Annotated in this window: 86 protein-coding genes and 1 tRNA gene (2 of these 87 cut by a window edge); 38 read left to right on the plus strand and 49 right to left on the minus strand. The window is 57.2% G+C overall.

Annotation, left to right across the window (positions count from 1 at the left end; genetic code table 11):
- A protein-coding gene (locus VGF98_14435; GenBank protein HEY1682840.1) for a hypothetical protein crosses the window boundary here: on the minus strand, window positions 1-250 show its 5' end (the start). 821 nt of this gene lie to the left of the window's left edge; 250 of the gene's 1071 nt are visible here — the first part of the coding sequence; it begins with the start codon at window positions 248-250; its stop codon lies off the left edge, out of view.
- 25 nt (window positions 251-275) lie between these two features.
- Window positions 276-1625, minus strand: coding sequence for a hypothetical protein (locus VGF98_14440; GenBank protein ID HEY1682841.1), 1350 nt, complete (start codon window positions 1623-1625; stop codon window positions 276-278).
- A 540-nt stretch (window positions 1626-2165) separates the two neighbouring features.
- On the opposite strand from VGF98_14440, the gene VGF98_14445 reads away from it, so the two are divergent.
- Genes VGF98_14445 through VGF98_14455 form a run of 3 tightly spaced genes read left to right on the plus strand, consistent with a single transcriptional unit; the run spans window position 2166 to window position 3293 of the window.
- Window positions 2166-2483 (plus strand): metalloregulator ArsR/SmtB family transcription factor, encoded by a 318-nt coding sequence (locus VGF98_14445; GenBank protein HEY1682842.1) that lies wholly within the window; start codon window positions 2166-2168, stop codon window positions 2481-2483.
- Complete coding sequence (locus VGF98_14450) at window positions 2480-2917, plus strand: SRPBCC domain-containing protein (protein HEY1682843.1); 438 nt, start codon at window positions 2480-2482, stop codon at window positions 2915-2917. The genes VGF98_14445 and VGF98_14450 overlap by 4 nt, the downstream gene beginning before the upstream one ends.
- Window positions 2904-3293, plus strand: a complete 390-nt coding sequence (locus VGF98_14455) for a VOC family protein (protein ID HEY1682844.1) — start codon at window positions 2904-2906, stop codon at window positions 3291-3293. The genes VGF98_14450 and VGF98_14455 overlap by 14 nt, the downstream gene beginning before the upstream one ends.
- A 3-nt stretch (window positions 3294-3296) precedes the next feature.
- On the opposite strand, the gene VGF98_14460 is transcribed toward VGF98_14455, so the two are convergent.
- The gene (locus VGF98_14460) at window positions 3297-4538 is read right to left on the minus strand and encodes a PQQ-binding-like beta-propeller repeat protein (GenBank protein ID HEY1682845.1); all 1242 of its coding nucleotides are present in this window, start codon (window positions 4536-4538) and stop codon (window positions 3297-3299) included.
- A 72-nt stretch (window positions 4539-4610) separates the two neighbouring features.
- Here VGF98_14460 and VGF98_14465 point away from each other — a divergent pair, with 72 nt between their 5' ends.
- Window positions 4611-5822 carry a hypothetical protein gene (locus tag VGF98_14465; protein ID HEY1682846.1) on the plus strand — a complete coding sequence of 404 codons (1212 nt, stop codon included), beginning with the start codon at window positions 4611-4613 and terminating at the stop codon, window positions 5820-5822.
- A 7-nt stretch (window positions 5823-5829) separates the two neighbouring features.
- On the opposite strand, the gene VGF98_14470 is transcribed toward VGF98_14465, so the two are convergent.
- The 3 genes from VGF98_14470 to VGF98_14480 all read right to left on the minus strand — a co-directional run bounded on the left by VGF98_14470 (window position 5830) and on the right by VGF98_14480 (window position 8589).
- Window positions 5830-7212, minus strand: a complete 1383-nt coding sequence (locus VGF98_14470; GenBank protein ID HEY1682847.1) for a copper amine oxidase N-terminal domain-containing protein — start codon at window positions 7210-7212, stop codon at window positions 5830-5832.
- An 85-nt stretch (window positions 7213-7297) separates the two neighbouring features.
- The gene (locus tag VGF98_14475) at window positions 7298-8236 is read right to left on the minus strand and encodes an HAD family hydrolase (protein HEY1682848.1); all 939 of its coding nucleotides are present in this window, start codon (window positions 8234-8236) and stop codon (window positions 7298-7300) included.
- Between the two features lie 35 nt (window positions 8237-8271).
- Entirely contained in the window at window positions 8272-8589 is a 318-nt protein-coding gene (locus VGF98_14480; protein HEY1682849.1) for a CHY zinc finger protein, read from the minus strand.
- Between the two features lie 88 nt (window positions 8590-8677).
- Between VGF98_14480 and VGF98_14485 the strand changes: the two genes are divergently transcribed.
- Window positions 8678-9841 (plus strand): choice-of-anchor tandem repeat GloVer-containing protein, encoded by a 1164-nt coding sequence (locus VGF98_14485; GenBank protein HEY1682850.1) that lies wholly within the window; start codon window positions 8678-8680, stop codon window positions 9839-9841.
- On the opposite strand, the gene VGF98_14490 is transcribed toward VGF98_14485, so the two are convergent.
- The 3 genes from VGF98_14490 to VGF98_14500 all read right to left on the minus strand — a co-directional run bounded on the left by VGF98_14490 (window position 9825) and on the right by VGF98_14500 (window position 12495).
- Window positions 9825-10244 (minus strand): DUF3830 family protein, encoded by a 420-nt coding sequence (locus VGF98_14490; protein ID HEY1682851.1) that lies wholly within the window; start codon window positions 10242-10244, stop codon window positions 9825-9827. The genes VGF98_14485 and VGF98_14490 overlap by 17 nt on opposite strands.
- Entirely contained in the window at window positions 10241-11416 is a 1176-nt protein-coding gene (locus tag VGF98_14495; GenBank protein HEY1682852.1) for an alpha/beta hydrolase, read from the minus strand. The genes VGF98_14490 and VGF98_14495 overlap by 4 nt, the downstream gene beginning before the upstream one ends.
- Window positions 11417-11490: 74 nt before the next feature.
- Entirely contained in the window at window positions 11491-12495 is a 1005-nt protein-coding gene (locus tag VGF98_14500; GenBank protein HEY1682853.1) for a hypothetical protein, read from the minus strand.
- A gap of 95 nt (window positions 12496-12590) precedes the next feature.
- Between VGF98_14500 and VGF98_14505 the strand changes: the two genes are divergently transcribed.
- Together VGF98_14505 and VGF98_14510 are read left to right on the plus strand one after the other, a co-directional pair.
- Entirely contained in the window at window positions 12591-15230 is a 2640-nt protein-coding gene (locus tag VGF98_14505) for a LuxR C-terminal-related transcriptional regulator (protein HEY1682854.1), read from the plus strand.
- A 121-nt stretch (window positions 15231-15351) separates the two neighbouring features.
- Window positions 15352-15867: a hypothetical protein gene (locus VGF98_14510; protein HEY1682855.1), complete on the plus strand. Its 516-nt coding sequence runs from the start codon at window positions 15352-15354 to the stop codon at window positions 15865-15867.
- On the opposite strand, the gene VGF98_14515 is transcribed toward VGF98_14510, so the two are convergent.
- On the minus strand, window positions 15864-17960 hold the full coding sequence (locus VGF98_14515) for a hypothetical protein (GenBank protein ID HEY1682856.1): 2097 nt from the start codon (window positions 17958-17960) through the stop codon (window positions 15864-15866). The genes VGF98_14510 and VGF98_14515 overlap by 4 nt on opposite strands.
- A 637-nt stretch (window positions 17961-18597) precedes the next feature.
- Between VGF98_14515 and VGF98_14520 the strand changes: the two genes are divergently transcribed.
- On the plus strand, window positions 18598-19752 hold the full coding sequence (locus VGF98_14520; GenBank protein HEY1682857.1) for a hypothetical protein: 1155 nt from the start codon (window positions 18598-18600) through the stop codon (window positions 19750-19752).
- Window positions 19753-19992: 240 nt separating this feature from the next.
- Here the strand turns inward: VGF98_14520 and VGF98_14525 are convergent, their stop codons facing one another.
- Together VGF98_14525 and VGF98_14530 are read right to left on the minus strand one after the other, a co-directional pair.
- A complete protein-coding gene (locus VGF98_14525) occupies window positions 19993-21741 on the minus strand; it encodes a sulfatase-like hydrolase/transferase (protein ID HEY1682858.1) in 1749 nt (582 codons plus the stop codon).
- A gap of 111 nt (window positions 21742-21852) precedes the next feature.
- Window positions 21853-22530 carry a hypothetical protein gene (locus VGF98_14530; protein ID HEY1682859.1) on the minus strand — a complete coding sequence of 226 codons (678 nt, stop codon included), beginning with the start codon at window positions 22528-22530 and terminating at the stop codon, window positions 21853-21855.
- A 91-nt stretch (window positions 22531-22621) separates the two neighbouring features.
- Between VGF98_14530 and VGF98_14535 the strand changes: the two genes are divergently transcribed.
- From VGF98_14535 to pstS, 3 genes are read left to right on the plus strand one after another with little or no spacing between them, the layout of a single operon-like run.
- The gene (locus tag VGF98_14535; protein HEY1682860.1) at window positions 22622-23050 is read left to right on the plus strand and encodes a helix-turn-helix domain-containing protein; all 429 of its coding nucleotides are present in this window, start codon (window positions 22622-22624) and stop codon (window positions 23048-23050) included.
- Window positions 23051-23076: 26 nt separating this feature from the next.
- The gene (locus tag VGF98_14540) at window positions 23077-24591 is read left to right on the plus strand and encodes an MFS transporter (GenBank protein HEY1682861.1); all 1515 of its coding nucleotides are present in this window, start codon (window positions 23077-23079) and stop codon (window positions 24589-24591) included.
- A 28-nt stretch (window positions 24592-24619) separates the two neighbouring features.
- Window positions 24620-25654, plus strand: coding sequence for a phosphate ABC transporter substrate-binding protein PstS (gene pstS, locus VGF98_14545; GenBank protein HEY1682862.1), 1035 nt, complete (start codon window positions 24620-24622; stop codon window positions 25652-25654).
- Window positions 25655-25685: 31 nt separating this feature from the next.
- Here the strand turns inward: pstS and VGF98_14550 are convergent, their stop codons facing one another.
- The 3 genes from VGF98_14550 to VGF98_14560 all read right to left on the minus strand — a co-directional run bounded on the left by VGF98_14550 (window position 25686) and on the right by VGF98_14560 (window position 28895).
- A complete protein-coding gene (locus VGF98_14550; protein HEY1682863.1) occupies window positions 25686-26003 on the minus strand; it encodes a hypothetical protein in 318 nt (105 codons plus the stop codon).
- A gap of 13 nt (window positions 26004-26016) precedes the next feature.
- Window positions 26017-27675: a Na+/H+ antiporter gene (locus VGF98_14555; protein HEY1682864.1), complete on the minus strand. Its 1659-nt coding sequence runs from the start codon at window positions 27673-27675 to the stop codon at window positions 26017-26019.
- A gap of 152 nt (window positions 27676-27827) precedes the next feature.
- Entirely contained in the window at window positions 27828-28895 is a 1068-nt protein-coding gene (locus VGF98_14560) for a hypothetical protein (GenBank protein HEY1682865.1), read from the minus strand.
- Window positions 28896-28998: 103 nt separating this feature from the next.
- Between VGF98_14560 and VGF98_14565 the strand changes: the two genes are divergently transcribed.
- Both VGF98_14565 and VGF98_14570 read left to right on the plus strand, forming a co-directional pair.
- The gene (locus tag VGF98_14565) at window positions 28999-30576 is read left to right on the plus strand and encodes a hypothetical protein (GenBank protein HEY1682866.1); all 1578 of its coding nucleotides are present in this window, start codon (window positions 28999-29001) and stop codon (window positions 30574-30576) included.
- Window positions 30577-30592: 16 nt separating this feature from the next.
- On the plus strand, window positions 30593-31141 hold the full coding sequence (locus VGF98_14570) for a hypothetical protein (GenBank protein HEY1682867.1): 549 nt from the start codon (window positions 30593-30595) through the stop codon (window positions 31139-31141).
- A 14-nt stretch (window positions 31142-31155) separates the two neighbouring features.
- On the opposite strand, the gene VGF98_14575 is transcribed toward VGF98_14570, so the two are convergent.
- Window positions 31156-32982: an ABC-F family ATP-binding cassette domain-containing protein gene (locus tag VGF98_14575; protein ID HEY1682868.1), complete on the minus strand. Its 1827-nt coding sequence runs from the start codon at window positions 32980-32982 to the stop codon at window positions 31156-31158.
- A gap of 131 nt (window positions 32983-33113) precedes the next feature.
- On the opposite strand from VGF98_14575, the gene VGF98_14580 reads away from it, so the two are divergent.
- On the plus strand, window positions 33114-34166 hold the full coding sequence (locus VGF98_14580) for a hypothetical protein (protein HEY1682869.1): 1053 nt from the start codon (window positions 33114-33116) through the stop codon (window positions 34164-34166).
- A gap of 244 nt (window positions 34167-34410) precedes the next feature.
- Here VGF98_14580 and VGF98_14585 read toward each other — a convergent pair whose 3' ends face one another.
- The 3 genes from VGF98_14585 to VGF98_14595 form a co-directional block, all read right to left on the minus strand.
- A complete protein-coding gene (locus VGF98_14585) occupies window positions 34411-35433 on the minus strand; it encodes a hypothetical protein (protein HEY1682870.1) in 1023 nt (340 codons plus the stop codon).
- Between the two features lie 349 nt (window positions 35434-35782).
- Entirely contained in the window at window positions 35783-36952 is a 1170-nt protein-coding gene (locus VGF98_14590; GenBank protein ID HEY1682871.1) for a tyrosine-type recombinase/integrase, read from the minus strand.
- Window positions 36925-37416, minus strand: a complete 492-nt coding sequence (locus tag VGF98_14595) for a hypothetical protein (GenBank protein HEY1682872.1) — start codon at window positions 37414-37416, stop codon at window positions 36925-36927. The genes VGF98_14590 and VGF98_14595 overlap by 28 nt, the downstream gene beginning before the upstream one ends.
- 674 nt (window positions 37417-38090) lie before the next feature.
- Between VGF98_14595 and VGF98_14600 the strand changes: the two genes are divergently transcribed.
- Entirely contained in the window at window positions 38091-39155 is a 1065-nt protein-coding gene (locus VGF98_14600) for a hypothetical protein (GenBank protein HEY1682873.1), read from the plus strand.
- Between the two features lie 846 nt (window positions 39156-40001).
- Here the strand turns inward: VGF98_14600 and VGF98_14605 are convergent.
- From VGF98_14605 to VGF98_14615, 3 genes are all read right to left on the minus strand, one after another.
- Window positions 40002-40526, minus strand: coding sequence for a hypothetical protein (locus tag VGF98_14605; protein HEY1682874.1), 525 nt, complete (start codon window positions 40524-40526; stop codon window positions 40002-40004).
- Window positions 40507-41937, minus strand: a complete 1431-nt coding sequence (locus tag VGF98_14610) for an AAA family ATPase (GenBank protein HEY1682875.1) — start codon at window positions 41935-41937, stop codon at window positions 40507-40509. The genes VGF98_14605 and VGF98_14610 overlap by 20 nt, the downstream gene beginning before the upstream one ends.
- Before the next feature lie 693 nt (window positions 41938-42630).
- A complete protein-coding gene (locus tag VGF98_14615) occupies window positions 42631-43725 on the minus strand; it encodes a dsDNA nuclease domain-containing protein (protein ID HEY1682876.1) in 1095 nt (364 codons plus the stop codon).
- Between the two features lie 965 nt (window positions 43726-44690).
- Here VGF98_14615 and VGF98_14620 point away from each other — a divergent pair.
- The 4 genes from VGF98_14620 (at window position 44691) to VGF98_14635 (ending at window position 48962) form a co-directional block, all read left to right on the plus strand.
- Window positions 44691-45791 carry a choice-of-anchor tandem repeat GloVer-containing protein gene (locus VGF98_14620; GenBank protein ID HEY1682877.1) on the plus strand — a complete coding sequence of 367 codons (1101 nt, stop codon included), beginning with the start codon at window positions 44691-44693 and terminating at the stop codon, window positions 45789-45791.
- A 305-nt stretch (window positions 45792-46096) separates the two neighbouring features.
- Entirely contained in the window at window positions 46097-46273 is a 177-nt protein-coding gene (locus VGF98_14625; protein ID HEY1682878.1) for a hypothetical protein, read from the plus strand.
- Window positions 46274-46553: 280 nt separating this feature from the next.
- Window positions 46554-47099, plus strand: a complete 546-nt coding sequence (locus VGF98_14630; protein ID HEY1682879.1) for a hypothetical protein — start codon at window positions 46554-46556, stop codon at window positions 47097-47099.
- Between the two features lie 1152 nt (window positions 47100-48251).
- Window positions 48252-48962 carry a hypothetical protein gene (locus tag VGF98_14635; GenBank protein HEY1682880.1) on the plus strand — a complete coding sequence of 237 codons (711 nt, stop codon included), beginning with the start codon at window positions 48252-48254 and terminating at the stop codon, window positions 48960-48962.
- Between the two features lie 310 nt (window positions 48963-49272).
- On the opposite strand, the gene VGF98_14640 is transcribed toward VGF98_14635, so the two are convergent.
- The 5 genes from VGF98_14640 to VGF98_14660 form a co-directional block, all read right to left on the minus strand.
- Entirely contained in the window at window positions 49273-50202 is a 930-nt protein-coding gene (locus tag VGF98_14640) for a hypothetical protein (GenBank protein ID HEY1682881.1), read from the minus strand.
- Between the two features lie 1601 nt (window positions 50203-51803).
- Window positions 51804-52568 carry an HNH endonuclease gene (locus VGF98_14645; protein ID HEY1682882.1) on the minus strand — a complete coding sequence of 255 codons (765 nt, stop codon included), beginning with the start codon at window positions 52566-52568 and terminating at the stop codon, window positions 51804-51806.
- Window positions 52569-52575: 7 nt separating this feature from the next.
- The gene (locus VGF98_14650) at window positions 52576-56244 is read right to left on the minus strand and encodes a hypothetical protein (GenBank protein HEY1682883.1); all 3669 of its coding nucleotides are present in this window, start codon (window positions 56242-56244) and stop codon (window positions 52576-52578) included.
- Between the two features lie 188 nt (window positions 56245-56432).
- On the minus strand, window positions 56433-59210 hold the full coding sequence (locus VGF98_14655) for a helicase-related protein (protein HEY1682884.1): 2778 nt from the start codon (window positions 59208-59210) through the stop codon (window positions 56433-56435).
- The gene (locus VGF98_14660) at window positions 59210-64519 is read right to left on the minus strand and encodes a DEAD/DEAH box helicase (protein HEY1682885.1); all 5310 of its coding nucleotides are present in this window, start codon (window positions 64517-64519) and stop codon (window positions 59210-59212) included. Before VGF98_14660 ends, VGF98_14655 begins: the two co-directional genes overlap by 1 nt.
- Window positions 64520-64905: 386 nt before the next feature.
- Between VGF98_14660 and VGF98_14665 the strand changes: the two genes are divergently transcribed.
- From VGF98_14665 to VGF98_14675, 3 genes are all read left to right on the plus strand, one after another.
- The gene (locus VGF98_14665; GenBank protein ID HEY1682886.1) at window positions 64906-65547 is read left to right on the plus strand and encodes a hypothetical protein; all 642 of its coding nucleotides are present in this window, start codon (window positions 64906-64908) and stop codon (window positions 65545-65547) included.
- 457 nt (window positions 65548-66004) lie between these two features.
- Window positions 66005-66331, plus strand: coding sequence for a hypothetical protein (locus tag VGF98_14670; protein ID HEY1682887.1), 327 nt, complete (start codon window positions 66005-66007; stop codon window positions 66329-66331).
- A 1016-nt stretch (window positions 66332-67347) separates the two neighbouring features.
- Window positions 67348-67935, plus strand: a complete 588-nt coding sequence (locus VGF98_14675; GenBank protein ID HEY1682888.1) for a hypothetical protein — start codon at window positions 67348-67350, stop codon at window positions 67933-67935.
- Between the two features lie 913 nt (window positions 67936-68848).
- Here VGF98_14675 and VGF98_14680 read toward each other — a convergent pair.
- On the minus strand, window positions 68849-69109 hold the full coding sequence (locus VGF98_14680) for a hypothetical protein (GenBank protein HEY1682889.1): 261 nt from the start codon (window positions 69107-69109) through the stop codon (window positions 68849-68851).
- Window positions 69110-69579: 470 nt separating this feature from the next.
- Window positions 69580-70047 carry a hypothetical protein gene (locus tag VGF98_14685; protein ID HEY1682890.1) on the minus strand — a complete coding sequence of 156 codons (468 nt, stop codon included), beginning with the start codon at window positions 70045-70047 and terminating at the stop codon, window positions 69580-69582.
- Between the two features lie 573 nt (window positions 70048-70620).
- Here VGF98_14685 and VGF98_14690 point away from each other — a divergent pair.
- Together VGF98_14690 and VGF98_14695 are read left to right on the plus strand one after the other, a co-directional pair.
- Entirely contained in the window at window positions 70621-71856 is a 1236-nt protein-coding gene (locus VGF98_14690) for an SIR2 family protein (protein ID HEY1682891.1), read from the plus strand.
- Between the two features lie 3605 nt (window positions 71857-75461).
- The gene (locus VGF98_14695) at window positions 75462-75821 is read left to right on the plus strand and encodes a low affinity iron permease family protein (protein ID HEY1682892.1); all 360 of its coding nucleotides are present in this window, start codon (window positions 75462-75464) and stop codon (window positions 75819-75821) included.
- A gap of 570 nt (window positions 75822-76391) precedes the next feature.
- Here VGF98_14695 and VGF98_14700 read toward each other — a convergent pair.
- The 3 genes from VGF98_14700 to VGF98_14710 form a co-directional block, all read right to left on the minus strand.
- Entirely contained in the window at window positions 76392-77246 is an 855-nt protein-coding gene (locus VGF98_14700) for a glucose 1-dehydrogenase (protein ID HEY1682893.1), read from the minus strand.
- A 467-nt stretch (window positions 77247-77713) separates the two neighbouring features.
- Entirely contained in the window at window positions 77714-78127 is a 414-nt protein-coding gene (locus VGF98_14705; protein ID HEY1682894.1) for an ATP-binding protein, read from the minus strand.
- A gap of 85 nt (window positions 78128-78212) precedes the next feature.
- Window positions 78213-78509, minus strand: a complete 297-nt coding sequence (locus VGF98_14710; GenBank protein ID HEY1682895.1) for an STAS domain-containing protein — start codon at window positions 78507-78509, stop codon at window positions 78213-78215.
- 1482 nt (window positions 78510-79991) lie between these two features.
- Between VGF98_14710 and VGF98_14715 the strand changes: the two genes are divergently transcribed.
- Window positions 79992-80432, plus strand: a complete 441-nt coding sequence (locus VGF98_14715) for a hypothetical protein (GenBank protein HEY1682896.1) — start codon at window positions 79992-79994, stop codon at window positions 80430-80432.
- A 39-nt stretch (window positions 80433-80471) separates the two neighbouring features.
- Here VGF98_14715 and VGF98_14720 read toward each other — a convergent pair whose 3' ends face one another.
- From VGF98_14720 to VGF98_14730, 3 genes are all read right to left on the minus strand, one after another.
- Entirely contained in the window at window positions 80472-80957 is a 486-nt protein-coding gene (locus VGF98_14720) for a sigma-70 family RNA polymerase sigma factor (GenBank protein HEY1682897.1), read from the minus strand.
- Window positions 80958-81034: 77 nt separating this feature from the next.
- The gene (locus tag VGF98_14725; protein ID HEY1682898.1) at window positions 81035-82300 is read right to left on the minus strand and encodes an Nramp family divalent metal transporter; all 1266 of its coding nucleotides are present in this window, start codon (window positions 82298-82300) and stop codon (window positions 81035-81037) included.
- 27 nt (window positions 82301-82327) lie between these two features.
- Window positions 82328-83227: a ferritin-like domain-containing protein gene (locus VGF98_14730; GenBank protein ID HEY1682899.1), complete on the minus strand. Its 900-nt coding sequence runs from the start codon at window positions 83225-83227 to the stop codon at window positions 82328-82330.
- A 1112-nt stretch (window positions 83228-84339) separates the two neighbouring features.
- Here VGF98_14730 and VGF98_14735 point away from each other — a divergent pair.
- Complete coding sequence (locus VGF98_14735) at window positions 84340-84834, plus strand: hypothetical protein (GenBank protein ID HEY1682900.1); 495 nt, start codon at window positions 84340-84342, stop codon at window positions 84832-84834.
- A gap of 1005 nt (window positions 84835-85839) precedes the next feature.
- On the opposite strand, the gene VGF98_14740 is transcribed toward VGF98_14735, so the two are convergent.
- The 9 genes from VGF98_14740 to VGF98_14780 all read right to left on the minus strand — a co-directional run bounded on the left by VGF98_14740 (window position 85840) and on the right by VGF98_14780 (window position 97744).
- Window positions 85840-86700 carry a sugar phosphate isomerase/epimerase family protein gene (locus VGF98_14740; GenBank protein ID HEY1682901.1) on the minus strand — a complete coding sequence of 287 codons (861 nt, stop codon included), beginning with the start codon at window positions 86698-86700 and terminating at the stop codon, window positions 85840-85842.
- Between the two features lie 3 nt (window positions 86701-86703).
- Window positions 86704-89133: a hypothetical protein gene (locus VGF98_14745; protein ID HEY1682902.1), complete on the minus strand. Its 2430-nt coding sequence runs from the start codon at window positions 89131-89133 to the stop codon at window positions 86704-86706.
- A complete protein-coding gene (locus tag VGF98_14750) occupies window positions 89130-89888 on the minus strand; it encodes an SDR family oxidoreductase (GenBank protein ID HEY1682903.1) in 759 nt (252 codons plus the stop codon). Before VGF98_14750 ends, VGF98_14745 begins: the two co-directional genes overlap by 4 nt.
- Window positions 89881-91179, minus strand: a complete 1299-nt coding sequence (locus VGF98_14755; protein HEY1682904.1) for an NAD(P)/FAD-dependent oxidoreductase — start codon at window positions 91177-91179, stop codon at window positions 89881-89883. The genes VGF98_14750 and VGF98_14755 overlap by 8 nt, the downstream gene beginning before the upstream one ends.
- 9 nt (window positions 91180-91188) lie before the next feature.
- The gene (locus VGF98_14760; protein HEY1682905.1) at window positions 91189-92301 is read right to left on the minus strand and encodes an enolase C-terminal domain-like protein; all 1113 of its coding nucleotides are present in this window, start codon (window positions 92299-92301) and stop codon (window positions 91189-91191) included.
- A gap of 7 nt (window positions 92302-92308) precedes the next feature.
- Window positions 92309-94099: a thiamine pyrophosphate-requiring protein gene (locus VGF98_14765; protein HEY1682906.1), complete on the minus strand. Its 1791-nt coding sequence runs from the start codon at window positions 94097-94099 to the stop codon at window positions 92309-92311.
- A gap of 143 nt (window positions 94100-94242) precedes the next feature.
- Complete coding sequence (locus VGF98_14770) at window positions 94243-95892, minus strand: GMC family oxidoreductase (protein ID HEY1682907.1); 1650 nt, start codon at window positions 95890-95892, stop codon at window positions 94243-94245.
- 80 nt (window positions 95893-95972) lie between these two features.
- Window positions 95973-96746 (minus strand): gluconate 2-dehydrogenase subunit 3 family protein, encoded by a 774-nt coding sequence (locus VGF98_14775; protein HEY1682908.1) that lies wholly within the window; start codon window positions 96744-96746, stop codon window positions 95973-95975.
- Window positions 96743-97744, minus strand: a complete 1002-nt coding sequence (locus VGF98_14780; GenBank protein ID HEY1682909.1) for a hypothetical protein — start codon at window positions 97742-97744, stop codon at window positions 96743-96745. Before VGF98_14780 ends, VGF98_14775 begins: the two co-directional genes overlap by 4 nt.
- Before the next feature lie 105 nt (window positions 97745-97849).
- Here VGF98_14780 and VGF98_14785 point away from each other — a divergent pair, with 105 nt between their 5' ends.
- Window positions 97850-98683, plus strand: coding sequence for an SMP-30/gluconolactonase/LRE family protein (locus VGF98_14785; protein HEY1682910.1), 834 nt, complete (start codon window positions 97850-97852; stop codon window positions 98681-98683).
- Between the two features lie 2621 nt (window positions 98684-101304).
- Here VGF98_14785 and VGF98_14790 read toward each other — a convergent pair.
- The 3 genes from VGF98_14790 to VGF98_14800 all read right to left on the minus strand — a co-directional run bounded on the left by VGF98_14790 (window position 101305) and on the right by VGF98_14800 (window position 105748).
- Window positions 101305-102168 carry a formate/nitrite transporter family protein gene (locus tag VGF98_14790; protein HEY1682911.1) on the minus strand — a complete coding sequence of 288 codons (864 nt, stop codon included), beginning with the start codon at window positions 102166-102168 and terminating at the stop codon, window positions 101305-101307.
- 2469 nt (window positions 102169-104637) lie between these two features.
- A complete protein-coding gene (locus VGF98_14795) occupies window positions 104638-104991 on the minus strand; it encodes an STAS domain-containing protein (protein HEY1682912.1) in 354 nt (117 codons plus the stop codon).
- 681 nt (window positions 104992-105672) lie between these two features.
- Window positions 105673-105748, minus strand: a tRNA-Ala gene (locus tag VGF98_14800).
- A 182-nt stretch (window positions 105749-105930) separates the two neighbouring features.
- Between VGF98_14800 and VGF98_14805 the strand changes: the two genes are divergently transcribed.
- Genes VGF98_14805 through VGF98_14820 form a run of 4 tightly spaced genes read left to right on the plus strand, consistent with a single transcriptional unit; the run spans window position 105931 to window position 108586 of the window.
- On the plus strand, window positions 105931-106476 hold the full coding sequence (locus VGF98_14805; protein ID HEY1682913.1) for a hypothetical protein: 546 nt from the start codon (window positions 105931-105933) through the stop codon (window positions 106474-106476).
- 36 nt (window positions 106477-106512) lie between these two features.
- Window positions 106513-106905, plus strand: a complete 393-nt coding sequence (locus VGF98_14810) for a Fur family transcriptional regulator (protein HEY1682914.1) — start codon at window positions 106513-106515, stop codon at window positions 106903-106905.
- A complete protein-coding gene (locus VGF98_14815; GenBank protein HEY1682915.1) occupies window positions 106896-107780 on the plus strand; it encodes a metal ABC transporter substrate-binding protein in 885 nt (294 codons plus the stop codon). The genes VGF98_14810 and VGF98_14815 overlap by 10 nt, the downstream gene beginning before the upstream one ends.
- A complete protein-coding gene (locus VGF98_14820) occupies window positions 107777-108586 on the plus strand; it encodes a metal ABC transporter ATP-binding protein (protein HEY1682916.1) in 810 nt (269 codons plus the stop codon). The genes VGF98_14815 and VGF98_14820 overlap by 4 nt, the downstream gene beginning before the upstream one ends.
- A gap of 16 nt (window positions 108587-108602) precedes the next feature.
- On the opposite strand, the gene VGF98_14825 is transcribed toward VGF98_14820, so the two are convergent.
- Entirely contained in the window at window positions 108603-108890 is a 288-nt protein-coding gene (locus tag VGF98_14825; protein ID HEY1682917.1) for a muconolactone Delta-isomerase family protein, read from the minus strand.
- A 95-nt stretch (window positions 108891-108985) separates the two neighbouring features.
- On the opposite strand from VGF98_14825, the gene VGF98_14830 reads away from it, so the two are divergent.
- From VGF98_14830 to VGF98_14860, 7 genes are all read left to right on the plus strand, one after another.
- A complete protein-coding gene (locus VGF98_14830; GenBank protein HEY1682918.1) occupies window positions 108986-109828 on the plus strand; it encodes a metal ABC transporter permease in 843 nt (280 codons plus the stop codon).
- Between the two features lie 67 nt (window positions 109829-109895).
- Window positions 109896-111374 carry a retropepsin-like aspartic protease gene (locus tag VGF98_14835; protein ID HEY1682919.1) on the plus strand — a complete coding sequence of 493 codons (1479 nt, stop codon included), beginning with the start codon at window positions 109896-109898 and terminating at the stop codon, window positions 111372-111374.
- A 494-nt stretch (window positions 111375-111868) separates the two neighbouring features.
- Window positions 111869-112594: a carboxymuconolactone decarboxylase family protein gene (locus tag VGF98_14840; GenBank protein HEY1682920.1), complete on the plus strand. Its 726-nt coding sequence runs from the start codon at window positions 111869-111871 to the stop codon at window positions 112592-112594.
- Window positions 112591-112980 carry a DUF202 domain-containing protein gene (locus tag VGF98_14845; protein ID HEY1682921.1) on the plus strand — a complete coding sequence of 130 codons (390 nt, stop codon included), beginning with the start codon at window positions 112591-112593 and terminating at the stop codon, window positions 112978-112980. The genes VGF98_14840 and VGF98_14845 overlap by 4 nt, the downstream gene beginning before the upstream one ends.
- A gap of 56 nt (window positions 112981-113036) precedes the next feature.
- On the plus strand, window positions 113037-113942 hold the full coding sequence (locus VGF98_14850) for a hypothetical protein (GenBank protein HEY1682922.1): 906 nt from the start codon (window positions 113037-113039) through the stop codon (window positions 113940-113942).
- On the plus strand, window positions 113939-114589 hold the full coding sequence (locus VGF98_14855; protein HEY1682923.1) for a chromate transporter: 651 nt from the start codon (window positions 113939-113941) through the stop codon (window positions 114587-114589). The genes VGF98_14850 and VGF98_14855 overlap by 4 nt, the downstream gene beginning before the upstream one ends.
- A complete protein-coding gene (locus VGF98_14860; GenBank protein HEY1682924.1) occupies window positions 114568-115089 on the plus strand; it encodes a chromate transporter in 522 nt (173 codons plus the stop codon). Before VGF98_14855 ends, VGF98_14860 begins: the two co-directional genes overlap by 22 nt.
- Here the strand turns inward: VGF98_14860 and VGF98_14865 are convergent, their stop codons facing one another.
- On the minus strand, window positions 115090-115343 hold the end of the coding sequence (locus VGF98_14865; protein HEY1682925.1) for a hypothetical protein. It continues 712 nt past the right edge of the window; only the last 254 of its 966 coding nucleotides appear in the window; its start codon lies beyond the right edge, outside the window; its stop codon occupies window positions 115090-115092.

Raw genomic sequence — 115343 nt, forward strand, 5'->3', positions numbered from 1 at the left:
CGCCCTTGGCGGCGGGATCCATCCACGTGCGGCCGGACGTCGTCGGGCCGGACGGCCGATGCATGGCCAAGCCACGAGCCTGTGGCGTCATCTGCGACGACGTGCCGGCGCAGCCTGCGAACAACATTGCGGCGGCGCACAGTCCGGCAGCGGTACGAATAGAGGTCGAAACTTGCATGCTCATCTCCAAAGTAGTGGGATAGCACGCGGTTACGCGCACGTACCCAAACGAGCCCTTCGTGAAGGTCAAAAACTCCGAGTTTGGGTCAAAAAGTCTAGGCGCAGATGACGTCGGCGACTTCGCGGGCGCGGCGCTTATACTGCGCTCCGCCGATCGCTTTGGCAGCTACTTGGTATGCTTCTTTGAGCAACGGCGCCAATCCGAAGCGTTCCGCCTCGGTAACCGCCATTTCTGCCAGCGCCTGCGCGTCGCGTTTCTTTCCAAGCTCGTGTGCAGCACTAGCGCCGACGATCCGGCGACGCGCCAATAGCGCCGAACTGCCCGCGCGACCGGCATCGCTGTTTGCGAGTTTCCAAGCTTCGCGCAACCTTCCGGATTTCAACGCCCACGCCGCTGCAAAATACTCGGCCAGTTGCCGATGATAGGCGTCACACGAATCCAGCTGGCTCGCATGCGGAACTAGCGCAGACGCGGATCGCCAATGGCGGGTCATAAGCAGCAGCACCGCAAGATTGAGCGCGGTCTGCACCCGGATTCGCTCGCTAGGTTGATTCTTCGCAAGCAACATCGTCTGGCGTGTCGTATCGAGCAGTTCGCGTTCGTTTCCAGCCATCGCATGAAACTCAGCGAGTACCCGAAGCGCTACCGTCGCTTCGATGAGCGAGCCGGATGAATAGGAAAGCTCGAACGCTTTCGTTAGACCTTCCATCCGTTCGCGAGCCGGATACCAGCTGCGCGAACCGAGGGGCAGGTACGTTCGAAGCATCCAAACTTCTAGCGTAACCCTCGCCGCTAACTGCGACGACGCGCAACGGGCGCGCCCCAACTGCGTCTCGGCATCGGCCAGCTCGTCGTGGCCGCGTTCCCACTCTCCCGCATTGCACAACGACGACCCGAGTTCGCCGCGACTCTCAGCGTACAGCTCTTTGAGATGCGGCGACGTCGTTTCGAGCGCTTCGAAACTCGTGACGGCGCGTCGAGCCAAGGCTAGCGCGTCGTTCACGTTTCCGCGGTAGTACGCGAACTGCGCGCCCAGGAGCGCGAGGCACGCCGCGCCGGCGTCTCGTTGCACCGGCGTCTGTGCCGCCTTTTCGCGTTGCCATACGTCGGTGGCCGCGGCAGACGCGTGTTCGGCCCGGTCGACCGCCCCGAAGCGCATCGATGTAAATGCGTTCGCTCGTAGCGCCTCGATCTTTTGGTATCCTGGCAGCGCGTCGGCGACGAGACTGTCGCATTCACGAAACGCAATATCGACGTCGCCGAAGGTCGCGTAGTGCAGCACGCGGTGTACGCGCACTTGAAAATCGTCGACTTCGGGCAAATACGAAATGCGCGGCCGATCGACATAGTTCGAGAGGTATCGCGCGATTCGTAGATAGATCTGTGCGCGCTCGCGATAACAATACCCGAGCGAGACGCCGAGCTTGGCCGCAACGGCCTCCATGGGCTGGTTTTCGAGACATTGAAGCGTTACGATCGTATGCCTGCGTAACGCGCGTTCGTCGTCGTCACCATTCGAGAGGTCGAGGTCTCGACAGTGTTCCGCGGCTTGCCGAATCAGACGATGAACGCGCGCAAGGACTTCTCGCTCGCGCAGTCGCCCGAAGCTGCCGATCGAAGAATCTTCGAAGAAGCGGCGGACGAGCAAATTTTTGCGGAGGGCGCGGGGTTCGTCTAAGTGACGAAAGAGGTGCTTTACCGCAGCACGTAGCGCCGCATCCGTCGGCGGTTGCATCAAGGCGAGAGATTGGCTTGACACCGCAGGTAGTTATCACCGAACTTGAGGTCAACCCTTTCAGTGCGATGTACCGCGACGATGTGGTGAACGATAGCGTTGATCGAACGAAGCGCCCAATCGTCCGCGCCCTTGGCTGGTTGCACGACATTGTCTTCACTCGGACCTTGACGCCGTGTGGGTGCGCGGTTATTATAGAACCATATGGTTCCAGAACTAGTAGGTTCCGCTAGGCGGGGCGACGACGCCTTGAGCGCGACGTTCGCGGCGCTCGCCGACCCAACGCGACGTGCCATCCTGGCGCGGCTCGCGAACGGTGAAGCCTCGGTCCGCGAGCTGGCCGCGCCGTTCTCAATCAGCGAGCGCGCGATTTCCAAACACGTCGGCGTGCTCGAGCGTGCCGGGCTGATCTCGCGTTCGCGCGACGCTCAACGCCGGCTGAGTCGCATCGAGGCGATGCCACTCCACGACATCTTTAACTGGCTCGAGGAATACCGCGAGCTTTGGAGCGGACGCTTCGATCGCATCGAGCGGGTCGTCAAACGAGCGAAACGAGGGCAATCATGATCGAATCCAACGCGGCCTGTTTCACGCTGACGCGCACGTTCGATGCGCCCTGCGACGTCGTGTTCCGCGTTTTCACGCAGCCGGAATACGTTGCCGAATGGTGGGGATGCGAGGGATCGACGACGATCGTCCACACGCTCGACGTTCGAACGGGCGGTACGTATCACATCGACCTTCGTCTTCCCGACGGATCGGTGTACGTGAATCGAGGAACATATAGTGACGTGTTGCCGGGCAAGCGGATCGTCTCGAGCGACGGCATTGCGACGCACACCATAACATTTGAAGAGCGCTACGGTAAAACGACCGTCACATTGCTCGCAGCCTACTCGACGCAAGCCGCATTCGAACGCGCCATGGAGTTAGGCGTACAGATCGGCACCGCAAGCAGCTGGGATATCATAGAGAGGATGGTCCAAAATGTCGACCGTTGATGGCGCAATATGTCTTTCACCGTACGTCTATCTGTACGGTCGAGCGGCCGAAGCTCTCGAGTTCTATCAATCAGTTTTCGGAGGTACGTACGAGATCGTCATGCGCGACGATCGCGGGATGATTTCGCACGCGACGTTCGCAGGCCCGGGATTCACGCTGATGTTTTCCGACGGAGCCTCGCAGCGAGCCGTCAATCCAAACGATGGAAACGTGTCCCTCCAGCTTGCGGCCCCCGACGCGGAGAAAGCACGCAGCATCTACAACGCGTTGCTAGATGGTGGCAATAGTAAAGTAGCTTTCGCGACGCAACCTTGGGGTGGCGTACTCGGCGTAGTACACGACCGCTACGGCACCGAGTGGATCGTAACCGCCTAAGACTTAGCTTCCCTGGAACGCAATAAGGTACGGTCCATTAGGGACGAGTAGCTCGCCATCACCGAAGGCTAGGCCGGCAAAAGCACTGCGATAGTAACCGCTATTCGGGACGATAATATCAACGTTCTTCTTGCCACTCCTAATATCATAACCCAGGAGATTGCTTCCGGCAGTCTCGACATACACGATCTCGCCGACGACTAGCGGCGGGGTCAAGTAGTCATCGCCTGTGCGTACCTGCGCGTTCCAGACCTGCTTCATTGTCGGAATACTTTGCGCTTCAAGCGTCGTAGGGTTGACGAAAAAGCCTAATGTATTTGCGAAGGCGGGTGGGAACATCGCGTTAAAAGCGCCCGCTATCGTTCCATTCTTGGCATTCAAAATGAGTCCGTTGTATCCGACGGATTGTTGGCTATCACCGACAAAGAGAAGATCGTGATACAACACGGGTGTGCTGCCACCGCCTCCTTGGCAAGGGCCGCTAAATTGCCAGATCTGCTGACCGTCGCTGGGTCGTAAGTCATACGTTTGCGGGCAAGCGTATGAAACGAATATTCCGGTCGACGTTACAGCCGGCGAAGAGTCGTCGGCGCCATTCACCGGCGCCGTCCACGTCAGCGCTCCCGTGAACTCATCGAACGCGTAGACCGTCCCGCCGACACCTCCCGCTGCCGCATACACGACACCCGAAGCGGCGGTTGGCGGAGATGAAGAGACGGACTGACCGGGAGTCGGTGCCGACCACAGTTTCTCACCGGTCCGTTCGTCGAACGCGTATATTCCGATGTGTTTTTGCCAACGACTCAAATATGAATTCGCAAAAATGATTCCGTTGTCGTACGCCTGACCGACCCAGCCGTTACCGCCCGGCGAGCGATGCACCCAAAGCTTCTCGCCCGTTTTTTCGTCAAGAGCGATGAGTCTCTCGTTGGCAATGACGACGACGATGCCATTCGCTATGACTGGATAGCCAACGCCGCCGCGTTTGCCGCCGAGATCGACCGACCACAACTGCTTGAGGGGAAGGCGCAGTGGACCGCGGGCGAAGCCCGTGTGCGCGACGTCGATCTGATACGCGACGGATTGACCGCTCGCATTATCCACCTTGGTTTGCGACAACAGCGTCGAGTTGAGCGCCGTAATCGACGAGGCGCTCTGTGATTGACAGGCAGTCAGGAATGAGACTGCCGCGAGAACTAAAGCTGCTTTTAGTTGCCTGGGAATAATTGCCAACCTCCGGCTCATGAAGATCCGCGGGATCTGGAGCGTGATGACACAGAGTATTGGACCCTGCATCCGTAAAAGCATGTCAACGAAATGCGCCTATCGACCGCTGCGGTCATCGCTGCCCTTTCGATCGCACCGGCGGCCTGTTCGAGCACGCTGGTAACGCCGGCTGCGAAGCCGCCTCCGCCGCCGACATCAAGTTCGGTCGTCGTTCTCGAGTACGAAGCGTGGTTCGGGCCGCAGGCCGCTACTTTTCAGGGAGCCGAAGCGATGCCGATTTTGCAATCGAAAGATATGCAATCGATCGGTGGTGGCTATGACAGTGCGGATCCGCACGTCATCGCACAACATCTCAAGTGGATGGAATACATGGGCGTCGACGCCGCAACGGCCGACGTGTCGAACAATGTCGGTTGCATTTTCAGCACGGGACCGCCTTCCCCGAAATTCTGCCGGCCCGCGAGCGAGTCGTTCCGGAACTCGAACCGTGTAATACGCGATAATACCGGCAATCTCTATCCGGCGTGGTCGAAACTTCGATCACCGATCAAGCTCATACCGTTGCTGGGATGCCTATCGAGACTCGATCTGCACAAAGGGCGCGACGGCAAGTCGGGGTTCCAAAAAGAAATCGAATACTTCGGCCGCTTGATGGAGCAGTATCCCGAGCTTAGCGAGACGTACGCCCGTCATCCACTGATGCTGGTGTACGTCGGTACGCCGGTAGACCCGGCGATACTCCAGGGCGCCAAATCCGTATTGCGTGAAAGCGGGCTCGATACGCAATACACGTTTCGCATCGTCGGCGGGTATCTCGATGCGCAGCCAACGTTCTGGGCCGATCCAAGTCGGACACCGGATGGCCCCACGGAAATCGCACCGCGATACGGGTTTTGGAGCTATGTCGATCGCTACAAGCCCGAGTTCGGATACTATCCCACGTACAGCGTGATTCCGGGCACCGATGCCGCAGAAAACCTAACGGTGTCGATTGCAACGGCTGGCCACAGAGGTTGGGGTTGTCCCAGGCCCCATAAGATCTGCCCCGACGTCGCAACGCGATACGGGCCTACCGGCCACAGGTACGTCACACTCGAATCCTACATGAAGCTCGCCGCGCAACTGCGGCCGACGTTCTTACTCGTCCATCAGTTTAATGAATTCGTTACGCCGGACGAAGGCTGGAACGCGCAGACCAGTGACGATAGCGAACCAACGCAGATGCCGCACGGATGGGGATACAGCGGCATCGACGCCGTTCGCGAGGCAATCTCGAGTTATCGAAAAAGCCTGGCGCATTAGCGAATGGCTACGGCGTGGTAGAGGCGTTCCTGAAGCGAAGCTGCAACGATTTCTGCGCCGTCTGCGATGACGACGGATCGGTCGCAGTGATCCGTACAAACACTGCCTGTTGACCCATCAGCGCTTTCAGCGTCACCGAGATTTGGAAATTCCCGCGAGGGCCGGCCGTCGTGTTGCCGTTGAATAGGCCCGCGCCGCCTTGCGCCGCGCCCGCAATGACGTTGATGGTCGCGTTCGGCGCGGTGCTGCCCGCTACCGTGAACGTGCGACCGACGGCGGCATCCGGATTCGGCTGGCCGATCGTCAGCGAGATCGGCGCCGGTCCAGATCGACGCACGTTGAACGACCAAGAATGGTCGAAAGCCGAACCGCTACCACGGGCGCGCCCGTTGACTCGCACGCTATGCGAACCGAATTCGAGCGGTGCCGGAGGTTTGTAGGAAAATCCGCCAGCCCACACTCCGGCACGACCGGTGATATCGTTTCCGTCTAACCGCACGCGTACGCTGGCAGCTTCAGCTTCGGGCGCAAAGTTCGCCGAGATCACCGCGAAGCGATTGTCGACCGTGCTGCTCGGCGAAGGCTGTTGATTGCGCAACTGTACCGGCGTTACCACCGGCGGTGGTAACGGCCGACCCGTCGTCGTGAACGACCACGAATGATCGAATGGCGCGCCCGATCGTCCGCGACCCGTTACTCGAATCGTATGCGTTCCATTGGCAAGCGCATCCGAAGGCCGGAAAGAAAAGCCGCTTGCCGATACGTTGCTGGCCCACGTGATGTCGCGTCCGTCTAGCCGGACGTTGATACTCCCACCTTCGGCTACCGGCGAGAAGTTCGCCGCGATTCTTGGGTTGCGTTCGTTCACCGTACCGTTGGGTGCGGGCTCGAGGTTCCGCAACTGGACGCGAGCCGCGGGCGGCGGCATCGGCGGCGGGTGGTTCGGCCGAGGCGGCGGTGGTGCGTAGCCGCCTCCGCCTCCGGATGATGTTATTGCAACGAGCTGCGTGTTGCCGTTGTAGTCGACAACGGCGCCCAGCGATTGCGCGACGAATCGTAACGGCACGTAGGTGGTCGCGCCGATGATGAACGGCGCAACGTCGAGCACTTGCGGTTGGCCGTTGACCGTTGCTTGCTGCGAACCGATGTTCAGCGATACGCTGGTGCTGCCTTTGGTCGAGTTGATCTGACCGTTCTGGTACACCACGCTGGCGCCGAGGCGTTCGAAGATGCTCCGTAACGGAACGAAGACGCGCCCGGCACGTTCGATCGGTCCGGGGTTCAAATATAATGGCTGTCCGTCGACGTTGACGGTAACGCCCGCGGCGACCGCCGGGCTTCCTGTGAAAACGAACGCAACGATTACGAGCGCCGATATGAAGCGAAGCATGGTCAACCCCCACTGAGCCCAGGCAGATGTCGCTTGCTTCTCTCTTTGGCTAGCGACAGCCTAGTTAGGCACCAGTGCCCGCTGGTTACTGTGGCCGAAAGACTGTGCTCCAGTCGCGTTTCATATCCACGACCGTCCAACCCCTAGCCTTTGCTTCGTCGAGCGCCTTATCGAGCTTGCCGAACGGAGAATGCGCGTCGTACGCATACTCGCGCTCTGCGTCGGTGTGGTGCACGAGACCCATCAGCCGCGGGCCTTCGCCGGACGCCGTCCACTGCAGCATCTCTAAGTCGCCGTCGGAGTTTCCGAAGGCCGCGATCGGCTGCTGCCCGATGAACTCGTGGATCCCGACCGGCTTACCGTTGCCGTCGTTTAGCAGATTGATCTCGGCGGTGCGAACGAGCACCGGCTGGTTGTCGCGCATCTCAAACGTTGTTTTTATCGAACTGCCGACCACTCGTCGCAGCGGTACGCCGTACACGCGTTCGGCCCACGGACGAACGAATTCCACGCCGCCGCCGGTGACGATGTACACGTCGAAGTCGTTTGCCCGAAGATATTCGATAAGCTCCAGCATCGGCTGGTAAATGCACTCCGTGTAAAGGCGGTCGAATTTCGGATGGCGAGCCGTTTCGATCCAGTCCTTGGCGATTTTCGCAAACTCTTCGGTCGTCATTCCGCACTGCGTTGCCGCGAAAAGCTGCATGATCGCCGGCACTCCTGCCGCAGCTAATCCAGCCAGATCGTTTTCTAAAACGAACTTGAAGGGTGCCGTCGTTTTCCACTCGGGATGTTGCGGAGCGGCCTCACGAACGCTTTCGAGTAAAAACGCAAGCTGTGTGTACATCGGCTGCTCGACCCACAGCGTCCCGTCGTTATCGAACAGCGCGATGCGATCCGGCACGCGCACGAAGTCGGGACTTCCTTGAGTCGTTGTTTTCTTTACGAAATCGGTGATCGCGGTTTTTGTTGTACCATCGTTCCACGAAGGAAGAGGGTCGGCTTGTCGAGTGTTGTCCGGCATATTCAAAGGCTTCCGAGCCCAGCGAATACGGACCTTTACGGTACGAAGTAGTAGTCGTGATGTTCGCTGCAGTGGGGATTGAACGACGCGCTGCAAACCGCACAACGCGTCGAGCTGTCCAGATACCCGGCAATTGTCAGCTCCGATTGGCAGGCGCCGCACAGTATTGCGCGCTCGCCGCGCTCTTCGCGAGGCCATGGCTTGAGGGGGTGGCCGGCGAGCGTGTCGTGGCATTCCTTGCACGCGAAGTACTCGCCGCAGCACTTCATCTTGATGGCGATCACGTCGACCGGCGAGTTGTAGTGAGCGCAACGGGTTTGCGCATCGACGCTGACTCCGCGGACCTCTGGCATCACGCATGCTGTATTCAATCGGGGAGCCGCGTTCGCATGCGCGACCCCTCGGTACGCTGGCCGCACGGCCGGACGATATCGTAGGTTCATGCGGAAATTACGATCGACCATCAGTCTCCTCGCCTTAGCCGGTGTCAGCCTCGCCGGCTGCTCTCAACCGGGAGGGCCGGCCGTCCCGGCTACCTGGCAAGCTGCCGGCCTAAGCGGCGATGCTTCAGCCTTGCAAACCATCTACTCATTCACGGGAGTGCCCGACGGCACGTCGCCCAATGGCGACCTGATCGCAGTGAAGGGCGCACTGTATGGGACGACGGCGAACGGCGGAGTTAGCAATCTCGGAGCGGTGTTTAAAGTCAGTCTCGCCGGAAACGAGCAGATGCTGTTCTCGTTCGGCGGCGGCGCCGGCAGTAACTCGCCAAACTCGGGGTTGCTGTATCGCTCCGGCACGTTGTATGGAACGACCAACACCGTGTCGTACGACATCGACGCAAAGGGCAACGAACACGTGCTGCACGCGCTCGGCGGCGGAGCGGATGGCTACGACGAGCAAGGACCGCTCGTCTATTTCAACAGTCTCTTCTACGGCGCGACGCAACTCGGCGGTGAGAAGCAGTGCAACAGTGGTTGCGGCCTCGTATACGCGGTTTCATCCGCCGGAAAAGAACACGTCGTGTACGATTTCAAAGGCGCCGGCGACGGTTTCGATCCACAGGGCGGCGTCGCGCTCGCGGGCAGCACCCTCTACGGCACTACGTCGTACGGCGGCAAGGACGACTCCGGAACGATCTACAGCCTAACCGCCAACGGCACGAAGAAAACGATCTACAACTTTACGGGCGATAGCGACGGTTCGTATCCGACGGGCAGACTACTGATTTCGCAGGGTACGATCTACGCTGCAACACGGTACGGCGGACAATACGGATATGGCTCCGTCGTAGCTATTTCGGCGGCCGGTAAAGCTACCGTCCTTCACCAGTTTTCGAATAAAGCCGATGGCGGCCAGCCCAACGGGAGCCTCGTTCTCGTAAAGGGCACGATCTACGGAACGACACTTCAAGGCGGCAGCGGCGGCAAAGGCGTGGTGTTTTCGCTCACGCATGCCGGCCAAGAAAAGGTGCTCGGCGATTTCCACAGTTCGAACGGCGACACGCCGCAGGCCGGTCTCGTGTTTCTCAACGGTTCGCTCTACGGAAGCACGATCAAAGGTGGACCGAAAAATGCGGGAACCATCTTTAAAGTGAAGCCGTAACGATTTCTAATTCTTGAGCCCCGTTCCAAAGTGTGAGGCGCCCAAGCTCGCTCAGTTTTTCCATCCCTTGCGTGATGGTCATGAAGTGATTGCCTGCAAGTTGCCCCAGTTTGCTGGCAAAGTGAACGCCGCCGTACGGGAGGAGCAGCTCCGCTTCGCTGTGTCCTCCCGGGTAATAGATGAGTTGTCCAGGCGCCGGATAGCTGGTCGCATTTTCAAACGGAAGGTGCGACGCGAGATCGCCGAGTGGTATCCAACAGCCCTCACCGCTCCAACGACAGTGTATGATGTGCTGTCGAAGCGGAAGTAAGGACGCGAAGAACTCGCACGTCTTCGGCGCTGCTGCATTTTCAAATCGCGCGGAAAACGTAAATGGCCCGGCCTTGATTGTAACCGCGTTCATCGAGCAAAGCCACGTTGGCGCAGCCAGGTGAGCATGACGGCGGGATAGCCGCGAGTGTATCGCACCGGCTTCGTATCGTCGAAGCCGTTCGACGTCACCTTCATCGTGTGTCCTGCGTCTGCAAACCAGCGAACGGTAAGATCGTGCATGCCGGCTCGTCGAAACGCGACTTCGATCGCCGGAACGTCGTGCGTGACATCGACCTTCGTGTCGCGCGCGCCATACAGCGCGAGGGTCGGCGCGCGAACCGTCGCCAGCGTCTCTGCGGGATCGTAGCGTAAGAACCGTCGCCATCCGCTCAACTGCGGCTCCTCGAACGCCGTTTTTACGGGAACCAGCGGGAGCAGCGAATCATCGAACCAACTCGCGCGTGCTGCCTTCGCGTACGCCGTCTTTGCCGTTGGGATGGGCGTGCGCCCTTCGATTGCTGCGAGCACGATCTGCCAGGTTTCGACGGCGCGTTGGGTGTCCGCTGCAGTATGACCGATGCCGCGCATCGTCTCTTTCGCTTCGTAGATAACGTTTTGCTCGACGCTCGACGCTGGCGCGCTCTGAAGGATCATAAACGCGATCGGGCGGTCTACGGCTACAATCGGCGCCGTCCACCCGCCATTGCTGAAACCCCAGATGCCGATGCGTTGTGGATCGACGCGCGGATCGGTACGGAGCGCATCATAGATCGCGTTGGCATCGCGCGCTCTCTGCGGTGGTCCGTTCGCTAGCCAATTGCCGCTCGATTCGCCGGTGCCGCGCTGATCGTAACTGATAACGTTGACGCCGTTACACGCGAAGTACGGTACGATCCAACCCATCTCGCGCGTTTCTGCGTCGCTTCCGTGAATCAGCAAGATCGTGCTGCGAGGAGCGGCGCCATGGTAGTACAGGGAAACTCCGAGGACGCCGAGCGGCGAGCGAACGACGCGCCGTTCTTCTTGCACGGCGCAGACGCTCACGAGGTGCCGGTCCGGCGGCAATGCACCGCTCGTCCCAGACGAGGCGTTCAAATATTGTGAGTACGCGGAATCCGGGAGCTCGTGTTCGGTCCCGACGTACAACTTCGCGCCCGTTGCGTTCAGATACAGGCCGGGGGCGAGCGAGGCGGCGTCGACCGCGAGTGGCGATGCGACGAATAGGAGGAAGGCCAGTGTCGCGGTGAGCGGCTCTCGTTTCACAACTATTCTAGAGGAGCGCGACGCCGTATGTTTCGACGTCGCGCCCCTAAAACGCGGAGCCCTGGGGCGAGAAGCTACTGACCCGCGGGCGGCGGATCTACTGCTGGGACGAGTAGCGTCCAACCGCTTTGGTTGTCGATGCCGGATGTGAACTCCGTGACCAGCTTGCCCTGCGGATACGTGTACTCTTTAATCGCCGCGGGATTGTTGTTGACGTAGCAGACCAGTTCGGTAAAGAGCGTTCCGACGTAGATGCGGTCCTTCTTGGCATTCAGCCCCGGTCCGACCCACTCGTCGCAACTCGGGTTGCCGGTGATCACCGATGACGGTGACGTGGCACCTTTCTTAAACGTGTCGATCTTGGCTGGCAGATTGTAACCGGTAATACCCTGCTCGGTCACGATGATGGTGTCGTCTTTCAGCACTAAGATGCCACCCGGGGACGTTCCAAGCGTGATTCCGAGGCTCGTGGGTGTCGTCGATCCATGCACGAACTCGTCGACCGCACCGCCCGGCCCGCTCTTTGCCTGATACGCAAAGAACACGTTGTGATGCTGGTCGACTGCGACCCAGCCACAACAGCTGCCGTTAGTGTCGGTCAGCGTCGACGTCGGCGTGTTGCTTCCGGGCGCGAAAACCAAAATTTCGCCGTGTCCCTCATTTTCGTCGGTCGCGTAGACGGTGCCGTCACCGTCGATCGCGACTCCAACCGGAATGTGCGTGACACCGGTCAGCGTTCGGAACGGCGTCGACGCTCCAGGCTTGTACACGTACAGGCTGGGACCCGAGCCGGCGGTATTCAGAGCAACCCACAGATTGCCGTCGCCATCGACATGGACGGAGTTTGGACCGTACGGCGCAGTGCTGATCTCTCTCAACAGCGCATGTTTTTTGTTTGCCGAGACGACTTCGACGGCGTTACGGTACCAGTTCGCAACGTAGACGACCGAGGCTCCGCTCCCGTTTGGAATCGACATCGCGGATTGCTGCACTGGAATCATCGGCGAAGTTTGCTGCGACCCGCCGGAGCAGCCGCCGACGAGCGCCGCCGTGGCGCAGGCGAGAAGCGGGACAAGCAAGCTCCGAATCGAGAGCGGTCGACCAGGGTTCATAGGGTCCTCCCACAAGCAACGGACGTGTACGCCAATCTTAGCTATCGCGAGACACGGAATATATGGGGAACTACCTACCTTCATCGTTCGAATTGCTAGCAGATCAGCCGGGCTGGCCGTTTGTGGGCCGTGTCGCGCAAGTGAAGGCGGCGCGACAGCTCGTTATGCGCGCGAAATCGGGAACCGGCGCCGTAGCGTTGATCGACGGCGAGCCGGGAATGGGCAAGTCGCGCTTTCTGTATGAGATTGCCGCGCGCGAGTCCGAAGCGGCGGTGATGATTCCGCTCGTTTGCTCTGCCGCGATAGTCGACGAGGGACGTCCCTTACGCGAGCAGTTGACCGCAGCGTTGCGCGGACGCGATGTAGCCGGAGTCGCTCGGCAACGCCCGGTGCTCTGCACGATCGACGACGTGCACAACGCGACAACCGACGACCGCGCCGTCATCGAAACGTTAGCATCTGCCGCCGCCGCGCACCGCGTCGTGGTCCTCGCGTCGTGCGCGAGCGAGTGGTCGGGCGCATGGACCCGCGGCGGCGCTGTTTCGATGAATCTCGCGCCGCTCGATCGTTCGCGATCGGAGATCTTGCTCAAAGCGATGCTGTCGGTTTCGGGCGAGTCTGCCGATGCCCAAACGGTCGCAACCATCCTGCGCATCGCCGCCGGCAGCCCGCGATATTTGCACGAACTCGTTGCGAGACTATCCGACTTTCGCGCCGGCAATGCATCGCTGATTCCGCAGTCCGCCGAGGCGCAGGTCGTGATGCTGCGGCGCGAACTCGGACGCAGTAACTTTGAAGTTTTGCGCGAGGCCTCGGTTTTTGGCGCGGAGTTTCGGGAAGAGTGGCTGGCCCGGCTCGCGCGGCGTTCGAACGACGAGGTTATCGCCGCTCTACAAGACGGCGTCGATTCCGGGTTGATACGCGAGCTCACAAATCGGCGGGCGACGTTCGTTTTTCGCGACGAGGGCGTGCGATCCGCATTGTACGAGACGCTCGTAACTGCGAGAAGGCGCACGCTCCACCGGCGCATTGCGTCGCAATTGTGCGGCGACGATTCCGGCGACGAAGTCAACGCGCTGGCCGCGCGGCACTGGGCCGAAGCCGGAGAGGCCGGCCGTGCAGTCGACGCATTGCTGTCGGCGGCGGCGCGCTCCGCGAAGCGTTTAAACTTCGGCGATGCGCAAGAACTGGCGCGAACGGCCGCTGCGCTCTCCGAGCGCGATTCCGATGCGTGGTGGAATGCCCAAGAACTAATGGCCGATTTTGCAGCGGCGACCGGGGAGTTTCGCGGTGCGTCGAGGCTGCGCCGCCGGCTCGCGCAGCATTATCGCGCGATGGGCCGCGATGACGATGCGTTCGATCAGCTGTTTAGCTTGATGCACGACTATTGGTACGACGGCCGGCCCACGATGGCCGACGCGATCTACGGCAAGCTGCAAAAATTCGCCGACCAGCTGCAAGGCAGCCGGCCAGCGCAAGTCGAGATCGGCTATGCCGAACTGTGCGGGGCTGCCGGACGCAGAACCGAGGCACTCCGCATTCTCGCGCAGCTGCCTGCAGAAGCCTTAGCCACGCAGACGCTGGCCATTCAATATCGCCGGCAACTCGCGTCGATGGGAAGCCGCGACCGGCCGATTGCCGATACGCTCGCGATGTTTGAAGAGTCGTGCGCGCTCGCGCAAGCAGCCGGCGATCATAGCGATGCGTATTATACGGCGTTTGCTGCTGCGGCGGCGGCGGCCGAGTTGGGGTTGGTGAGCCTCGGGCGTGACTGGCTTGCGAGAGCCGAACGGGTGTTGTTCGCGCATGCGGACGCAGCCGTTGGAACGGCGCGGTTCTTGCCGCTTCAACTGTGCGAGCTGCTGTTGCTGCAAGGACGCTTTGAAGAAGCGCGCGATGCAATCGCGGAAGCCGGCTTGGGCAAGCGTTTGGGCGGTTATTTCGAAGCGCTGTTGTCGGGGTTTGGCGTGTTCATCGGAATGCGCCTCGGCGATGCATCCCTCATCGCGCCATACTTCAATAACGTGCACCTGCACCGCTCTATACGCGCGGGCCAAGCTGAAGCTACGGGCGTGTTGCTTTGGGGTTACGCCGAGTTCATGCAGTCGCAGGGCATGCACGACGAGCTCGCGACGGCGCTGCGCCGCTGCACGGAAAACGAACTGATCGACCCGTATTTTTCGATTCAACTGCACTGCGCGCGTTTTGGAAGCGACGATGACGTTAGCATCGCGCGCAAACAACTCGACGTCGAGGTTTCGCGCGAGAGCAACGTTGTCGCGCGTGCCTGTTCGAAACTCTTCGACGCGTTCGCGGCGGCGCGCCAAAATCGCGTCCGTGCGGCGGCGAGCGCGGCACGAGCGGCGGCGGCGGCGTTTCGCGAGTTAGAGTGGCCGTGGCTGGAGGCGTTGGCGCTCGAAACGGCCGGCGATCGCGCAGAGGCTATGGCGCTGTACACTGGATGTGGCGCCGTACGCGACGCGGGCCGCGCGGCGGGTCTGTCGCGCAAGGAGCGGCGCGCTGCGTTCGGCGCATCGCTGACGCCGCGCGAGTTGGAGATCCGCACGCTCGTGCCGCTGGGACTGACGAATCGTGAGATCGCTAATCGGCTGGGCGTGACCGAGCGTACTGTCGGACATCATCTCGAGTCGATCTACAGTAAGTGCGGAGTGCGAGCGCGGTGGCAGCTCGGCCCCGAATAGACTGTTACAAGGGAGAACTCACCGGAAAAGCCGGCGGCGCACAGCGCCCAGCCCTCGGCACGCCGGCCGCACGCGCTTGCGATACGATGACGCCACGACAGCTTCACAAAGGATGTGTCATATGATGAGATACCCGCTCGCGCTCGGCGCATTGCTGAGCATTGCTCTTCTCACCAGTGCCGAGGCGGCTCCGACGCCCGCACCCGGGGGAGCCAACCAAGTGAGCGCGTTGTCGGGCAAGATCGGTCAGACGGTGTTCAACGGTAATCTGCGCATCAAGATCGTCGAACTACGCGCGGCAACGGCATCAGATAGCCAAGGAATCGAGTATCCACCGACTCCCACCGCCGCCCAGAACACGATGTACATGCGGGTTTTGCTGAATAACGGCACGCACGACGTTTGGGGCGGGATCGTAACGTACACGCTTGCCGATAAGGATGCCATCAGCGTCGAGATCCCAACGAATTCGGTCGTAAAACCATCGCTACGCATCTTACAAGGAGCCGCTGCCCGCCAAACTGCGTTGTTCCTCGTCGATAAGGATTTCGTTCCAACCAAATTGATCGTCGACTGCTCTACCTGTGCCTCGAATGCCGGCTTCCGGCCAATCCGCTTCACCATCAGCCCTTCCTAATTTCGAGTTGTGGATGGGAGCGTTGGGTGCGGTTCGACAGAGCCGGTTGGGCTGACCAAGGCGCCCGCGTAGCGGCGAATTCCTTCGCCGAAGCTCGGTATGCCCGAGTCGAGTCCAATATATTCCGGCATGCCGAGGGTGTACGATCCGAGCACTGCGGTGCCGTTTGATAGTAGCATCCAATCCGACGAGAACTGACCCGCTACGATCGAGAGGTCAATAGATTGCGGTTGCTCCAAAACAAACCATGCGACACCCGGAGAGCGCGACATCCTGCGTATGTCTGTTGCGGGCGATCCGGAAACAACGTTAGGCCAGTTGTCGAAATCGTCGACGGCATCCTCATCCGCGTATTGGTAGTCCTGTAAACTCCGCCACGGATACGCCATGACGCGCAGTTCGGGGCGTGCCAATGCGCGTCGTATCCAAGCGATTCGAGCCAATCTCGTGCCAAGCGCGATCGACGCTGCAAGTGTTGCCGGTATATCACGTTTCGTCACGTTCACCGGGCATCGAAACTGAACCCAAACACTGCTGTTCCAGCCCGGCGACGAAAGCATTCCGACAACGCTGTTCGCGTCCTGATCGTACACGAGGTTCTCGAGCCGATAACCCTGCGCCACCGCGTACCGCCGAAGTACGGGAGCCAGTATCGCTGCAGGCGGCAACTCGGCTGGGTGGCCCGAATATTGATAGAGCTTCTGTCGTATGTCGGTACCATATTGCTGCGGCAAGATGCTTCCATCAAGCCGGGTTAGATTCGGATCCGATCGCTTGGTTATCGACGCTAAGGCGACGCCGATGTCCGGATCGTAGCTCGTCCATGGGACGCCGGTCGAGGTAATGCTCCAGGGAATCATGTACGCCAGATGTGAGTCCGAGGTGAGTTTCAGTATAGCGCCGCTCGCGTATGTAATAGTAACCTCGGTGCTGCCATTGAAGCCGTCTTCGAGGACGACGCCATCCGGTGAGTTGTTGTAGTCTTCCAAGAACGATGTTAGGTTGTGGGCGTCACGGCAGCGTTGCTCGAACAGAGCCGATGCCTGTCGCGACGATGCATATGCACCGAGCTGCTGACTCGTGATCCGATCGCATTCGCGAAGTAGCGTAACCGACTCGGCGCTAGACGTAGAGGCCAGCGGCGAGAACGACGCGCTGTATATAGCGTCTAGAAGTCGAGATAGCGCAGCGGTGAATAGCGGATGGTCGTTCGCCTGGAAGTCGCTCGCTTCGAGGACCGTCTTTGTGGGACTTCCATTCCCGCGAGACTCGATCGTTATCGAAGAAACGTCAGCCACCCGTTCGCGCGCCGGCAGGCTTGCGATCGGGCCGATTAAAACCCCGTCGGCGCTGAACAATGCCGCGACTTTTCGATACCAACCGGTGCCTCCGAGACGCGACTCGTCAAGGCCGGCCGCCGACATCAATGGCCCAGGGTTGTATGCAACGAGAATCAGTCGCTTGTCGGGTAGTAGCACCCAGGTCGAGCTGCCGTCGACATCGCCTTGTTTGGCCGGCTCGATCCAAAAAACGATACCCGAAGTTCGCGCGAGCGGCAGCAAAGGTGCAAGATCGGCTCTACTGTTTGCCAGCTCCGAAAGCTGCCCGATGTCTTGAGATGCGAAATCGTCGCCGACAATCTGTACTTGCAACTGCGGCCGAAGAGAGATCGCTCGAACCCATGGAAGCGCGGCCAGCTTATCGGCTCGCTCGATCGGGGTGGCCAAACAGTTGGCCGCCGATGTCGCGTCGGTGGGTTCTGGGCAATCGAAAGCAACAGTAATTCCGCCCCATCGTGGCGATCCGATCTCGCCGACGATCCGTGAACCGCTCAGTTCGCTCCATTTCGCGAACACGTTTGCAGACGCCATTGCGTTTTGAAGCGGCTCGTTGCGGACGACCGGGGCGGGAGTAGGCATGGAGGCAGGCGGTTCCACCCGTAAAGTCTCCGCATATTCGGCAGCCAGAAAGGTAGGGCGCAGCCGGTCTGCGTTTACATCGTTGTTGCCGAAGAGTGCCAGGATGCTCTTGGCGATCGCCGTGTCGTAGACGAGAGTTTGCGATGACGGGTCCACGACTCGCCAAGGTAACATGAACGCATTTTGGGATTTCGAAATGGCGGATATGGTATGACCGTCGTCAAATTTGACAACGATCGCTTCCTGTGGATAGTCGTCCGTGTGAAAGCTACGATTGCTGGGCGACAGGTATTCCGAAACGAAGGTATTTGCACCAGCTTTACACGTCGACAGCGCCGCGGCGCCGAATGCCTTGTCTCGCATTTGGGCAGCAAACTGATAGTTCAAGGCCGAGCTGCAGTGGTCTATCACGTACGTCGCCAAATCTGCTATTTGGGCTTTGGGTACGTGGCTCGCTCTGCTCCTAAGGGCATCGAGTAAGGTCGAAACCCTCGCACTATCGATTGCCTCGCGATCAAGAATAAACCCGGTTCGCGAGCGGTGGATCCTGCCCACGTACCGTTCACCCTTCGCCATGCCACCATGACTCGAGTCCAGACTAATGCTCACGATGTGGGCGGTCGTTTCTGAAGCCGCTTGACGCGACGTCATAACCGGTTGACTTTGAGAATACGCCGTCGCAATGCTAAATACGAGCGCGACGATAAGCCCCATCCAACAAAGCCTCCTTACTCTCGTCATTCGGTACCTAAACGTGTACTCCGGCTATTCGGGCGCACGAATCGTTCGATGCGACGGAGAAGACGGCAGTATGCACTTTTCTTGCCGTGCGTTGCGACGCCTGGGGGTTGTTCTAACCATTTACGCGACGGCCGCACTGCTGGGCTGCGGGATCTCACCGCAGCCGGACGCTATGCCGCGGGTCGCAGCGATGCGCCCGCCGCTGGTTTCGTCTGGGACCACGCTGATCATCAGCAACCAGCATCACCGAACGTACAGACATCTCTCGATCAGCACGCTGGCTGGAAACTGTATCGACGTTGAAGACTCCACCGACATTACGATCGAAGCGTCGCAAATCGGACCGTGCGGCGGTAACGGCATTAGCATTAGCGGTGGGCGGAACCTTCGGATTATCGACAGCTACGTTCACCCCGAAACTCAGAGCACTGGTTGTTGCGATCATAACGATAGTATCTTCGTAGCAGATGCGACGGCCGTTACGATTCAGGGAAACGTCCTCGCGTACGGCGAGTCCAACGTAGAAGCCGGTCAGCATACAAAGCAGCTCGTCGTTATCGGCAACTTCCTGTTGAATCCGCGTGGGCCGTATCCTCGGGGTCAAAACGTGCAAGCATGGGGCGCGAGCGATGTGATAGCGGACGAAAACTACACGCTCAGCAGCACGGATACGAAACGGTACAAGTACCCTGACGATCAGGAAGACTCGATCAATTTTGGCGTCGGCTCGAGTTTCGTTGCAAAAGACAACTACATCACAGGCGGCCACAGCGCGAGTGATTGCGGTCTCATCGCCGACGACGGAGCGAACGGCGCATCGTTCGTGCGCAATCAACTCGTCGACACGGGCGGTTGCGGGATCGGCATTGCAAGCGGAACCCAACAACTCGTTAGAGACAACCAGATCATCAACCGCACGCCCGTACCGGGTGCCGGGAATACTGCGCTGTACGTCTGGAGTCAGTATAAGGGCGTCGACTGCGGGCCGGTGAGCGTGATCGGCAACGTCGCGACGGAGTTGCGGAAGGACGGCACGCAATCCGGATACTGGAATGGCGGCGGCTGCTCGCCGGTCACCTCGAAGCACAATGTGTGGAACGAACGGGCGATGCGATTGCTGACACCGCCCGACAAGAAGCTTCCACCGCCAACGATTCCGCCGAAGCCCAGCCGGTGCGTGATCGAGTCGCCGTATTCAAACCAGACCAAGTGGCCGGCTTGCTAGTTACGAGTCTTTGGCGACTTTCTCGAGCGCTTCGGCGGCGTAGCGCCTGCGCCGCGGACCACCCTCGGATCAGTGAAGAAACTCGACTTCAATCTGTGAGTCGGGGTGCACGGCGGTAACGACGGCCTCTTCGTCCTCGCCCTTTACGACCACGTGATCGCCGAGCCGGATCAAGACGCACACTCATATCGTGAATTACTCATGCTTGTACGGTACAACGGAAGGTCCGGAACGTGCAAGTCACGCTCCTCCTGGGGCCAACGAACCTCCGTCGAGGAGTGGCTTGAGAAATGCGCCGTCGTTGACGCCGACTTCGGATGCAATAAGGTCGTTCAGTAATTGGTTCATGCGCAGAATCGTTTCGCGATGTTTCTCCGGCGCAAGGACCAGGTTGTGAACCTCGTGAGGATCGGTGTGAAGGTCGAAGAGTTGCGCGTCGTTGTTCTTGAGAATTTCCTCGAGTGTCGTCGGCGTATTGAAGGCCGTCGGCGCGTAGAAGCGGCCGAACTTGTAGCGTCCGTCGAAGGCAAACGAAACCAGTCCACGTTTCGTCATGCCCGCCTTTGCAATTGGGGGCTGCTTCGTGGAGTCGAGCATTTGCGATTCCATTACTGTCTTCAAATATTCGGCATCGACCGTTCCAAGACCGAGATAATTGTACAGCACGCCCTTGCGCACTTGGTGGACGCTTGCCGAATCCGCATTCGTCAGCAGACTTGAGAAGTCACGTCCCGGGAAACCCTCGATCGCCTGCGCCCGCTTTTCTTCGGGTAAACCAGTAAGCCCCACGAATGTTGGCACTAAATCTAGGTGACTCGTGAGGGCCACGCACTTCGCACCGCTTTCGCCCGTTGGATGGGCGATAAACATCGGCACGTGAGCGTTTTGCTCGTAAATAAACGGCCCTTTCCCTTTAAGGCCGCCGTGCGAGCCACCCATTTCGCCGTGATCGGCTGTAAATATCACGACCGTGTCGCGCCACAAATCCATTTCGTCGCAAACGTCGACGATCTGCTTGACGCTACGTTCGTTATCCTGAATCGTGTTCAAATAGTAGTTGTAGAAAATCGTCCACATGTCTTTACGGTCGGTAGGAATCGTGCCGGACCAACCGTCCCAGCCCTTCTTATATTCCGCGATCGCCGCGGGGGTACCGGGCGCACTCAACGATTCAGAAAGGCTCGGCGCCAACGTCAACGGCCATTTCTTTTCGTAGATAGTGTTCGGCGGCGGAGGCGGTATGGCGGCCGCCGTCACAGCCTTTTGGACCGGCGGTTCTCCGGGAACGTTGGCATCGCCGTACATGATGTCGTGCGGGTTGACGAAGCCGGCAACCATGAAGAATGGCTCGCGGTGCTTGCGTGACTGCAAGGCCGCATTGCGTAGCCAGCGCACGCTCTCACCAGCAATGAACGAATCGTTTTCAAAGCCGCTCAGGGGAGCGCTACCAATGTCCCCGCCGGCGCTGAAAGCGTCGAAGCCGTATGGCTGGGCAACCGTGCTATAGTTCACCGTTGGTTCGGGGTCCAATATGTTCTTGTCCATCTCGAACTTACCAAAATAGGCGGTCTTGTAGCCGAGATTTTTAAGGATCGAGCCCATGTTGGGGATAGCCGGGTTAAGCGTTGGAACGAAATCGAACTGCATTTGATCGATGACGTGGTGGTACTGCGGAGGCCGCCCCGTGAGGAAGGTCGCGCGTGACGGCGAGCACTGTGCCGATGCGATGTAGTGATTGGTAAACGAAACGCCATTGCGCGCGATTCTGTCGGTGCCTTGGAGCTTGTAGTCGGGTCCGCCGAGGAGTTGGTGGGTTTGCTGGTCGACGATAATAAAGATGATATTATAAGGCGGTTTGCCCGCCGGCCCTTTTCGGACGTGACGTTCTTCGCTCGATTGTGCGGACGGCGATGCCTCCGCGACGCTGGGCAGTCCGAGCGCGGCCGCGGCCAGAGTCGACGCTCCAACCAAAAGATCGCGACGATTCACCGTAGCTTTTGATTCCGACTCCTTCACCTGCGAAGCTCCTTTCGATACTGTGCGGCGACAGCGTCCCCGATGAGACGCTTGACCGTTCGGCAGCACAAGCTATCCCCCTCGCTATGCGCGTGCGAACTGAGTCTGTAATCCGTTCGCCGCGATCGTCGCCGCGCGTACGTGAGCGAAGACGAGCGCGTGGCCGATCAGATACGTGGGCACGAGACACAGCGGAATGATCGACCACGGGAGCGTCGTCATCGCGGCCGATGCCCCACTCGTCGCATACTTCGCTCCGAGCGATACGGCCACGATGAGGTCGAGAGCACCAAGAATGTTCCATTCGAGAACGCGCACGTCGTTGGGTTTTCTAGCGGCTATACGCGCGACGCCGAGCGCTAATACTCCAGTGAGGATGTCGCCGATGCCGGCCGCGTACGGGAACGGCCCGCTCATCAGCCCCGTAAGAGCGGCGGTGAGCATAAGCACGCCGAGCACGCGCATTGCGTTGAGCGCGATGATCGACGACACGGGAATTGCCATCATCGCTGTGCGCACGGATGGGAACGTGGAGGCGAAGGCTGCTGCAATCAGCGGAAGCATGAAGAACATCGGCATAGCAAATCGGGAGTGCATGAGCGCGCCGGACATGGTGATCGCAAGCGCAAGGGCGACCCAAACGCCCACCCCGGCTCCGAGCGCGAGCCGAGAGGCCGAACGAACGGGAAGCCAACCGAGGACTGCTGCAAACAAGGTGCCGGCCGTAGCGCCGAGGGTCAACGTCGTAACGATTTCGAGCATGTATTTCCTCTACTTTCGTGATAGTTACTTGTGTGAAGAAAGTGACTATACCACATTGACTTGCCTCATGCAAGTGACTAAACTTGATTTTATGCGACACGTTAGCCTGGCGGACCAACCTTGCCCGATCGCTCGAACGCTCGACATCGTTGGGGAATGGTGGACGCTGCTCATCGTTCGCGATGCCGTCCTCGGTGCTCGGCGATTCGACGAGTTCAAAGCGACCGGCATCGCGGACAACGTCTTGTCGGCTCGCCTGAAAAAACTCACCGAGGCCGGTATCCTCAAGCGACGCCGCTATCAGCGGCTTCCCGATCGCTACGAGTACGTACTTACCGAAAAGGGCCGTGCGCTAGCGCCCGTCGTTCTGGCGCTACGCTCCTGGGGCAAGCGCTTTACGAAAGGAGACGACATGAGTCAAATCGTGCACGCCGAGTGCGGCAGCAGCGTCGAGCTGGGATTTCATTGCACCAAGTGTGCTCGCCGAATAGAAGGGGCGGAAATAGCCCGGACTTCATAAACGAATGTTAAGAGAAGCCCTGTAAAATGGCGTCCATGGCACACAAGTCTGTTCAGGATTATATCGACGAACTGCCTACCTGGCCCGATGGTACGCAGGTCACATCCATTCCCATGACGGTTATGCAGAAGCTGATCTGGTATCTCGCGGCGGCGGGCAAGTTCTTCGAAGGCTTCGTCGTCTTCATGACCGGCGTCGCGCTTCCACTGATCTCGCGCGAGTTTCATATCGCGCCGGCGCAAAACGGCATCGTCAGCGCGGCGAGCCTCTTCGGAATTTTAATCGGCGCGGTGGCCTTGGGGAGTCTTTCCGACTACTTCGGACGCAAGCGCATGTTCATCGTCGAAATGATCATTTTCTGCCTGTTCCTGGCGCTGTTGATGCTGTCGAACGGGTTTCTTCCGTTGGTGATCTGTCTCTTCGGACTCGGACTGGCGCTTGGGTGCGACTATCCGACGGCGCACATGATCATCTCGGAAAATACGCCGAGTTCGAAGCGAGGCAGTTTGGTTCTCGGCGCGTTCGCGTTCCAAGCGATCGGAGCGCTCGCCGGAACGGGCGTCGGCTATATGGTGCTATCGTTGAACCCCACGCTGGACGCCTGGCGCTGGATGTATGCCACCGCGGTGATCCCGGCGATCCTCGTTACGATCGGCCGTTTTTACATCACGGAGAGCGCAAACTGGCTTTTCGCTCGCGGCGAAAAGGCCCGAGCCGAACGCGCTATGGCCGCGCTTCTGGTGCGATCGCCGCGCTATCCGACCGAGATCACGCTGCAGACGCTCGATGGGTCCGAAACGCACACCGGCAAGCGACCCTCGTTCGCCGCGCTCTTCGAGAAGGGCCGTAACCTCCGCGCAACGATCCTGGCTTCGGTTCCATGGTTTCTCCAAGATCTCGGAACGTACGGCATCGGCATCTTCACGCCGACGATCCTCGCAACGGCCTTTGGAAGCCCGGCCGACCATGTTCGCAGCACCAGCGATCTCATCATGAACGACATCCTAGCAGCGAAAGGCTCGGCGTTGATTACGTCGCTGCTGATCGTTGGCATTGCGTTCGCAGTGCTTCTTGCCGACAGGCTCGGCAGGATCAGGTTGCAGATATTTGGTTTCGTAGGTTGCGCGGTAGGCCTCCTCATCGCGTCGTTCTCGGTCGACGTCGCCGGACCGGGAAAGATCATGTTGATTTTTATCGGTTTCATGTTGTTCGATTTCATGACGAATCTGGGTCCGAACGCGCAGACCTATCTGCTCGCGGGCGAGGTCTTTCCGACGGAGATTCGTGGAATGGGCGCGGGCTTCGCTGCGGCCTTCGCTAAAATCGGGGCCGTGGCAACGGCCTTCCTTTTCCCGATCTTGCTCTCCGCGATCGGGACGAAGTATTTGCTGTACTTACTCATCATCGCTTCGATCTTGGGCGCGATCGTGACGTGGATGTTCCGCATCGAAACGACCGGTGTGAAGCTCGATACGATCGGCAGCGATGACGCGGTCGATCCCCACGCGTCATCCCCTCAATTAGTTGGGGCTGCGGGGTAAGATTGTGAAGCTCGTACGTTCTGTTTTCATGGTTACGCTGTTAGCAATCACGGTGCTGCCGTCGTTGCCGGCGCGAGCTGCTGCACTCACACTCGTCGAGTCCGGCTCGACGCTCTTTTACCCGCTCTTTCGAATTTGGACCGCTGAATATGCAAAGGCGAGCCCGGGCGTTCGTATTACCGCGCGCGGAACGGGCTCGGAAGCCGGTGTGAAAGACGCAATCGCCGGAAGCGTGCAGATCGGTGCGTCCGATGCGTTCATGTCGGACGAACAGATAAAAGCAAGTCCGGACATTCTGAACATTCCGCTCGCGATCGGGGCGGAAACGGTTAACTACAACCTCCCAGGCCTGAACAAAGCGAACGTGCGGCTTGATGGCCCGGCGATCGCCGGCATCTACGCCGGTACCATCCGATTTTGGGATGCGAAGCCGATTGCCGCTCTGAACGCGGGAGTGGCGCTTCCGCATCATGCAATCGTCCCAATCCACCGAAGGGACGGCTCCGGTTCGACCTTCCTGTTCGCGCAGTACTTGGCATTTTCAACCTCCGCTTGGGAGCAAGGACCGAACTACGGCACGACGATCGCGTGGCCCGATGTTCCAGGGTCCATCGCTGCGCACGGAAATCCCGGCATGGTACAAGCGACGAAGAGCACTTCATACTCGATTTCATACGTTGGCTCGAGCCTTCACGGTGAAATTGCGAAGGCCGGCATCGGAACAGCGCTCATCGGAAATCAAGCCGGCAAGTTCTTGCTCCCGACGACCGACTCGGTCCGCGCCGGCGCAGCCGCGCTCGACTCGCGGACGCCGCCCGACGAGCGTTTGAGTTTGGTCTACGCGCCTGGTGAGAACTCGTATCCGCTGATCGGTTACGAATATGCGATCGTCTCGAAAAAACAGCCGAACCCGCAGGTAGCCGCCGCAATTCGCAACTTCCTGACGTGGAGCATCGATTCGAGCCGCGGCAGTTCTCCGAAGAATATGGACGCCGTGCGCTTTATCCCGTTGCCCGAATATATTCGAGCGCTCACGATCCTACAAATCGAGAAGATCCAGTAACCGAGGGTCTTGAGAGTTCTGAGAGCGCGCGTCAGAAGATCGGTTCGAAACTCGCGAACATGTCGCGCGCTTCGGCCAACGTGCTCAAAGACACATAATCGCAGGCGGCCTCGTAGCGCTTCCAAAGTTTGGCGACCTCTGGATTCGAATGGGCTCCCTCTATCGATGCGTTCGACTTCCACTCGAACACTTCTACGATCGTGCCGTCTTTAGCGCGCATCGCGTAAGCCGGGCGCTCTGTGACCAATCCCTCTTTGCGTAAGATAGGGACGTGCTCGCGCGTCAGCTGCAGCAATTCATCGTTCTTGCCCTCTTTGGGCCGGTAGCATGCTATCGAGAAAACGCTCATGAGTAGACTCCTTTTACGATGTATTCCGGTCTGTATGCAATTGTACGTGGTCTTGCAGCGCTGCCTGGTCGATCAATTCGATTGCATCGATCGAGAGGCTTTCTTGGTCGAACATGCGGGTTAGGCGTTGCAGTACGACGTTGTCGATCTCGCCACGATTTCTCATCCCAATGATCTCCGCGCGCTCCGCTCGTAAGAGCTCGCGCTCGAGCTCCCGCATTTCAGACGATTCGACGAAGGCATCGTCGACCCCGTCGGCTTCGTCGATCGGTCCCTCCGAGTAGCGCTGTATTCGACCGGCGAATCGCCGCTCTAAACCCACAGCCAGCGATGCCGCTACGCTGCCGTCACGCGTGAGTTCGCCGAGCCGCCGAAGCGCAGCAGCCGCTGCCGCTTGCATCGCTTCGCGCTGTTCTTTTGAATCGACGCCATCGTCCTTGATACGCAGCCAGCGAATCAGAAGAGGCAACGTCAGTCCTTGGAAGACGAGTGTGAAAACGACGACCACGTATGCAAGGTAGATCAGGAGTGCGCGGTGGGGAAAAAGACCGTTCGCGACGGTGGTGGGAATAGCGAGCGCCGCGGCGAGGGAAACCGCTCCGCGTATGCCCGCCCACGAACTGAATGCGAAATGCGACCAGTGTGCGTCGCGTAACTTGCGCCGCTCGAGTACCGCGGCAATCGTTCCGTGTGCGAACAAGTAGAACGTGCGAGCGATGATGAGCGTTGCGACGATGACGACCGCGTATTTGCCAAGAACATACCAGGGCGTACTTGAAAGATGTTCGACAACCGAGTGGAGCTGGAGTCCGACGACCATAAAGAGCGTCGCATTGACGCCGAAGACGAGCGTTTCCCAAAAACCATAGGCTCGCAACCGCGTTTGGGGCACGAGGACGACCGGCGTGAAACGATTGATGATCAGACCCGCCGTTACCACGGCCAATACCCCCGACACGCGGAGATATTGCGCCGGCAGGTAGGCTATGAATGGTGCCGACAGTGAAAGCGCCATTTGAAGACGAGGCGTTCGAATGATCTGCCAGAGAAAGCGTAACAGGAGTGCGGTTAGGCCACCGATGGCGAATCCGCCGAGGACGGAAAACACAAGACTGAGAAGCGCGTCGGTAACGTGAAAAGAGCCTGTGACGATCGCCGCAATCGCGAGCGCATACAACACGAGCGAAGTCGCGTCATTGAAGAGCGCCTCGCCTTCGATATCGGAGATCAGGTGCCGTGGGATTTGAAAGCGTTCCGCAACCGGCGTAACGGCGAGCTCGTCAGTCGGCCCGAGGAGCGCACCCAATAGAAGCGCGACGGGCCACGCGAGATGAAGGTACGCATGTGCGACGACGGCGACGGCGGCCACCGTGACGAGCACGAGCCCGACCGATAGCGAGAGAATCCACGTTTTGTTCCGCGCGAATTCCTCTTCAGGTGCGGTAATCGATTCCCAATACAGCAGCGGAGGTAAAGCGAAAAGCAGCACCGCGTCGGGCGGCAAATCCACACGCGGGAGGCCTGGAATTAAACCGATGCACAGACCTGCGACAACGAGCACGACCGGATATGCCACACGCAGCCGCTCGGCGAACGCACTCAGAATTATCGCGACAACAAACAGCGCGGCGATAAATCCGATAATGTTAATCACCGCGATGAGTGCCCACAACTGATTCGCGGGCCGTTCCCAGTGTTCATAACCTACCGCTGGGTTTGTGCTAGGGTTTGAGGAGAGCCTCCCGCGCTCGCGAAGATAATGGGTCGAACGATCCTGACCCGGGGCGGTGGAGCGGCGTGTGCCACTCCACCGTATTCAGTTTTCTAAAGGGGTGCTGCGGGATCGGTGGCGGCGCCGGTGGCGAAGCCGCTCGGCGAAAGTCCGTTGGTGAAACTATACTCGTACGTGCCGCTCGGATATGCGTAAACGTCTACGCTGCCGCCCAAATCAGCGCAGAAGAGGAGCGTCTCTTTGCGATTGAGTGGGCACCACAGCGAGAGGCCTTGCATCGGCGTAACGGTCGGCGAACCGTTGTACGGCGGTGCATAAACGTTCTGGGTGTAATTATTCCAGTCCGTAATAATCAGGTTATTCGAACGGTCGAATTGCGGGGCACCGGGCAAGCCAAGAACGATTCCGCTAAGCAATGTTCCGGGCATTTTGCCGTGTGGGAACTCGACGACATCTGCGGTGCCTTGCGGATCCCGATTCGAGACGAATATGTTATCGTGACTATCGGCAGCGATGCCGATGAGCTCGTTAAACGTCGAATAGGTAAGCGTTCGAAGTAACGTGCCGGTATTATCGTACACGTCGACCGAACCCGGAGCGCCGGCGACGCCGAAGATGTTTAATATATAAATGTGGTGTTGGCGGTCGAATCCGACATCTGCCGGCTGACCGTTCGGGTCGGCGATGTTGAGAAGCGCTTTGCCACAGTTCGGCGCATATTCTTGCGTATAGCCTGCGCCGCCGCCGGTTCCGTTCGGAACCCAAAGGTTTCCGGCTCGATCCACTGCGATGCCATTGATTGATGTACCGGTTAGCGAGCACAATGCCGCTTTATTGCGCTTGTTGTTAAGGTGATACTCTTGAATGGGGCTTCCCGAGAATTGGCCAACGTACAAGTATCCCTTTGCCGCGTCCGGCACGATCGTATCGATACCAACCAAGTGGTGGATCGAACGGTCGCGCATTGCCGAAACCGGCGAAACAGCGCCGTTGCGACCGATGGTTAGTTCCTGTGAAACTGACGAACCGACGGTGGCCGGCGCGAATGCCTGTGACGAATCCGCGGTTTCCGAGTTGTTCCCCGAACAACCGGCAGCCAGTGCGAAGGCCGCCGCAGAGACAATCCTCCCGACTTGAATTTGCGTGCGATGGCGCACCATGACAGCTCCTTTCGATGTAGACGAAAACAACATATGCGGCCCGCCATTACGGGACCTTGGCAGTGGACTGCCAAAACTCCCGAGTCGAAAGCGAGCACCGGGCATGTCGTCAAATGATAATGCGGCCTACACGGCCGCACGCGAAATTCTTCGCTACCGCAACCATCCGCAGCGCCTGCGTGGGAACGCAATCGTTCGGTCGTGGTGGGCGGCGGCCCAAGCGGCCGACGCGACAGCCGGCAATGACGAAGCGCTTGTTTCGGCGTTAAATCGCCGGTTACGCGAGCTGATTGCCGGCATGCCGGAGCGGCATTCCGAGCTGTTACGACGCTGCGATCTCGAGGGCGAACCGCACCGTAGCGCGATGCGCGCGCTCGCGCTCTCCGAGCGGCACTTCTATCGCGAACGGCACGCGGCGATCACGGCGTTGGGCCACCTTTTGAAACGCCACCCGGTGAAGAAGCGCAACCCTTCCATTTCGCTCGGTCACGACAGGCTAAGTCTCGGACTGGCCCGTGCCGATGCGCTCGAGCGGGCCGGACACACGGACGACGCGCTCGGCGTTCTCTTGCTCGTCCGCACCGGCGCGGCAGACGATCAAACTATCCGAGTCGACGTTCGATTGGCCGAAGTAAATCGCGATGCCGGACGGTTCGTCACCGCGGCACGGCATGCGCGGCTAGCGCGCGAGCGCTCCGGCGGAGACTGCGACACATCCGCGGAGTTGGATGGACTCAGCGCGACGATCGCTTGGCAGTCGGGAGATATCGCCTCGTTCTCTCACGATGCAATGCGTGCGCGGCTTACGCAGTTACGTGCCGGAGCGGGGAGGCGACCTGCGCTAATCCCGCACGCATTGTCGGACGCACTCGAAATGTCGGCCGAGTCGACGCTTGAGGCCGGCGACTGGCCACGTGCGCTAGCATTGTTCGAAGAGGCATACGCTTCGCTGCCCCGTGTGCCGGCGCCACGCAACGACGTCGAGGCGCGTTCGTTGATCTGGATCGCAACAGCTCGGTCGTGGATTGTCGGTGGATTGAAACCGGCGGCTGAGGAACTGGATCGGGCATACACGCTCGCATGCGCACAATCGTTGCCGCGCGAAGCAAGCCTGGCGCTGGGGCGCCTTTGCCAGCTGTACGATCTAACGGGGAACACGCCGCGAGCACTCGAGCTTGCTACAACGCAACTCGAGCCGGTAGCGAGCGGATTGGTTGGCGATTGGCGCGCCGGCGTGCATCTCGATATCGCCAGTACATTCGTATCGGCCGGGCGCCTTGCCGAAGCACGCGATCAGTTAACATTGGCGCGCGCGCACGCACCGCACGGAAGCTTTGCCTCCGCGGCCGCGCTGATGCAGGAGTGTGAAATCGATCTCGCTGCTCGCGACACGTCTGCCGCGATCGCTCGTGCAACGGCGGCAATACAAGAGATGGAGCGACTCGGGCGATCGCGACACGTCGGCGTAGCCCTGGCGGTACGAGCCGAGGCGTTATGGCTCAACGGTAATACGCGCGAGGGCGCGACGCAGATGCTCGATTCGCTCGATTTAATGGCGCGCTGCGCTCACCCACTACGCCTTGCCGCGCAATATCGGCGTGCCATGCGCGTAACCGGCGATCGCCGGCACGGCCAGCTCGCTCGCGAAATCTTGAACTCGTACGCGACGCGGCTGGCATAATATGAGAGTGTTTTTCGTGTTCGTTCTTGCCGCGGTGGTCGTATCGCCGGCGACAAGTGTTGCCGCTGCGAGGAGCCCACTGGCAACATGGTTCGGCACGCAGACGTGCTCCGCGCTCGACGGCCTGTATAGCAAAAAGGAACCGCCGGCCGTCAAGACCGGCATGGAAACATTGGTGGTCGACGTGCCGACAGGCGTGGCGGTGCAGCAAAAAGTCAGTATGACCGTTCCGTGGTACGTTTACGATCCGAAGAGCAACGTCGCGCTCAGTCACGTCGGTGGAGACTCCGGCGTCGTCTGGACGTTGCGGGTCGTTAAAGGCGTACCGCCGGCGTCGCTTCCCAACGTAGATTTGAGTGGCGCGCACACGACGTCTGGCATAAAGATCGGTTCGAGCGCTGAGTCGGTCGTCCGGATCCTCGGTAAGCCGCTCGTCGTTCGCTCCTGCGGTATGGAGCGATACGAATATAGCGATGCCAAGGTTGGCGACGGTGAACAAAACGATTTAGATTTTACCATTAAGGACGGTCGCGTCATCGAGATCGTCCACACTTCCTGGGGCTAGGGTCGAACTCTCGGTTACGTGACCGGCAGTTCCTCAAGTTGATGAAGTAGCGTTTCCCATTCGGTGACGCGCTCCCGATTGCGCGTTTTTAGTTCGGATAGTTCTTCGCTCAGTGTTAGGGATCTGGCCGGGTCGGTAAAGATCTCGGGCGTCTCGAACAGAAGCTCGATCTCGTTGATGCGCGAATCGAGGCCCGCGATTTCCCGTTCGATTCGCTCGATCTGCCGCTTGAGCTGCGAGAGTATGCGCAATGGTGTTTGACGCGACGCCTTCGCTTTCACGTTCGAATCTTCGACCGAGCGATCGATCAGCGCTTTGTCGCGTTCGCGCTGGGCCGCTTCGTAAACATCGTACCCGCCGTCGACGATTCCCCACTCGCCCCGTTCGATCCACAACACTCGATCGCATAGACGCTTGAGAAGATAGCGATCGTGCGAGACCACGACGATCGTTCCAGCGTAGTCGTATAAAACGCTTTCGAGCGCTTCGCGGCTGTCGATATCGAGATCGTTGGTCGGCTCGTCCAGCAATAAAATATCGGCCGCGCGCGCCATCAGTCGCGCCAGCATGATGCGGCGACGTTCGCCGCCGGAAAAATCGCGCACCGCTTTGTCGGCGGCATCGCCGCTAATCCGCATGCGGCCGAGCAATCCGCGCGCCTCTTCTGGAGTCACGGCAGCGCCGTCCAGCACGGCTGCGAGCGCGCTCTCTTGGACGTCGAGCTGATCGTGCGAATTCTGGGCAAAGTATGCGACTTGCGCCGCCGGATTGAAGACAACCGTCCCGGAATCCGGCTGCGCGGCGCCGGTGAGGATCTTTAGCAACGTGGACTTACCGGAACCGTTCGAACCGACAATGCCGAGTCGTTCGCCGCGCTCGACGTCGAAGGTTAGCTCGCTAAAAAGCGGTTGATCGTAGGCTTTACTTAAGCCCTTTGCTTCGAAGGCGAAGCCGCCGCCCGCGCGCCGTGACGAGCGCAGGCTCACAGCTATCTGGCGTACGGAGACCGCGGGAGGCGGGGCTTGCATCGTCGTTTCGACGCGCGCCAACTGCTTCTCGCGACTGCGCACTTGGCTGTAATCCGAGGAAGTGTGCGTCGCTCGTAACCCGGCGATGGTCTTGCGCCGCTTGTCGCGCTCGGTAACGAACGTTTCGTACGCGCGCCGTTCCGCCTCGAGCCGCAGGTCTTTTGCTGCGAGGTACGCGGTGTACGCGGGGCGTTCGGGTGCGTAGGCATGGAAGCGTCCGCGTTCGATCTCCCAGATGCGCGTAGCGATGCGGTCGAGAAAGTAGCGGTCGTGCGAAACGACGATATACCCGCGGGCATCGTTGGCCACGAACGATTCGAGCCAGCGGATCGTCGCGACGTCGAGATGGTTGGTCGGTTCGTCGAGAATCAGATAGTCGGGTTCGTCGATCAGCAAGTGCGCCAGCGCAACCTTGGCCCGCTGGCCGCCCGAAAACGAGCGTAGCGGACGATCGTATTCCGTTGGCTCGAAGCCGAACGCGGAGAGCATGACGCGTAGCGCTTTGTTGCGCGCTCCCCACTCTTCGTGCGTCGCTTTCGCGAGCGCAGCATCGATAAGGCTCTGCAACGTCGACTCGGTCTCGTCGGCCACGCCTTGAGCGAGATACCCGAGCTTCATGCCTTTCGCGCGCACGACGGTACCGCCGAAAGGCTGCTCGACGCCCGCGAGGAGACGCAACAGCGACGACTTCCCCGCGCCGTTCGGCCCCACGAGCCCGATGCGCTCGCGGTCGTTGAATACGCCACTCAGGCCCGCGAATATCTCGCGCGCCCCATAGTGACATTCGAGATCGGAAAACCGCAATAATTCCACCGCGCATCGTACGTTTGCGCGCACCCGGCCCGCGGCCTACAAAAACCCGCACAATGGCACGTTCACGGCTTGCCTCGCTTGCCAGGTGCGTGGCGGGTCTGCGGGGTAGCGATGCACCGGGAGGAAGCAACATGCTCCGCATATCCGCGCGCGCTATATCTGCGTGCTCCATCGCATTCCTGACCGCGTGCTCGTCCGCGCCCTCGCAGAATCCGGCGTCGCTGCCAAACGTGCAACCTCGTCGTCCTGCTGCCTCCAGGGCCAAGAATTGGAGCAACGTCTACCTCATCAACCAGCCTGCAAAGGGTGCTGGATACGTCGCCGTGTACGCCGACGGCACTTCGCACGTGTTGTATAAGATAACGCCTGGGATGACGGATGCGAGCTCGATCACCTTCGACCCCACCGGAAACGCGTACGTATATAATGGTCCGAGCGGCACGAACTGCATCATCGTCTTTGCTGCGAAGACGAACAAACGACTGTATACGATCAACGGCGGAACGGTAGCTCTGGGGCCGCCGGCGATCGATGGTCAAGGCAACTTGTACGTTCCTCACTTCCAGCAGAACCGGATCTTCGTCTACACTTCTGGCACCAAAAAAGTCATGCGAAAAATTTCTGCCCACATTTCTAGTCCCATGTCGTTAGCGTTCGATTCGAAGGACAATCTCTATGTGTTAAACGCATACAAGAAGATCGTCGAGTTTGCCGCTGGAACGAATCAGCCTATTCGAACCATCGCAACCGGGACAACAATCGCTGGAATGGCGCTCGACGCTTCGGATAACTTGTACGCCCTTGATATCGAAAGCAAAAAGGAGCCGTCCGCAATAGTCGTGTTCCCTCCGAAGTCGTCGTCGCCGCAGACAACGATTACCGAGGGCCTCTCAAGTCCGCATGGCATTGCGTTCGACAGCACCGGCGACCTGTTTGTCTTGAACGGAAATGACATCACAGCGTACGCGCCGGGAACGACGACGCCGTACCTCACCTTCGACAGGAATAACGCCGGATCGATTGCTATCGCAATTGACGCTGCGAACAATCTCTACGTAGCGAGTTTCAGAAAAGGCAATTTTGGAGTCGGCTCGTTCAAAGTGTACGCGCTCGGCGCGAACAAGCTATTAAGAAAGGTGAGCCGAGACGTGAACATACCCATCGCGCTGTCTATCGGCCCTTGAAGCCCGCAGCCTGACCGCGGTTTCGCTCTTCGACGACGTTCACACGGGCTAGGCTAGGTTTTGCTAGGCCGGGCGCCTTTCGCAGCATTGATGCGTGCAGCTTTCGCCTTTCACTCGGATGTGGCTGCGCCGGCTTGGCGGGCCAGTTCTGACATCCACTTCCTTCCGCCGAAGACGCCCCGAAGCAGCGCGCCAGAAGCGCAAGACGATTACGATTCGTTCCGAGCAGGCGGATCACTTCGAACTATTTCTGCGCTGCGGTTACGCCAAGCGGTTCGTCGAAATCGCCTGTAAATGTTGCGATCGGCGCGCCACCCTTCGGGTATTTGAACACCTCTGCGGAGTCGTTCCCCGCGTCGGCGCAATACAGCAAGCCCTTTGCGATCCACGTTTGTGCGCAATCGCTCATCCCAGTGTACGTTATGGTGTGCTTCAACGTCGCCGTCGTTCCGCTGATGGTGTACTGATATGTCGAATTCGCGAGCTGATCGAACACCGTTAGATACTTTCCGTCCCATTGCACGGAGCCGGGGAACACCGGAGCGTTGCTCGTCGTGATGGTAACCGCTTGTTTGCTGCCCTTGGGAAGCTCTACGAGAGCCCAGTCCGACCGGTAGCCGGTAAAACCGTCGGCAAAGAGATTCCCTTTAGGGTCGTAACCGTCGAAGAATTCTTCGTCAAGCGCTGTTTCGTAGGCTTTGCCCGTGCCGCTTCCGTTCTTGAAGACTACGAGTTCGCCGCCTTTGCCGCTCGATAAGCCATAGATTCCAACTGCGAGGTCGCCGCTCGCGTTCATCGCGCAACTGGTCGCAAAAGAATAATTTACGGAAAGCGTTTTGATCGGAGTCTTTGGAACCTTGAATTCCGTAATCTGGTCGGGACCTCCGACGTTCCAGAAAATCCCTTTACCATAACCGTAGAGGGCGTTGGTGCAACCTTGGCCGCCGAGCCCGTTAATTTGGCCGATCTCCTGCGTACTCTTCGGATAGTCGAAGATGCTTGCGTACGTGCCGTACGCGTTGAAGATGTACTCGTAATATTTTGACTTAGACTCGGCCAGCACGTTAGAAACGGCCGATTCGAACCGGTGGCTCGTCGTTGGGCGAGCCGCCGTCGTCAGCGCGCTCGGAAAAACTGCCCCGCGTACGGTTGCGCCGGCAAACGCCCCGCTCGACGGCACGGCGGCCGTCCCGCCGCTACATGCCGAACAGACAGCCAGTGCGATTGCCGCACCGGCGTATTTTATTAAACTGCTCGAGTTCAACACACAACTCCCTTTCTCTACACTCAGTCTTTCATGCTATGCGGCTTTCGGAATGGCCATGGTGCACTCCACCCATGAAATCCTCAAGCTGTGTAATAAACGAAACCACCCCACGGTTGGACGAACTCGACTCCGCAAAAACCCGCACAAACGGTAACGTTCGTGCGGGTTTTGACGTGGTGGAGATGAGGAGACTCGAACTCCTGACCCCTTACATGCGAAGCACCAGGATTGGCTTCCACGGCTTCCTTGGACTCCAGGCTTTACAGAGTTCGTGCTCGGATCTGCCGTCGAGGTTCCTTGGTTGCCTGTGGTTTACACTGGATTCTACTGTTTCAAGCTACACGATAAGCTACACGGGCTCAGTGCTCAGCGTCAGAGCAGCGTCGAGCTTGTCGGCGGCTTCATTCTGCATGCTGGGCAGAACGTGAGAGTACGTGTCCAGAGTCAGCCCGATGCTTGAATGCCCGAGCCGCTCCTGGACGACTTTCGGGTGAACGCCTTCGGCCATCAGCAGTGTGGCCGCAGTGTGGCGCAGGTCGTGAAACCGGATGTTGGGCAGACTTGCCGCTTCTAGCAGAGGCTTGAAGGAACGCCGGATCAGATTGCTTTTTCGGAGCGGGCCACCGTTCGAGTCGGCGAACACCCAGATGGGACGCGGTGCGCTGGTCCCAGATCTAAGCGACTGCTCTTCCAGCGCGCTCAGGGCGATCTTCGGTAACGTAACGAGACGCTTGGAAGCCCGCGTCTTTGGCTCGCCCAGTACGAGTCTGTTGTTCACCTCGAGTAGGGTGTGACGCACGCTTAATGTGCCTCGCTTGAAGTCGATGTCTGGCCACTGAAGTGCGAGGAGTTCTCCTTGCCTGAGACCGGTTGTCACGGCGAGCACATAAAGGGCGTAGAGTTGCACACCTCGAGCAGTTTCCAAAAACCTACGCACCTCGTCGCGATCAAGAGCGCGCATTTGCTTGCGTTCGGCTCTCGGTGGGTCGACCAAGTCGGAGACATTGCGAAAGGCAAGTTCCCAGCGAACTGCCTGTTTAAGAGCGGAATGAAGTCGGGCGTGAACCATCTGCACCATCCTCTCTGATGCTCCCAGAGACTTTAAACGGGTGTATAGGTTGCTGACATCAGAAGCAGCCAAATGCGCGAGACGTACTTTCCCGATGTGAGGGGCAATGTGGCGTTTTACCAAAAGCGAATACAGTTGGTAAGTTGCTGGTCGGCATTGAACTCGAACACAGTCCCCGAGCCAGCGTTCTAAAAAGTCGCCAGTGCTCAGAGTATCGGATTTCAGCTCAACTGTTTCATCCGCGCGAGCACGAAGCGCCCGTAACTTCTGCAGTACAGCATTTTGCGTGCGCCCATAGAGAACGCTCCGCTTCGCCGAACCATCGCTCCGTCTCGTCGTGATGGCTCCGCACCATTTACCGTCACTCCGTTTGTAGATGGTCCCTTCGCCTTTTGCTCGCCGCCCACGCTTGGCAGGCGACACTAACTTCTTGTTGTCGGTAATTTCCAAAGTGGTTCACCGTTCTGTTCTTCGTAGAATGAAGGATGGCGCATCAGCGCTTCCTGCAAGTTTTCTAAGGTCACATTGCACGATTGTAGGATGTATCCAAGCAATCGAATCGCATCGACTGCCTTGCGGTGCGGAACCGCGGGGACGCCCATGAGCGAGTCGTAAATTTCGACGAGGGTTTGCGAGTTCGGTTCTGAGGAAACCATGCGGCTGAGAAAGTCAAATTCTAGCCTAAACTTTCGCGCGACAGCGCGAAGTCCAAACGAGCCAAGCCCGCCGAATTCTCGTAGTAGATCGCGCTCTTCGGAAGATAGCGCTTCGAGTTCGGCCCGAGCTTCGGTGGCTGCAAACGTCCGTAGCACCGCATCTTGCCGTTGTAGCATCAACTGTTTGAACCAGTCTTCGAAAGCAAGCCCAGAACCAGGTTTAAGTCGCGACCCCTCTTGATCGAGGGTCTGGAGCATTTTTCTTTCATAGTTCGCCCGAGTAGCGATACTCAGTGGAGCTTCGTCAAAAGCGTAGTCAGAGTAGTCGTCGGGGAATCCCAGCGCGATCCAGTACCGTCGGAGGGTAGTTAAACGCGGATTTGCAGAGTCGAAGTGCCTCGAAACGACGCCAGGACTCGTCCGCAGGAGTTTCGCCAGACCTGCTTGACTCAGGCCCTGCGCTATGCTAGCTACCGCAATTTCGCGCATCTTTGGATGGCATCGGTCGTCGGCTAGGCGGTCTTGCAAGGGTCCAGGGCTTTTTGGCATATGACAATTATTTGTGACTATCTTTGTCATTTCCTTTGTTTATACTGGCTACATGGATTCTCCTGAACGGCCCGCGCTTCTATCAGATTCGGAACGCTTGCTAACAATCCGAGAGGTCGCCAAGTTCCTGAGCCTCGGAACGTCTACGGTTTACGCGCTTATGGACGAAGGTCGAATCGAGTACGCGAGAATCGGTCGTGCTCGTCGGATCAGCATGAAGGCGGCACTAGCCTTCATCGAGACTCACCGGTGTTGCGTTGATTCGGGCCAATCCAACGCCGCAGAGCAGAACTCGCAAGCGCACCTTACGGGGTCTGCCGAGTGAGCGAGAAACTGGACAGGGCGTCGGAACTGTTTTGCATTGGGTCAGAGGTCGCAACTGGATGAGTACCGATGGTCTTTCTTTAAACCCGTTCGACGTCGGGGCGGAGCCCCTAGACCTGTCAGACCTTATCAAGACGGGCCAACTAACGGCCGAGGATCTACGCATCCCGCTCGTCAGTTGTACCGCTGCTGAAGTTCGCGTCTATGCCACATTTCTTAGAGCAGCGATGAATAATCCAGCTCCCGATTTTCTTGCCGACGGCTACTTAGTCGTGGATCGTGGCGCTACAGCTACAAAGAAACACGGTAGATACAAAGCGCACATTGCAAACCTGGTCCGGAAGCAACTACTGGTTCCTTTGAATCCCTCCGCCTCGCGCAATCAATACTATCTGGTTGGCTGCCGTTATGACGGTTCGAATCTCTTCGCTTCGTGGATTCAAACAAGCATAGCGTGGCGCTTTGCTCGAACACCGGAGCCGACTGCAACTCAGTACTCAAAACGAGCCGTGAGACCCCGGCAAGCAGAAAGGCCAAATACCCTTAAATTCAAGGGCTTTTTCCCGTGCGAGCCGATCGCTCTTTCCTTAAATAGCAACCCCCAGAAATATAGCGAGCCGGCACGGCAAACGCGAGCCCGGAGGAGTGGGACAGATTTATCTAGCCACCGTAAATCGCCGAACGGTTCGTCATACGAACAGCGCTTGGCTCTGGCTTCCGAGATCGCAAAACTAACTCAGACGCCGTCGATCTCAACCGGCAAGCATGGCAAGCTGCTCGATGGCCTCATTAGGACTCACGGATACGCGGTTACCCTCAAGATCGTTCACGAGGCTTGGCATGACCGCGACTCCTTACTTACTGACCAATATCCGATGTTTACCGCCCAGACTGTTTATTTTTATGCTCGCTATAAGCGCACATCGCATCGCATCAACAAGGAAGCTCGACCCACGACCGTTAGCTTTCAACAACTCGTAATGGAGTGTCTCAACGATGAAGGAACAACAGACTATGAACAGTTGTGCAAGAGGATCCGGTTGTACGGAGTGCAGCGATCCGCAATGGTTGAAGCGATCTGCCGAGAATTTGAGCTTGATCCCGACCAACTGTTCCCTATATAAAGATGCACTCCGCGTAGTTGACTGGGCTGACATTCCCGCCGCCTTCCGATCAATCGATGCACCCACGGTGTCTTTGCCCGCTGAAATCTTCGAAAGCCGCCTCGGACTGTTCTTGTTCGATAACAAGTATCGTATTGCCACGGTGCACGGCGGAGCTCAATGTGGCAAGACATCGGTTCTCAGCATGCTGATGATGCGATTGATACTTTTGAACCGAGTGAACGAACGGGTGAGGAGGATTGGCCGCCCAAATCGATTCGTTTTCGTTAGTGACGGGCGGCTCATTAGATTATTGCGTAGCATGGGGGACGAAGGGCGCAACGCTGAGTCGCTTCTTTACGAGATCCGGACTCTCGCGATCGACAACTTAGATAAAGTTGAGCCTAGCATGCGTGGCCTCGTTCGCGAGATAATCGTCTATCGCTCGGATCATGGGCTCAACACATTGTTGTCAGTGACGGATCCAGCCACGCTACGCGAATTCGACCCACAAGTGTACCGTCGTATCGAAGATGGCCGGCAGATAAAACTTGGGAACAGGGCTCCAGGAGGCCCTGCACCGCCTCGGCTTTGGTCCGATAACCATTCCAGCTCCTTAATCGAAGAACCAGTGGTCACGGCGCCCCACCAATGAAGGTCGCTGGAACTTTGATCACGTGGCCAAGCTTTTGTTGCCCAGATCGGTCATTGTATTCCGTGACCTCGCAGATGCGGGAAGGAACTAGGCACAAGTAACAAGAGCCCCCACTTGCAGCCGAACGATCGATGGGCTCGGCTAGCATGGTTCGCGTTGCCTAATCGGGCATCGATGCGGCGAGGCGGGCGGGGGTGCGCCGTTAGAACCAGTTAGTCGTGGTAATACTTGATCAGCCCTGATTGTCTAGAGAGCTCATAAAGTCTATAATCAGAAACAGGCGCCACCTGGACGAAGCTGCTATCGGCGACAATCAACTGCGTCTTCTTGAGGGACGTACTCGTTAATTGAGCTATGCGTTGTTGCATAGCATCGTGTATTTCTTGGTTAGCGTCACGAGCAACATCTTTAGTCGGAGTATCCAGTAGTAGAATGGACGGGATGGGCAGTCCGTGGCGTTCCGCGACCTGGTGTATGGCGATGGCGTAGCAGACGGTGAATAGTACACGCCTTCCGTTGCTTCCGGCACTGTCGAAATCCCAGAACTGCCTCGGGTCGTTCCTGTTTTGAATCTTTGGCATCCACGTCCTGATATTTATTACTGCGCGATCCTCAGAGTCGACGCCAGGCACACCGACTGCCATGAGGTTTTCCATGAGCGCTTCCTCGATCTCAGTAATAAGCTGCTGCGCTCCTGTAAGGGAACGCTGCTCCTCCTCAATCGCCTTCCGGAGCATGCGAGGCTTCGGCTTCAACTTCCGCAGTCTCGAGACCTAACCCATTGACCTTCTCGTGAATCGAACGCAACTTAGTTACCTCGTTCAATTCGCCCTGAACTTGAGCAAGCTCGCGCTCAGCGACCCTAAAACGGCTAAGATAATCGGCATCGTACCTTCTTAATGTGTCAGACAATTCGTGATCCATTGTCTGCTTTCGCTTAATCATTCTCTGCATTTTGCGATCTTCCAGTTGAAGCGACACTTCTTGTCGAGCGATTGTCGCTTCGACCTCTGCAAGTCGCGCGTTTAAGTCCTGTCGCGTTGCTTCAAGGAACTCCGGCGACAAATGGGCCCAATTCTGAGATGATGATTTGCACAGAGGGCAATTACCGCCTTGAACCGTTGCCCTTGTTCCAATGTCTCTTGTGCACTGTGGGCAATAGTTGAATTGAATGTCGCCGATCACGGAAAGTGCCACCTGGGATCGATCTGCCTTATATTTCAGGCTATAGAACTCTGATCGTAACGCAGATAGTTCGTCTAGCCGATTTCTTTGGCGAGAAGTAGCTCGTTCTGCTTGAGCTAGGTCTTCGGACGCAACCCGAAGCGCAGCACGCATCTCGTCCGCAACGTGCGTAGCGCGCTCATATTGCCGGTTAGCGTCGGTTAAGCGCGTTTGACAGCGTTCTAACTCTGCTTCAAGGAAGGTTTCTCGAAGTCGTAACTCCTCGAGTGAGCCCTCATCATTAACCTTTTCCAATATACGCGCTAGTTCAGCGATTGCATATTCGCTCACATCCCGCTTTTTCTGCAGCGCCTCCAGGCGCAACGTCAACTGGGTCAGATGCGGTGAATACAACCCGCAAACGAACTTAAGCGCCTCACGACTTTTAGTTTTGACATGGTCATTCAAGTGAAAGAAGTTGGAATCCGAGGTCTGCTGTCGCACAAAGCAGTAGAACATGAGGTCGCGAAAGCTGAGCCGTATGAGGGGGCTCTCTTCGTCAGAGATTGACTGCCTAACTTTGACGACATTTCGACCGGTCAAGAAAAACGAAAGATCGCTAAGAGTGATAACACCAGGTTCTACTTGTGGCTCATTCGGTGACGCCTGCAGCGGGACGTTCGCATACCTTGGTTGGCCGTCAGCTGCGCGCCACGTAACGGAAACCCTTTTTGAATTAAGCTCCCGCTCCAGTATAACGTGGTACTGCTCCACCGAAAGCTCAAGAGTCGCGGACAAGAATTCCTTTCTTAATGCCTCTGTCTGATAAGGCGTATTAGCTCCGAGACAGAAATCAATAAGGTGGAGTGCCGTCGATTTTCCGGTATTAATCTCTCCGACGATCGCCAGCAGGCCATGATCGAGGTCTAACGACTCAATCGATTGCCTGCAGTTCATGTCGAGACGCCGCAAGCGTATTTTCATAATGGTCGTGTAGGCTCCAAAGTTAGGGTTTCTGGCAATGAGTTGGCAATATACCTCTGCAGCGTGGCAACGCGGACATCGAGAGAGCGAACAATGACGTCAGCCCGCGTCGCCAACTCATGATATGCTGGAGAATCGAAAAGCAATTTAGCCACGGCTGCACCGCGATCAGTTGTCCGAAGAGCCCAATGTCGCTCGTCGGAGGCCTTAATCTCAACCGCTGCTAACCCGTTCGCGACCATCGAAGAAATGCAAAGTCGGTATTTGTCGTTCCAGGGTTCAAATCGGAGCACTAGGTTTCGGGCTTCGATGGATTCTCTTTCGTAAACGGATATCCTCAAACGCGAAGCGTTACGGCCGGATCGCTCAGTCTTCAGCAAGGCTTCTAATCCGCCCGGTAGCTGAAGCAGAAAATCCAAGTAGCTCAGTTTTATAAATGACAATTCTCCGCCCGGCGAATATGTTTGATGGACCGTACCCAGGAGTAGAAGTCGCGCCGAGGCGACCCTTGGATCGGCATCGAGCCGCGGACCGTCGCTGAGAAATCTCATTCTAGCGAGTCCAAATCTTTTCGCGGTCCCCACCAGAATAGACACTCGTCCGTGAGCAGCGCCAAGGTGCCGAGCAGTTCCTCTTCATCCGCAAACGGAAGATCACTCTTTCGAGATTGTAAAAGGTTTGGCAAGCCCCGGTCTATCGCGTTGTATAGCGAGGGCGCATCAACCTCCGATGATCGTTCCAGCCGTTCATATAGTCGGTTATAAAATCGTGACGCAATGGCGCGCAGCGCGGCCTCAACCTTTCCGCCTCAGGCACACCTTCACTAATCTGCCGCGCGCGCATTCGTGCCGCCGCGTGGTATGCGCTTTGCTGTAAGACGACGATGATGTTTTCGGAGGCGCCGTTGAGCGTTAGCTTGTCGCGAAGGGTCGGAAAGGCGTCGTTTGTTAGGGACGACCTGACGGGTGCGATCTGCCGCAGGGCTAGCTCCTCGTCGACGATTGCCTGCATCTCCGCTCGCCCAATCCGTTTAACAGCGAGCGTTGCAGCGTCTAATCCCGCCGAACCCGAGGTCACAGCAATGTATGTCGTATTCGTCCCTTCGAATCGCTGAGACGCGGCCTGCTCAACGCGCTTTACGAGGCGGTCGTGTATTCGTTTGACGCAGGCAGGCGAGGGTTGGCGATGTTTCAACGTTTCGCTGATCACGGTGTATAGTTTATCGTAGGCTGTTGGCAGGGGCGGCCCCACTTGTAAGTCGGCCTTTTCCACAACTTTCGGCAGTGACGCGATTGGGCCGCCACCCAATTTGGCTTTTATCTTTTTGAAGAATGACTTGATTTTCGCATGCGTCCCATAATCGGAAAACGGTGTTGTCCGGGCTACAGCCAACACATGCACAAGGTTCTGTGAGTTATCTTGGCCAGTAAAAAAGCCGCAACTGGCCACAAAGCGGTAACTCGCGACGTCGGTTCTAATGGCTTCTGTCTCACAAAAAGTGGCAAAGGTGTGTACGACCTTTTCATCTTTTGCTTTTAACGCCGGTTGGGTGTGTTCCCGACTAGTCACTTGAACGCAAGTTAAGTCACCGTTGACCTGTTCGAGAAGTAGGTCGTCCACTGTCTCGCAATAGACATAAGCCATGTCTTCGTCATCTAATAAGCCAAACGCGAGGAGAGCCCCAACTGTATGTTGATAAGTGAAGCGGCTCTGTGCAATTGTGCCACCGCTTTGAGCAATCTCAACGCCGAGTGGATCAGCGGGCGCTTTAACTAGCTGGTCCGTCATGGGTCTTAATTTAGCTGCAACCGACCGGAATTTAATGCCTGCTGGTTTGGCCGCAATTCGGCCAAATCGCCCTCCGAGCAAGGAACCTCGAAAAGCTTGACGATGCCTCTAGCGGCGGTGCGCGGCTGCAAAATTACGGTGTAGCCATCGCGGTCGGGCATGCGATAAAACCTCGCGGTTAGCAGGCGGTTAAGTGCTAGAACTCCATATCAGACCCAACCACGCTGAATCCCTGTCATGCGCGGCGGTTTCCAAGTCGATTCAGCCTTAAATTCCTAGCCGCGCCGGAGTCGCGAGCAGTTTTCGACGGTTCTTCGGATGCCGGAATCTCCCAGCCCTCGCAGCTTTAACGTTCCGGCCGGCGTTTTCGTCTAGCTTGCTGTCCCACCGCGCATTTGTGCCGGACGGAATGCGCGGTGTCGAGGATGTAATTCGTCGGGTCGGGACTTATCGCTTCAGCAAATCGGCCGGGGCTACTCCTAAAGCTGCCGCGACAGCCACAAGGGTCTTCAGCGTAATCGGATCACCCGCTTCGACCCGTTGCCAAAGGCGCGATACGATGCCGGCCCGATGGGCCGCCTCCTCCTGACTGATCCCCATGCTCGCGCGCGCCGCTCTGGTGTTTAGAGCGATCGTTTTGAGCACTTGTTGAACGGTTGGCGAGCGCACTGCGCCGAGCGTATCGAAGGAAAGCCAGTCTTGCCACGCAAATATTTGCGTGACTCGTTGCGCTGCATCGAAAGGACAACGGCTTGCGAAGAGTACTTTCAAATTCCACAGCCGCGTTACTCAGCGTCGCAGCTCTATCGTTTGCGGGGTGCGACGGGAACGTTAGGCCGCTCCAGCCGTTAGCGCAGTCTGCCGGTGTCTTTCCGCGGCACCCAGCGGGGACCGTCGCCTACCGCCGCATCTACAGCTTCAAGGGTGGGGCTGATGGAGCGGCTCCCTCTGGTACCGTGCTTGCCTTGAACGACACACTCTACGGCACGACGTCGACCGGCGGCGGCGGGCATTGCGGCGAGAAGCGCGGATGCGGTACCGTTTTCAGTTATAACGTCGGCACCTCGATCGGCGAAACGATCCTCTACCGCTTTCAAAACGGCCAAGACGGCGCTAATCCGTACTCAGGCGTTATCGCTGAAGACAATATCCTATACGGAACCACCTATCAGGGCGGAGGGTGCCCTGAAAGTTCCATAGGCTGTGGCACCGTGTTTGCGGTGAATCTAGGCGCTTCTGGCGCAGAGAGCGTGATCTATCGGTTCATGGGTGGTCAGGACGGTGCCTCGCCGCTCGCAGGCCTGATTGCAATTGGCGGCAATTTGTACGGAACAACAATCGCTGGCGGAACTGACGGCACCGTGTATCAGGTCACATCACAGGGCGATGAGAGCGTGCTCTACCGCTTCTCCGGCGGTAGAAACGGCCGAGAGCCGCAAGCGCCCCTAATCCAAGTAAACAACGCGCTTTTCGGCACTACAACGGGCGGCGGATTATACCCTAAGTCGTGTAACCCCGTCGGATGCGGTACCATTTTCTCCCTCACGCCAGGTCCATCGTACAACCAAGAAAGCGTTGTTCATCGCTTTCAGGGTGGTAAACGAGGCGCCGATCCCATGGGTTCGGTCACTGATGTAAATGGTCAGCTATATGGAACAACGTATGCTGGCGGTGGTACCGGGTGCGCGGGCGGACAGGGGTGCGGCACGCTCTTCACCATAAATCCGAGCTCGGGCGAGATGCGCACGCTGTATCGTTTCAAAGGGGTTGACGACGGCGCATATCCTGACGGGAATCTTCTGTTTTTGAACGGCGTCCTTTATGGGACGACAGCCTCGGGAGGGGGCCAGGGCTGTAGAAACGGTGTAGGCTGCGGGACTGTCTTCGCTTTCACACCGTCGTCAAGCGCTCTAACAATCGTCTACGCCTTCAAAGGCGGGATGAACGGACAAAGCCCGACAGGTTTAACGGCTATCGGCGGAATGATTTACGGCAGCACCGCATCGGGCGGAGGCGGCTGTAAGTATAACTTGGGCTGCGGAACACTTTTTTCGGTCACGCCATAGTCCATCGTTTAGGAGCAAACAGCTGTGAGCAAACCTCAGAAGCGGCCGCTGAAAAAAGAGTCGGCCGCTCGTACCGAATTGCAGCGACCCGGAGGGCGTTCACTACATGCTGTTCGGCAAGGATGTGATGTCGCAACAGATCGCAGACGCAATCGAAGCTGAGGCGCAACGCCAAGGACTGAAGAAGTAGGCACCCAGTGTTAGCACTGCTCACAGGCAGCGCTAACGATCCAAGAATCACAATCGGTGGCCGGTCGCTTCGTATCGTATTGGCGGCAACCGGCTAGAGGTAGTTTTAACGATATATGAGCGAACGCAAAGAGCAGTCTGATAAACACTCCGGTTCCGAGGCAGACGCAGACGAAAAAACCGTCATGGGCTCGACGACCCGCCACTACATGGTTTTTAGGAAAGACATGTCGGCGGATGAGATTGATGATGCTATTCGAGCTATGGGCGAGAAGCTTGGCATTTTCAAATAGGCGCATCTTGAATGAGCTCGACTCGGTGGTAACGCGTCTGGTAAATGTGGAGTCCCATGCCCTTAGCAGAAGTAAGAAACACTTAGGGGTTCCGGGCAACCAGCTCAAGTGGGATTGCCGATATTGCGTGAGTATTCGCTCTTGCTGAGAACTCCGATCCGGGAAGCGCAATCGCCCAGCGAAATGAATGGTCATTCGCAGGTACTCTAGCCCCAGACTCTCCACGAATCGTGCGCTCGGTGCGTTGCCCCTAAGCCCACCATTGGTGTATAGTTTTAGGATGATGTCCGACTCAATGCCCGGTCGCGTACGCGCAGCGTTCAAGTGGTATCTCGACCAATCGCCGCGTCGTTCACTACAAGACCTCATCACGCATTGCAAAGAAAACAGCTTTGACGTATCAATAGCAACGCTAAAGCGCTGGTCAAGACGTTACGAGTGGCAACGACACGTTGCGGAGCATGATCGTGTACTGGCAGAAGAAGCGAAGGCTATCACCTATGATCGGCGCGAGCAGGCTATACACCTCCAACTTAGATTAGCGATCGCGGCGTTAGAACCGTACGAGCAGCTTATTGATGCCAATAGTCTGGGCGGGACGCCAGCACGACCGGGGCGCTCACCTAAAATCAAGATTCGTGAGTACTTGAAACTCATCGAGATTGAGGAGAAGCTGTGGAAGCTTCTTGATACAATGCAGCCGGCGGAGCCAAGAAAATCAGAGCCAAACCTTACGGCGGAGGAAATCGAGGCCATGATGCGAGCCCTCACCGAAGTTCGGCATGGTCTTCCAAAACACTCGCTAAGGCAAGAACAGACTTACTGAAGCGTCCGCCGAACTTGGTCCATCGATCGTAGTAAGCAGTAAGAACGCCGATTGCGGCGGGAGGCGAATCTGTACTTCCAGACTCACCGCATGCGTGTGTTCGCACTTACTTGAATCCAAAGGCCGCGCAAGATCCGGCAGACAGCGCCGATCAGCCGTTCAAATCCGGCCTTCTTGAGCAAAAGAGTCTTCTAAACCCCACGATTCGCCACGTTCTGGTGGCTGGTTTGATACCGAAGCGATACCGAATGAGGGTGATTTCCAACCTTTATGCCCTCGCTACGAACAGAATCGTATAACGCTCGTGCTCAACCCCAGGCCCGGCTTCGTGGCAGGTTGCACGAAATGACGGTCGTCGCGTACATTCCTAACAGATCAACGGTGTCGCGTGCAATGCAACGTCGATCTATTCAGTTTGCACCGTCGTCGAGCGTTGTTTGTGCTCAGTTGCATGTTGCATAACATCGATTATATTGCATCGACGCGTTGATGGTATGCTTATCCGTCGTCATCCGAAACGAAACCCGCCATTGTAGATCTGGGTAAGTCAGTTCCGCGGGGTACCCATGTCGTCGGCGCCGCGGTGGGCTCTTCTCAAAATTATAGAAAAAATAGGCCGATCGAACGCATGTTCAATCTAGCTTAATATAAAAATGTTACCGGGCCCTGACATGTCGGCTCGGGACGAAGATACCGGTCCGGCGAAACGCTCTTCCGCAGGACGAAGCCTGACTTACCGCCGGGCGCTTCGAAGCGCCAACGACGCTACACTAATGAACGCCCGGCCGGGGTAGTCAAATCCGCTCATCTGGCGTCGAAACTCCTTCAAGTTTGTACTCGGATCGGAATCGTTCTTTGTCCCATCTGTTGAGGCTCTTCGTACGCGCACGGTATAGCGGCGGACCTTACTTCAAATCGGAACATCCCACTGGTAGACTTTGAGCGGCGGAATAAAGCCGCCCTGATTTCCAAGCAAAAAGCGTCCGCAGCCGGACCAGCGTCAGTGAAATGAACTCTAAGCTCTCAAGTAACGTAGAGGACCCCCCTGTATAGATCAAAACTGTATTGCGACTCGAGCGAACAACCCAGAGCCCAGCCAACGAACCTACGTGAGGTCATAACTGTGACAACACCCGGACTCAGGTGCGAGGCATGAAACTCTTCTTTACAGCAGTGGCAGTTTTCCTCACCGTAGGTGCGCTGAACGGCGTTGCTCGCGCAGATGAGAGCGTCGACGGTAACCAATGCTGGGCAAAGCCGATCTTTGCATTGAATGGCGTACCAAAGCTGCTTTTTGGCAACTCTACAAATGATAAAAACTTGACCTACCTCGGTGTTAGCTTCACGAACAAGGGAGATCAACCACTAACGGACATCCGAGTGCATTACGTCTTCAGCGACGCCTTCGGAACGCAGGTCGATTCTCTTGACGGCGTGTGGTCGGGTTCATTCGCGCCTAATGTCGTTATCAGCTTCATGCCACCGCGTGAGCATGGAGTCTTGGAGGAGCGCCCGTTACAAAACGCTGACCATGTCAAAGACGTAACGTGCACGATTACCGGGGCTCGTTGGGCTGATGGCACCGTCTTAACGCAGCCGGTCCATATCCAAGACTCTAGCCCCGGTTCGGAAAGCGGATCATCGACGTCACCGGTGGTTTCGGATTCCCCAGCTGTAGCTGCTGTTTCGCCACCGGTCCAGCCGCTCTCGGGCACGTGCTCTACCGTCTATGCCGCATATGAAACGCAGAAGGCGCTGGCCGACAGTAATGCTATGAAATGGGAAGCAGCTTTAAACGACGATGATAGGTTGCTGAGCGCTTGTACCCTGTATAGGAACGCTGCGGCGTTCCGATCACTCTAAAGCCCTCGTCATCATCGCAGATGTCCACTTCCAAGGCGTGTGGTTAGCACGACTTCACCGTTGGTCCGAGGCTAGCACGGCGCTTGAAGAAGCGTACGAGGGAGCGGAGGTCGCAATCGCTGACAAGGATATGGACGCAAGCCAACTAAAGCAACTGCAAACGCTCCTTGAGGATATCAAACAAGAACAGTCGACGACCGCGCCCAATGTCAGGCGTTGAGCTTTTGCGAATGCTCTGTAATGTAGCCCGGTTTTTCGGGTTACCTCCGAGATCGTGCGAAGTTCGAGCGCTTGACGCGCGATCGCCCTGTTATCGACCTGGATGTGCCTCAAGCCATTCGGCCAGTGCCCTGTCAACATCACTAAAATCGGTAACGTCGATGGCTCTTCGTGACTCAATCGCCATAATGGCACCATGAAGGTGGGCATCCAACACAGTGAAGTCCATGCGGTTACCCTGCACTGAATCGACCTGCACGAATGCCATGGCTACTTCTCGGGGGTTTCCTACTCTTTCGAGAGCTGCGTTTATGACGAGGCCAGCATTGGCGTAGATTTGGATGATGCTTCGTGTCAATTGCAACTGCACGAGACCTAAGCTGTCAAAATATTGGATTAGGTTGGGCTCCAACGCGATATTTGCGTCCAAAAGTTCAACCTCTCGCCGTACGCGTGGCTGCATCCGGCGCGCTTCCAAAAAAGCATCGCGGTCGATTGCTAGAGAGAAGTTAATTACTGCCGTGCCTTCAGTGGCTTGGGCGTCCCACGAGAACGCGCGAACTGGAAGGTCACCGTGCTGAGCCACATTGCGAAGATTCTCAAATAACCGATAAGCGAAGTGGGCATCGTACTGTACACCGGTCCATCTCGCAAAACCCGAGCGTACATCGGGACGGTTTGCGAGTCTTTGAGGCATGACGTCAATGTACGTACGGACGCTAGAAAGAAAGTTCATTAAGTGCCGGTTCACCTCCAAAAGCATCTGATCTATCTGCTGCGATGTATGCAGCGTTCGACGCGCCGAAAGCTCCGCGTTATTTTGATCTAAGTAGCTTCGTAGAACTTGATAGTTCACTAGAACGACAGCCCATAGCATATGATCGTTTATGAATGTGCGAAGCGACGTCACGGCCGCGCGGACCTCCTCGGCCGTTTCCGGATCCAAGGGATGATTCAGATCGAAAGTGCCCGGCTCCAGGCGTGTAACGTATAAGGTATGGGTGCTTGGCATCGAGTTCATTCACATTTCCCCTCTAACTAGTTTCTCTGCTACCGCACGCGAAGCCACATGGCGGCATCGAGCGAGTCAGCCGTTCTGCGCGAGGCCCGCTCCTTTCTTAACGGCTTTTATTCCCGGCACCGAATTATCCCAAAGCGACGTCGGGCCCGTGAAGTTCCAAGTCTCTCCTCATCGTCCTGGGAGAGCTTCATCGCTGGTGAGGCTAGCGTAGCGCTTAGCGAAGCGTACGGGAAAACACAAATTGCAAATGGTTTACACGAACATGACGGCGACCCAGGAGAAGCAGCTAAAAACGCTCCTTGGCAATATTCAACAAGAACAATCTAAGGCAGCGGCCCACGTCACGCAAGAAGTGTGCCAACGTCGGCCACCTTGCTGCACTGATAACCAAGTGAGTAGATCGCTGGCGGTCCGGTAAGTCTTCACGCCGACTACGCGGGCTTCATGCAAAGTGTGGAACACGTTACCACGTGAAAAGCAGCTTCCCGGAAAAATGCCTCCTCTCCGGGCCGCGTGCGAGATAATTCGGCTCTAAAGAAGCAGAGGGCCTCACTCTTGACTATTTTGCCAACCCTCGTTCGCGCGGCCCTCGCTTGAGACAAGGAAGAAACGAAACGTGAAGTAGGCCGGCTGTGCGGTGCTCTCGATGACGAGGGTCAGCAATCCGCCGATGAACTTCGCGAGCTTCTTGACGGAGCCGACGACGAAGCTGCACTACGGCGTCTTATCGCTGGCGTACCCGCGGGGGCAAGGCGAAGCGCCCGTCTGGAGGCTGCGCTGGAAGCCTATCGAGGTTCGCAATCCCGACCTAGTGCGCGCGTCGGCGCCATGCCTTCTTTTGAACGCGCGATCGAGCGATTGCCCCTGTGCAGCGAACAATGCTTTTCATCTGAATCAGGGAAAATCTTACAGCGAGATAGCTACGGAACTCAATCGTAGCGTCAGTACGGTCCGCAACCACGTCAAGGTGTTATTGAAGAAATTCGAAGTGCGAAACCGATCCGGGCTGATTGCCAAGACGGCCCTTCACCATTGAAAGTAGAACGTCCTGATATCGTAGCTCCGCTTCACTCATTGGAGTAAAAACAAAATGGGTCGTAAGTCTCATCAAATGACCGTCATTCCGCGGGAAGAAGTCGAAGGCGTTGGTACGATTCTTACGCGTACTGGTAAGTCCGACGAGCCCATGGTTGAGGGCAGCGACAACTCGGCACCGAGCTTGCTTTGCGGGAACTGCCAATCCGTATTGGTTCGCCGGACGGCAGGGCATCAACTCGTCGCCGTGTTCTTCGAGTGTGGTGCCTGCGGATCAATCAATCGCCCTTAGCCAAAGTGAAGGCGAGGCGGGTGTAGCTGCACGCGCGTTCGCAAGTCACCCACCCAGATTGCCGGTTTCGCGAACCCGTTCAGCGATCGGGTCGTCCAAGATGGGACCATGGCTAAAACCGATGTAGAGAGGTTTCATAATAGAGCGGCGGCACGCCAATGGCTAATGCGGTTTCTTTGAATCTCAACAACCGTCACTGGTTACTTTTTCGTTTACCCACCGCACGAGTTGAACTCGAGACGACCCCTGGTACCATGTTGGTCTTCCGCTCGATTCATTCATTTTGCCTAAAAATGCGTTGCTGGTGCCACGCCAAATACGCGCGATGGGCATCTGTGAGCTCAGATGTGCGCATTACACTTTTGAGCCCAAGTGTGTCTCGAGCAAGCTGAGAAAGCGCCTCAGAAAATATAACGAGCCCCGCGCCATCTATTGTCATGAAACCGCCGTCAAACAGAGCGTCAAGATGCGGGGCGAGCAAGAAGCCGTTAAACACATCTAATCGCTCGGCATCGTCAGTACAGTCGGACCACGGTTTGCTGTGGCTTGCGCGAAGGATCTCAACCGTTTCGAGTCCTGTAATTGCGCATCGCCCTTTCCAATATTCGATTAAGCCCTGGCGGTAGATGCCTTGACCGATACGCAGCACCACAAGTCGTTCGGCCTCCGTGCTTCTAAGCAAGTTTGATGTCTCTTCCTCAAACCTGTGCAATAGCCCATCCGGTAGCAACAGAGATAGCTGAAATGCACGCCGCACTAGATGGTGCAGCTGCTCAAAATCATTGGTTCGAATAGCACCGGACGCTCCCGCTGGAAGCGCTAGGCCGCTCGTGTTCCCGTATTCCGAGAGCTCCTGCTCCACATTAGAGAGCGACAAAGCTGCCGTCGGCCTAGCGCTATCGCCGATCGACAACCAGATTCGCAAGGGGGTTTTTGTGCTTGCAAATGGCAGCCAACGGTCGAGCGGCACCTCCTCCAGGTCGAAACCGTTGTCGACTGCGATCTTTCTTAACCGCGTTGCCGCGAGTGGAGGAATCATCGACGTTCTACGCTCTCCGAGGGGCCTTGTCGGGGGACGGCAGGGCGTCCCAAGTCTCGAGGATTAACCGACCAGTGCGAAACTCACCGTACATTTTCTCCTCGTTCCGCCGAAGGGGTCCAAATGTTTCGAAATCGCATTCTGGACCTAGAACGGCCGACGGTTCAAGTAGATACAGCATTTCATCTCGGTTTAGCCCGAACACGTCTCGCGCGACGAGCACGTCGAGCTCACTTCGAAGGCGTTCTCGCTCTGCGAAGTCTTCGCAAGGCTGGTCCAGGTCCGGATCCATTCCGAGCAGTAGCGCAGTGCTCGTCCAGAATGCAGCCATTTCCGCTCCTGTGGCCGTAAGTTTGAGAGACTTCGCAGCTATTGTTACTTCAAGCGCAGAACTCTCGAACTGCCTCGGAAGCGGAAGACTGTCCATGTAGCTAAAGGTCATATGCAGAGATACTTTCTTTCGCGCCAAATAGTCAACACAGATTGCGTTTGCCACCCCGAGCCAAAGCATAGTCAACCGCGGGTCATTCGGGCTAAACGTGATAGTGGGTACGGGCTGACCGCAAACGACGCCTGTCGGGATTAGAGCGGCAACCAGCGTGCGAGCGTTTGTAGGACTTGCCACGTCGCAAAAGCCTAAGCGATATTGATTACACCGCTCCGCTATGTCTCTTGGTAGATCGCCGCTTGCTACACGCCATTGAGATTTGATCGACTTTTCATCAGCACCGAAGATCAACTCTTTCCAGTGCGCGCTTCGAGCGCGCCCAGAGACATATGCCTTGGCCCGGTGATCAAACGCCGCAACCATCCTGCCCTCATACAGCGGGAGTCCGGTTGGATCATTACCAAACGACTCCCGATCATTGCCCATATCGAGTTCCCTCGCATAGTCGCGTGCTGCGAGACCACCGCCATCCACCCCGAACTTTGGAAACCTTGCATAGAGCTTCTGGACGATCGCAACGTCGCTGGGATGCATTATCTCCGTGACAGCTAATGCGTCGGGGCTAGACTCTCGAACCTGATCAAGCGGGTACTTAATCGCACGGCCAGCTCTCGCGGCTTCCAGCTTTGCTAGAGTGTTTACGCCAAAGGCTGCTAAGAACGTTTCTGCCGCCGGCTCCCGCCGTGCAACGTACATGCAAAACTTTGTTCTATGGTAGACGGCGGGAAACCAGATATTTCGCGTGTTCTGAAACCCGATCAGCATCAACAAATTGAAGTCGTTGAATAGTGTTGCACGGAGGGCAGCCGCATTCGCCCCGTTGTAGAGGTTTTCGGGCACTAGCTGTGCCGCGATTCCCTCGGCACGTACGGCGCACAATGCTGTCTCGACGAACATGCGGTAAACGTTAAAATCTCCTTTGCCGAGGTTACCTTCAGCAAACATGCTGAATCGTCCACTTTCCTTTATGAACGCAGCCGTATCGTACAGCGTCCGGCAATGTTCGTCCCAAGCAGATTGCAGACCAGGCGTGAGAAGCAGGTCAGCGATTAGCCGCTCCTGGTCCGCGGGGGCCGCGTCACGTACAGAAGGGTCGAGTGGCGCAAAAAACTCCTTCGCGTCCGGACTCATCGGCTTCCAAGGTGGGTTTCCCAGGACCAGATGGAATCCGCCACGAGCAAATACGTCCGGGAACATTAGCGGCCAGTGAAAGAAATTGTGTATGCCGGCCAGTTCGTTGGCGACGGCGACCGCTCCAGCACGTGACTGTTCCCCGATAGCTAGCTTGTCTACATCTGACGTTAAGGGAACTTGAGACTCCGTCGCCTTCGTCTTTCGAACGAAAAAAGCAGCACAAACGAGGTTCGCCCGCTGACGAGCCGCCACCATCGAGGGCTCGGCCTCCGCGGCGGCAAGTGCCGTGCGCTTTGCCTTCACTTGTTCGACGGTATCTTCCGGGAGAAGCTCCATAGAATGAGCAGTAGCTGCTGCTGCGAAGAGCGGCAACGTATTAATGTCTTCGATTCTCTGCTTGTTCCTGAGGCGGAGCGCCTTTGCGACGGCCCTATCATCGCCTTCCCTGGCCTCGAACGCCTCGGCGGGAATGCCTCTATCTAACTGGGCTAGGTCAAGAACGCCCAGCAAGGCGTCCCCACAGCGTATATGCGAATCAAGAAATGATAGCGGCCGACCTGGCACGACGGTCTCGATCCAAAGTGCAGCCTTGCAGAGCTCGACGGCCATCGGATTACGATCTACGCCGTATATGCAGCTTGAGATTACAAGTCGCAGGGCTTCACGATACTCTGAAAGTGAGGGTGTCCCGTTTGCGCGGAGACGTGCAACTTGTGAGCCAAGCCGACGAGCGGCGCCGAGTAGGAAGTGCCCGCTTCCGCAAGCAGGGTCCACTACTGCCAGGCGCAATATGGCTTCTGACGCGTCTGCCGGATGCTTTGCGATTGCGGAGTCTATGATCGGCTCAATCGCCGCATCGAGCAGCGTTTGGACCAAGTTATCGTGCGTGTAGAAGCTGCTCGAGAGCTTGCGGGCGTTGCCTTTAGCCTCTTTTTTACCTGCGAATTCGAAGCTACGGCCTGCAATTGAAAGTTGCGGCCGAAGGTCGAGAAGGCTCTCGTAGATGCTCCCGAGCTCTTCTGGGCCCATGTCGCGCCAATTGACGCGGGCAATGCCGCTTTCTTCGCGCAACCATCCCAATCGGAAGACGGCCTCGAGCAAAGCCCAGTTCTCTAGCTTTGCGGCATCAAGCGTTTGGCATTGGTCGTCGGCAAAGAGACCACCGAGCGCTGGTATCGCCAAGCGCGCCTCGCCATGGGCCGCGCCGCGAAAGACAATCTTAAGTGCTTGCCAAAGATCGGTGAACCTGTCACGCGCAGCACGTCGACTTGAACGCTCTCGAAGAGCTCGTAGGCCGTAGCCTTTGGCGTACAGAGCTTTCGCTGACGTGGAGCAATCTGGGGGATGGAGTAAATCGCGCTCTTCGATTGTTAGGAGGAAGATGAGCCTATAAACAAGCCGCAACAACTCCTGGAAGTAAGTTTGCGTCGACAGCGTGCCGTCTTCAAGCGATTGACGAAGCTCGCGATTGTCGCGGTTCGCAAGGAAAGCCTGGCCCAAGACCACGAGCGCGGCCTCGACACCGTCTCGAAGCTTGTCACGAGCACGAGTACCATCGTCGCGGCCGGCTATTCGCCAGGCCTCCAGCCAGGAACCCTCCCGCATCGCTTCCAGCGCACCGAATCGGCTGTCGTGTATGAGCAACCACAGCGGAACGAAGTCGGCAAATCGCTCTTCCGAAAACAACCGCTCCAGGTCAACTTCAATCCATGTTGGGCGGGTCATGCTAGCATTCTCGCGCAGCAACCGCAATCGTATTCCGTCCGTCGCCATCCCCCACAAACTGGCGTGCGGACCGTTGAGATACTCCTGGACAAGACCGAAGGCGCTTCGCCGACGCGTGCCATCTCCGAAGCGGCTCGATGGCGTGTCCAGGCCTTCACTTGCAGCGGCGATCGCAACTGGAACTCGGGCGGCTCCGTAAAACGCGAGGGGATAGTCGTTGCCGTCGACCTCGCCAACGATGGCGTGCTCTACGCCGCCAAAGCCGAGGACTTCTCGAAGCAGCGCATCTGTGAAACGCTGAGCTAACGTCGCGTGGTTTCCTGTACTAGGAAGGCCCGCTTTAAACTCGGCCCAAAGGGCTTGCGACATACGCCAGTATCGCCCGATCTCGTCCCTCAGGTTGAGTCCCTTGGGGATTCGATAATCTGTCTCCGATTGTCCGGAGGCCTCAAGCAAAGCTATTCTCGAAAGCCACTCCGGCGAGAGTAGTCCACCTTCAATCGAGAGTGCCTCAAAAGCTAGCCGGCTCTGCTTGCGACGGGCGCGTCTCCCAATTTTCATTGAATGTTCGGTAGCAAGATGTAGACACCGATGATGTCGGGCGGCAAAAGCGACTTGACAGAATAACTTCCGCGCGCTTGTGCAGCCTCGCGAACACGCCTATGGTCGGACAACAGTTCCTGAGCTCGTCGTTCGGCGAAGGCGTTGATTTCCGCAGCACGACCAGTTAGGGACAACAATGCGCGGGTGATCTCTCGCTCCTGGACAACAATAGGCGGATCGCCGACCACGGGTAGCGCTAGCAACGACAGAGCGTAATCGGAGTAGCTGAGGCCCTCGTCGGTCCCCTGCCAAGCAACTGCCGTTGCTTCCTCAACGAGCAAACTACTGGGCCTAAGGCCCGTCGTCGTGAGCTGGTGACGTGCACGTAGCAAGGCTATGACTGTGCGCGTTGTCACCGGGGCGATCCAGCATCCCGTTCGCCCTAACATCGCCGGATCGGAGCTTTCAAGGTCCGGGCCTGATGCTAGGCTCCGCTCGAGCAGTGCGTCCGCGAGCACCGCGATGAGCGGATGACTTCGAAGGACCGACATGCAACCCCGCGCGGGATACACGAAGTCCACGCGCAGCGTGCCGGTGAGCCCTTCCGCCTCCAATCGTTCCTGAATATCCTCCGGAAGTCCGAGCAGCGGGACCTTGTAGCCTCGCTTCATCGATTCTAAACCGGCGCCGAGCCGAGCGAGCGCGCGACTCGCGAACCGTCTGACGTCGTCATCTCCGCCAATGGCTGTTAGAGTGCGACGCCACTCTGGCATGACATCGTCAGGCCGTAGTCGGCCCTGGGCGAACACCGTACGATTACGCTTGGCGGTCTCGGCTACGTTCCGCCAGACCAGTTCAATTTCGCGCGCTTCAACTCGATCATAGTCGAAGCTAAATTGTTTCTGACGACGATCGCCGCGCAACAGGACTGCACGCATTAGTGCTTGTGTAAGTCGATGGCCGTCGTCGGGCAGCGGCACTGAAACGCCGAGCTCGCGCCGGATACTCTCCGCTTTGCGAAGGATCACTTTCAAGACGGCTCCGTCGACAGGGTTGTCCTCGCCGTATATCAGGCTCGCCCTGACGGTAGGACTCTCTTGACCGAATCGATCGACTCGGCCTTCGCGTTGTTCGTGACGTGTCGGATTCCAAGATAGATCGTAGTGGACAACCGCGTCAAAATATTCTTGGAGATTGACTCCCTCGGAAAGACAATCAGTGGCCACGAGCAATCGGCGCTCGGCGGTCCCGAGTGCTTCAACACGTAACTCGCGTTCGGCTGATGTGAATTCACCGGTGACGACCTCGACGGCGACGCCGGTAAAGCGCCCGTCGAGCTGTCTCTTCAGGTAGTGCGCCGTGGGAATGTAGCGACAAAACACGACCGGGTTGAAGCCTTCAGCAATCAGGGATTCTAGGTGCGCTGTCAATAGCTTGAGCTTCGGGTCTCCGCCCTGTCCCTTCAGCTGCTCCGCCTGCTTAATGAGCCCACTAAGCAACGGATCTGGCATGATTATTGGCGATTGTACGTCGTCGTTTGGTAGAGCGTCAGGTGTACCATCAAAGACTTCGTCTTCAAGTGCTCCCTCGTCAACGGTGACCTCATTGCTCTGTCGGTTTCGCAATGTTTCTGCCGCCGCAGCCGGACTTGAAGACGCACATCGCATAAGCGCGAGCGTTCCCCAGAAATTCAATCTTCGCCGATGCTCGTCTGGTGCGCCCCGCTCAACGATTGAGGCGCAATAGTCGAGGACGTTATCGAAGAATGTACGCCACGGTCCGGAAAGACTGTAAGTCAGTTCGGCGGTTTCACGGCGCGGGAAGAGTCTCCCCTCTTTCCACTCATCAATGTCCGGCCGCCGCCGTTGCACAAAGTGCCGAGAAAGTTTTTCGCGTAATTCCTGACGTCTATCTTCCCTTGCGCTCGGGAGTTGCTCGAATTCCGGATCTAGTAGGCCCAAGAGGCGATAGAATGCGGCTTCGTCTCCACTGTGCGGAGTCGCCGTCAGCATCACTAGGTGTCGGTCGATAGACTTCGAGAGTTCGCGAAGCAACTCGTAGCGCTGGTGTCTGCCCTTGCCGACCGCAGCACAAGTGTGGGCTTCATCTACAATAACGAACTCGGGACAGGCGCGAAGGAATTCGCCTCTCCGTTTGTCGCTCTTAATGTAGTCGAGGCTCACGACTGTAAACGAGTGCGCCTCGAAAATGCCTTCGGTCGGCGGAAGATCGCGCTCTAACCGCGCCGCGCTTGCCGCCGTAACGGGGAGGGCACGAATATGGAATGCTCGCTCCAGTTCTTCTACCCACTGCTCAACGAGATGTGGTGGACACAGCACTGCTATGCGCGAGATCTCGCCACGATCAAGTAGCTCCCTTGCGATGAGTCCAGCTTCGATTGTCTTACCGACTCCGACGTCATCAGCGATTAGTAGCCGTACTGTTTCAAGCTTCAACGCCATTAGCAATGGGACGAGCTGGTATGCGCGCGGTTCTATCGACAGATGCCCAAAGCTGCGAAACGGCCCAGCGCCGCGACGCAACGATAACAGCAAAGCGTCCCGCAACAACATCGCCGCGTCGTGGCTGGCTTTCTGCGTTGCAACCGGCGCCGGAAACGTTGCGGGCAGCACCGGATCGAGCTCAAGCGGAAGGTAGATGACCGTCTCATCTGCTCCGGAGCCCGACAGCGGGCGCACGCGAAGCACGTCAGCATCATGCTCGAGCGTGATCCACTCACGACCTCGCGCACGGACGAGGGTGCCGGGTGCAAATCGTTCGAGAGCCTTCATTACAACTCGAGCGCCGATTCCAAGCGACTAAAAGCGATTGGCCACTCAGCCTCGTCCTCGCCGAACGCTACAATCAGAAAGCCTTGATCTTGAAGGGCGACTGCGAGCGTGGTCGAGACCTGACTCAATAATGCGACTACGTAGTGCGAGCGCCACACTAGTTCCACGCCCTCTCCGCCAATTTCCAACGGTTCCGAGTCAGGAGAGGGCAAAGAGCGCGGTGTAACTAGTTCAAACCAGCGCTGCGAACGCGTGTTCATTTCAGCATCGCTTGGAGATTTCGCGTTCTGTGGCAAAGCGGCTCCGGTTCTAGCAAGAAGTGGCGATGTTGTTGATGCGGCTAATCGAAGAAGTATCTCCTTTGCTCCATCGTCCCGGCGATCAATAACCTCGTGGTCCGGTTGATTGTAATATGAAAGAAGACACCTGTAACAACCCGCTACGCATTGGGTCGCCTGGGCAGTTTTAAGTTCGTTGCTGCTTGGCAGAATTTCGCCATCTTCTGGCAATAAGTAGTGCATGATGCGCAGAGCCGCCCGTGCGATCTGGCGGAACGCTGCACCGTCCATTACGAGTCTCGTAAGGACGCCGGCTCCCCCTTCGCTGGCTTCATACAAAAGGAACCCAGTACGTGCCTCGCGGTCAGGAATCGGTTCGGCGAGAAGCTCACCCTCCTCCAACTGGAAAAGTGATTCGATTCCTCGCAGCAACGCATGCTGTACGGTCGCGAGCGTGGTTTGGGAAGCGTCTTCCTCGGCTGGCAAGATCAAAAGCGCGTTCTTCTGATCCTGGACGCTCGGCACTATCCATTGCCGCGGCGTAGTGCTAGGGTCGTCTGGATCCGCATTGTCATCTTTGTTACGAGCCCAATATCCGGACACGGGATCGATCTTGAACCCGAGTTGCGTGCGATTGGCGCGTCGCCGCAGGCCCTTGTTAAGCCTGGTGATTGTCGCTCCTGGTCCATAAGACAGGCGCATGATCACGCCTTTATCGTCTAGCGATTCCGCGCGCCGAACGTCCAGACGGCGGTCGCGTTCAGCCCATTGAAACGTCGTCTGCAAATCAAAACCCTGGCGTTGTCGCTCCTCATCATTTGCAGTAATTCGCTCGGCGGGCTGCGTCGCGACATTTTCGATTCTATAAGCGTCACGAATAATCTCGGCGTCATCGAGTGATCTTCCGCAGCCACGGCACGTTGAAGCATTCTCATCGAAGTGGCCAGCTCCGCAAACGCAACAGATGCGAATCGACCTCGTTGGCAGTCGGTACTCCGCCGTTGCTCCGTCCCGGATGCCCAATGACAGCATAGCGCGAGTGACGCGGTACGCTCTGCCCTCATGGTACACGAGACTACGAGGACCAAACTCTGATAGCGCGAGGAATCGTGGGCGTTGAAGATAGCGTCCATGCCCTTCGGTCGCGGCGGGGATGTACGCCATCAGCGGCAACCTTGGGAAGTTATAGCCCGGAAGGAAGCCTTCTGTCGCAAGATAGCGGTATGTGTAAAAATCGCTCGAAAAGCTGCTGCTACCCTTTTGCAACAAATCGAGTTGGTCGAGCGCCTGGTCGTGACGGCTTTTTGCTGCGCGTTTTTCTCGGGGAGGGGTCGCGTAGTCATCCATCGTTCGTCGTGCCGCATCGCGTTGTTCTTCTGCCGCAGCGAAGAGGTCGCGCCAGCGGTCGAACGCGGCCTTGAATCGGTCAAGCGCCTTCTCTACAGTCTCGCTCGCATACGCGTCGCGCCCAGAGTACCAGTCCGAGGTTTCCTGGTTCAGATCATCGGAGAGCATTTCGAGCACATTTGCAATCCGTTGCAAAGCTTCGGCTGCGACGTTCGCTGAGGCCATGGAGCGCAGAAGATCCGTGCGAACCGGTCTGCTGGATTCGCTGAGGTCGAGCAGTTCAGAGATTGACGGGTCGAGTGGTATCTCGGTGCTCGCAAGCCAGATAGCGTGCAGGTGGCTGTCCACTAGCTCACGATTTGCAAGGTCTAAGAGTGGCGGGCGCACTTCGCCATGCACCATAGCACGTGGGTTTCGGAAGAAGTACTGATCATGCGGGCTCTGCGCCGAGCTGTACGTTATGACAAGTGCAGGCTGGCCACTCCGGCCTGCGCGACCGCTACGCTGAGCATAGTTCGCCGGCGTGGGGGGTACGTTTCTTAGATAGACTGCATTTAGTGCCGATATATCGACGCCAAGCTCCATCGTCGGCGAACAGAAGAGGACCGGAAGAAAACGTTTGGCCTCTCCCAAAGCGCGAAGTGCCTGGTCGTCGTGATTTAGTTCCTGACGCTCCTTATCGCCAAACTTAAAACGCTTCTCGCGAACCTCTCGCTTGTCTTGATCCACCTGAGCGGTATGCTCGCGGGCCTCGAAGCTGAACAGAGCATGGTCTGGTCGCCGTAACATATGCGCCACGGCAATATAAAAATTCCTGAAAAACACGTTTTCCCGTGTGGATGTAGTATCGGAAAGCGCCGACGCGTAGAATCGAACGCAACCATCATTTAATTTCCAGCCGTCTCTCTCAAACGGGGTTGGCTCCTCTGTGATTAAGCCGTGCCTTACTGCGGCGCGCAGCAAAGCCTCCAATATCTCGTCGTACTGTTTAGTGTCAATGCTTCGGGTAGCGTTCGAGTTTCCCCAAAGGCTAGGCCGCTTCAGCTCACGGCCCAGCGAGCTGCGTGCTCCACCGCGCACAATCATATCCTCATCGCGAAGATTGTTTTCACGGCGAGTTGGTGCTTTTATGAAGAGCCACCGTGACGGTCTGGGCTTTTCGTCGAGGCTGAAACCCCACGGCGAACGAAGACGGCTATGCGATCGCGAAAGCAGTTGCTCGGTAGCGGTCGATTCGAGAACCGAGCTCCGAATTGCCATCCCTCTTCGCATAAAGTCCAGCAGCGTTCTATAGACGTCGCGACGCACTCCCACCGGCGCGTCACGCAGAAGGGCTGGCGCCTCACGAAACAGCTCGTCGTCAGACGCTAAGTCATCGATGCCTAGATACTCCACGCGTACAAGATTAAGTTGTTCTAGATTTGGGTTTGTGTATCGCCATCCGCGACGCTGATCGAACCAGCTTCTGTATGCGAGAACATCGCGAAGCGTTCTTTCAGCTTCCTGTAAGTTAAAGCCCCGCAGATCTGGCTCGAGTAACCACTCGGCACGCATGTTTGCATCGACTTGATCAAAACCGAGAGCGTGCTGTTGAGCTGCTCCAAGCTGCTCGCTTCCGACACCCGCGCCACCCGCGTCCTGAAGGGCAGCTAGAAATCCCGCACGCACTAGACTTACAAAGAGGAAGTCATTAAAGTGCCCCGCCTGTAGGGCGGCATCCTGACGGTTATCGGTGAAGCCGAGCAGCTTTCGTTTCGACAGCTCTAGATCGGAATGCGGACCGTTCATCCATCGGAGAGTCGATCCAACGAGTACAGTTGTTGCTGAGCTTCTACCCTCTGCCGTTAGAGACGCGAGGCGAGTGCGGTCCCGCGATGAACCTTGATACGTTGTCTTGCAGCGCAAGCAAAGGCGAAACTTTCCGGGAAGAAACCACGCCTTATGACCAATCCCAACTTTCCCGGTTGGTTCTACGTGCAACGAAACCGGACGCGCGTTCCGATAGCTCGGCTTTAAACGCGGTTTGCCCGCGCTATTGGTATCAATCCACAATTCGGGGTAATCTTCCCCATCGATACGATCGTTGAACGTGAAGTCCGAATCATCTGGATTCAACATCAGAAAGCCGAAGCGCTCGTGGTCATCCTCTGTAGATGGATCGCTGTCGTCCGGGGCGTCATCGTCAGGTATGGCGCCGTCGTCGATATCGCGAGCTAAAATAGACTGCCCTTGGATATCGGCTAAGAGCCGAACTGGATGATATTCCTGGCCACACTCTCGGCAAAAGTGCACGGTGTAAAGTCTCTTGTCCTCGGCGCCTGGAAGAAATTGTTGGCCGTCAACGGTAATGGTTCGCTGCCCAGCAGGCTCAAGAGTAGCGAAGCAGCTCCCTGCGCCCGAGATAAACTGATGCAGTTTGAAAGCAAAGAATCCACGGCTGCTTGCGTGAATGTCATCGCAGCGCACCGCTTCCGGGATGCTTGAGAGTAGCAATAGATTGCGCAGCGCGAAGCGACAAGCGTCCTCGGCGCGATCTGCGTCGACGCTCAAACTCTTAACCGCATCGCTAACGGTCAAAGGTTCCGCGCGTAGCCAGCGCTGATCCGTTTCGGACCACTTGACGCCAAGTGTCGTCTCTACCCATATCACTAGCGGGTGCACCCGCAGGGCAGCATTGGTAATCGAAGACTCGATCCCGCTATCAATCGCGACGCCAAGTGCCGCTCGCACATTCTCAGCAGTCTGCGCTGGATCCGTGACGCGCTCGAGAGTCTCTGCAATGACGTGAGCTTCGCTTATGTGCGTGGCAAAAAGCTTGGAGGCAACGGACGCGACTAACCTGTTTTTATCCTCTAGCGATCCCTCACTGGCCATGGTTGCCGAGGTACCGATGCATTGAAGGGCAGTCGGCTTTAATCGATCCCGAACGCGACGAACCAAAAGCGCGACATCTGCACCTTGCCGCCCCCGATATGTATGCAACTCGTCTAGTACCAGGAAGCGAAGTCCCGCGCAGTTTCCAATGACTCGTCGATCGACATCCTCCTGACGTGTCATGAGGAGCTCGAGCATCATGAAATTGGTTAGTAGGATGTCTGGAGGATTGAGCGCAATCTGCTGGCGCTCTTCGGCCGATTCCTGACCCGTATACCGGGCATATGTGATCGGTCCTGGGTTGCCTGCGTTGCCAAGATATTTGTCGAGCTCTTCCTTTTGACTATTTGCCAGCGCGTTCATCGGATAGACCACGATGGCGCGAGTCCTAGGAGTCGCGTCGCGTTCTTTCTCTCGTAGTACCGCGTCGATAATGGGAATAAAGAAGCAGAGCGACTTTCCAGAACCCGTTCCTGTCGTCACGACGAAACTGTCGTCTTTCACCGCGATCGCTTGTTCCTGATGAAGGAACAACGGCAGTGACTCCCCTTCCGGGTGGTCTTCGGAGGGCGGCGTGCGGAAGATTACCTCGCACTTTGGATGTACTGCGCCGAAACGCACAAGGTCTGCGACTGTATTTCCCCGTCGGTAATTCGGATTGATCTGAATCAGCGGTTCGGGCCAAAACCGACCGCTATCGTAGATAGCCTGAATTCGCGATCGAATGTCAGGAGCATGGACAAATGTAAATGATGTCGCGAACTGGCGGTATTCGTCTACGATTGTATCGCGTAGGTCAAAAACGTCCATCTGCAGCACCCGACTAAAAGCTAAGCAAACTCGGGACCCAGTCTTACATGAATCCGCTTGGCCCTGGTTCGCCGTCCTTCCGAGAATGCTTGCGGCCAAACACAGGGTCTCGTTAGCCATGGGCCTGAGCCGCACAGCAGGCCGCGGGCATGAGCACGCGGCCATTCTATCCGACCGTAACGTCAGCCAGGCCGGCCACCAGGAGTAAGCAGACCGTGAACTGGTTCGGCCTTGTTGCCGTGCGGACGGCCCCGCGAGGGGCGCTATTGGGCGAAGCTGATTCGACGTGCCACCCGCAGGTGGGCATAGGTTTCGAGTCGGAACGTACATTATGAAGATGCGCTACGGTTTTGCGCACAGTCGGTGAAGGTGCCTGGCATTCGGCTGTGAACCCGCCGCGGAAGTCGCGCGACGCTTACGACTTACTGGCTCTGATCGCGAATATTGCCATAGCTGGCGGCACTCTAGTCGTAGCAGTGGCCACGATTGCGGCAGCGTGGTTCGCACGGGGACTCTGGAGCGAAACGCACCTTAACGCACTCCCACAATTCGACGTGAAAGCTAATATTGGCAGCGGCAAATCACCCGACACTGTTACGATCGCAAATGATGGCGATTTCGCAGCAACCAATATTTCTGCGATGTGCTATTTTCGCCAGTCGCAAGATCAGCCGGACATGAACTTCACTCCAATAGCTCGCCGACCGAGTGAGATTATCAATCGGCTTTCGAAAGGGAATGGGCGAACGCTCTTTATTGGATCCTCATGCGCCCACACAACCCCGGAGACAATGAGGGAAGGGGACGAGGTTTGCGTTTTCCTTTGCTATCAATCAGTAAGTGGCGAGACTCAACCGCCGGAAAACTGGATATTTAAAGTGGTCAAGATCGCTCCGGGCTCTTTGTGGTTCGTTGATAACAATGGGGAAGACGACGCGCTGGACAAAGATTACTTCTCCGCCATGAACAACTCGGAGATCTGCCCTGGAAAGGTTCAGCCTCCGACGGCAAATCCGCCCGCGCCCTAGACTTGCTCCGCCACCTCTTCGCGGACGATGGATGCGTTGACGACGACGGTATTCAGCAACCTTATAGATGGCCTTCGCCGTAAAACTCAATGACCGGCGCGCATGCCATTGTTTGCCCAGATTAGCGTGACTTTAGCTTCGAGTGTCGAAGGGGAAATGCAGTAGGAGGTTGAGACGATATATGCCCAGAGGACAGCGATCGAATCTTTTACCCATCGCTATGGCGCTAAAAGAGCCGGTCGAACGCGATTGGTTATCGGACACCATACGACAAACGGGCGCGAACTTACGCGCCACGGACGACACTGCATTAGCTGGCAGACTTCGCGCTCAAGGGCTAGCTGAGGTATTGCAAGCACCGCAGCGAGGCAAGCCGCCACCGTCAGGCCGCACCAAATATATTCTCAAACTCTATCCTAACGCCGATGCGCCGCGAGTGGCGACAAAGTCACATGTGTTGAAGCGCCCGTCAGCACGCGGTGTTAAACGCATCCCTTGGTATCTCTTACTTTTATTCGCTCAAGCTGCAGCGGGGGAATGGTCCAAGCAGCGTTCGACCATCTCGAAGCAACTCGACGAGGAGATTGAATCGCTCGAAGCACAGTTGCGATCGACGAAAGATCGCTCGGAAAAGAAACGACTGGCCGATGCGCTACAGACCGCGCTACATGCAGACGAAAATCTTGACGCTGAAATCAACAAGCGCGTGTACGCCAGACTGGCGAATTCACACGAGCCGTACGCGGAGTACGTCAACGCCGTCGATTGGTTGGCCCGACGGTAACGCTTGCCGACGGTACGTTTTAATTTACACTAAGTCCATTTGGAAAAATCGATTAATGGGCGATCCCAAGTCAGCTCTGAAGTGCGCTCGCCCGGGGCTGAAACAATGGCCATCGACTCAGTTAAAAGTAGGTTCAAGCGAACCGTACGATAGGCGTACGGTACGATATCGGACAGAAGTAACTTTCGCTAACGGCCGAAACGCCTCTTGGGGTTTGTTGACGATGTATTTGACGTCCCCAGTTTCAGACCGGATGCGTGATTCGCAAGCACCTGGACGCCTCGCCCAGATGAAGCTACCAACCGGTTTGCCGCGTCAATCGTATGTTGACGTAAAAGCGCATTGGATCGATGCGCCATCGGGGGCACAGTTATATCGCGGGTAGTAAGTCTTTTTCAGGGATTCGGTACTTAACGACGTTGTCCGAGATTTTATGGATGTCGGGCCTCCCCGCATAGCTTTTGGCCAGATCGTAAACGGTTTGACCGATCTCGCTAGCATCGTCGGAAATAGGCTTCGCTCGGGAAGTTACATAGTAACCTTCTCCCTGATACGTAACCTCATCGCCGACCGAAAACTTCAAAGTTTATCCCCTGTCTCCGTGGCACATTTCCACTTTGAATCTGATGGGGCCTCGCGCCCGGCTTAGTGCGGCCGGGAGAAGCGTTCGGGCTTCCAAGCGGCGTCCTAAGCGAGTAGCCCGAACCAGGCGGTTTGACCTCGCGACAGCCTTTGTGCTACCGCCAGGCTCATTCTCGGGCGCAGATCTTATAAGATCTCTAGCTGGAAGCATCCGATCGCGGGCGCCAGAGCAGGACACCCACCGCGAACCGGACCGAGGGCCCTGGACGGCAGGTGGTATGCCGACCGGCTCGGCCCCCACAATGACGTGGCGTCGAACGCGGGCAACACGTGCCGAAACGCGACAAGCATCGGCGAGCGGCCTCCTACGAGCGCGTTTAGGAAGCCAAGTAGGCAAGGTGGTTTTGTTGCACTGCATCTAGTAAGTCTCCGAAATGATTAGTGATTTTGTCGCAAAGTTCTTCTTCTTCGGTGACGCGCTATCCATGCTCGAGCGGACCCTTTGGTACGGGTTTAATGCAGACAAAGCTGGAATACCGGAGGTGGGCTTCATGATTGCCCAGGGGAGCCAAAACCGGCTGATCCCTGATATTGAGACGGAGTGTCAAAAGCTAGGACTTTCGATGACGCTTCACGCGATTGGAGAGCTCCGCCGTACTCTCAATCCCGCTGGAACGCCGAATCCGGCAGCCGTTTTGAGCCGTTTGGAAACACTAAAGTTTACGGCAGCGAATGAACTCAAGCAGCACTACTTCCTATATGTTTCTTCGAGCAATGCGAGTCACTTCGTTACGCCACTCAACGGCTGGACCGACGTCGTCGCACGATTTCCGACTATGATCGAAGATATAGAAGAGGCTGAGAAATGCAACTCGCTTGCGCGATCAACCGCCGCCGTATTTCACCTCATGCGGATGATGGAAATCGGCGTTCAAGCATTCGGAAACGCATTAGGTCTCGTGGGAACCCCGCATAAGACTTGGGGCGCCATATCAAACGAGATTGGGCGCTCCAATCGATAAACTGGCAAGCTCATCGCCGAACGAAAAGGCGGTCAAAACCAAGATGCACGAATTGAACGCTCATCTAGATCATGTGCGATGGGCATGGCGCAATCCCACAATGCATCCCGCACAAAGGTACACAGCGGAAGAGGCGGCCGACATAGTCAGCAAGGTAAAGGCCTTTCTTACCATTCTGGCGACAGCGATTTAGCCGCAGGAGAATCCAGCGACTAGCTTCGGCGGATTGAATACCTTATTCGCGACCAAGGTCGCTTGTCAGGAAAGCGAGCAGCGATAAACTGTGTCGACGAGAATACACTTTGACTCGGAAGTCTACTGTCAAACCGACAATGAAGACCCGGAGAAAGCCTGCGGCGAGATGCCATGGCCGGCCGCCGAACTGAGCGCTTCATGCGTTCATGGCTATAGTGTTTCATTTGAGGCCACAGACGTGGTTCGCGCTTTCTCAGCCGGCCAGCGAAGCGTCGAGCTGCAAGCGCGGAGCGAGTGCTGGGGGCGAAAGGGAGACGCCCGAAGTCCCGCTGTGATTCTGGGATACGCCACCGTAACAATCATCTCTTAAATGCCAGTGAAGATACCGAGCTAAGGCGCAGTCGTCAGTGGCATGATTCCGGAATGTACTTTTACGCGAATCATAACAGGACGGAGCGCTCTTGAAGGGAGTGGTATAGCGAGTACGTGGATGTTGGCGCTGGTTTCCGGGTCGCTCGGCGCCCTGCTCACACTCGGCTATCAAAGCGTTATCACATTGTGGCGTTCGAGACAACGCGAGTCGGTGTTGATACGACAAGCTATTGGTGCACTTCAGATGCTGCTGAGTTCAGTAGAGAACATGTCCTATAAGTTTCCTGATCGCGGCTAGGATGAGGCTGCGTTTGCGCGGACTCTCACATTGTTTTTAGCATCCGACCTAGCGGATGTACTTGATCGTTTTGATCCAAAGTTCTACTGGAGATTGAGCGACGCCGAGCAACATGAAGTCCTTGCGAATGATATCGTTAATCGCAGAGCGCGTGACATCGAGCAACAACGTCTTGAGCAAGTCGCTGCGGGGGATGACGATCCGCTCAAGGCAGAGCTGATTAGGTTGAACGAAGAATGCCGTGCTATTTTGTGGGACTTGCATCAACGGCTGGAATCGATGCTGAAGAGTCGGCGGTATGCGGCCCACGAATGGTTGCGCTCATTGTCGTGCGTTACGCGAATTAAGTATCCGGAAATTACGTCCGACGAACTTGCTTAGTCGCTAAGAGGTCAGGACCAAATCGCAAAACCGGCAGAACGAGCAAGGTGAACCACAGATAATGCTCGTCGTGCTAACCATAACTAGATGCATTCAGTTTGCAAGCACCCCAGGCAAAGATGACGGAGGCGCATCAACGGCGATCGGACTACCGTCTTCAAAGTGAGCACCTGGTGCCCGTAGTTGTTCATCCGAGGAACATCGAGATGGCACGCCAACCTCACTCCACTCAGTCTGGAGCTCGGCGGTGAACAAGCACGTTACCTCTACCAGCTTGCACTATTCGAATGTCGGTTAGTAGGTGTGCTGGTACGCAGCGCCAAGCGACGCCTGGTTGAGCGCCATTTTGTTCGCCCTCTTATCGACAGACGCCGCATCACGTATTTGCGCGAGCGATTCTACCGAGTCACACAAAGACCGAAGCTTTGCTTTAACTCCTTCAGCGCATCGCCAAAACCCACCGCCAGCACGAGGCTGTCTAACAGTGCGTCCACAGCGTCGAGAGCTTTTACCAGTGCGGCCGCGGTACCAGAGTCTAAGAATTTCTGCACCCTGTCGTGTATGAGGCTCATTTTGAGCTTCAACTGTTCTCCCTCGAGCCCGTAGTCGCGTTGAACCTCTTTGGTGCATTTGTTTTCAATGACACGAATGAAGTCTTTGATGTAGCCCGATTTTGTCAGCTCGTCCCACGCCGAGATAAATAATTGCTTCAACCGTGCGGGCCGGAAAACAAATTTACGTTTTAACAGCGTTTCTCCGTAGATCAGATCGTCGATAAACTGTTCAATGTCCTGGACAAAGCGAACGAGAATACTCGTGGGATCTTCTTTAAAGTCAGCGGCAAAAAAGTCATCGGCAAAATACATTAGAGCGAAGCCTCCTTCAAGCGGAATTTCTGGTTAACACCCCTTCTCGCTTAGCTTCTCGGTCCCCGGCCGAATGCGCCGTGGTCATCCATCCAGCGCAGGATCCATCGGCGAAATGAGCGCGATCGGCATCCTTGCACGCCAGCAACGCTTTTTCCCACAGCCTGAAACTCGTTTGACGTGTAGCCTTCGCTCATGCCCGCCGTGACCACACAACGGGTTCAGGCGGATGCGATAGCCCCGATTGTCGGTAGCGTTAGAACTCCTTCCCATTCAGTTTCTAATCGTTCGGACTAACGCGCCGTTGTCGGCAATCCGACGCAACCCATCGGCCGAGAAAACAGGATCGGTGTCTTTACAAAAACCAGAAACGCCTTGCGGACCGTCTAAAGCTCAGTGGACGTGCCCACCCTCTGCCATGCGGCCAAAGACCCATGACCGACCCAGGAGATCGACTGTGCTACAATCGATACTCGTAGGGAGTCGGCTCGTGGTGAACTACTGCAACCGGCGATCGAACGTCCCGTCTCTGTAGGGCCGCGTTTCAGCCTTTCAGCGGAGTATTACCAAGGTATGAACAACAACGGCAAACCAAACCTCACCGTGATAGTGGGAAGCGGCTTTTCGCAAAGCGTCGGACTGCCTTCGACCGACGCGTTGACCAACACGATCCGGGACACGCTAGGTCCGCCCTTGGACGACAGCAGATATGGATGGGTTCCTTGGATACATAAAGAGCCGCTGACGTTCGCTCAAGCAATGGGGCGCTTCGCTTCGAGCTACTATTCCCGACCCAACTTTGAAACGATCCTTCATTTAGCAGAGGCAGGACTGGCTTATTCTGCAACGCGATACTGGATCCAAGTTCGAGACCAAGCGAAGCCAGCATATGGGGCGTTTACCATTCCCAATCCGCAGTGGGCAGACTTCTTACAGGAAGCACAGCAAACCGATCTTTTGGATTTTATCAACACTTCGGTTGACCTGATTGCCAAGACGTTGGCCGAGGCTGTTAAGACAATCGAGGATGCGCGACTCGCTAGTTTGCGACGCATAATCGATTTGCTCTCTAAACATTTCAATGTTACTTTTGCGACTCTCAACTACGACGAGCTTTTGGAGCGTTGCGTCGACGAGTGGGTTGACGGCTACGAGGACGACGGACGCCACTTCAACCCGAACTTACTTATGCGAGCAACCGACAGTCCGTTTATCCTGCATCTTCACGGTAGTGTCCGGTTTTACTTCCTGCGCACCAATGAACACACCCGGGAACAGATTTGTCGCGCACCGACCTGGACTTTTGATGGCATTCAGAACGCAACGCGATGGGTTATAGGGCCCGCTACCGCGCAGTCAGGGGAAGCTCTGACAGTTGGAACCATGATAACCGGTCTTAGAAAAACAGATAAGGTGTTGCACCCGCCATACGGATATTTTCAATATAAGTTGCAGGATGCCCTTATGAAGTCACCACGCCTTCTCGTACTTGGATACGGCGGAAGCGACCTGTATCTAAACGGGCTAATCACGGAAATGCGAAGAATCCACGGGGATAACATTCGGTCAGCATTTATTGTGCAACACGAGATCGATACGCCGGCGACTAACGCGGAGTATGCTCCAGCGATATTTTCTGGATTCAACGATCGCCCCGGCGTCGAAGGATTCTTGAGAGCTATAGACATTGCGAGCGCGGCCGGCAGCCCATACATTGAGCCCAGCTCCAAATGCGCTGTATTCTCGTGTGGGATTCCCCTGACCGGAAACGCCTTTGATACGATCGTCGATCACCTACGCGAGGCCTAGATGCCCATCGACGAAACCGCAACGTTCTTCTTTGCACTGTTCTGGGCAGCGATGACGGGCGCAGCGGCACGCTTCAAACCGTTCGATTCCGCAACCGCTTGGGATGAACACTTCAAAGGGACAGCCGCGAGAAGGCTCGTGCTTGCGTTCATTTTCCTAGATTTCATCCCGCTGATACTTTTCGTTCTCTGGTTATCATTCGTAAGATCTCACACGTGGTTGTCAGCCGTAGCCTCGGCAGCGGCAGCATTGTCGTTATTCGGAGTATATCGAATATTTATCGGAGTCGTGCTGAAGTGTAACTGCGCCGCGGAAGACGACGAGGTAAAGGCTGAGCTGGTTACAGTCGATCGAACGGACGGTTCGAAACTAAAGGCCGAGATAAGATTTATGCCACGTAAGGAAGGCAGCGGTCTTGCCAACCTTTACACCGGCCTTATATGGACGGTCGGCTTACTTTCGGTCGCTGCTTTGATCGCATGGCGATCCGGGAACTCGGTTGTAAGTGATCGTTTGAGCACGAGCACGAGAACGCGCGTCGTTTGCACAGGTCGGTGGACCAAACGGCCGTCGCAAGTCCAGCTTTCATGCCAAACGTCCGGCTCCGATTTAACGTATGACGTTCGGCTAGATTTGCAATGAAAACAGCGCGGCAATCGGGTTGATAATCGAAGGTTATGGTACTGCCGTATAAGCGAAACGTGCCGAACCGTACGTCACAGTGCGAAATGGCCACGGAGCGCTGGCGACCCATGATCCCTCCGAGCTCGGGGGCACGCAGCTGCCGACAGGGCCATTCGTCTGTTCGATCACGGCGGAATACAGGACCGGTGGCAGCTCGGTTATCGAAAAATCCGCTAATCGACTCGTCCCGCTCGACCCAGCCTGTGACTTTCCTTACGTGTCGGCCGCGAACCGGTATCCGTGGCACCGCTGTGGCACGGGGTCCGCACGTCAGGCCGGTTTGGGACGGGTTTGTGCACGATTTGAAACGACGAATATCACTGCAGGAGGAGCGTGGTTACGGCTGTCTTTGCTTCCTCAGCCTCAGCGGATTCAGATTCGAATCCCGTGCCGCACCTAGTGTTCAGTTATTTTGGTACTTTTAGCTCGCAGAGAATGGAATGAGCTTCATCCCGCGATGTTCCAATCTGCTATGTTCCGTCGGGCGAGCACACGCGTCAGTCAGGGGCTCTAGAATTTGTTGAGTCGGAATCGCGACAAGGGCTATGGCACGAAATTTAGGGTCGAATCGGAGCAGCGCGCGGAGCTAGCGATTCTACATTCCAGCGATCGTATCGATATCCACAGTCGACGCACCAACCCCCTTTAGCGACCTTAAGAACTAGCGATCGGCGAATCGCTACTGTACCGCCGCAGCTTTGGCACCTTGCGTAACTGGCGTTTCCAAGCCTCGTCGAAATGCCCATCGCCGTCAGTTATTCATCGGTCCGGAGCATGCCTATTTGCATCGCTACAAAACCCGAAGACTGATGGAGCGTTTGGCCTGGCTGAGGGGTCTTGTCTTTAGGCGTTCCTCCAATCGATCGGCTAGGGCTCCCTTCGCCCAGCCAAGTGGAGCCAATCAGTAGCCAAACCCCGCGACATGGGACGCAACCAGACGAGATACGGACCTTGAATCAGGCCAACGTTGTCGAGGGAAACGGCACTTGCCGAGACCCGCCGACACTGGCCGGGACAGTGGGGAACGGATTCGATTCCCGCTAGCGCTACCAGTAGAAGCTCGTTGTCACGGGCTTTTTGGTACTCACGTTCCGCGCCGTAGATTAACCTAAGTTGAGCTGCCCAGTTAGCGTAAGTCTTCATTCGCTTTATTCGCCCTACCGCTGCCCCTCGGGACGAAAATCCGGTGGGCCTCGAGCACGCATTGGTTGGTTGCATTTTGGTTGCAAGCGGCCTGAACCTCACTGATTCGCCGTGAGGGCTCGTCTCGCGAAATCTGCCGCTTTCTGAACGTACCGACCCTCAATGACCTCGCACGATACAGCGTTCGTAACATTTCAAGACCGCTGCATTCAACCGCTGAGCCATCTCGATAAGTGTTAAGTGCACGTTTAAGTTAAGGAGATCGACTAGCGCTTCTTTATCGTCAGCACTACGGTCATACGACTATTCTGCCCTACTTCGTCGCTACGCGCCGGATGTAGCGACGCGCCAGGCGTAAAGTAGTCGCCGCCTAGTCAGCCAGTCGGGGGCATGCTGCGATCACTTTTATCCGATGCGTCTTCTAGGGCAGCCTCGAGCGTCGTGTACATAGGCCACAGCTCATCGAACTGGACGAGGCTAAACAGATGGCGCAGCTGAGGTTAACAAAGCACCGGTCGGGCTGGTCGGAAGCCACTCCCTGCTCGGTGCTTTTTCATTGCCACGAATTTTGTTAGGCAAATGAAGTTGGCGTAGGCTATGCCCGACGCGTCTAGGACGACGTAGGGTCGAGTGTACGCGTCCTCCAGTTCCAGCGCCAGGCCGTCGCACGAGGCTATGTTCGGCAGCTTCGAGCCATACAGTTGCGCAGTAGATCCCCAATCCGGCGACCCGCGGTCGCTAACATTCTTTCAAAGTCTGGTGGCGCGGGGAACCTAGCGATCTTCAAGCACGCATCCGGGCAGCCTATGTTCTACACCGGCGGCGACGTCAATTTTGTTTTCTACGTGGCATAATGCACCTACGGATGGAACGCTATATTTCGATGGCTTGAGCGCATCCGAAGCGTTTCGGTACGCTACGTTCGCCGATGGAAGCTTTAAGCTTATAACCATTCAAGTAGCAACCGTGAACTTTCCGGGACCTTTGGTGTGGTCGAACATCGGAGGAACGATAGACATCGCGGATCAGCAATCCACTCCGCCAACGATCTATCGGATAACTCGTTCGGAATGGCTTAAAGGGTCAACGCAACTGCAATGTAACAACTCATCCGGATCGTGTGACTTAGAAGGAATCGTTATCGAAGGACGTCGCGTCCTCGTCGATGCAATCGGTCCGGGCGTTGAGGGGTTCAAGTACCGCCCAGGGCGGTCGCTCGGTTGTGACGATCGGCGCTCAACAACTCTCGCAACCATTCGGATTGGCAATTAGCTCAAGTAGATCCGAGTAGTGCCTAATCTTGCTCGAAGGTTCGAGCTTGCCGAAATACAATGCCAAACCTTTCTTCATCGTTGTCGTTCGAGGCCTTGCATTTGGGCAAGCGTATTCGCCTTCGCCGCGGACGTGACACACTTACGGCCGTCGCCTCGATAGTTATTTCTCGAACTTCCCTAGGCGCTTCTAGCCGTTTCGATCGCTTCGGCTCCAAGTGGGCTCGATTCATGTCGCTATAGCTGCCCTCGAAAAACGGGTCTGGGCTGACACGGTCGAGGCCATCGGCCACGCCAAATCCACTAACAAAGGTGCGGGATGGCATGCCGCTCACGTGCTCTCGGGATTGGCTGGTTAACCGCGGTCGGCAACAGGACATAAGTGGTGTTAATCATGCACGTATAGGAAGGCGTTGCGAGACTGAGCTTTTCGAAGTTCGAGTAGTTGAGCTCCCGAATGTCTCCGAATCGCAATGGAGTCGGCACTGATTACGAGAACCTGGAAACATGATAAACAACACGTTTGGTGTTTTCGCGGCCGCCGTAAATCGTTTCGTATCCTCGCCGGCCGCGACCGGTTCGGCCTTCCTAGTCGTTGTCGTTTGGGCGCTGTTCGGTCCCGTGACCCATTATTCGGACGGTTGGCAGCTTCTGATCAACACGGGGACGACTATCGTGACGTTTCTCATGGTTTTCGTACTCAATAATGCGCAGAGTCGCGACACGACCGCAATGAACGCTAAGCTCGACGCACTCATTCGCGCTATCGAAAAGGCCGACAACCGCCTCATCGGCCTGGAGACGAGACCGCCAGCCGAGGCTGAGGCCATTACGGCTAAAGTGCTAAAATCAAAAGAGCTTGATTGAGCGACTTCTAATAGTAGGGAAACCTACCGCACATGAGAGATAAGCTCTTGATCGATGCGCTCAATCGTAAACATCATTGCCGAGAAGACGTCGGCGAAGTAGCGATCTCTCAGGTCAGCCGTCTGCTCAGCAACGTGGAATCGTGCAGCCTCGAAGTCAGTTTAGTGTGCCGGTCGCCGGTTCTCGTAAGTTAGGAAGGATCGCTGCATTGAAAGCGCACGCGCCTCAATGCGTATAAGCCCCATATGGGAGCGGAGACCTAGCGGCCGGCGCCAACACCGATCCGGGTTGGGAATGCCACTCGCCTCCTACCGAACGGCCATTGGAAACTAGTTTCACCTAGAGTCAAATTTAGAACCGTCGCTGAACCACGAACGTTTGGCGCGAGACTTGTAGAAGCCCCTATCGGACGGGTGCGGCGGAATCGGCCCCCACGTAAGTAATTTTCAGAAGATGTAAGTCCAAAGCATCTAGTCCAGTGTATCGAACGATTAGCAAAAAGGATCGGTTGCGCGTCTTTCCTACCTTCGGAATCAAGACTCCATAAGCGAAGACCGGTTGGCGTTGCGTCTAACCATTTACCACGGTGCCGCCGTTAACGTGGATGGTCTGGCCAGAAATGTATGAGGCATCATCCGAAGCAAGGAAAATGACGGCGGCCGCTACTTCGTAGGGCTGTCCGGGCCGCTTCATCGGTGTATCGGCGCCGAAAGTTTCGACCTTTTCGGGTTTAAACGTAGCCGCAATCAGGGGCGTCCAAATCGGCCCGGGCGCTACCGCGTTCACTCGGATTCCGCGCTCAACAATCGCGTTAGACAGTGCGCGGGTGAAGGAAACCAAGGCACCCTTAGTCGCCGAATAATCGAGCAGGCTCGGATTGCCCTCGTAAGCGGTAATCGAGGCGATATTAATTATCGAGGAGCCACTGCCGAGGTGCTTTAACGCTTCTTCTACAGTGAAGAACTGCGAGAAGACATTAGTCCGGAACGTCTTCTCGACCTGTTCGGCGGAGATATCCTCGGGACGCTCCGTCGGATGCTGCTCGCCTGCGGCGTTTACCAGGACATCGAGCCTGCCGAAACGCTCGACAGTCCTCCTGATAAAGCCTCGTGCAACGCTTTCCTTGCCGATGTCGCCGCTCAGCAACTCGCACTTCCGGCCCTTTCCTTCAACGAGGCGACGAGTTTCCTCGGCATCCTCATCCTCGTCCAAATAGGCAATGGCGACGTCGGCACCTTCCTTCGCCGCGAGGACTGCCACCGCTCGGCCGATGCCGCTGTCGCCACCGGTTACCAAAACGACCCGATCCTTCAGCCGATTCGAACCGGGCGTCTTCGAGTCGGTCTGAGGTTGCGGCCGCAACTCATCCTGACGCCCCGGCTGATGATCCTGAGACTGAGGTGGCAAAGTCTTCGTCTCGCTCATTGGTGTGGTGTACCCGAATGGGACGGCCATCACTCCAAAATGGTGTGTTGAGAGGAGAAGAAGCAATCGGTTCGTTTTGGTAACGCCCCGCTCGCAGTAGCTTGGCCAATCAGACGGGTCTCTGACAGTTTCCGCTGCGGCCGCGTGCGAAGGGACACAGCCCCTCGACGTCATCTCGACTAACGGCTAGGAGCCACCGGCGATTTTGCTCCCGATCGAGAGTTCAGTCGCGCAGTGGTTCATAGCCGGTGGAAGCGAGATAGCCTTGCCGTATTTAGTGATCTTGCACGCCCGCTAGCTGGCAGGACGCTGCATCAAAGCATTTCTAGCCCCTGCTTTGTTTCGGCGGCCTTTGGAGGATCGCAACAGCTTCTACCGCTGCGAGCCACGGTCCGGTCCTTAATCAGGGGTCTCGCGAATGACACGAAATTCACATTGCACCACGCTCGACAATCGACGGTTAGCAGTTAGGGCGCTCCCGTTGAAAACGCGACGGGCAACTCCACTCGTACAACGTTGCCATCTTCGTTTCGTGAGACACTGACTTCGCGGCTCAATCGTGAGATGATGTAGAGGCCTCGGCCCCCTTCGCTATTCGGAGGCGGCAGCTTCGGAGCAAAATGAAAAGGGGCGCCGGTATCGATTACCTGTAGGGTTACACTGCCTCGTTCGTTGCCCCATATGCTTATTTGAATTGGACCGGCCGCATGGCGAATCACATTAGCGATCAACTCTGCAAATATGATGAGCGCGCTGTCATAATCCGAATCCGGAGTACACGCCGCACGTAGAAATTCTAGGTAGCCCTTTCGCTCTATCAGTGCCTCTTTGGCTTCGTCGGCTTGAAACTCCCAGTCAGGCGCGAGCATCTGTTTTCCCATCTGTGAAAGATTCGGTCAACATCCGCCTCCGCGAATCGACCGTGCTACAGCTCTACCCAACAAACGTGAACTACTCATCAGACTACTAGGGGTTCGATCGGACATTTTCAATCACGAACACTCGATCGAGTTCCAGCAAACCAAGCATTCTGGCAACACTGGGTGCGACGTTTTGTAGTCTAAGATTGGTATCGGGAATCTGTTCGCGCCACGAACGGAGCTGTACGATCAGTACACCGACACATGAGCAATCGATAAAATCGGTCATTGCAAGATCGAGTACTACGTCGCTGTGTGGCTCGGTTTGTTTGAGTTCCGCTCGCAGGTCGTCTTTGCAAGCGATATCGTAATAGCTACTTTTGAGCTGTAGCGGGTTTTCCATGGCGTGTAAGTGGCCCCCTTCGATCGATTGACTCCCCCATGATACTGTACGAACCGCCGGCTTTCTGCATAAAACCGAGCAGAACGAGTACGGCGTTCAAAGAAGGCGAGCGAGAGCTTTTTCGCTGTTGATAGCCGGTTTGCAGACTTGAAGTCCAAGCGCGCCATTGACGCAGTTGGCACCGCATCCAGGGTGGATTTCAGACCTATGCTATCAGGGTACGCGGTCCGCACCGGCGCATCTGGCCAAGTGCTCGCAGGCTGGAGGTTTCGAGGCAAGCATACGGCTGACCAATGTTCACAATAATGTGTGACACATTCGGACATTAGAACTTTTTTTGTGACAGGGTGAACCGCTGTTTGAACGCGAAAAACCAACTACTCGACGCATCAGTCCAGCGAGGTCGCGGTCTCAGCATGGAGCAGCCGTCGGACCTTACCGAGCACCTGGTTTCAGCCGACGTGCTATGGAGCAGGCAAGAACGGACTCGGCAGTGTCTCCAGAATCAGAGAGTATCACAACGGGCAATCTGTTTCTCGATCAGCTGCCTCGGAATGTTATTGAAGCCGTTATGCTATCGTTGAAGTCCGTATCGCTCAAACGCGGTGAGACTATCTTCGAGCCCAACAAGCCTTTTGAAAAGTTATATTTCCGACCGGTAGTATTGTCTCGGTCGTCCTAGAGATGCTCGACGACGAAACCGCCGAAGTGGGCCTTGTCGGCCGCGTGGGAATGACTGGGTTGTCGATCGCTTTAGGGCAATCCGCTGCGCAGCAACCGGCAATCATACAAGTACCCGGCGAGGCACAATGTTTGGCGGTAACCGACCTCCGAAATGCCCTCGAATCGCAGCCGGAGCTGACGGCTGCCGCGCTTCGGTACGCGCAGGCGACCATAAACACAAGCACCTGTTTGTCGGCCTGTAACGAATTGGACGCAACCAATGAGCGTTGCGCCCGCTGGCTCCTCATGGCGTACGACCGAGTGAACGATGATGTGATACTCCCGACGCAAGAATTTCTGAGTCAAATGTTCGGCGTGCAAAGGACGGGCGTGAACGTTGCGGCAGCGCACTGCGAGAGGTCGGCTTCATTTCCTAGCCTCGCGGTCACATCACCGTTGGTCAGCGTTGCGGCCTGGAATCGGCCGCGCGCGAGTGCTACGACAACATCACCAAGCATAGCGAAGCGTGATGGAGTATTCCAGAAAGAAGACAAGCTGGCACTCCGCACATCGCACTGAACGCCGCTTCCAGACAGGCACACGCCAAGGTCCAGTAGATGCCTTACAGCCACGCGGCGCATCGCAGTCACGAGAACGCGCCAGCGAACGGCGCAGCATCAGCCGTGTGAAAGCAGATCTGCGAACTATCTAGAGATGCAGCGAAGTTTAACGGAGCTTCGTTTAGTCACACAATGCAGAGGGCAACGCAATGGAAGCGCGTCAAACGTCGCCGCGTGTTTCTAACGTTAAGGAGCAGTGATGAATAGCTTACGACAAACCTCCCTCGCAGTGTTCGCCTTTGCCGGTGCTTTAGCAGGCTGCGCCGGGAGCAGCCACAGCGATTTGAACCCGTCTGCTGCAGGACCAGCAAATCGGTCGACGACGCAAGCGCTGAGCCAACCGGATCTCGGCGGCCGCTGTTCAGACGACAACGGCGTACGCGTTAAACCGTGTAATGTCCAGCTGACGCTCTCGAATCCAACGCAGACGGTGACCGCAAAAGGCGGCATGAACGGCAGCTTTACCGTGCGCGATATGAAATGCACGAGAAATGGTGTGGCTGAAATTGCAGGCTCCGGTGATACCTACCAGGTCACGGCCGGTACGACTTCGGGCACGTGCTTTGCCATCTTCGTCGACCGCAAAGGTAACGGTAACCGCGTCGGAAAGGCACGCTTGACGATCTCTAACAAACTATAGAATGGAGCGTTGGCGGCTCGCGCCGGGATCGGGCCGCCATTACGCGCCGATAATAGATCGCATACGGGTTAAACTCGAGCGTATTCGAGTTTTCACGGTACCGAGCGGGATGTTCCAACGTGCGGCTATATTCGCGTGCGAGCGCCTGTGGATAAATGACTCGCGGAGTAAAGTTCGATTTTCTTTAGGGAGGCCGTCTAGCGCATGCCATACGATCGCGCCTTCAATGTTGCGTAGAGCTACTTGCTCGGCACTTTCCGCGACGCGCCCATCGAGGCCGCTCCGGTGTTGTCGATGCGATGCCCTACGGCGAACTGCGTCGATTGCCGCATTTTTCGTGGCCACGACGATCCACTTTTTGCCGCATGCGGCATCGTGCATGGACGTTCGCAAAGCCCACGCCTTGCAAAATACCGTTTGCACCACATCCTGAGCTTCGTGAAGGTCGTTGGTAATATCTAGGGCCGTTACGTACGACAGTGCATAATGACAAAGATAAAATCGATTGAAATCGAAATCGTCCATCAACAACGGCCTCCAACCGTTTTCTGTTCTTCCGTCGCGTCCGTGTGACTAAACGCGATGATATGATGGAGGTCGATTTAGTGTGCGAGAAGAGGTTGAAGCAGTAACATCGCGTCGAAAGCGATGCATAGACTGCCGGCTACACAAGCTCCTACGAACAATGGCCGCATCAACGCAATGTTTCGATCTCGATGTACGCGGCGGTACTCTAGCAACATCGGAACGACGACCGCTGGTAGAATGAGAGCGAGGCCGATCTGTGACCAGATCAAAAGGTCCGTCGCATGCACGCCGCCGACCATAAGGCCGGCGGCCGGCACGATTGTAGCGAATCGCCGGACAAGCGGAGGTACTCGCCATGGCGCTAGCGCCCGAAACACATAATTTCCCGCGACGGTGGCAGTAGCGGAAGCAGCTATACCGCTAGCTATCAGTCCTCCGCCAAAAATTAGTGCGATCGAACCACCTTGAGCTAGCTGCAGCCCGTGAAATGCGGCTTCAATGGAGCCGTTGTGACCCATTAGCGAGCCACCGACTACAAGGATGGCGCCGTTCACAAACGTGGCAAGACCGAGAGCGATCCATGTTTCCTTCGAGAAGATGGCGGTTTGGCGGACTCGCTGGGCTTGTTCGGTCGCCGCATTCTTTAGCACCAGAGACGAGTGCAAGAATAGATTGTGCGGCATTACTGTGGCTCCGATGATTCCAACAATCAAAGGTATGGCACCCAGCTTCGAAATTGTCGGCATAAGACCGCCGACTATTGTGGGCAGAGCCGGACGCAAGATAACGAGCTGATATGCGAAAAGCAGGGCGATAAAGCCCAACACTAGGGCCATTGCCGCTTCCAGCTGCCGGCTTTCACGGCGCCCGAACATCAACAAGCCGAAGACCGCCAACACACCGGCGGCAACGCTAGCCTTCATACTCCAGTGCAATAGCAGTTGCAGACCGAGGACGACTCCGCCAAACTCGGCGAGATCCGTTGCGACGGCTGCGCCCTGAAACACACACCAAAAGGACGTCGCAAGTTTGGGCCATCGTTGAGCCATCGCGGTCGCTAGGTCGACGCCGGTGAGCGTCGCAAGCCGTACAACCGAGATTTGCAAGGCCGTCGCCATGAGGTTCGCCAGAAGGACGACCCATAGGAGAGTAAAACCGAAGGAGCCCGCGGCAATATCGGTCGCCCAGTTGCCGGGGTCGATGTAGCCAATGCTAATGGCGAATGCAGGTCCGACTATGCCGAGCCACGGCAAGCTCGGCAGCGAAGCGTCACGCCGGCCTGGCCGGCGCGGCAGGGCACGAAAGCGCCCGGCCGTTAGCTCAAAGCCGCAAACCGTCACGAGCGCTCACTCGCGCCGGATCGCTGATTATTGAATGTTGCCATTAATTCCATTTGGAAAAAACGGTTTAGCGATGGCGATTACTTCGCTGAATGTCCGAATCTGCGACAGACCGTCCTGATTGACATCGAAGTATAGGTGCCCTGACGGTGGCGGCAGTTTGTCTTTCTTGTCGAGGCGCCCCGGCGGATTGGTGGAGACATGCATCTGCGCAATCATGGTCCGGATGCTGCCCGTGTGCTGCGCCTCCGTTGCTAGGATACGCGCGGCCGCCCCTAGGATTTCCTTCGAACTTATCAGCGGCGCCGCTCCGCCGTATGCGCTGACGCCTGTATCTTCGAACGCGCGGGCTAAAACGAGAAATTGCATCGAATTCGCAAACCCGATTCCGAGCGCATCGAGATTTATGGCGGGCTTGGCGATCGCCTTATTGCCGAGAACGCTACGCAAGAATTCTACGTGTGTAAGTTCGTCGTTGGCAATCTGATCTGAGACGCCGGCTTCAGTCTTATCGCTAATGTCGACTTTCTTGCCGCCCGTAGTTGGCCCGCGATTGCCCACGCCATTTACTTTGACACCCATTTGCTCGATAGTTTTTCCGTGGACCGCTACGTTGTAGAATTCGGCCTCAAGGTATTCTAAATTAAGAGCAAAGTTGACGATATCGATGTCGCTATATTTACCATCCGGGCCGATGCCCAGACTGTCGCTTCCCGCACCGCCGCCGGCACCGAGTACGGCCGGCGTGATATTACTGCTACAAGCGGCTCCGAGTAGCGCACTTGTCACAACTAAACCCGACAGCATCGACGTGCGCGAAATACGTCTAGCGGCGAGCTTAAAAGGATCGTACGGATGTGCGTTCTCAGCGGTATCGGGACCGCTGGTGTTGCGATCGACCGCGTCTGATTCCGATGGCAGTTTCACAAACAATTCCTCCGCGATGCGCATGTGGCGTCATCAGCTTGGTGCGTTGATTCATATCGGACGCACGTCAGACCCATTTGGATTGTCTGTTGAAGAAGATTTTGCCAAAAAGTTCATCGAGCGCGGGACGCGCTGAAAGTTAACTGCTGCGCGCGTAAGCGAGGATCAGCAGAGGGGACAGCCGATCGCTCCTACGCCGGCACCGCTGGCAAGTGAAGTAAGTTGAACGCTTTGGCCGTTCCCTTGAAACGCAGATATGCGATCATCTACTCCGTAAGTGAAAAGGATTCGGTCGAGATGCGCCTCTGCAAAACGACCGTAACTAAACGTCTACCCCCGCAAACAAGAACTATACGCGTACAGAGACTAGCCGCCAGATCGAAGCTTTCGATCACGAATAATCGATCGAGCTCCAGCAAACTAAGCATTCTGGCAATACTCGGCGCGACATTTTGTAATCCGAGCTTGGTGTCAGCGATTTGTTCTCGCCAGGCGCGAAGCTGCGCAATCAGTACACCAAGACACGAGCAATCGATAAACTCGCTCGCCATAAGATCGAGTACGACGTCGCTCTGCGGCTCAGTTTGCCTAAGTTCCGCTCGTATGTCGTACTTGCGAGCGATATCGTAATCGCCACCTTTGAGTAGTAGGGGCTGGAGTCATGTCGTGTCGGTGACCCCCGGGGACGAGTAAACATTCATATCGTAGTGTACGTACGACTGGTGTTCTGCATAGAACCGAACACAAGCAAGGGAGGTTTCCAAGAGCAAACAAGAGCTCTCGCTCGCTACCGCACGCATATTCGCGAGTTCGAAGTCCATGCTGTCTGGGTATACGGTCAGGACGAGCGGGTCGGCCGAGTCGCTCGCAGGCCGGAGGTTTTTGACGCAACCTCCGGCTGACCAAACGTCAAATCGCCTTATACCACATTTCGGACATAGCCCTAGGCGTTGGTGGACGGGTGGAAGCCTCTCCAAACGCGAAAACCTTTACTACTCGACGCATCCCCCACAAAGAGCGCGGTCGCAATCTCAACATAGAGTTGCTGTCGGCCTTACCGAACATCCAGTTTCGGCCGACTTTCTATGGAGCCGGCAAGAACGGAGTCGGCTATGTCTTCCGTACCAAAGAAAACCACGACGGGCAACCTGTTCCTCGATCATCTTCCGTCGCACGTCTTGGACGCGATTCGGCCATCTTTGACGAATGTATCGCTCAAGCGTGGTGAGATTGTCTTCGAGTCCGACAGAGCCTTCGAAAAAGTTTTGTTCCCGATCGGCAGTATCGTGTCGATCGTGCTAGAGATGCTCGATGGTGCAACAGCGGAAGTGGGCCTCGTCGGACGCGAGGGAATGACGGACTTGTCTATCGTTTTGGGTCAGTCGGCGGCACAGCAACGGGCAATCGTACAAGTTCCCGACTCGGCGCAGTGTTTGCCGGTGTCCGCTCTTGGCAATCTGCTCGAAAAGGAGCCTGCGCTGAAGGCTTCGATGCTCAGATATGCGCAAGCGACCATAAACACGGGCACCTATTTGGCAGCTTGCAACAGCTTACACCCGACAAGTGAGCGTGGCGCGTTGGCTCCTCATGGCGCACGATCGTGTTAAAGGCGACGTAATACTCCTAACGCAGGAATTCCTGAGCCAGGTGCTGGGCGTTCAAAGGACAGGTGTAAATGTGGCCGCTGACGCGCTGCAAGAGGCTGGATTCATCTCTTACGCGCGCGGTCACAATACAATCTGAAATCGCGGCGGGCTTGAATCGGCCGCTTGCGAGTGCTACGACAGGATCGACGAAGCATATCAGACTGTCATGGGATTTTCCACGAAGAAGACAAGCTGGCACTCGGCATGTCACACTCACAAAGTCAGTGCAGACGGGGCAGCGCTTAACTCACAGTAAAGAGCGTCGCCGTGCGAGATTCATGGAACGGCGTAGTAACCTAGCTGTTAGTTACACGCTTCTTTTTACACAATACCAGACAAAAAGTCCGCCCTTTCTTGGCGCGTCCCTGAAAGACGAGAGCGCCCATCCGAACGACCAGCTACAAGTCCTCGAAGCGTATCCTAACTCGATCCGTAGCCGACGCTCTAAGCGCAGCGCCGAACATTCGCATCTCGTCGACGACACCCGCTATCTCGAAAAAACGCGAAATGCGTCCATACGGTGCGAACACATATATCGTGCGTCGGAAAGTGGTTCACATTGGCGTGCGTACCAAACGTACCGTACGAATCGGTTCCCGCCGGACCGGAGTTGAATGGCCGACACGTCGTAAAAAAAAACGAAGGTTTCTAGGCGAAATCCTGACCGCACGGTTGGTAGCAGGGGGAGCCGCCAACCCTCCGGGACCGTGCCACACCAGTGGAATACCGCGAAATTCCGCGGCGCATACGTCGAGCGCGCGATGGGCCACGGACGTGAAGGTGAGGCCGCCTCCGCTACCCACTTCGAGCGCACGAGCCCCGCGAGGCCGCCCATCATCGAATGTTATGCTGATACCCCGATCTGCTCGGGACGACCGATGCGCGCGTTCAGCTCGTTCTTTGCATACCGGCGGCCGAACATTCGCGGCAACGCCTAGATCTTTCCAATCCCCGAGCGGAGCAACTTCATTCTTGACTCGCTTCCCAGATTCGGCCGAACTGGCGCACGTTTGACTCGATAACTTCGTCCAGGTCGGCCTTCCAAATAGAGTCCGGTAGAGATTCGCTCGAAAAGATCTCGAGCACGTACGGTCGACCGTAGCCCGCCGCGCGGACCGCCTTCACGATCGCCACATTATCGATCGTGCCGTGACCCAGGCTGATGCGGTCCGCGCCGGAGCGCGGACGCCGCCAGTCGCTGATCTGCACGAGAAACGTTCGGTCCGCTGCGGCAGAAATGACGTCGTACAGGTTGGGAGTTTGAAAAACGTTCCAGGTGTCGACGCACAGCCCAAGGGCTGGATGGTCGATCGCGCGCACGAGCTCGAGCGCGCTATCCAAGCCCCACAGCGCGGTGTCCGAATTGAACAGTACCGGATTAAGAGGTTCGTATGCCAAGCGCATGCGCCGTTCGGCAGCGAAGTCGGCTAACTCCGCGAAGGCGTGCAGCGCGCGTTGGTACACGGCCTCAGTATTGCCTCCGGGCGCCGCCCCGGTGATGACGACGAACGGGGTTTGCTCGGGCACATGCTCGGCGATTCGGTCGATCGCGGTTTTCATGTGAACGACCCGATCGTCCGGATTCGTCGGCGTGGGTGCCAGACTATCGGGGAACAGTGAGTGCACGGTCGATTGCACGGAGCTCACATCGAGCCCCACTTGGTGGATGCGCTCGAGTTGCGGAGCGTAGTCTTCGCGATCGAGCTTGAATTCACATATCTCTATGGCAGCGACCCCGTGAGCGCGGTAGCGTTCGATGTCGCGTTCGAACGACCAGGGCCACGTCGTGAACTCGCTCACGCCAAAGCAGCCGACGGACTCCCCCATGCCTTATACCTCTTGTCGTAGCTCGAGAACGCAGAAACCTTTGGCATCAAGTTGGATCGCAATGCCGCGCTTGAGATCTTCGGCTTTCTTACTTGCGGCGTCCAACCACTCGCCGCGAAGACTATTGTAAGCGCGCACGGCGTAGCGCCCGGCAAGGCTTGTCGTTAATCGCAACGAGGTCGTCGTCGTGCGGTCCATGGTATTTCCAACCAAGATGACCATGTGATTGCGCTTACGCAGCGCGATCGCCGTCGCGGCGTCTCCACTCACATGTACGTCCGCGCTAATATCGCTATCGTAAGCTTGGTACATCATCGATTGATCGAACCGGAAGTTCGCATACATTTTGATGTCGGGAGCGCGGACGACAAACCACGTTAGACGCTTGCCGCTCAGCGGCAAGTCGCGTACGCCCATCCATTTCCAGCCGGCTGCCAATTTAGGGTTTACGCTTGGCGACCCACCGGAAAGATTCAGACCACCGGCCCCTTCGATCGCCGCCCACAAATAGCGTGGCGGAAACCACGGCGACAGCATCATTCCTTGATTAGCCAGCGTCTCGCCGTGCAGCCATTCAGAAAATTGCCCGGGCACGGTGTTATTGTGCAGCGGGTCCTTCGAATAATGCTGGAAGCTACTTCGTAAAGCGAAAGCCATGAAATCGGCATTGAAACGCGCCGCAGCAAAGGCATACCAAAACGTAACACCTACCCAAATGCCGCCCAGCAGGCCGTAGCCGTGCGTTGGCCCGTAGTTGATATCGTTACGCGGAATCGTATGGATGCCGGCGTCGCTCCAGAACTCGGGTCCGCTGAGCTTACTGACGACGCGCGCGGCCGTTTCGTCGTCGGCCACCCCGAACATGACCGGGAAGACCAAGTCGGAAGTAACGTCGGTGCGAGCTTTGCCGTTCAGATCGATATTGAGATAATACAAGCCTGTCTCTGAATCGAGCAAATGCTCGTTGATGGCCTTGCGCAACGTGTCGCCGTGTTCCATGAACTCTGCGGCTTCCTTATGCTTGTCCAGCACTCTCGCCATGTGCCCGACCGTTTTGAGCGCGGCATAGCATTCCGAGTTCACTTCGGTCGTCGCCCCCGACAGCCGATAGTTTTTGATGACGTTGCGCCATCCGACGATGCCCCAATCAGACGTTCCAGTTGCCGTGCACCAGACCAGACCCTGCTCGTTGCGCTGCGACAGAATGTAGCGAGCGGCCTTGAGCGCCTTGGGGTAGACTGACTTCAAAAAGCTCACGTCGCCAGTCGTATTGTAGTGGTGCCACAACGCTAAAATGAGCAGCGGGGTATTGTCGTTGATATTGAGACCGTAGTCTGCCGATTTTCCGTTCCGAATATCATAGTACTCGATGACCATGCCGTTCTTGTTCAGGTGATTCGCATACCACAACAGCGATTCGCGGGCGAAACGCGGCGTGATGTAATCGGCCCCGAATGCAAACCAGGCCGTATCGCGGCCGACGCTATTATTGGAGCGAGTCGGATCGTTCACGAAGCTCCAGCCCGTCTTGGCCAGCACTTCGGTACGGAGCATATTGGCTTTCGCCCATAAGACGCCGCGATTTACGTCGGGGTCCGGCGTCAGGACCACGGCTAGGCCGAGAATTTCGTCGTAGTGTTGGCGAGTCCGCGCGAGAGCTGCTGTAGGGCTCGGACACGACCGGTACGTTCGTTGCGCAGTCGCTCGGCCCGACGTGGAAAACGATAGCAACAATGTAAGCTCGCCGTATTCGCCAGGCTCGAGCGAGTGACTGAAGTGCAGAATTCCGATTGGGTCGCCCGGGCCTTTCTCGGTTTTATCGGGAAGCTCGCCGGGAAAATTCGAGGCGCTCGACTTGCCCATATCGTGGGTTGTCTCGTAGGATGTCGGCTCGACGGAGCAACCGAACATTCGCACGAGATTCGGGTCTGACTTGTTCCAGGCCACGATCGCCCGGTGCTTTGGGCTATACGTCGTCAAGACGTCGTGGTTGGTGTTTCCGCGCAATTGAGCGGACGCATAACTGCCAATCTGCAACTCTTCGGCCGTGTCGTTCGTCAGTTTCAATCGATAGTAAGCGGCCGGCGGATCGACGGTGTTTCCATCGGGTTTGCCGTTCAGAACGAAGACGTCTTCTTCGACCGTGATACCGTTTGAAAGCGTAAATATATGTTGCTGATGGTCGGGATGAATGACGAATTTTCCGTCCAAAGCCGTAAGCTGGATTCCGGTTTGTTCGTCCCAGTGGTGCAACACTACGGTCCCGATAACACTTAAACCGGCATCGATCGAATACAACTTCTCAATCGCACCGGTAGGCTTAATGATGACGACGGCTTTCGGAGCGCCCAGGGTGCTGCCCGCCGCCATTTGGCTGTCGGCGATTTCATAGGTCGACATCCGTTCGCCGGATCCGGCTATTCGGGCGATCACAGACTACCGGATTGTTTTGTCATACCGCCGTCGATAACGTACGATGCGCCCGTAACGTAGCCGCCCTCGTCGCTAGCAAGATAGACACATAGACCTGCGATTTCTTCAGGCTTGGCCATCCGGCGCAAGGGAATTTCCGCCAGTAGCCGATCGTATGCTTTACGGTTGCCCTTGAGTTTAGCGTCCATCGGGGTGTCCACCGCACCCGGACACACGTCGTTGACGGTTATACCATAAGCCGCGAGTTCGACCGCGATGGTGCGCATGAGCATTTTGACGCCACCCTTAGAAGCGCAGTAGGGTGCGTTTGTCGGCATCGCCAGCTCTTCGTGCACCGAAGAGATGTTGATAATTCGCCCGCCGCGCTTTTGCTTAACCATCTGTTTTGCCGCGGCTTGCGAACCGATCCAAGCTCCGGTTAGATTGATCGCGATGATCTTAGACCACTCATCGAGCGGCGTTTCCAAGAATGGCGCCTTGTGTTCGATCCCCGCATTGTTGACGAGAATGTCTACGCCGCGAAAATGTTGCACCGCCGCCTCGATGAGCTCGGCCACCTCGTCGGCTTTACTGATATCTGCCGCGACCGCATACGCCTTGCCGCCGAAGTTCTCGATCTCGTCGACGAGTGACGTAGCCGGCTTTTCATCGCCAAAATAGTCGATGACGATCTTGCCGCCTTCGCGCGCCATCCGCAATGCGATCGCTCTCCCGATTCCGCTGTCGCCTCCGGTGACGATCGCCACCTTATCCACCAAGCGCATGGCTCTCCTCAAAAGACGTTGCGTCTTCTTCAATCAGCGGGAGGCGGTTTACGCCACGCGGGAAGGCCATCTGCAAGGACCAATCCATCGCGACTCGTGCTTTGCGACTCCAACCCGGCAGGCGGCCCAAATAGTACGAACGCCAGAGCAGCCACGCCGGAAGCCCCGCAAGCAGTTTCCCGCCGGGCAATTCGGCCAACGCTTGGCGATCGCCGAGGCACGCCATTTGTCCGAGCTCTTGGTACCTGAAGTTTCGAGTCGTTTTCCCCCGCAGCGCGGCGAGCACGTTTCGTGCTACCAACGGGCCCTCGCGGGTCGCGTTTTGCGCCAACGGTGCGTACGTACCACCGCGGCGGCGCGGAACGGCGGCGCAATCGCCGAGCGCCCAAATATCCTGCGCGCCAGGCACCGAAAAGTCGCCGTTCACTGTAACCGCTCCGTGTTCGTTGGTTTCGATGCCGAGCGTTTTCACGAACGGTGCAGGCTCGACACCAGCCGACCACACGATCGTGCGGCTCTCGAAGCGTCTGCCGTCCTTCAGCTCCAAACCGTGGCCGTCCGCCGCGGCAACGTCGTCGCCCAAATTGATGCGTACGCCTCGTCGCGACAACGAGCGCGCTGCGTTCTTGCCAAACTTCTCCGGCAGATGTTGCAACAATCCGCGGCCGCTCTCGACTAACACCACCTCGACACGACCCCGGTCGATTTCCGGAAAGTACCGTAACACCGACCGCAAGAATCCTTGCAGTTCGCCGGCGGCTTCAACGCCGGTAAATCCTCCGCCCACGATGACGAATCGCAGCAAGCGGTCGCGCTCGACCAAATCGTGCGTTCTCGCGGCCACCTCTAGCGCTCCTAGAACACGGTTACGCACGTGGACGGCGTCGGCGATCGTCTTAAACGCCAGCGCGAATTTCTCAACACCCGGCACGCCCATCGTCGAACTGCTCGAACCGACCGCGAGTACGAGTTGGTCGTACGCAACCGTCTTGCAATCGTGCGTCAAGGGGTGGCGTACGGAAACGGTGCGAGCTTCTCGATCGGCTCGGATCGCCTCGCCCAGTTCGAATTGCGATGCGCGCAGTAGCGCTCGCAAGGGCTGAGTAACGTCGCGTACATCGAGCGAACCGCTCGCAACCTCGGGCAGCATGGGCGTGAACAGCATGTAATTTTGGCGGTTGATCACCGTCAATCGTACATCGCGCGGACTGGAACGACGTTCGAATTCTCGAGCGGCGGCGACCGCGGCGAAGCCGCCGCCCACGATTACGATGCGATGCATGGCATTACGTCAAACCGCATATCGCTCGGCGTCCGAACGCTTGAGCTCCAAGCCGATCCCGGGCCGGCTAAGATCCGGGTGAAGGCTGCCGTCGACCGGTTCGGCCGGTCCGTCGAACAGCATTCGCTCGATCCGTACGTGGTCAAAAAAGTACTCCATATGGCGTAGCTGCTTGCAAGCCGCCGCAGCGTGCAGTTGAACGTATGGAGCGCAGTGCGTCGACAGGGGCTGCATCATCGTTTGGCAGAGACCGTCCACGGCTAAAAGCCCGCTGAAGCCGGCGCAGCGCGTCGCATCCGCTTGCAGTACGTCAACCGTCGCGGCTCGCAACATGCGCTCGAAGTGATAGAGCCCGTACCCATACTCACCGTCGGCGACATCCATGCCTGCGGGCACACCTCTCCGAACGATGCTTAGCCCATCGAAATTTTGATGGTACACGGGCTCTTCGTACCACGTGACACGAGCCTGCGAAAATTGCTCCGCTTGGCGTAGCGCCTGTTGAATCGAGTAGGCTCCATTTGCATCCACGAACAGCTCCGCCTCGTCGCCAATCGCGCGGCGCGCCGCCGAAACGCGCCGAACATCAGCGTGCGGATCGCGCCCAACCTTCATCTTCACGCGCGGAATGCCCGCGCTGACCCATTCGCCCAACTGCTCGCATAGACGCTCAAGCGTATATGAGGTAAAGCCTCCGCTCCCATACACCGGCACGGCTTCGCGTGCAGATCCAAGCATCACGCACACGGGCAAGTCCAACGCCTTCCCTTTGAAATCCCAGAGTGCGATGTCGAGTGCCGAGATAGCCATCGACGCGATACCATCGCGCCCGAGGTTGCGGATCGAGTGGAACATATCGTTCCAGCGCGACCCAGTCTCCATGGCGTTTTTTCCAACGAGCACGCCGGCTAAGAGCGAGTGAACGAGCTTCGCGGTCGACACGTCCGCATAGGTATAACCGATACCGGTGACGTTGCCGGAATGAACCTGCACGTACACCAACGTGGTCGCATCCCATTCCAGCGTTCCGTCGGATTCGTGGCCGTCGGTCGGCACCGTGTAGGCCCGTACGTCAACCGCTTCTATAGGGTACTCGCAACGTCGAGCCAAGGCGATGGTCATTCGTTTTCTAGCTCTCGCTCCGGTTCGGAAGCACGGTCGCAAGCACGGTGCTGATGGTATCGCGGACCACGCCGTCCCGATCCGGATCGCCTTGCACCATTGCCGAAAACAGATTGTGCGCCTGTTCGAGGGTGATGTGCGGCGGCAGCTGCGAAATGTCTCGGTCGACGACCGCATCGAAGATTACCGGCCGATCGGCGGCTAAGGCACGATTCCAAGCCGGCCCGACTTCCTCGGGCTTCTCAACTCGAATGCCACAGAGTCCGAGCGACTCGGCGTAGTGCGCGTAGTTGAAGTGCGGAAGATTTTGAGAAGCTTCGTACTTCGGGTTACCAGACTCGACGCGCATCTCCCAGGTCACCTGGTTGAGATCCGAGTTGTTGAGCACCAGGAAAATGAGCCTCGGATCGCCCCACTCCTTCCAATATTTCTTGACGGTCAGCATCGACGCATTGCCGTTCATCTGCATTGCTCCGTCTCCGGTCATCGCCACGGCAATTCGATCGGGAAATGCGAATTTCGCCGCGATCGCGTACGGAACCGCACCGCCCATTGTTGCCAATCCTCCCGACAACGATGCTTTCATACCGCGACGAATGTGAATGTTGCGTGCGAACCAATTGGTGGACGTGCCGGCATCGCTGCTTAAAATCGCGTTATGCGGAAGACGGTCGTTCAGTTCCCAAAACACCAACTGCGGATTGAGCGCTTTGCCCTCAACGCGCGACCGCCTGCGTTCGTCGCGTTCCCAGTTCCGTCTGCCATGGGCGATCTTTTCACGCCATTCCGTTTCAGGATTCTGGTGCAGCAGCGGCAACAACTGGGACAACGTCCGAGCGCTGTCCCCGATGAGATTGACTTCGGTCGGGAACCGTAGCCCGATGTTCCGCGCGTCGATATCGATCTGCACCCCTCGCGCCTGGCCGGGTTTGGGAAGAAATTCTGAATAGGGGTAGCACGTGCCAACCATCAGTAGGGTGTCGCATTCGTTCATCATCTCGTAGCTGGGGTGCGTTCCGAGCAAACCCAACGTCCCGGTCACGTAGTGCAGATCGTCCGGCAACGCGGCCTTGCCCAGTAGCGCTTTCGCGACCCCGGCACCCAAGCGGTCGGCAACGGCCATCACCTCTTCGGCAGCGTTTATCGCGCCCGCACCGATCAGCATCGCGACTTTCGTGCCGGCATTTAGAATATCGGCAGCGCGTTCGAGATCTGCCTTTTGCGGTACGACGATCGGAGCCGAATATCCAACTCCGCTCGGGACCATATTGTGCTTGTGCGGCTGAACCGAAACCGCGTCTTCTTCTTGGATATCCTTAGGAACGATCACGCACGTAACCGTTCGATACGCTGCCGCGGTGCGCACCGCCCGATCGATGATGTGGCCCATGGCGGCCGGGCTCGAAACCGTATACGTATAGGCGCTGACATCTTGCATCAGCACTTGCAGATCGACCTCTTGCTGATACGAGCCGCCGAGTGCGCTAACGGCAGCCTGTCCGACGATTGCGACGACCGGCATGTGATCCATTTTGGCATCGTATAAACCGTTGAGCAAATGAATGGCGCCCGGCCCCGACGTCGCCAAGCAGATGCCCGTTTCGCCGGTAAATTTTGCGTGCGCGCACGCCATGAAAGCAGCTTCTTCTTCGTGCCGCACTTGGACGAATCGGAGTTTGTCCCCGATCCGATCGAACGCACCCATAATCCCGTTGATGCCGTCTCCCGGATAACCGAAAATTCGATAGAAACCCCAGTCGACCAATCGTTGCAATAAAAAATCGGCAGTTGTTGCCATACAATTACACCTAAACCTTATATGTTTATGTTCCCAAACTCACTGGCCTCAAAACTTGCAGCCAACCGGCCGATTCGCCGCGTTCCGGCAGATTTTAAATCGTCGCCGTCTTACGCCTTACTACGATCCGCCGCTAGCGGAAACTACACGCGGGGCATTCCATGCCCCCAGGTATCGGGCGGCGAGAGATCGCGATGGAAAACCGGCGCTTCCATGTTGCGCACATCGCTTGCGAAAATATCGTTACCTTCGCGAATAATGTAATCAGCGATGCGCGCCGACAGGGCCATGATCGTCAAACCGGGATTGGCCGAGCCTTGGGTCGGCATGATGCTGCCGTCGCAAACGAAGAGGTTCGCAACGTCGTGCGTTCGACCGAATCGATCGACCACCGACGTCGCTGGATCGGAACCCATTCGTGCCGCACCGACGAGGTGCGCGTAGCGCGTCTCCTGTACCACTTCTTGGGCTCCGGCCGCCCACATGACTTCCTCGGTTTTCTTCTTGCCGAATGCGACGAGCTTCTTGTCGTTATCGTGTAAGTTGAACGTGACTTTCGCGACGGGCAGGCTGTGGCGATCCCGTTCATCGGCCAGTTGCACGCGGTTGTCGGCGTGCGGAAGAATCTCGCCGAGCAGTCCGAATGCGGCCCAATGGTTGTAGTCCATCATGACGCGGCGCAATCCCCACCCCCAAGCGCCTTTGGCGACCGCCATCTGTTTAGCGAAGGCAATCGGCAGCGGCCCGACGGTCTGGATCGCGAAACCGCGCGCGAAATCGCGCTGCGGATCGGTTTCGTAGAATTCCTCGGTCAGCGCGTTCGCCGGCGGAGCCTTATACATGCGAACCGGCTGCTCGAAACGCCCCATGACCACGTTCCCCGCTTGCGCCATCAAGTAGCGACCTACCGTGCCGCTCGAATTTGCAAGGCCGGCTTCGAATCCGGTACACGCCGAGTTGAGCAGGAGCCGTGGTGTTTCGATCGAGTAACCTGCAACGACGACGGCTTTGGCTTTCTGAAACCGTTCGCGCCCTTCCGCATCGATATACGTCACGCCGATCGCACGCCGGTTGCGACCGATATCGATGCGTGCGACCATACAGTTCGGACGAAGTTCGGCTCCGTTAGCGAGCGCGTCCGGGACGTGCGTGATCAGCGTGCTCGCTTTAGCTCCGACTTTACAACCTTGTATACAAAAGCCGCGGTAGATGCAATGCGGCCGATCGCCGCGCGATCCCTCGAGAATCGCGACCGGACCGCCGGCGGAGACGCCGATGCCCAACTGCGTGCACCCACGAATGAGCGCGTCGCCCACGCCTCCCATCGGATGTGGACCATAGGCATATCCGTGAGGATCGCCCCAGGGATAGTACGCCGGCCCCGATACCGGAAGTTCCAGCTCCATCAACTCGTAATACGGCTTGATGTCCGCATACGAGATCGGCCAATCGACGCCGACTCCATCGAGGGAGTACGTGTGGAAATCGGAGGGATGAAGTCGGGGCGTGAACGAGGCCCAGTGCACGGTTCCGCCTCCGATGCCTTGTCCGCAGTTGTTCGCGCCTAGCGCAAGCGGATTCTCGCCGCCGGTTACGCGCTTTTCAGTCCAGTAGAGTTTGTGTGAGCCCTTCTCGTCACTGACCCAGTCGCGTTCCGTGTCCCAAAACGGTCCCGCGTCGAAGCCGATTACGCGAAACCCAGCACGCGCCAAGCGCTGCAATAAGACACCGCCTCCCGCGCCGACACCCACGATGACGTAGTCGACTTCCTCGCCTTGCGCGAAGCGTCGCATTGGCGTGTGGATTTTCTGAAGCGCTCCGAGCCGGTGCGACGCGTCGTCGGACGATCGGAATTTTCCAAGTAACGGTGCCTTCAATGGGTGCCACCTTGCCCAGGCGAATCGGCGTGTTCCCACGTACCGGCGACCGGCTCGTACTCTCCCGAAATCGACGAAGCGGGAGAACGCCATGCGTAGCGCTCTTCCGCCGTTTCCCAGGGTTCGGGCTCGCCACGTTCCAAGCGTATATACGCGCGCGGATAGGCGGGTCCGCCGAAACCGATCTCGTCCCACGCCCACGGATGCGCGTAGTACGCCTCCGCGCAGTCTTGCACGAGCAGCATCCAGAAGCGGTGAACCGGCATCCGATTCCAAATCTCGTGCGCCCCGGAGGGTTTGCCCTGATGCAGCGAGCGGAGTATCGCTTCTTGCTCGACCGTACCGATTTCCACGAACCCGCGTTCGTGCAGCGCGTGCGAAATCTGCTCGATGGCCTCCAACCCAAGGGTGTAAGCTTCGCGGTCGGGCGGCATTTGTTCGAAACGATAGCCGTCGTGCGAATCCTCGTAGAGGCGTCGATCGATCTGCGGAACGATCGCTATCCGATGCGCCTGATCGCGATCGTCCTGCGGGAGAATACAATTGCAAATGGCTTCGAGCAGCTTCGCCTGTCGCGCGTCGAAGAATCGGATATCCGGGACGTTTTCGACGCGATCGAGCACGACCTCACGCGTCGTGGCATCCCAAAACTTTTGCTGCGAGAGGGTTTGGAATTTCGGATAGTATCCGGGTTGCGGTAAGGGTCCGATCGGCGCTCCGCTGTCCGGATCAGTAGGACGGCGATCCGCTTCGCTAGAGGTTTTCTTCAACGTCTTTTTCCTCGGCGCAGTAAGCTGGCCAGAATACCGAGTGCGCCGCTGGCCGCGAACAGCATCGGAGCGAATATTGGCGGACCATAGATAATGTTATAGAGAAGGTTCTTCGATCCGCCGGCGCGCCGCAGCGTTCCGCGCACGTGAAAAAAGCAACCGATGCCGCCATCTATCACGGCGAGCGCTGAAACGGCGGGCAATGCGGTCTGGGCGACCCGCACGCTACGTAGCGCAGCAATGCCGGTCGCTACGACGATCGGCGTCAGGATCACGGGCGTCCATTGCACGGGGTACCGAAAATTGTTCCTGTAGTGCGAGTACCAAGCCTCGAAGCCACTTAGAGACGTTGCAGCAATCGTCGCGACGATCATACACCGTTGAAATCGGCCTTCGCGAAGATCTTGCTCCCACGAAATTGGCTCGTGTTCTACCGCGAATCGTTTTGCCCAATGCGTCGAAGATGCAGGCCGGGGCAAACTTCGGCCATTACCATCGTCGCGGCGCAAAAAAGCGGCCACGAGCCCGAGGTATGCGCTCACACCAAATAACAGTGGAGCGAACACCGGCGGCCCCATCACTATATTAACGATTGGCAATCGCCACCCACCAGGTTTTCGGGCGATGCCGCGAACGTGAAAATAAAATCCGACTGCACAGTCCGCGAGGGTTACAGCCGATACGAAGGGTAAGAGTGTGCGAGACGCGCGCCGGTTGTAGAAGCTTATCGTCCCCGCCGCAAACAGCGCCGTGCTCAAGACCACAGGCGTATACATAATCCGGCGGCTGTAACTGCCCTTGTAATGTTCGTATCCGACTTCGAGCCCACTCAATGCACTCGAAAGGCCGGCCGCCAGCGCCAGCCAACGTCCAAACCGGCCCTCACGAACATCGAGGTCGACGTCTTCAGCGTCTCGCTCAAGACGTTCGAATGGATTTAGAGGAGCACTGGGCTTGGTCGACTCTTCACGCGGTTCATGCCGGACCAAGTCGATCACCTACCGATTCTCATTTTGAAGGAATAGCGCATGTATTCCCCGCTTCGCGGGCGAGAAAACATACATTCGAGTGTTCGTCGCGACGTCTAGCGGGAATCAATGAGCATGAGCGGGTCTCGCATGTTGCTACGCACCGATCGGTATACCGAGGGAGTCGTCGTGGCTCCTGACGGAACGGTGTATTTTTCGATGACGGCTCTCGGCACGGTCTCGCGCTTCGAGCCAGGTGCACGGGCCGCGGACGTTTGGGCGCACGTACCCGACGCGAACGGTCATAAAATAGAAACCGACGGATCGCACATCGTTATGTCGAGCACGGGCGCGATTCTGCGGCTCGACGCGAGCGGATGCACCACGAGTGTTGTCGCATCGCGTGTGGATGGCAGATGGCTGACGTATCCGAACGATGTCGCCCTCGACTTCCACCGCGGCGGATTCTACGTTACGGACTCCGGCTATAAGTCAACACCGAAAACGATGCCGGACGATCCACAGGGTCGCCTTTATCGCGTCGACCGCGGCGGAAGCATTCGGCTGGTTGCCAAGGACATCGCCTATTCCAATGGAGTCGCACTTTCGCCCGACGGCAGCCGGCTGTACGTCGGAGAAAGCACCGCTCGGCGCTTGTGGTGGTATTCGGTGCGTGTAGACGGCTCCCTCGGCGAGCGTTCGTTGCTTGCTGATGTTCCCGCCGGAGAGACCGGCGCAGGAGTTCCTGACGGCATTTCCGTCGACTCGGACGGATTATTGTACGTCGCGAATCACGGAGCCGGCGAAGTGCTCGTCTACGGCGCGAACGGCGATCTTTTGCAGCGACTGTCGGCCGGAAATACAGCGACTAGCAATGTAGCTTTTTCTCCCGATGGCAGGACGCTGTACGTTTCGGGCGGCATTGAGGATGAAACGGGTGAAGGCGCGATCTTCGCGATCTCGCTCTGATTGGCTACCCGAGTGGCGCGAATCATGGAGAGATCCAAAAAAATAATGAATCGTTGACCTTTGTTGCAGAGCCGGCTCCGTTCTGAGAAATCATGCTGCACGATTTTAGTAGCCTGGATGTCCTCATGAGTGAAGAAATTGCTTGAGCGTTTGACCTTCATAGGGAATGGTGCCGGTCCTGTTCTACGCGGGCCAGTACATAATCGCATCGAACAATAATTTAGCGCGATTCAAAACGGAGCGCTATCGTTCTACTTGACTAGAAAACCTCGGTAGATAAATGAGAACGTGTCAATCATCTCCGCAGCTGCATAGCGCCACGTATTCTCGGAAGGGACTGGCAGAGTTTCGTACCTACAAAGCTCGCATGTAGAGGCTGGCCACCTGACAGAGGTGAGGCGCACATTTTACGTGCGATCAAGATGCAGGGCATCCAGCTTGATGACAGTTCGCCAATAACTCATCCATTGACCACAGTGCCACGCGTATGGCAGCATCACGCCCGTAATCGGCAGGATGGCGCAAGGCTTCCGCTGCGAATGTTCCACCGAGATAGAGCAGTCCGTAACTGATGGAACGAGAAGCAGTGCTCGGTCGACGTCCGCGCGAGTGAACGCCGTGCCGAGACGAATGTTACGAAAGCAGGCCGCAATTGATTGGAGTGAGCCGCACGCGGCCGGTAATACGGCAATGACAGGCCCCATGAGCGCAGACCCTACGCGGCTATGAGAGCGGAGTCGCCTGATCTATGTTCCGATTCAGGCCGAGTAAACCACCTTAAACCGTCCTCTTGAGATTGAGGCCTTGGCAAGCGGCATCGCTTGGTCTATGTTGGATGCAGTCGACTAAGACCCTAACACCGTCCTGTTGATGCATTGACGGCCTTTGGCCAACGACGCAGGTCTTGCGCGCACGCGCGCGCGTAGTTGTCCGCTTTCACGCGTCCCAAAGATAGAGGCCTTCGTGCGACCGTTTTGCGTTTCAATTAACCCGTTGGTAACCTCCATTAGGTCGAGCGGTAGTCGCCGAAGTATTCTGAGCGACGCGCTCGATCGTCATCAAATGTGCAACCTAATGACCGGTGGAGATCAGCCCGTCATTACGCCTAAAGCATGCGCTGCTGTTCGATTCGCAGCAAATATGGCGAACACACAACTATAAATAGCGCGTTCGTTGCGCGTATTTCTTCAATGAACGGCTATGGCTCAACGGATTAATTTGCAACGCGTCCCGCACGAACGGTTGCGCTCTTCATGCGGCTCAGATGCCGTTGCGGGGCGGAATCGATTCAGTTCGACCGGTGCAATGCTATTTTGCGATCTCGAGTCGTCGGCGCAGTGCCAACGTGTCCGATAAAAAAGGTTATCCGCTATTCGTAACCCCACTTCAGGACTCCCAACCATGTCGAACCGCCGCCGCAGCTGATTTGGATCGGACGGCGACGTGCGGGCGTCTTCCGCCATCAGGGCTTTTGCCATTCCCTGTCCTCGCGCTAATAATACGATGTTTGCGGTAGAAGCTCTAGCACGCGGGGGGGAAGCGAAAAGCCGAGGCTCTGCCCGTTCAAATACGCTGTGTCGAGCCAGCCGCATGCTTCTCTGCGCGTGGCGTCCTCAATCCCACGCGCCGTGCCGTGGATCGGCACAAGCACGGCAATAGTACTAGACGGTGCCGCCCCGATTCGGAAGCCGCCTCCCAGGCCGCTTTTACGACGGACGACTCCGGATGCTCGATGGCACGACAGCGTGCCGGCGATCGGAGCCTTTCCGACCGTTGGCTGAGGTGCTCCGCTTGAGTAAGCTCGTGAGACGGCGGCTAGGTGCGTAGGAATGTGGAGTCTCAACCATGCACTGGGCGCCGATGAGGTGACCAGAACTAATAGTTTTCGACGATTGCGTTCGAGCTTTCGGATTCTTCTGACCTTCACGCCGAGTTAACGCCAACCTTAATAGCTTTCCCGCAAACTCTGATGCCGACGACCACATGCAACGCTTCGCATCACAACGGCGGCTCTCGAAATTACTCTTGGCGGCTGCTCCGGAGCGTCGAAAACTGGAACCACACCGCCGACGTCGAGCGCTGTTCACCAATCGACTACCGATGCTCGCTCGAAGCCGATCGTTGCTCCGACCTACCTGTATTTCGAATACGCAGGTCAGAATCAGTACTTCGAAGTGTATGGGCGGAAAGAATCGAATAAGGGCCACTGGAAGCGAAAGACGGATTACCGAGATCTCGTTCGCATAACGTTCGCTGCCTTCAACCCACAAGGTTCATACTACTCGGCGAAAGGGCTTCGTCCTGGGGCAGCGTGCACATACACGGTAACGATCCGCACGGCAAGCAAGGCACGCTCCAAATGTACGTGTCGAGCGATTAAGAAATAACCATCATGTTGCCATTGCCCCGTTAGCGCCGAATACGGCGCTTAAGTGTTTACTCGAGACGGATCAAATCGCCGAGATCGGCCGATAGATAACTGCCGCACCTAAGCCGTGTGCTGTCAGTGCAGCGATGCGAGGAACTAACTGATTGAGGTCGCGAATCCGGACGGCGTGCGATTTTGGCGTGTAACGGCATAAGTATGCACCATTGATGCGGCAGTCGGATTATGGCGCGATTCAATCTCCAGCGTTTTCGGGCGCGAGCTGCGCATAGTTAAGAATCGAAACGAACAGGACGCCGCCGATTGCGTTGCCGATAAAGACCGGTAGCAAGAACGCTCCGAAATAGGCCGCCCAGGAGATTGTTCCGATCGCGACGCCGTACAGCGTCTCGACCGACCCGGCAACGACGTGGCTGAATCCGCCGAGTCCCACCAAATAGGTAATGATTAGTATCACCCATAGCCGCTGCGCGTCGGCACCTGGTAATAGCCACACCATCATCGCGATCAGCCAGCCGGCGAATATGCCGCGCACGACCGTCGTCCAAAATGCGGAACCGGCCGCTTCGTGCGCGAGCGAGGCAAACGCCGAGCGCGTGGCCGGATCGAACGCATCAATGTGCGCCAGCGCGAAGGCAAATATGCCCGCACCAACGAGATTTGCCGCCAGCACGATTGCCCAGAGTCGCGCAACTTTCAGCGCGACACTGTTTTTCCGGGGATCGTCCAGCAGCGGCAAGATGACCGTAACCGTATTCTCGGTGAAGAGTTGTTGTCGCCCGAGCACGACGATGATGAAGCCGACGCAATAGCCGAACGTTTCGATAAGCATATGCCAACGAACATCGGGGAGCGCGGCTCGCAGCAAACCCATGCTCACAAGCGAAAACCCCATTGATAAGCCGGCTGACAAGCCGGAAAAGGCCAATGACCAAGGCGCCCGTTCTAACTCGCTTTTGCCTTCGCGGCGCACCGATTCGAACACAACCGCGGCGCGCAAGCCGGTCCGTTCGCGAACTTGGCGCTCTTCGGTCTGCGTGAGCGAAACTGTCTCGCCCGCTTTCTCGCTGGGTTGATGGGCTCGCGCCTGCTCACTCATATGTCGGGTATACCCGACCAGAGGCTGTAAGCACCTCGCGACTAATAAGGTGAGGCGCGAGCGTCGCGAATGTGTTTCTTTGCCCGGCGAACTAAACGCATCTGATAATGGAAAGGGACGGCATTATCCGCGATTGCTCAGATCCTTGGTCTCGAGATATTGCAGCCCCTGATCGGCCACTGGCTCCAGAATTCGCCTAGAATGCGCGCGATCTTTAAACCACTAGTGACGACCAATATTCGTGCAGCCGATTTACGCGGGCCAATTGACCTGCGCGTAGCATCGGGCTATGCGGCGCTGTCACCGGCGCATGAGAAGGCGACGAGCGGAGCGAGGCATTTCATTGCCTTAGAAGAGAGTCCCGAGACTTGGTGAACAATCGATAAGGTCGCTAAAAGCCCGTCGGGGTGGGTAGCCGCAGCGAGTTTTTTGCGAAGGATGACGATATACGGCGTTGCCGGTGTAGCGGCGGCGGTGTTGCGATGTCGGGTTTGACGCCGACGCAATCCGAGTTCGTACGCGTGGTTGGGTTGACCGCGCGTCCGCTCGGGATGAAGGTTTCGAAGTGATCGGAGAGATGTGCCGTCGCCCGGATTCGCGCCGCTGCCAGTGATCTTGCCGACCAGCCCCGCGCGTTTCTGCGTCTTCATCCCGTACGGGAAGTCTTCGCCTCCGGAAACGTAGACGCACGCGTCCCCGTATCGGGGCGGTTACGCAGACTCGCGGATTAAGCCGCTTGCATTAGATGCCGAAGCTTCTTAAGGCTGGACCGAATTCGCGACTTGACAGTTCCGAGGGGCAACTTGCTCCGATTCGCAATTGCCGAGTGAGAGAGACGCTCAAAAAACGACTCCTGGAGTAACTTGCGGTCCGTAACGCACAGGCTTTCTAGAGCCGCGGCGATCCAGAGCGACTCCATATCAAGCAGTGCCTCATCTTCAGCACTAGCGGCGTGACATGCGCCTTCATCATCCTTGTGCGAGTAAGTGATCTCACCCCGTGAACGTGTTCGAACTATGTCGAGAGCAGCATTTCTGACAACCGCTGCTAACCAGATATCGACACGACCTCGAATGGTCCGCCGCGACGCCCATAGGCGGCAAAAAGCGACCTGGACTATGTCTTGGGCGTCTGGTACATCTTGGGTTATTTGCAGCGCGATCGAATACGCCACGTGATACTTCCGCAAGAACAACGAGTCGAATTGAGCAGTATCAATAAAGCGACTGCAAGAGTCGCCATTCTGTTCCATAAAGGCCCCTCCGTTGCCGCTTGCCGGTAAGTCTACCCTACAAACGCATCATTAAACGTACCGGTAACTCGGAGGTGGAACGCTGAAGCGCACGTTACTCACATCGTGAAAAATCTGTGCGGAAAAAACAACTTGGCGCTTACGGCTAAGAATCGCTGAAGAAATCTGGAGATTGTAGTCGAGGCCTCGACGCGCCCATTCTTCTTAGTCTCACGTCGTCGGGTCCGCGCCCCACGGTCGCTGAGGCGGTATGCGACTCGACTGTAAAGCGGGCGCTAACAGCAGTCCCTAAGCGCGATTTCGGACAGAAACACATCTCTTGAGGGCCTAAAATATGGTGGCGGGACACACTGCCCTCAGCGCAGTTGCTTGGGATCTGGTTCGGTAGCGCCCCATGCTGAAATGGGGATGGGATCGTGCTCGGTAAACGTAGTCCGCTTGGCATGCTGCAGGGTGCGCGACTCTACCAATCAGGTGGTCGATCGATCGTCGGGCCCACTTGCTCCAGGGAGGCAATTACACAATAGGTCGCGCAGATCAACAGAAACTCGAACCAGATCGGATTGAACCGCACAGCGACGTTGTTCTGGACCTTGCCGCACCGAGAGTCTCGAAAGGGTAAATAGGTTACGGTCAACCACAATGAGCGTTCCGGAGCCTTTTAGTCGAGGAGCTATGGTTGCACCCAATTGGCATTTTCAAACGGCAGAGGCAGCAGAGGCTCTCTCCGAGCGCCATAATTTTCGTTGTGTTCTTACGCGCTTCATGTACTTCCGACTCCGATTATGAGAGTTCAGTGATCGTGTTCTTGGAATTGGTCGCTAATGTTATTCGTCATGCTGCGGGGTCCAGTCCAAATTCGCGTGGCGTCCGATGGACGAGGCGGCATGACGCTGGAAGTGGTTGATGCCGGCGACCTCTTTGTGGCGATCCATCATGCCGCCGAACACCAGCGAAAATGGGCGTGGCTTATATATCGTCTCGCAGCTTTGCGCCTATATCGATGTGACGCGATTCGAGAAAGGAAACGTGGTAAGAGCGCGACTGCCCGTCGTCGTGTCTTCGTAGGTCTTATAGGCTTCTGGCAAGTCGTCCAGTTCATGGACAGCATGCCCCGCCGCAAGGTCGCACCAGAAGCCTCCCGGTAGGGATTTGATTCGAGATGCAGGCGCTCTCAAGGCGTCTTAACGCATACGCGCATGCGGAGCTATGCGAAGTCACTTGGTCGTTGGCTTGTCTTTTTTGCCTTCGGCCAATGCGTCTTCTAGAGCTGCTTGCAGCGTCTCGTAGATTGGCCAAATCTCGTCGAATGTCAAGATCTTGAACAAATGGCGCACGTGGATTGAAGTCAGCACCAACCGGACGGGGCGGAAGCCGCTCTCTTCCCGTCGCTTTCTCATCGCCACCAACCTTGATAGGCAGGTGGAGTCGATATAGTTCACGGCTGATACGTCCAGGATAACGTTAGAGTGGGTGTATGTATCTTCGAGTTCTAGCCCCAGCTCGTCGCGTGAGCTTATGTCATATTCGGCCCGTTTCAAGCTGACGACAAAGGGCGTTGAGTGCTCCACTTTTGCCTCCCAGATTCCGTTAGCCGGTCAAACCCTCTAGTGGCGACTTGGATTCTCCGACGCGGGACCCTTTAACGATAATGGTAAGCGCCGATGTTTACGTGTATTCTAGCAGCGCACTCGGCGCGGAGATTCGGGTGCTGGCGATGGCTCGGTGTGGGCAATCGGGCTCCGTGTGCGCAACCGCGGACGTGCGCCACGAAAAATGTCTGAGCTAAACGTTGGTTTTCGATTAAGTCACCCCTTCTCAAATTGTGCCGTGAACTGGGCGTTTTGATCCGCTGTAGGCTGACTCGCCTCGTGCACCTCATCGTCGCGCATCCCTCGCAAGAGACGAGACAAACGAAGCACCGAAAAGCCAAGGCGGCAACACGTTTCCGTACTCGATGACAATAATTGGAATCGAACTCACATTCGATTCCTCTTGGCATAGCGGCGCATCGTCACCTGAGACTGTTGCGATCGTCTCGGCCTCGACTTTGCGTCTCGGGCAGCGCGCCCGCTTTTCAACCAGCCCGCCCTATGACGCGGTAGACCAGCATTGCCAAGAGGTCACTTTTTCGAGAGTTCACAGACGTCAAAAACGCTCAAGCTACAAAATAAGCTACATCGCTATCGTCGCCGTCATCGGCGAGCAAGAAAGAACCCGCACAAACATCAACGTTCATGCGGGTTTCCGATTGGTGGAGATGAGGAGACTCGAACTCCTGACCCCTTACATGCGAAGCAAGTGCTCTACCAGCTGAGCTACATCCCCACGGGTCGGCGTCGGAGGATTATACGCTTTCGGGTGGGCACCTTTCAACCGAAATGCGCAGACTTGCTCTCATCCTCGCCGCGTTCGTCGCGGCCGCACCGCTCGTTGCGGGCGCCGGCACAGCTCATTCGTCGCACTCGGCGCAGTCGGAAGTTGCCGCTGCCAACCGCTGCAATGGCCGCATGATCGACGATTATCAGATCCAGATTCAAGGCTTCGAGCGCCATCCGCCGGGCAACGACAATGCGATCTGGCAGCAGCTAAGCGAGCTCGGCGACACGCTCAGTGCGCTTGGAGAAGAGCACAACGTGCTCGACCACGTCTGCGCGAACGACACCGACAAGGCGCCGCTTTTCGCGCAGATCAACGCCGCGACGGCCACCGGGCTCGTGCTGCGGGCGAACCTGACGAACAAGCTGTACGCGCCGTGCCCCCCGGCCGCCACGGCAGTGGCGCAGGCCCAGCTCGCCCAAGCCTGGCTCGCGATCGCCGCCACGATCAACGATCAGAACGGCACCATCCCGGTGATCATTGCGCCCGTCATCCCGAAGATTCAAGCGCGGGCCGCCGCCTTCAATATGGCGTTGCCCACCTACACCGAAACGTCGGCATACTGGCGCGACCAGTTCGCCAACGCGGTAACGCCGGCGATGCAATCGTGCGCCGGCAAGCTGCCGACGCCGCCGCCGACGCCATCGCCCGAACCGATCGATACGCCGAACCCCTAGCCAGGGATTTGCGAACGATTCCGAAATAACCGGCGGGTGCGAACCCGAGCCGAATATTCCACCCGTCCGCGCGAGCTGATCGCTAACGTGCTCCATCGCCAACGGCGTTTCCTGACCGCCGGCGACATCCAGCACGAGTTGGACGGCGTCGATGCCAAGGTCGCGCTCTCAACGATCTATCGCACCCTCGAATACCTCAAATCGCGGGGCGACATCGCGACCCGCATCGACGACGCGGGCGAAGCGGCATACATTTACTGCGAGCCCGACCACCATCACCATCACGCGATTTGTCGAACGTGCGGACGCGTGGAAGACGTCGATTGCACCGCCATGGAGCAGTTCGCGCACTCCGTGCTCGCGTCGAGCGGTTTTGCACTCGACGGACACGACATGGAGTTCACCGGAACGTGTGCGACATGTCGCTAGCGCGTTTCGCAGTTGCTGGGCTGACGCTCGCGTTGTGCGCCACCGGCTGCGCGTCGAACGCATCGTCGGATAAATCCGTCGACGGCAAGATCGACGTCGTCACGACCATCTCCACGCTTAACTCGTTCGTGCAAGGTGTCGGCGGCGACAAAGTGCGCGTCACCAGCATCGTGCCGGTCGGCGCGTCGCCCGAGACCTACGAGCCGACGCCGCAAGACGTCGCGACGATCGCGAAGGCCAAAGTGCTGGTCGAGAACGGCGCGGGTTTAGAAAGCTGGCTCGATCGATTGCTGCGCAACGCCGCGTCGCCGAAGCTGCAGACCGTGATCGCGAGTGAGGGGCTGCCGATCACCAACGATAACCCGCATCTTTGGATGGATCCGCAGTACGCCAAACATTACGTGCTGCAGATTCGCGATGGTTTGATCGCCGTCGACCCGGCCGATGCCAACGCGTTTCGCATCAACGCCATGCACTACAATGACGCACTCGACGCGCTGACCGCGCACATCCGCGCGCAGATCGCGACCATTCCGCCGTCGCAGCGCTACATGATCGTTTTCCACAACGCGTGGCAGTACTACAACGATCGCTTCGGAATCACGACGCTCGGCTTCGTCGAACGCAATCCCGGCCAGGAGCCGAATCCGCAGCAGGTCGCGCAACTCGTCGATCTCGCCAAGCAGCACAACGTGCGCGGCGTCTTCAGCGAACCGGAATACAGTCCGAAAATTCTGTACTCGATCGCGCAAGGGTCGAACATCAAAGTCGTCGAGAACCTGTACGACGATTCGATCGGCACGAGCCCGCAGGTGAGCAACTATCTGTCGATGCTGGTATACGACACCAACATCATCGTGAACGCGCTGAAGTGAAGTCGGCGCACACCTGCGAGCCGGGCGAAGCCGTCTCGGCGCGCGATTTAGTCGTTCGCTACGACGATTTTGTCGCGTTGATGGGCGCAACGTTCACAGTGCATTTCGGCGAAGCGCTCGGCATCGTTGGACCCAACGGTTCCGGTAAATCGACGTTGCTCAAAACGCTGGCCGGTCTGCTGCAGCCGTCGTCGGGCGAACTGTGCGTACTCAGCGGCCCTCCGCGTGCGCTGCCGCGCGGTACGATCGCGTACGTGCCGCAAGTTGAAGCCGTCGATTGGTCGTTTCCAGCTACCGTGTGGGATGTGGTGGCAATGGGCCGCTTCGCGCACTTGCGCTTCTGGCAATCGTTTTCTGCACACGACCGCGAGGTCGTCGAGCACGCGCTCGAAGCCGTGAAGATGTCGCACCTCGCGGAGCGTTCGATCGCCAATCTCTCAGGCGGCCAGCAGCAACGCGTGTTCGTCGCGCGAGCGATCGCCCAAGAGCCGCGTCTGCTATTGCTAGACGAACCCACCACCGGCGTTGACGCCGCGACGGAAGAAGCGTTGCGAACGCTGGTGCGCGAGCTGGTCGACCGAGGCATGCCGGTCGTTATGACGACCCACGATCTCGATCGCGTCGACGATTGGTTCGATCGTTTGCTGGTGCTCGACCGCAAGGTGTTGGCGATCGGAACGCCGGCAGAAGTCGTCGCGTCGGGCGCGTATTCGGGCATTCGCGAGCACGCCCACACGCACGGCCACATGCGACACGATCACGAGCCGCACGAAGCGCACTCCACGCATCCGGAGATCCGCAGCTGAACTGCGAAGCTCGGAGCTACTGTGGCGGGAAGAAGGCCGGGTATGGTCCGAGCGGGACGATCTGCACTTCGAGCATTTCGCGCTGCGCCAGAGGCAACGATCCGACGGCTTGGCGTGCGGTGGTTTCGTCGAGCGCTTCGATCAGCATCACGGCGCCGGCCGCGTCTTTGCGCGTCCAGATCGCACGCACGACGCCGTCGCGGTACAGCACGCGCACTCGCTCGCGCTCGGCTTCGATGTGTTCGGCAAACTCCGCGTCGCTGAATTTCTCGGTGAGGCGGCGTGAGATCGAAATGAACTGCATGCCCTCGTTTTAGACATCGAAAGCGAGCAGAACCTGGAGCGCCTAGGAATTTGCGAGCCATTCCGAAATAGCACCGTCATGCCCGGAGTTCGTAGGTGAGTTTCTCGGCGCTGGTCGAGCCGTTTCAATACGCGTTCATGCAGCGTGCCTTCGTTGCCGCACTGGCTGTCGGGCTGCTGTGCTCGACGATGGGCACGTACGTGGTGCTGCGCAAGCTGTCGTTCATCGGCGACGGCATCGCGCACGCCTCGTTCGCCGGGATCGTGATCGCGTATTTGCGCGGCTTAAATTTCTACATCGGCGCGGCGGTGGTCGCGGTCATCACTGCAGTCGGCATCGGCTTCGTCGCGCGTCGCGGAAAGATTTCTCTCGACACAACCATCGGCGTGCTGTTTACCGGCATGTTCGCGCTCGGCGTATTTTTGATGAGCCAGCAGCGCAACTACGCCGTGGATTTGCAGAGTTTTTTGTTCGGCGATATCTTGGCGGTCGGGCCGCAAGATTTGTGGCTGATTGTGGCGCTGAGCGTAATCGTCGCGATTTCCGTGGTAATGATGTTCCGCGGGCTGCTCTACACCACGTTCGATCCGGTCGTCGCGCAGGCCAGCGGTATCGCCGCGCCGCGCTACGAGTACGCGTTGCTGGTGTTGCTCGCGCTCACGATCGTCGTGGCGTTGCAGGCGGTTGGAATCGTTCTTGTCGCAGCGCTGCTTGTGACGCCGGCAGCGGCAGCGTATCAGTTGACGTCGCGCTTTTCTCCGATGATGGCGCTGGCGGCTGTGTTCGGCGCGATCAGCACCGTCGGCGGCCTGTACCTCTCATACTACGTACGTGCCTCGAGCGGCGCAACGATCGTGCTCTTCGCAACCGTGCTGTTCTTCGTCGCAATCGGCATCAAAAACGCGCGGCGCGTACTTGGCTCACGGGTTACTGCCTAGCCCGTAGGGCACACAACCGTCCATCCAGAAGCTAGCGAGCGCCAGTATTCTTATGGAGGCAGCTCTCGTGAAGCGTTTTGGTTCGCTGTTCTTGGCCGTCGCAGTTCTTCTAGCGACGTCTGCAACCGCCGCGCGGGCCGAAGACCAAAAAATCGATCCGCAAGCGCAGCAACTGTTGGAAAAGCATCATGCGTACGTCGGATGGCAGTTCGGCGACGGAACGTTCCGGACGATGCGTATCGCGAGCACGGTAACCGACAAAAAGGGGGACAAGCTCGAAGACGTTGCGTTCAGTTCGGCGGGCTTAGCATTTCACGAAACCGACACGATGCTTAAACAGAGCAATGTCGCGCTCCATAGCGGTTTCACGGGCTCCGTTTTCTGGCAGTGCTTCGAAAACGGCTTTACGATGCCGATCTACGGCGAAGCCGCAAAGATGATGGCCTCATATTCAATGCTGATGCAAGAAGGCACGAGCGGCCTCCCGGGCTCGTTTCAAGGCAATAAGAACGTCGACGGCAAGAGCTATCCGGTCGTGCGCGTCACGATGGTTTTCGGCGATCCGATCGACCTCTATATCGACCCAACAACGGGGGCGTACGTCAAGGCAGTCATCGACCCGGATGGCGCCTACGAGACCGCGTATCACATCGTTTCGTACGGCGACGTCGTTTCGGGAAAGAAGATGGTCGCATCCTACCGCGTAGACGACAGCGACGAGCTGAACACCAACGTAAAATTTGAGCCCAATGCCGATGTTACTGCCGAAGAGCTGCACCCGCCGAAGGCTACGGCGTCTTGGACGTTCTCGTCCGACCAGCCTGTGCCGATCACATTGACGCACGACCGCGTCTTGGTCGACGCAACGGTCAACGGTGTGAAAGGTACGTTCATTTTGGACACTGGAGCCGACTCGATCTACCTTAACGACAATTTCGCCGACAAGGCGAAGGTCGAAGTGCTGAAGGGCACGGCGGACGTCGCATCCGTCTATGGAATGACGAAGGACCGCCTTCGCAAAGCGAGCACAATCAATTTTGGAAACGCGACGCTACAGAACGTGTTCGTCTATTCGGAAAACTTTGAATCCGGCGATTCTTCAGGATTAGATGCGAAGGGCTATGCTGGTCTCATTGGGACCGATTTCTTCGCGGGCGCGATCGTAAAACTGAACGTGTACGATTCGACGATGTCGATCCTCGACCCAAGCACGGATTTATCGGGCATGAAAGGCCTGCCTATTTTCGTCGACCTGTCGGATGGAAAGCTCACCGTGCCGATGACGCTGGATACATCTATGAAGGTGAACGCCATACTCGATACCGGCAATCCGAGTGATATTCTGTTTAGCGATCAGCTCGTGAGTAAGCGCTCGTTCAACCCGACGATGCTCACCTTGGGTCCGATTCAATATATGGTTGGAAGTTGGGAGCCTTGCTGCGTCGGCGGAAACTACGCCTTGCTGGGTTTTGATTTCCTCAAACACTTCGATTACGTGTTCGATTATCCGCATGGACGCATGTTTCTAACCCCCAACAAGAACTAGCGGGGGCCGGCGAAGTGCGCTTGCGGGCGGTACGGCAGCCTGTGCAATTCGGACTAGACTAAGTCCACTCGTTCATGCTTTGGCAATGTGAAAAGCCGGCGCATCTTGCGATCCCGCGTCGCCGTCGCACATGTGAGCACGGTTTACTCCCGAGCGTTCGCCTTTTGAGACGACCCGAGGACAGTCCGCCTCGGAAGTTATACACAATTTTGAGCAAGATCGCTCAAAACTGTGCGGAAACTGCATTACCGAAACGTGAACGACTGAACTAGACTTAGTTCAATTCTGATAGAGGGCGCGAAAGCCACGTCCGACTCGCGAGAAGGTCAAGCGGCGGTCGAGCGTAGCACGCCCGCTCCGCCGCTCGTCGAGGGGCCCTACAAAATGCTAACGCGGTTCGGGCTCAATCCGTTCGCCTTGCCATTTCTGGATAGCCTCAGACGCAATCTCCCTGTACGATGGGTGCGGCGCACAACACGAGGTGAACTTTCTTCATGGATAACCGGGGCGTAGCCGGCTGGGCGCGTTCGCTTGACCTGCTTCGCGATCTCGATTCCGACTGGACCGAGGCGTATTCCAATTTAACCGTCAATCCATGGCTGAGCGGCACGCTGCAGGCTAAAGAATATCAGCTGATCGCCGTCGGGCTGAGCGCCGCGATCACCCACCTGGACGGCTCTGCATTGCGCCGTCACATTTGGTCGGCGCTCCGCGCCGGCGCCACGCAGGCGGAGATTCTCGAAGTGCTTAAGATGGCGGCAATCGTGGCATTGCATTCGATGACTTTAGGCGCACCGATCCTCATCGAAGAGGCGACGGCCGCCGGCAAAACGCTCGGAAGCACGGAAGAGTTTGCAACGCCGGCCTGCGACAAAGTGAAGGCAAACGGAAACTGGAATACTGCGTGGGACTCGATCTTCGACCTCGATCCGAGTTGGACCGACGCGTTAGTTTCGGCCGGTGCGGGGTTCTGCACGGGTGGAATTCTTACTCCGAAATTCGTCGAACTCATCAGCATTGCGTTCGATGCGTCGATCTCGCACATGTATGCGCCCGGCGTGCGGCGGCACATGAAAGCCGCGCTCGCTCTCGGCGCGACGCCCGAAGAAATCATTACCGTGCTCAAGTTGTGTGTTTCGCAAGGTGCGGACGCGCTGTATCTCGGCGTGCCTATCCTGGCAGAGGAAGCCGCGACGTTCGCAGGCGGCCTCGCTAGTTGAAAGATTCCGTCCGCGAGGAGCTCGATCAATCGACGAAACTGGCGTTCGATCGGACGCAGCTTGCCGCAGATCGAACGATTTTGGCGTGGGTGCGAACTGCAACGTCGCTCATTACCTTCGGTTTCGCGATCTACAGTTTTTTTGGAATCCCCACTGGGGCCGGGCACGCCCACGTGTCATACCTCGGCCCGCGCATTTTCGCTCTAGCGCTCATCGCGATCGGCTTGTTGTCGTTGATGTTCGCGGCCATCCAACGGCAACACGAGATCAAATTGACGAAATTGCTATATCCCGATGTTAAGAGCGTGTCGATGGCCTCAGTGGTCGGCTTCCTAGTGGCGGCGCTCGGCGTTCTCGCATTAGTGATCGTGCTTTTGCGCGTCTGACCTTTCGAAGGGAAGTTCGCCTGGTGCGGGGCACACGGGCTTAAGGAGGATTGTTGATGGAATCGAAGGCCGTTACAGAAGACGGAGCATTGACGTACGCCGACGGCAACCCGCAAGATCGCGTACAGTTTTTCGATGCGAAGCTGATCTTGAAGCCGGAGTTTTTCTACAGCGTTCGCGGCTTCAAATCGTTTAGCGATCTCGTCGCGGAGGCGAGTACGAAAGTCAAGGGCGTTTCGTATGAAGCGTTCGATTTGACGAAGGCCCGTCCGAAAATCCGTGAAGTGATGTTCGTCGACACCGCCGACTTCCGGCTCTACAACAACTCATTCATACTCCGGCGTAGAACCGCATATCAGGACGGCTTTCCGATCGAAGATCCGGAAATCGTGTTCAAGTACCGCAGCTCCGACATGAACGCTGCGGCAGCGGTCGACGTGCGTCCGAATATCGCGGGCCCGTATCGAGTGAAGTTTAAGTCCGAAGCGCTTCCGCTCAAAGACCAGATCGGCGGCTATCGGCTGCTCTACGCGCACAACTGTATCTTCCCGTTAAGCTCCGTTCGTGCCGGCGACCGCACGAATTTGAAAACGATCGCACGCGGTCTGCCCGCGCTGGCAGGTCTCATCGGCGAGATGGAAGGCAACGTCGAGCTCGTCAATTCCACGCTCGTGGAAGAAGTGCTATTGGATCTGGGCATGTTGAACTTCGGCAAGGGAATTGTATCGAAGGCCAACATCTCGTTGTGGCGTTCGCTCGGCGATCATAGTGTGATGTGCGGTGAATTCGCGTATCAGACGAAGTTCGACCGGCGTGAAGACGTCCACGAGATCGCCAAGCAGCGCGTTGAAGAGTTCTTCATTAAATTGCAGCTGATCGCGGCCGGGTGGCTGTTTCTTGGCACCACGAAGACCGGCCTCGTGTACCGGCTCAAGGGCAACGCCCCGCAAGGCCACGAGTGAGCGTCGCACAGACGAGCGCGGCGACGACGCCGGCGACGTCGCCGGCGACGTCTCGGCCCAAAGCCTCGGTGTGGGAGATCTTCATCACGTTTCTCGTGATAGGCGCGACGAGTTTCGGCGGCGGTGTCGTCGCGTATCTGCGCGATGCGCTCGTCAAAAGAAAGAAGTGGTTCGACGACATCGAGTTCCTCGAAATGACGTCGATCAGCAACACGTTGCCAGGCCTCAATGCAACCAACATGGCGATTATTGCCGGCGATCGGCTGGCCGGCCTCGCCGGCGCGACCGTGGCGTTGCTGGGCATGTGTTTGCCGGCGTTTTTCTTTATGACGGCCGCCGGAATGGTGTACGCCGAGGCGCACGCGCGGCCGCTGGCGTCGGCCGCCTTACGCGGCGTCGCTGCCGCTGCGGTCGGACTGATCGGGGCCACGTGGTTCAAGATCGGCAAAAAGTCGTTGACGGGTTTTTACGACGCATTTCTCGTGATGGCAGCGATCTTAGGCGTGAACTACTTCCACTGGGGCGTGCCGATTACGTTGCTGGCCGTTGGCGGACTTGCGATCTTCATCCATCGGCCTCCCAAGGCGGCCGTAAAACCTGAGACTCCGGAACAAGAGGAAGAAGAATGGATCAGCTCCCTGCATTAGCTCGGGTTTTCGCCTATCTGTCGCTGTTGACGATCGGCGGCGGCATGGCGGCGTTCCCGGAGATGAAAGTGCTGATCGTCGGCACGCATCACTGGTTGACGGCCGAACAGCTCACGCACGTGTACAGCACCGGTCAGATGTCGCCCGGCCCCAACATGATGATGGTGGCTGAAGTCGGGCAGATGGTGAGCGGTCCGCTTGGTGCGCTAATCTGCGCCGTTGCGTTCTTCGTGCCGACGGGTATTCTAACGTTTGGTGTAAGCCGTTTATGGAACAAGCTTGCGAACTGGCCGTGGCGCAACTCTATTCAAAAAGGGCTCGGGCCGGTGGCGATCGGTTTGGCAGTCGGGGGTTTGATCACGTTCGGCAAAACCGCAATCACTGGGTGGCTGACGCTGGTTTTAGGGATCCTGACCTTCGCGTTAGTCATGCGCACAAAATTCAATCCGGTGTACTTTATTCTCGGCGGAGCCGTGGTCGGGTACGTCGCGCTTCGGTAGCTACTTCGCTTCCTGCAGCAATTGCTGAATGTCGATGCCGCGCTTCACCGGCCAGAGCAAACTCCACGAAACGCGTAGGGTCGTTTGCGGAGAGCCGGCCGCGCGTACGACGTTCGTGTAGTACAAGAGGCCGACCGACATCAGCTGATCGTTGTACTTAAACGTCCTTGCGATTCCGCCCCCGACAGGCACGGTCCATTTCGTGCCCGGCAAGGTCGAGTTAACGGCCATGATCGGTGCCGTCGATAACGCCC

Origin of the sequence: Candidatus Tumulicola sp. (assembly GCA_036490475.1) — a bacterium.
Lineage (GTDB): Bacteria > Vulcanimicrobiota > Vulcanimicrobiia > Vulcanimicrobiales > Vulcanimicrobiaceae > Tumulicola.

Excerpts from the sequence above, each read along its gene's own strand:
- VGF98_14440 (HEY1682841.1), bottom strand. The coding sequence starts at position 1,625 with ATGGAGGCCGTTGCGGCCAAGCTCGGCGTCTCGCTCGGGTATTGTTAT.
- VGF98_14450 (HEY1682843.1), top strand. The coding sequence starts at position 2,480 with ATGATCGAATCCAACGCGGCCTGTTTCACGCTGACGCGCACGTTCGAT.
- VGF98_14455 (HEY1682844.1), top strand. The coding sequence starts at position 2,904 with ATGTCGACCGTTGATGGCGCAATATGTCTTTCACCGTACGTCTATCTG.
- VGF98_14460 (HEY1682845.1), bottom strand. The coding sequence starts at position 4,538 with ATGAGCCGGAGGTTGGCAATTATTCCCAGGCAACTAAAAGCAGCTTTA.
- VGF98_14465 (HEY1682846.1), top strand. The coding sequence starts at position 4,611 with ATGCGCCTATCGACCGCTGCGGTCATCGCTGCCCTTTCGATCGCACCG.
- VGF98_14470 (HEY1682847.1), bottom strand. The coding sequence starts at position 7,212 with ATGCTTCGCTTCATATCGGCGCTCGTAATCGTTGCGTTCGTTTTCACA.
- VGF98_14475 (HEY1682848.1), bottom strand. The coding sequence starts at position 8,236 with ATGCCGGACAACACTCGACAAGCCGACCCTCTTCCTTCGTGGAACGAT.
- VGF98_14480 (HEY1682849.1), bottom strand. The coding sequence starts at position 8,589 with ATGCCAGAGGTCCGCGGAGTCAGCGTCGATGCGCAAACCCGTTGCGCT.
- VGF98_14485 (HEY1682850.1), top strand. The coding sequence starts at position 8,678 with ATGCGGAAATTACGATCGACCATCAGTCTCCTCGCCTTAGCCGGTGTC.
- VGF98_14490 (HEY1682851.1), bottom strand. The coding sequence starts at position 10,244 with ATGAACGCGGTTACAATCAAGGCCGGGCCATTTACGTTTTCCGCGCGA.
- VGF98_14505 (HEY1682854.1), top strand. The coding sequence starts at position 12,591 with ATGGGGAACTACCTACCTTCATCGTTCGAATTGCTAGCAGATCAGCCG.
- VGF98_14510 (HEY1682855.1), top strand. The coding sequence starts at position 15,352 with ATGATGAGATACCCGCTCGCGCTCGGCGCATTGCTGAGCATTGCTCTT.
- VGF98_14515 (HEY1682856.1), bottom strand. The coding sequence starts at position 17,960 with ATGTTACCTTGGCGAGTCGTGGACCCGTCATCGCAAACTCTCGTCTAC.
- VGF98_14520 (HEY1682857.1), top strand. The coding sequence starts at position 18,598 with ATGCACTTTTCTTGCCGTGCGTTGCGACGCCTGGGGGTTGTTCTAACC.
- VGF98_14530 (HEY1682859.1), bottom strand. The coding sequence starts at position 22,530 with ATGCTCGAAATCGTTACGACGTTGACCCTCGGCGCTACGGCCGGCACC.
- VGF98_14535 (HEY1682860.1), top strand. The coding sequence starts at position 22,622 with ATGCGACACGTTAGCCTGGCGGACCAACCTTGCCCGATCGCTCGAACG.
- VGF98_14540 (HEY1682861.1), top strand. The coding sequence starts at position 23,077 with ATGGCGTCCATGGCACACAAGTCTGTTCAGGATTATATCGACGAACTG.
- pstS (HEY1682862.1), top strand. The coding sequence starts at position 24,620 with ATGGTTACGCTGTTAGCAATCACGGTGCTGCCGTCGTTGCCGGCGCGA.
- VGF98_14550 (HEY1682863.1), bottom strand. The coding sequence starts at position 26,003 with ATGAGCGTTTTCTCGATAGCATGCTACCGGCCCAAAGAGGGCAAGAAC.
- VGF98_14560 (HEY1682865.1), bottom strand. The coding sequence starts at position 28,895 with ATGGTGCGCCATCGCACGCAAATTCAAGTCGGGAGGATTGTCTCTGCG.
- VGF98_14565 (HEY1682866.1), top strand. The coding sequence starts at position 28,999 with ATGTCGTCAAATGATAATGCGGCCTACACGGCCGCACGCGAAATTCTT.
- VGF98_14580 (HEY1682869.1), top strand. The coding sequence starts at position 33,114 with ATGCTCCGCATATCCGCGCGCGCTATATCTGCGTGCTCCATCGCATTC.
- VGF98_14595 (HEY1682872.1), bottom strand. The coding sequence starts at position 37,416 with ATGCTCCAGACCCTCGATCAAGAGGGGTCGCGACTTAAACCTGGTTCT.
- VGF98_14600 (HEY1682873.1), top strand. The coding sequence starts at position 38,091 with ATGAGTACCGATGGTCTTTCTTTAAACCCGTTCGACGTCGGGGCGGAG.
- VGF98_14605 (HEY1682874.1), bottom strand. The coding sequence starts at position 40,526 with ATGCTCCGGAAGGCGATTGAGGAGGAGCAGCGTTCCCTTACAGGAGCG.
- VGF98_14610 (HEY1682875.1), bottom strand. The coding sequence starts at position 41,937 with ATGAAAATACGCTTGCGGCGTCTCGACATGAACTGCAGGCAATCGATT.
- VGF98_14615 (HEY1682876.1), bottom strand. The coding sequence starts at position 43,725 with ATGACGGACCAGCTAGTTAAAGCGCCCGCTGATCCACTCGGCGTTGAG.
- VGF98_14625 (HEY1682878.1), top strand. The coding sequence starts at position 46,097 with ATGAGCGAACGCAAAGAGCAGTCTGATAAACACTCCGGTTCCGAGGCA.
- VGF98_14630 (HEY1682879.1), top strand. The coding sequence starts at position 46,554 with ATGATGTCCGACTCAATGCCCGGTCGCGTACGCGCAGCGTTCAAGTGG.
- VGF98_14635 (HEY1682880.1), top strand. The coding sequence starts at position 48,252 with ATGAAACTCTTCTTTACAGCAGTGGCAGTTTTCCTCACCGTAGGTGCG.
- VGF98_14640 (HEY1682881.1), bottom strand. The coding sequence starts at position 50,202 with ATGAACTCGATGCCAAGCACCCATACCTTATACGTTACACGCCTGGAG.
- VGF98_14645 (HEY1682882.1), bottom strand. The coding sequence starts at position 52,568 with ATGATTCCTCCACTCGCGGCAACGCGGTTAAGAAAGATCGCAGTCGAC.
- VGF98_14650 (HEY1682883.1), bottom strand. The coding sequence starts at position 56,244 with ATGTCGCAAGCCCTTTGGGCCGAGTTTAAAGCGGGCCTTCCTAGTACA.
- VGF98_14655 (HEY1682884.1), bottom strand. The coding sequence starts at position 59,210 with ATGAAGGCTCTCGAACGATTTGCACCCGGCACCCTCGTCCGTGCGCGA.
- VGF98_14660 (HEY1682885.1), bottom strand. The coding sequence starts at position 64,519 with ATGGACGTTTTTGACCTACGCGATACAATCGTAGACGAATACCGCCAG.
- VGF98_14675 (HEY1682888.1), top strand. The coding sequence starts at position 67,348 with ATGATTAGTGATTTTGTCGCAAAGTTCTTCTTCTTCGGTGACGCGCTA.
- VGF98_14685 (HEY1682890.1), bottom strand. The coding sequence starts at position 70,047 with ATGTATTTTGCCGATGACTTTTTTGCCGCTGACTTTAAAGAAGATCCC.
- VGF98_14690 (HEY1682891.1), top strand. The coding sequence starts at position 70,621 with ATGAACAACAACGGCAAACCAAACCTCACCGTGATAGTGGGAAGCGGC.
- VGF98_14695 (HEY1682892.1), top strand. The coding sequence starts at position 75,462 with ATGATAAACAACACGTTTGGTGTTTTCGCGGCCGCCGTAAATCGTTTC.
- VGF98_14700 (HEY1682893.1), bottom strand. The coding sequence starts at position 77,246 with ATGAGCGAGACGAAGACTTTGCCACCTCAGTCTCAGGATCATCAGCCG.
- VGF98_14705 (HEY1682894.1), bottom strand. The coding sequence starts at position 78,127 with ATGGGAAAACAGATGCTCGCGCCTGACTGGGAGTTTCAAGCCGACGAA.
- VGF98_14710 (HEY1682895.1), bottom strand. The coding sequence starts at position 78,509 with ATGGAAAACCCGCTACAGCTCAAAAGTAGCTATTACGATATCGCTTGC.
- VGF98_14715 (HEY1682896.1), top strand. The coding sequence starts at position 79,992 with ATGAATAGCTTACGACAAACCTCCCTCGCAGTGTTCGCCTTTGCCGGT.
- VGF98_14720 (HEY1682897.1), bottom strand. The coding sequence starts at position 80,957 with ATGGACGATTTCGATTTCAATCGATTTTATCTTTGTCATTATGCACTG.
- VGF98_14735 (HEY1682900.1), top strand. The coding sequence starts at position 84,340 with ATGTCTTCCGTACCAAAGAAAACCACGACGGGCAACCTGTTCCTCGAT.
- VGF98_14740 (HEY1682901.1), bottom strand. The coding sequence starts at position 86,700 with ATGGGGGAGTCCGTCGGCTGCTTTGGCGTGAGCGAGTTCACGACGTGG.
- VGF98_14755 (HEY1682904.1), bottom strand. The coding sequence starts at position 91,179 with ATGCATCGCATCGTAATCGTGGGCGGCGGCTTCGCCGCGGTCGCCGCC.
- VGF98_14760 (HEY1682905.1), bottom strand. The coding sequence starts at position 92,301 with ATGACCATCGCCTTGGCTCGACGTTGCGAGTACCCTATAGAAGCGGTT.
- VGF98_14765 (HEY1682906.1), bottom strand. The coding sequence starts at position 94,099 with ATGGCAACAACTGCCGATTTTTTATTGCAACGATTGGTCGACTGGGGT.
- VGF98_14770 (HEY1682907.1), bottom strand. The coding sequence starts at position 95,892 with ATGCGACGCTTCGCGCAAGGCGAGGAAGTCGACTACGTCATCGTGGGT.
- VGF98_14785 (HEY1682910.1), top strand. The coding sequence starts at position 97,850 with ATGAGCGGGTCTCGCATGTTGCTACGCACCGATCGGTATACCGAGGGA.
- VGF98_14790 (HEY1682911.1), bottom strand. The coding sequence starts at position 102,168 with ATGAGTGAGCAGGCGCGAGCCCATCAACCCAGCGAGAAAGCGGGCGAG.
- VGF98_14805 (HEY1682913.1), top strand. The coding sequence starts at position 105,931 with ATGATCGACGATTATCAGATCCAGATTCAAGGCTTCGAGCGCCATCCG.
- VGF98_14815 (HEY1682915.1), top strand. The coding sequence starts at position 106,896 with ATGTCGCTAGCGCGTTTCGCAGTTGCTGGGCTGACGCTCGCGTTGTGC.
- VGF98_14825 (HEY1682917.1), bottom strand. The coding sequence starts at position 108,890 with ATGCAGTTCATTTCGATCTCACGCCGCCTCACCGAGAAATTCAGCGAC.
- VGF98_14840 (HEY1682920.1), top strand. The coding sequence starts at position 111,869 with ATGGATAACCGGGGCGTAGCCGGCTGGGCGCGTTCGCTTGACCTGCTT.
- VGF98_14850 (HEY1682922.1), top strand. The coding sequence starts at position 113,037 with ATGGAATCGAAGGCCGTTACAGAAGACGGAGCATTGACGTACGCCGAC.
- VGF98_14860 (HEY1682924.1), top strand. The coding sequence starts at position 114,568 with ATGGATCAGCTCCCTGCATTAGCTCGGGTTTTCGCCTATCTGTCGCTG.